This window comes from Streptomyces sp. NPDC028308, assembly GCF_055565855.1.
Genome location: NZ_JBVHTO010000011.1, coordinates 1 through 112993, shown reverse-complemented (window position 1 = coordinate 112993; position 112993 = coordinate 1). Strand labels below are relative to the sequence as shown.

Annotated in this window: 101 protein-coding genes and 1 pseudogene (1 of these 102 cut by a window edge); 59 read left to right on the top strand and 43 right to left on the bottom strand. The window is 72.7% G+C overall.

Features of this window, described 5'->3' with window-relative positions:
• From ACZ4VA_RS25595 to ACZ4VA_RS25575, 5 genes are all read right to left on the bottom strand, one after another.
• Positions 1 to 823, bottom strand: partial view of a macro domain-containing protein gene (locus ACZ4VA_RS25595; RefSeq protein ID WP_468082571.1) — the 5' portion only. It extends 230 nt beyond the left edge of the window; the window shows 823 of its 1053 coding nt (coding positions 1–823); it begins with the start codon at positions 821 to 823; its stop codon lies off the left edge, out of view.
• 498 nt (positions 824 to 1321) lie between these two features.
• The gene (locus ACZ4VA_RS25590) at positions 1322 to 2092 is read right to left on the bottom strand and encodes a hypothetical protein (protein WP_356163816.1); all 771 of its coding nucleotides are present in this window, start codon (positions 2090 to 2092) and stop codon (positions 1322 to 1324) included.
• A gap of 13 nt (positions 2093 to 2105) precedes the next feature.
• Entirely contained in the window at positions 2106 to 6881 is a 4776-nt protein-coding gene (locus ACZ4VA_RS25585; protein WP_468082570.1) for a putative T7SS-secreted protein, read from the bottom strand.
• 12 nt (positions 6882 to 6893) lie between these two features.
• On the bottom strand, positions 6894 to 7535 hold the full coding sequence (locus ACZ4VA_RS25580) for a hypothetical protein (RefSeq protein ID WP_468082569.1): 642 nt from the start codon (positions 7533 to 7535) through the stop codon (positions 6894 to 6896).
• Positions 7532 to 7948 (bottom strand): hypothetical protein, encoded by a 417-nt coding sequence (locus ACZ4VA_RS25575; protein WP_388904804.1) that lies wholly within the window; start codon positions 7946 to 7948, stop codon positions 7532 to 7534. Before ACZ4VA_RS25575 ends, ACZ4VA_RS25580 begins: the two co-directional genes overlap by 4 nt.
• A 264-nt stretch (positions 7949 to 8212) precedes the next feature.
• On the opposite strand from ACZ4VA_RS25575, the gene ACZ4VA_RS25570 reads away from it, so the two are divergent.
• Positions 8213 to 9106: a glycosyltransferase family 2 protein gene (locus tag ACZ4VA_RS25570; protein WP_355795268.1), complete on the top strand. Its 894-nt coding sequence runs from the start codon at positions 8213 to 8215 to the stop codon at positions 9104 to 9106.
• A 352-nt stretch (positions 9107 to 9458) separates the two neighbouring features.
• Positions 9459 to 13151 carry an AfsR/SARP family transcriptional regulator gene (locus ACZ4VA_RS25565; RefSeq protein WP_468082568.1) on the top strand — a complete coding sequence of 1231 codons (3693 nt, stop codon included), beginning with the start codon at positions 9459 to 9461 and terminating at the stop codon, positions 13149 to 13151.
• Between the two features lie 28 nt (positions 13152 to 13179).
• Here ACZ4VA_RS25565 and ACZ4VA_RS25560 read toward each other — a convergent pair whose 3' ends face one another.
• The 4 genes from ACZ4VA_RS25560 to ACZ4VA_RS25545 all read right to left on the bottom strand — a co-directional run bounded on the left by ACZ4VA_RS25560 (position 13180) and on the right by ACZ4VA_RS25545 (position 19075).
• A complete protein-coding gene (locus ACZ4VA_RS25560) occupies positions 13180 to 14880 on the bottom strand; it encodes a bifunctional 3'-5' exonuclease/DNA polymerase (protein ID WP_356163820.1) in 1701 nt (566 codons plus the stop codon).
• A 472-nt stretch (positions 14881 to 15352) separates the two neighbouring features.
• On the bottom strand, positions 15353 to 16090 hold the full coding sequence (locus ACZ4VA_RS25555; RefSeq protein WP_468082567.1) for a Clp protease N-terminal domain-containing protein: 738 nt from the start codon (positions 16088 to 16090) through the stop codon (positions 15353 to 15355).
• A gap of 31 nt (positions 16091 to 16121) precedes the next feature.
• Complete coding sequence (locus ACZ4VA_RS25550; RefSeq protein WP_468082566.1) at positions 16122 to 18335, bottom strand: ABC transporter permease; 2214 nt, start codon at positions 18333 to 18335, stop codon at positions 16122 to 16124.
• Positions 18329 to 19075 carry an ABC transporter ATP-binding protein gene (locus ACZ4VA_RS25545; protein ID WP_468082565.1) on the bottom strand — a complete coding sequence of 249 codons (747 nt, stop codon included), beginning with the start codon at positions 19073 to 19075 and terminating at the stop codon, positions 18329 to 18331. Before ACZ4VA_RS25545 ends, ACZ4VA_RS25550 begins: the two co-directional genes overlap by 7 nt.
• Positions 19076 to 19200: 125 nt before the next feature.
• Here ACZ4VA_RS25545 and ACZ4VA_RS25540 point away from each other — a divergent pair, with 125 nt between their 5' ends.
• Positions 19201 to 20343: a DUF2786 domain-containing protein gene (locus ACZ4VA_RS25540; protein WP_468082564.1), complete on the top strand. Its 1143-nt coding sequence runs from the start codon at positions 19201 to 19203 to the stop codon at positions 20341 to 20343.
• Positions 20344 to 20786: 443 nt separating this feature from the next.
• Here the strand turns inward: ACZ4VA_RS25540 and ACZ4VA_RS25535 are convergent, their stop codons facing one another.
• The 4 genes from ACZ4VA_RS25535 to rpmB form a co-directional block, all read right to left on the bottom strand.
• Positions 20787 to 21320, bottom strand: coding sequence for a DUF4232 domain-containing protein (locus ACZ4VA_RS25535; protein WP_356163824.1), 534 nt, complete (start codon positions 21318 to 21320; stop codon positions 20787 to 20789).
• A gap of 328 nt (positions 21321 to 21648) precedes the next feature.
• A complete protein-coding gene (locus tag ACZ4VA_RS25530; RefSeq protein ID WP_468082563.1) occupies positions 21649 to 22155 on the bottom strand; it encodes a hypothetical protein in 507 nt (168 codons plus the stop codon).
• Between the two features lie 59 nt (positions 22156 to 22214).
• Positions 22215 to 22520 (bottom strand): 30S ribosomal protein S14, encoded by a 306-nt coding sequence (rpsN, locus tag ACZ4VA_RS25525; RefSeq protein ID WP_356163825.1) that lies wholly within the window; start codon positions 22518 to 22520, stop codon positions 22215 to 22217.
• Positions 22520 to 22756, bottom strand: a complete 237-nt coding sequence (gene rpmB / locus ACZ4VA_RS25520) for a 50S ribosomal protein L28 (RefSeq protein ID WP_356163826.1) — start codon at positions 22754 to 22756, stop codon at positions 22520 to 22522. Before rpmB ends, rpsN begins: the two co-directional genes overlap by 1 nt.
• A gap of 62 nt (positions 22757 to 22818) precedes the next feature.
• Here rpmB and rpmG point away from each other — a divergent pair, with 62 nt between their 5' ends.
• From rpmG to ACZ4VA_RS25485, 7 genes are all read left to right on the top strand, one after another.
• On the top strand, positions 22819 to 22983 hold the full coding sequence (gene rpmG / locus ACZ4VA_RS25515; protein ID WP_015658813.1) for a 50S ribosomal protein L33: 165 nt from the start codon (positions 22819 to 22821) through the stop codon (positions 22981 to 22983).
• A 5-nt stretch (positions 22984 to 22988) separates the two neighbouring features.
• Positions 22989 to 23243 (top strand): type B 50S ribosomal protein L31, encoded by a 255-nt coding sequence (locus ACZ4VA_RS25510; RefSeq protein WP_355789131.1) that lies wholly within the window; start codon positions 22989 to 22991, stop codon positions 23241 to 23243.
• Positions 23243 to 24475, top strand: coding sequence for a CobW family GTP-binding protein (locus ACZ4VA_RS25505; RefSeq protein WP_468082562.1), 1233 nt, complete (start codon positions 23243 to 23245; stop codon positions 24473 to 24475). Before ACZ4VA_RS25510 ends, ACZ4VA_RS25505 begins: the two co-directional genes overlap by 1 nt.
• A 119-nt stretch (positions 24476 to 24594) precedes the next feature.
• Positions 24595 to 24969 (top strand): VOC family protein, encoded by a 375-nt coding sequence (locus tag ACZ4VA_RS25500; protein ID WP_355781104.1) that lies wholly within the window; start codon positions 24595 to 24597, stop codon positions 24967 to 24969.
• A 7-nt stretch (positions 24970 to 24976) separates the two neighbouring features.
• On the top strand, positions 24977 to 25321 hold the full coding sequence (locus tag ACZ4VA_RS25495; protein WP_452922015.1) for an ArsR/SmtB family transcription factor: 345 nt from the start codon (positions 24977 to 24979) through the stop codon (positions 25319 to 25321).
• On the top strand, positions 25318 to 25803 hold the full coding sequence (locus tag ACZ4VA_RS25490) for an SRPBCC family protein (RefSeq protein ID WP_355781098.1): 486 nt from the start codon (positions 25318 to 25320) through the stop codon (positions 25801 to 25803). Before ACZ4VA_RS25495 ends, ACZ4VA_RS25490 begins: the two co-directional genes overlap by 4 nt.
• Before the next feature lie 173 nt (positions 25804 to 25976).
• The gene (locus ACZ4VA_RS25485; protein ID WP_355781096.1) at positions 25977 to 26240 is read left to right on the top strand and encodes a DUF397 domain-containing protein; all 264 of its coding nucleotides are present in this window, start codon (positions 25977 to 25979) and stop codon (positions 26238 to 26240) included.
• A gap of 108 nt (positions 26241 to 26348) precedes the next feature.
• On the opposite strand, the gene ACZ4VA_RS25480 is transcribed toward ACZ4VA_RS25485, so the two are convergent.
• Positions 26349 to 26837 carry an ATP-binding protein gene (locus ACZ4VA_RS25480; RefSeq protein WP_468082561.1) on the bottom strand — a complete coding sequence of 163 codons (489 nt, stop codon included), beginning with the start codon at positions 26835 to 26837 and terminating at the stop codon, positions 26349 to 26351.
• Between the two features lie 392 nt (positions 26838 to 27229).
• On the opposite strand from ACZ4VA_RS25480, the gene ACZ4VA_RS25475 reads away from it, so the two are divergent.
• The 6 genes from ACZ4VA_RS25475 to ACZ4VA_RS25450 all read left to right on the top strand — a co-directional run bounded on the left by ACZ4VA_RS25475 (position 27230) and on the right by ACZ4VA_RS25450 (position 32856).
• Complete coding sequence (locus ACZ4VA_RS25475; protein WP_355781091.1) at positions 27230 to 28054, top strand: helix-turn-helix domain-containing protein; 825 nt, start codon at positions 27230 to 27232, stop codon at positions 28052 to 28054.
• 160 nt (positions 28055 to 28214) lie between these two features.
• Positions 28215 to 29675, top strand: coding sequence for an aldehyde dehydrogenase family protein (locus tag ACZ4VA_RS25470; RefSeq protein WP_356163832.1), 1461 nt, complete (start codon positions 28215 to 28217; stop codon positions 29673 to 29675).
• Positions 29676 to 29785: 110 nt separating this feature from the next.
• Positions 29786 to 30334: a DinB family protein gene (locus tag ACZ4VA_RS25465; protein ID WP_355781085.1), complete on the top strand. Its 549-nt coding sequence runs from the start codon at positions 29786 to 29788 to the stop codon at positions 30332 to 30334.
• A gap of 48 nt (positions 30335 to 30382) precedes the next feature.
• The gene (locus ACZ4VA_RS25460; RefSeq protein ID WP_355781082.1) at positions 30383 to 31024 is read left to right on the top strand and encodes a PadR family transcriptional regulator; all 642 of its coding nucleotides are present in this window, start codon (positions 30383 to 30385) and stop codon (positions 31022 to 31024) included.
• 87 nt (positions 31025 to 31111) lie between these two features.
• On the top strand, positions 31112 to 32065 hold the full coding sequence (locus tag ACZ4VA_RS25455; RefSeq protein WP_468082560.1) for an ATP-binding cassette domain-containing protein: 954 nt from the start codon (positions 31112 to 31114) through the stop codon (positions 32063 to 32065).
• Positions 32062 to 32856, top strand: coding sequence for an ABC transporter permease (locus ACZ4VA_RS25450; protein ID WP_355793554.1), 795 nt, complete (start codon positions 32062 to 32064; stop codon positions 32854 to 32856). The genes ACZ4VA_RS25455 and ACZ4VA_RS25450 overlap by 4 nt, the downstream gene beginning before the upstream one ends.
• Before the next feature lie 6 nt (positions 32857 to 32862).
• On the opposite strand, the gene ACZ4VA_RS25445 is transcribed toward ACZ4VA_RS25450, so the two are convergent.
• Both ACZ4VA_RS25445 and ACZ4VA_RS25440 read right to left on the bottom strand, forming a co-directional pair.
• Positions 32863 to 34266 carry a glutamate decarboxylase gene (locus ACZ4VA_RS25445; protein ID WP_356163836.1) on the bottom strand — a complete coding sequence of 468 codons (1404 nt, stop codon included), beginning with the start codon at positions 34264 to 34266 and terminating at the stop codon, positions 32863 to 32865.
• 40 nt (positions 34267 to 34306) lie between these two features.
• Positions 34307 to 35581 carry an ion channel protein gene (locus ACZ4VA_RS25440; RefSeq protein WP_356163837.1) on the bottom strand — a complete coding sequence of 425 codons (1275 nt, stop codon included), beginning with the start codon at positions 35579 to 35581 and terminating at the stop codon, positions 34307 to 34309.
• A 112-nt stretch (positions 35582 to 35693) separates the two neighbouring features.
• On the opposite strand from ACZ4VA_RS25440, the gene ACZ4VA_RS25435 reads away from it, so the two are divergent.
• Positions 35694 to 36461, top strand: a complete 768-nt coding sequence (locus ACZ4VA_RS25435) for a MerR family transcriptional regulator (RefSeq protein WP_355780962.1) — start codon at positions 35694 to 35696, stop codon at positions 36459 to 36461.
• A gap of 15 nt (positions 36462 to 36476) precedes the next feature.
• Here ACZ4VA_RS25435 and ACZ4VA_RS25430 read toward each other — a convergent pair whose 3' ends face one another.
• Entirely contained in the window at positions 36477 to 36845 is a 369-nt protein-coding gene (locus ACZ4VA_RS25430; protein WP_355780959.1) for a YbjQ family protein, read from the bottom strand.
• A gap of 141 nt (positions 36846 to 36986) precedes the next feature.
• Between ACZ4VA_RS25430 and ACZ4VA_RS25425 the strand changes: the two are divergent.
• A pseudogene (locus ACZ4VA_RS25425) lies at positions 36987 to 37643 on the top strand (DedA family protein); the annotation flags it as partial.
• Positions 37644 to 37698: 55 nt separating this feature from the next.
• Here the strand turns inward: ACZ4VA_RS25425 and ACZ4VA_RS25420 are convergent.
• Together ACZ4VA_RS25420 and ACZ4VA_RS25415 are read right to left on the bottom strand one after the other, a co-directional pair.
• Complete coding sequence (locus tag ACZ4VA_RS25420; RefSeq protein ID WP_356163838.1) at positions 37699 to 39357, bottom strand: threonine/serine exporter family protein; 1659 nt, start codon at positions 39355 to 39357, stop codon at positions 37699 to 37701.
• A gap of 161 nt (positions 39358 to 39518) precedes the next feature.
• The gene (locus ACZ4VA_RS25415) at positions 39519 to 40010 is read right to left on the bottom strand and encodes an inorganic diphosphatase (RefSeq protein ID WP_355780971.1); all 492 of its coding nucleotides are present in this window, start codon (positions 40008 to 40010) and stop codon (positions 39519 to 39521) included.
• 79 nt (positions 40011 to 40089) lie between these two features.
• Between ACZ4VA_RS25415 and dacB the strand changes: the two genes are divergently transcribed.
• The 6 genes from dacB to folE all read left to right on the top strand — a co-directional run bounded on the left by dacB (position 40090) and on the right by folE (position 47932).
• Entirely contained in the window at positions 40090 to 41646 is a 1557-nt protein-coding gene (dacB, locus tag ACZ4VA_RS25410; protein WP_356163839.1) for a D-alanyl-D-alanine carboxypeptidase/D-alanyl-D-alanine endopeptidase, read from the top strand.
• Between the two features lie 184 nt (positions 41647 to 41830).
• Entirely contained in the window at positions 41831 to 42955 is a 1125-nt protein-coding gene (locus tag ACZ4VA_RS25405) for a zinc-dependent metalloprotease (protein ID WP_355780950.1), read from the top strand.
• A gap of 192 nt (positions 42956 to 43147) precedes the next feature.
• Positions 43148 to 44296, top strand: coding sequence for a tRNA lysidine(34) synthetase TilS (tilS, locus tag ACZ4VA_RS25400; RefSeq protein ID WP_468082559.1), 1149 nt, complete (start codon positions 43148 to 43150; stop codon positions 44294 to 44296).
• A 99-nt stretch (positions 44297 to 44395) separates the two neighbouring features.
• Positions 44396 to 44956 (top strand): hypoxanthine phosphoribosyltransferase, encoded by a 561-nt coding sequence (hpt, locus tag ACZ4VA_RS25395; RefSeq protein WP_010986089.1) that lies wholly within the window; start codon positions 44396 to 44398, stop codon positions 44954 to 44956.
• 199 nt (positions 44957 to 45155) lie between these two features.
• Positions 45156 to 47183, top strand: a complete 2028-nt coding sequence (ftsH, locus tag ACZ4VA_RS25390) for an ATP-dependent zinc metalloprotease FtsH (RefSeq protein ID WP_355780942.1) — start codon at positions 45156 to 45158, stop codon at positions 47181 to 47183.
• Positions 47184 to 47326: 143 nt separating this feature from the next.
• Positions 47327 to 47932 (top strand): GTP cyclohydrolase I FolE, encoded by a 606-nt coding sequence (gene folE, locus ACZ4VA_RS25385; RefSeq protein ID WP_121405280.1) that lies wholly within the window; start codon positions 47327 to 47329, stop codon positions 47930 to 47932.
• Positions 47933 to 48053: 121 nt separating this feature from the next.
• Here the strand turns inward: folE and ACZ4VA_RS25380 are convergent, their stop codons facing one another.
• The 6 genes from ACZ4VA_RS25380 to ACZ4VA_RS25355 all read right to left on the bottom strand — a co-directional run bounded on the left by ACZ4VA_RS25380 (position 48054) and on the right by ACZ4VA_RS25355 (position 53282).
• Entirely contained in the window at positions 48054 to 48539 is a 486-nt protein-coding gene (locus ACZ4VA_RS25380) for a DUF3180 domain-containing protein (protein WP_356163840.1), read from the bottom strand.
• 49 nt (positions 48540 to 48588) lie between these two features.
• Positions 48589 to 49200 (bottom strand): 2-amino-4-hydroxy-6-hydroxymethyldihydropteridine diphosphokinase, encoded by a 612-nt coding sequence (folK, locus tag ACZ4VA_RS25375; protein ID WP_356163841.1) that lies wholly within the window; start codon positions 49198 to 49200, stop codon positions 48589 to 48591.
• A complete protein-coding gene (gene folB / locus ACZ4VA_RS25370; protein WP_355791889.1) occupies positions 49197 to 49556 on the bottom strand; it encodes a dihydroneopterin aldolase in 360 nt (119 codons plus the stop codon). Before folB ends, folK begins: the two co-directional genes overlap by 4 nt.
• 236 nt (positions 49557 to 49792) lie before the next feature.
• On the bottom strand, positions 49793 to 50296 hold the full coding sequence (locus ACZ4VA_RS25365) for a nuclear transport factor 2 family protein (RefSeq protein WP_355791886.1): 504 nt from the start codon (positions 50294 to 50296) through the stop codon (positions 49793 to 49795).
• Positions 50293 to 51216 carry a dihydropteroate synthase gene (gene folP / locus ACZ4VA_RS25360; protein ID WP_356237979.1) on the bottom strand — a complete coding sequence of 308 codons (924 nt, stop codon included), beginning with the start codon at positions 51214 to 51216 and terminating at the stop codon, positions 50293 to 50295. The genes ACZ4VA_RS25365 and folP overlap by 4 nt, the downstream gene beginning before the upstream one ends.
• Positions 51217 to 51452: 236 nt before the next feature.
• Positions 51453 to 53282 carry a phosphatidylglycerol lysyltransferase domain-containing protein gene (locus ACZ4VA_RS25355; protein WP_388904799.1) on the bottom strand — a complete coding sequence of 610 codons (1830 nt, stop codon included), beginning with the start codon at positions 53280 to 53282 and terminating at the stop codon, positions 51453 to 51455.
• Positions 53283 to 53486: 204 nt separating this feature from the next.
• Here ACZ4VA_RS25355 and ACZ4VA_RS25350 point away from each other — a divergent pair, with 204 nt between their 5' ends.
• The gene (locus ACZ4VA_RS25350; protein ID WP_356163843.1) at positions 53487 to 54614 is read left to right on the top strand and encodes an alpha/beta hydrolase; all 1128 of its coding nucleotides are present in this window, start codon (positions 53487 to 53489) and stop codon (positions 54612 to 54614) included.
• Positions 54615 to 54666: 52 nt separating this feature from the next.
• Here the strand turns inward: ACZ4VA_RS25350 and ACZ4VA_RS25345 are convergent, their stop codons facing one another.
• The gene (locus ACZ4VA_RS25345) at positions 54667 to 55815 is read right to left on the bottom strand and encodes an ABC transporter ATP-binding protein (RefSeq protein WP_355781138.1); all 1149 of its coding nucleotides are present in this window, start codon (positions 55813 to 55815) and stop codon (positions 54667 to 54669) included.
• 172 nt (positions 55816 to 55987) lie between these two features.
• Here ACZ4VA_RS25345 and ACZ4VA_RS25340 point away from each other — a divergent pair, with 172 nt between their 5' ends.
• From ACZ4VA_RS25340 to ACZ4VA_RS25325, 4 genes are all read left to right on the top strand, one after another.
• A complete protein-coding gene (locus tag ACZ4VA_RS25340; RefSeq protein WP_355781135.1) occupies positions 55988 to 56710 on the top strand; it encodes an ABC transporter permease in 723 nt (240 codons plus the stop codon).
• Positions 56707 to 57387: an ABC transporter permease gene (locus ACZ4VA_RS25335; protein ID WP_355781132.1), complete on the top strand. Its 681-nt coding sequence runs from the start codon at positions 56707 to 56709 to the stop codon at positions 57385 to 57387. Before ACZ4VA_RS25340 ends, ACZ4VA_RS25335 begins: the two co-directional genes overlap by 4 nt.
• A gap of 79 nt (positions 57388 to 57466) precedes the next feature.
• Positions 57467 to 58429 carry an ABC transporter substrate-binding protein gene (locus tag ACZ4VA_RS25330; RefSeq protein ID WP_355781130.1) on the top strand — a complete coding sequence of 321 codons (963 nt, stop codon included), beginning with the start codon at positions 57467 to 57469 and terminating at the stop codon, positions 58427 to 58429.
• A 248-nt stretch (positions 58430 to 58677) separates the two neighbouring features.
• Positions 58678 to 60231, top strand: a complete 1554-nt coding sequence (locus tag ACZ4VA_RS25325) for a hypothetical protein (protein ID WP_468082558.1) — start codon at positions 58678 to 58680, stop codon at positions 60229 to 60231.
• A 138-nt stretch (positions 60232 to 60369) separates the two neighbouring features.
• On the opposite strand, the gene ACZ4VA_RS25320 is transcribed toward ACZ4VA_RS25325, so the two are convergent.
• Together ACZ4VA_RS25320 and ACZ4VA_RS25315 are read right to left on the bottom strand one after the other, a co-directional pair.
• Positions 60370 to 61662 (bottom strand): PH domain-containing protein, encoded by a 1293-nt coding sequence (locus ACZ4VA_RS25320; protein ID WP_356163869.1) that lies wholly within the window; start codon positions 61660 to 61662, stop codon positions 60370 to 60372.
• Positions 61663 to 61868: 206 nt separating this feature from the next.
• Positions 61869 to 62363, bottom strand: coding sequence for a PH domain-containing protein (locus tag ACZ4VA_RS25315; protein WP_468082557.1), 495 nt, complete (start codon positions 62361 to 62363; stop codon positions 61869 to 61871).
• 31 nt (positions 62364 to 62394) lie between these two features.
• On the opposite strand from ACZ4VA_RS25315, the gene ACZ4VA_RS25310 reads away from it, so the two are divergent.
• Positions 62395 to 63546: an NADH-quinone oxidoreductase subunit D gene (locus tag ACZ4VA_RS25310; RefSeq protein ID WP_356163845.1), complete on the top strand. Its 1152-nt coding sequence runs from the start codon at positions 62395 to 62397 to the stop codon at positions 63544 to 63546.
• Here the strand turns inward: ACZ4VA_RS25310 and ACZ4VA_RS25305 are convergent.
• Positions 63511 to 64548, bottom strand: a complete 1038-nt coding sequence (locus tag ACZ4VA_RS25305) for an SAM-dependent methyltransferase (protein ID WP_468082556.1) — start codon at positions 64546 to 64548, stop codon at positions 63511 to 63513. The genes ACZ4VA_RS25310 and ACZ4VA_RS25305 overlap by 36 nt on opposite strands.
• Positions 64549 to 64712: 164 nt before the next feature.
• Here ACZ4VA_RS25305 and ACZ4VA_RS25300 point away from each other — a divergent pair, with 164 nt between their 5' ends.
• The 3 genes from ACZ4VA_RS25300 (at position 64713) to ACZ4VA_RS25290 (ending at position 67393) form a co-directional block, all read left to right on the top strand.
• Positions 64713 to 65918 carry a sensor histidine kinase gene (locus tag ACZ4VA_RS25300; protein WP_355790428.1) on the top strand — a complete coding sequence of 402 codons (1206 nt, stop codon included), beginning with the start codon at positions 64713 to 64715 and terminating at the stop codon, positions 65916 to 65918.
• 124 nt (positions 65919 to 66042) lie between these two features.
• A complete protein-coding gene (locus tag ACZ4VA_RS25295) occupies positions 66043 to 66714 on the top strand; it encodes a response regulator transcription factor (RefSeq protein WP_355790430.1) in 672 nt (223 codons plus the stop codon).
• Between the two features lie 46 nt (positions 66715 to 66760).
• Positions 66761 to 67393, top strand: a complete 633-nt coding sequence (locus ACZ4VA_RS25290; RefSeq protein WP_356237977.1) for an AAA family ATPase — start codon at positions 66761 to 66763, stop codon at positions 67391 to 67393.
• A gap of 27 nt (positions 67394 to 67420) precedes the next feature.
• On the opposite strand, the gene ACZ4VA_RS25285 is transcribed toward ACZ4VA_RS25290, so the two are convergent.
• Positions 67421 to 68527 carry a DUF5937 family protein gene (locus ACZ4VA_RS25285; protein WP_356163847.1) on the bottom strand — a complete coding sequence of 369 codons (1107 nt, stop codon included), beginning with the start codon at positions 68525 to 68527 and terminating at the stop codon, positions 67421 to 67423.
• A gap of 272 nt (positions 68528 to 68799) precedes the next feature.
• On the opposite strand from ACZ4VA_RS25285, the gene ACZ4VA_RS25280 reads away from it, so the two are divergent.
• Positions 68800 to 69015 carry a hypothetical protein gene (locus tag ACZ4VA_RS25280; RefSeq protein WP_356237976.1) on the top strand — a complete coding sequence of 72 codons (216 nt, stop codon included), beginning with the start codon at positions 68800 to 68802 and terminating at the stop codon, positions 69013 to 69015.
• A 40-nt stretch (positions 69016 to 69055) separates the two neighbouring features.
• On the opposite strand, the gene ACZ4VA_RS25275 is transcribed toward ACZ4VA_RS25280, so the two are convergent.
• On the bottom strand, positions 69056 to 70294 hold the full coding sequence (locus ACZ4VA_RS25275; RefSeq protein ID WP_468082555.1) for a threonine aldolase family protein: 1239 nt from the start codon (positions 70292 to 70294) through the stop codon (positions 69056 to 69058).
• Positions 70295 to 70465: 171 nt separating this feature from the next.
• Between ACZ4VA_RS25275 and ACZ4VA_RS25270 the strand changes: the two genes are divergently transcribed.
• From ACZ4VA_RS25270 to ACZ4VA_RS25225, 10 genes are all read left to right on the top strand, one after another.
• Entirely contained in the window at positions 70466 to 71398 is a 933-nt protein-coding gene (locus tag ACZ4VA_RS25270) for a Rossmann-like and DUF2520 domain-containing protein (protein WP_356237974.1), read from the top strand.
• Positions 71395 to 72396: a pantoate--beta-alanine ligase gene (gene panC / locus ACZ4VA_RS25265; protein ID WP_356237973.1), complete on the top strand. Its 1002-nt coding sequence runs from the start codon at positions 71395 to 71397 to the stop codon at positions 72394 to 72396. The genes ACZ4VA_RS25270 and panC overlap by 4 nt, the downstream gene beginning before the upstream one ends.
• Positions 72393 to 74168 (top strand): L-aspartate oxidase, encoded by a 1776-nt coding sequence (locus ACZ4VA_RS25260; protein WP_355784516.1) that lies wholly within the window; start codon positions 72393 to 72395, stop codon positions 74166 to 74168. Before panC ends, ACZ4VA_RS25260 begins: the two co-directional genes overlap by 4 nt.
• 5 nt (positions 74169 to 74173) lie before the next feature.
• Positions 74174 to 75166 (top strand): carboxylating nicotinate-nucleotide diphosphorylase, encoded by a 993-nt coding sequence (gene nadC, locus ACZ4VA_RS25255; protein WP_355784513.1) that lies wholly within the window; start codon positions 74174 to 74176, stop codon positions 75164 to 75166.
• Positions 75167 to 75171: 5 nt separating this feature from the next.
• Positions 75172 to 75969, top strand: a complete 798-nt coding sequence (locus tag ACZ4VA_RS25250; protein WP_355784509.1) for a type III pantothenate kinase — start codon at positions 75172 to 75174, stop codon at positions 75967 to 75969.
• 685 nt (positions 75970 to 76654) lie between these two features.
• On the top strand, positions 76655 to 77287 hold the full coding sequence (locus tag ACZ4VA_RS25245; protein WP_356175947.1) for a hypothetical protein: 633 nt from the start codon (positions 76655 to 76657) through the stop codon (positions 77285 to 77287).
• A gap of 13 nt (positions 77288 to 77300) precedes the next feature.
• Positions 77301 to 77480 (top strand): hypothetical protein, encoded by a 180-nt coding sequence (locus tag ACZ4VA_RS25240; protein WP_355779304.1) that lies wholly within the window; start codon positions 77301 to 77303, stop codon positions 77478 to 77480.
• A gap of 181 nt (positions 77481 to 77661) precedes the next feature.
• Positions 77662 to 78090, top strand: a complete 429-nt coding sequence (locus ACZ4VA_RS25235; RefSeq protein ID WP_388904795.1) for a BlaI/MecI/CopY family transcriptional regulator — start codon at positions 77662 to 77664, stop codon at positions 78088 to 78090.
• 9 nt (positions 78091 to 78099) lie between these two features.
• Entirely contained in the window at positions 78100 to 78645 is a 546-nt protein-coding gene (locus ACZ4VA_RS25230) for an amino-acid N-acetyltransferase (protein WP_355779309.1), read from the top strand.
• A 227-nt stretch (positions 78646 to 78872) separates the two neighbouring features.
• The gene (locus tag ACZ4VA_RS25225; protein ID WP_355779313.1) at positions 78873 to 79208 is read left to right on the top strand and encodes a histone-like nucleoid-structuring protein Lsr2; all 336 of its coding nucleotides are present in this window, start codon (positions 78873 to 78875) and stop codon (positions 79206 to 79208) included.
• On the opposite strand, the gene ACZ4VA_RS25220 is transcribed toward ACZ4VA_RS25225, so the two are convergent.
• Positions 79187 to 79786, bottom strand: coding sequence for an SCO3374 family protein (locus ACZ4VA_RS25220; protein WP_355779315.1), 600 nt, complete (start codon positions 79784 to 79786; stop codon positions 79187 to 79189). The genes ACZ4VA_RS25225 and ACZ4VA_RS25220 overlap by 22 nt on opposite strands.
• Before the next feature lie 431 nt (positions 79787 to 80217).
• Between ACZ4VA_RS25220 and ACZ4VA_RS25215 the strand changes: the two genes are divergently transcribed.
• Complete coding sequence (locus ACZ4VA_RS25215; protein WP_355779318.1) at positions 80218 to 82743, top strand: ATP-dependent Clp protease ATP-binding subunit; 2526 nt, start codon at positions 80218 to 80220, stop codon at positions 82741 to 82743.
• A 1178-nt stretch (positions 82744 to 83921) separates the two neighbouring features.
• Positions 83922 to 84641 (top strand): M23 family metallopeptidase, encoded by a 720-nt coding sequence (locus ACZ4VA_RS25210; RefSeq protein ID WP_355784762.1) that lies wholly within the window; start codon positions 83922 to 83924, stop codon positions 84639 to 84641.
• Between the two features lie 51 nt (positions 84642 to 84692).
• Here the strand turns inward: ACZ4VA_RS25210 and ACZ4VA_RS25205 are convergent, their stop codons facing one another.
• Positions 84693 to 85286 carry a TetR/AcrR family transcriptional regulator gene (locus tag ACZ4VA_RS25205; protein WP_389390594.1) on the bottom strand — a complete coding sequence of 198 codons (594 nt, stop codon included), beginning with the start codon at positions 85284 to 85286 and terminating at the stop codon, positions 84693 to 84695.
• Positions 85287 to 85475: 189 nt separating this feature from the next.
• Here ACZ4VA_RS25205 and ACZ4VA_RS25200 point away from each other — a divergent pair, with 189 nt between their 5' ends.
• Complete coding sequence (locus tag ACZ4VA_RS25200) at positions 85476 to 87092, top strand: MDR family MFS transporter (RefSeq protein WP_355784768.1); 1617 nt, start codon at positions 85476 to 85478, stop codon at positions 87090 to 87092.
• Between the two features lie 79 nt (positions 87093 to 87171).
• On the opposite strand, the gene cseC is transcribed toward ACZ4VA_RS25200, so the two are convergent.
• The 5 genes from cseC to ACZ4VA_RS25175 all read right to left on the bottom strand — a co-directional run bounded on the left by cseC (position 87172) and on the right by ACZ4VA_RS25175 (position 91646).
• On the bottom strand, positions 87172 to 88542 hold the full coding sequence (gene cseC, locus ACZ4VA_RS25195; protein ID WP_356175932.1) for a two-component system sensor histidine kinase CseC: 1371 nt from the start codon (positions 88540 to 88542) through the stop codon (positions 87172 to 87174).
• An 8-nt stretch (positions 88543 to 88550) separates the two neighbouring features.
• The gene (cseB, locus tag ACZ4VA_RS25190; protein WP_355784774.1) at positions 88551 to 89258 is read right to left on the bottom strand and encodes a two-component system response regulator CseB; all 708 of its coding nucleotides are present in this window, start codon (positions 89256 to 89258) and stop codon (positions 88551 to 88553) included.
• 10 nt (positions 89259 to 89268) lie between these two features.
• Positions 89269 to 89865 (bottom strand): hypothetical protein, encoded by a 597-nt coding sequence (locus tag ACZ4VA_RS25185; protein ID WP_356242078.1) that lies wholly within the window; start codon positions 89863 to 89865, stop codon positions 89269 to 89271.
• A gap of 41 nt (positions 89866 to 89906) precedes the next feature.
• The gene (locus ACZ4VA_RS25180; protein WP_355784780.1) at positions 89907 to 90455 is read right to left on the bottom strand and encodes a SigE family RNA polymerase sigma factor; all 549 of its coding nucleotides are present in this window, start codon (positions 90453 to 90455) and stop codon (positions 89907 to 89909) included.
• Positions 90456 to 90713: 258 nt separating this feature from the next.
• Positions 90714 to 91646 (bottom strand): HhH-GPD family protein, encoded by a 933-nt coding sequence (locus ACZ4VA_RS25175; protein ID WP_355784783.1) that lies wholly within the window; start codon positions 91644 to 91646, stop codon positions 90714 to 90716.
• A gap of 485 nt (positions 91647 to 92131) precedes the next feature.
• Between ACZ4VA_RS25175 and ACZ4VA_RS25170 the strand changes: the two genes are divergently transcribed.
• Positions 92132 to 92935 (top strand): hypothetical protein, encoded by an 804-nt coding sequence (locus tag ACZ4VA_RS25170; RefSeq protein ID WP_468082554.1) that lies wholly within the window; start codon positions 92132 to 92134, stop codon positions 92933 to 92935.
• Positions 92936 to 93007: 72 nt separating this feature from the next.
• Here the strand turns inward: ACZ4VA_RS25170 and disA are convergent, their stop codons facing one another.
• Both disA and radA read right to left on the bottom strand, forming a co-directional pair.
• Positions 93008 to 94132 (bottom strand): DNA integrity scanning diadenylate cyclase DisA, encoded by a 1125-nt coding sequence (gene disA / locus ACZ4VA_RS25165; RefSeq protein WP_355783725.1) that lies wholly within the window; start codon positions 94130 to 94132, stop codon positions 93008 to 93010.
• Between the two features lie 68 nt (positions 94133 to 94200).
• Positions 94201 to 95610, bottom strand: coding sequence for a DNA repair protein RadA (gene radA / locus ACZ4VA_RS25160; RefSeq protein WP_355783722.1), 1410 nt, complete (start codon positions 95608 to 95610; stop codon positions 94201 to 94203).
• 292 nt (positions 95611 to 95902) lie between these two features.
• On the opposite strand from radA, the gene ACZ4VA_RS25155 reads away from it, so the two are divergent.
• On the top strand, positions 95903 to 97657 hold the full coding sequence (locus tag ACZ4VA_RS25155) for a BACON domain-containing protein (protein ID WP_468082553.1): 1755 nt from the start codon (positions 95903 to 95905) through the stop codon (positions 97655 to 97657).
• A gap of 9 nt (positions 97658 to 97666) precedes the next feature.
• Here ACZ4VA_RS25155 and ACZ4VA_RS25150 read toward each other — a convergent pair whose 3' ends face one another.
• Positions 97667 to 98506 carry a DUF3109 family protein gene (locus ACZ4VA_RS25150; RefSeq protein ID WP_355782435.1) on the bottom strand — a complete coding sequence of 280 codons (840 nt, stop codon included), beginning with the start codon at positions 98504 to 98506 and terminating at the stop codon, positions 97667 to 97669.
• Positions 98507 to 98577: 71 nt separating this feature from the next.
• On the opposite strand from ACZ4VA_RS25150, the gene ACZ4VA_RS25145 reads away from it, so the two are divergent.
• The 4 genes from ACZ4VA_RS25145 (at position 98578) to ilvD (ending at position 103718) form a co-directional block, all read left to right on the top strand.
• Positions 98578 to 99510 (top strand): Ppx/GppA family phosphatase, encoded by a 933-nt coding sequence (locus ACZ4VA_RS25145; RefSeq protein WP_355782438.1) that lies wholly within the window; start codon positions 98578 to 98580, stop codon positions 99508 to 99510.
• Positions 99511 to 100156: 646 nt separating this feature from the next.
• Entirely contained in the window at positions 100157 to 100981 is an 825-nt protein-coding gene (locus ACZ4VA_RS25140) for a sugar phosphate isomerase/epimerase family protein (RefSeq protein ID WP_355793991.1), read from the top strand.
• The gene (locus tag ACZ4VA_RS25135) at positions 100978 to 101598 is read left to right on the top strand and encodes a TetR/AcrR family transcriptional regulator (protein ID WP_355793992.1); all 621 of its coding nucleotides are present in this window, start codon (positions 100978 to 100980) and stop codon (positions 101596 to 101598) included. Before ACZ4VA_RS25140 ends, ACZ4VA_RS25135 begins: the two co-directional genes overlap by 4 nt.
• A 266-nt stretch (positions 101599 to 101864) precedes the next feature.
• A complete protein-coding gene (gene ilvD, locus ACZ4VA_RS25130; protein WP_356173808.1) occupies positions 101865 to 103718 on the top strand; it encodes a dihydroxy-acid dehydratase in 1854 nt (617 codons plus the stop codon).
• A 242-nt stretch (positions 103719 to 103960) separates the two neighbouring features.
• Here ilvD and ACZ4VA_RS25125 read toward each other — a convergent pair whose 3' ends face one another.
• Entirely contained in the window at positions 103961 to 106351 is a 2391-nt protein-coding gene (locus tag ACZ4VA_RS25125; RefSeq protein WP_468082552.1) for a serine/threonine-protein kinase, read from the bottom strand.
• Between the two features lie 185 nt (positions 106352 to 106536).
• On the opposite strand from ACZ4VA_RS25125, the gene ACZ4VA_RS25120 reads away from it, so the two are divergent.
• From ACZ4VA_RS25120 to proC, 6 genes are all read left to right on the top strand, one after another.
• Entirely contained in the window at positions 106537 to 106881 is a 345-nt protein-coding gene (locus tag ACZ4VA_RS25120; protein ID WP_355787882.1) for an SH3 domain-containing protein, read from the top strand.
• Positions 106882 to 106935: 54 nt separating this feature from the next.
• Complete coding sequence (locus tag ACZ4VA_RS25115; RefSeq protein ID WP_468082551.1) at positions 106936 to 107448, top strand: EamA/RhaT family transporter; 513 nt, start codon at positions 106936 to 106938, stop codon at positions 107446 to 107448.
• Positions 107449 to 107521: 73 nt separating this feature from the next.
• A complete protein-coding gene (locus ACZ4VA_RS25110; RefSeq protein WP_389390587.1) occupies positions 107522 to 108346 on the top strand; it encodes a class I SAM-dependent methyltransferase in 825 nt (274 codons plus the stop codon).
• Positions 108347 to 108652: 306 nt separating this feature from the next.
• The gene (locus tag ACZ4VA_RS25105) at positions 108653 to 109558 is read left to right on the top strand and encodes an ABC transporter ATP-binding protein (protein WP_388904790.1); all 906 of its coding nucleotides are present in this window, start codon (positions 108653 to 108655) and stop codon (positions 109556 to 109558) included.
• Positions 109555 to 110349, top strand: coding sequence for an ABC transporter permease (locus ACZ4VA_RS25100; protein WP_468082550.1), 795 nt, complete (start codon positions 109555 to 109557; stop codon positions 110347 to 110349). Before ACZ4VA_RS25105 ends, ACZ4VA_RS25100 begins: the two co-directional genes overlap by 4 nt.
• Positions 110350 to 110460: 111 nt before the next feature.
• Positions 110461 to 111270 (top strand): pyrroline-5-carboxylate reductase, encoded by an 810-nt coding sequence (proC, locus tag ACZ4VA_RS25095; RefSeq protein WP_356173820.1) that lies wholly within the window; start codon positions 110461 to 110463, stop codon positions 111268 to 111270.
• Between the two features lie 52 nt (positions 111271 to 111322).
• On the opposite strand, the gene trpS is transcribed toward proC, so the two are convergent.
• Positions 111323 to 112324, bottom strand: a complete 1002-nt coding sequence (gene trpS, locus ACZ4VA_RS25090; RefSeq protein WP_356173823.1) for a tryptophan--tRNA ligase — start codon at positions 112322 to 112324, stop codon at positions 111323 to 111325.
• Between the last annotated feature and the right edge of the window lie 669 nt (positions 112325 to 112993).

Here is a 112993-nt window from a genome sequence, read left to right as displayed (position 1 = left end):
CGGCGGAGGCCAGCCGGTCCACCTCGGTGAGAACGTTGCGGACACACCGCTCTAGGTCGATGACCTGCCGGTACCCCGAGCCGGGTTCCCCTTCCACGGCGGCGACATGCAGAATGCGCCGCACCTGGTGGCTCTCCTGCAGTTCTCCCGGCCCCGTGACCAGCACCGAGCCCGCTGTTACGTGGGGCCGGCCCGCCATGTGCTCGGCCAGCTCCAGGGCGATGGTGTCGTGCACCAGATGGCCTGCGGTGTCACGGCGGCCGCCGTGGTACCGGATCGTCGCGGAGAGGGTGGGCTCGTCAACGCGCGACATCTCCATCCGCGTATTCTCGGAGTTGACCCACACGTCCGTCCCCAGCACGTTGGCGACGTTCCCGGTGATCATTCCGATGCGATGGCGCCGATCGTCCTGCAACGGCAACTCGTACCGGGTGCACTGCAGGACAGGCTGCGGAGCGTCCTCTGGCGGCCGCTGGTGCGACAGTTGCCTGCGCAGCGTGGTGTTCTCCCGGGTCGCCTTCAGCAGCTGCGCCGAGATTTCGTCCAGACGCCGGGTCTTGCTGAGCCAGGTGAACGACGCCAGCAGGAAGAAGGCGGCGAACCCGGCGGCTCCACCGATTCCGAAGCCCAGGGCCCGGCCCTCGGTCATCGAGTCCGGGAATCCGGAGAACAGGAAGAGGGCCGAGGCCAGGGAGTACAACAGGATCACCGGCAGCTGGAGAGAGTACTGCCGACCTGCCCGGTCCGGTGCGGAGGACCAGATGTGCAGGGCGATGCCGGAGATGCAGAGGACGGCAGTAAGGGAGAGCTGCAGCGGACTCATCGGCCCCGCTTCCTTCTGGTCATGTGACTGAACGGTCGATCGCTGTGCGGGACAGCCCGGCCTGGCCTCCGAGCATATGCCTTGCTATGGAGGGTCAACTCTGATTGGGAGCTCAACTGGAATAAGTGCGAGCGCAGTTGACCGTCGCCTGACTCGCTGCGGGGGTCCAACTGTCGTGCGGAATTTGCCGGGCCCCAGGACTCCTCGGACTCGTTGCCGTTCGGGAGCCGACCGAGCAGGGAGAAGGGAGAGCTGTCGTTCGATCAGAGGAGACCGGCGATGCATGGCAATAGCTCACCCCGAAGGCGAGCCAGGGGCAAGGACTCGTACGGGTGATCGCTTCTGGCGGCACCGGAGACCTGCGGGTTCGCGGTCGTCGGACGCCCCGCTCGTGTGAGTAGGCACTGCGTTGGCGGATTGCCTGGCACGAGGGAACTCAGGACTCACTCGCCGTGACCTGGGGCTTTTGCTTTTGTCGGGGGCGGGGAGAGCCCGGAGTCACGCGTCTTGTTCCGGCGGGGCGTCCGCGTAGTCCTCGGCCAGGTTGGCGATGAGTGCCAGGAGCGCGTCGGCCCGGGGGCGGTCGTCCGGTTGGGTCCGCAGGGCCCGGTGGACCTCGCGGAGACGGGCCAGGGCCGCGGGCTCGCGGTCCTGCACCGCTTCGAGGAGCGGCTCGGAGACCAGGTCGACGCAGGCGCTGAGCAGCCGGCGGGTGGCCGGGGACGGCGGGGCGGTCTCGGGCGCGCCGTGGACGGCGGTCAGATGGCGCGCGGGGTCGGTGAGGCTCCAGCCGGCGAGGGTGCCGTGCTGGACCAGGAGCGCCAGGTCCGGGGCGATCCCGATACGGGCCTCCAGCGGCGCGTCGAGGACATCGGAGTCGCGCAGACAGGTCAGCACCGTGTCCCCGGGCACGCGGCACAGCACCGTGCACATCTCCAGCCGGACGTCCTTCACCTCCTCCGCGCGGAGGCCGCCCGGACGCAGCGGGGGCAGGGCGGGAACGCGCTCGGTGGTCTCGGCGTAGGACGACACGTACGGCAGCTGGAACTCGGCCGCCACCAGGTCCCGGCTGTCCGGGTCGAAGCGGAGGATGTCCGGGGTGTCCCACAGCCAGTCCTGGCTGCCGAAGGTGGCCGCCAGGAACCGCTCGCGTTCCTCGCCGCTCGTGTAGGGCGCGAGGTCCACGGAGTTGCCCGTGAAGCGGGGCGGGACGGCGAGGGGTTCGTCGGTCACGCTCGCGTGCCAGTCGTCGCCGATGGTCAGTCTCATGGTCGGTGCCGCCTCATTTGATCTGCTCCGCCGGAGCCATGTAGCCGTTCTTGGACGGAATCCTGCCCTCCACCACGTCGGCGTGGGTGATCGGCCCGCCGGGGTCGGTGGGCAGGCCGCCCAGCGCCTGCGCCCCGGAGTCGCCCTTGAGTCCGGACGGACCGTAGGCCGTGATCACGTTGCCGCCTCCGGCGCCGCCTCCCCGGGTCACCACGACGTCCTCACCCTGCCGGAAGATCAGGTTCCCGCTGCCCGCCGTCGAGTGGTAGACCGCGTCCGGTTTCTTCAGGATCTCCAGGACGCGTTCGTCGCTGAAGCCGTGCCGGGTGTCCGCGTGGTAGTTGCCGTCCTTCCTCATCCGGTCGCCCTGGGCCCGTTCCACGACCTCGTCCGCGGTCTTGACGGCCTTCTCCCGGGCCATCTGGGCCTTCTCCTCCTTCGTGTACTTGGGCATGAGGCCCAGCGGGTCGGACCCGCCGAAGGGGTTGTCCACGTACGCGACCGGGTTCGGCGCGGGAGCAAGGCCGAGGGGGTCGGGGGAGGTGTAGCGGCCGGCTTCCGGGTCGTAGTAGCGGAAGCAGTTGTAGTGGAGGCCGGTCTCGGGGTCGTAGTACTGGCCGGGGAAGCGGAAGGGCGTGTACGTGCTGCTGTCGCGGGCCCAGGCGGTGGTGCCCCACAGGGTGGAGCGGGAGCGCCAGGCGATGTCGCCGCGCTCGTCGACGAGTTCGGTGGGTGTGCCGATCAGGTCGGTGGCGATGGCGAAGAAGCGGCGGTCGATCTCCGCCTGGCCGTCGTCGGCCGTGAGGATGCGCTCGGTCTGGGTCAGGGGAGTGGCGCCCCGGTGGTCCCAGGTGAGGGCGATCGTGTGCGGCCCGCCCGGCTCGTGGCCGGTCTGCTCGCACAGGGTCAGGCCGTCCCAGGTGAAGCGGACCTCCTCGGCGACGCTCTCGCCGTCGGCCGCCAGACGCTGTTTGGCGGTGCGGCGGCCGAGCGGGTCGTAGCGGTAGCGCCAGCGGGTGCCGTCGGGGGTGGTCACGGAGGTGAGGCGGTTCTCCGTGTCCCAGGTGTAGCGCCAGGTGTCGGGCTTGCGGGAGAGGCGGGTCTTCTGCCGGAGGGTGACCCGGCCGAGGGCGTCGTACGCGAAACGGACGCCGCCGGCCCGGGTGAGGGTGGTGCCGGCGTACGCGCGCGGTCCGCCGGACTCCGCGCCGGGGTGGCCGGACGGCAGCGACGCCGAGGTCAGGTCCCCGGCGTCGTCGTAGGCGTACCGCTCCGTCCAGTCGCGGGCGTGGACGGCGGTGACCCGGCCCGCCCGGTCGAGGTCGAAGGCGCGGGTGCCCGAGAGGCGGTCCGTGACGGAGGTCAGGTGACCGTCGGCGCGGTAGGAGTAGGCGCGGCTGTTGACGGTGCGCGCACCGGCGGTGATGTGCTGCGCGGACAGCCGTCCGGCCTCGTCCCAGGCGGAGCTCACGGTGACGAAGTCGCTGAGGACGCGCGTCAGTTCACGGCCCGCGGCGTCGTGGGTGAAGTCAACGGGGCGGCCGCCGGTGGTCAGGCGGTGGGTCTGTCCGTCGGCGCCGTAGGCGTAGGTGGTGACGTGGCCGGTCGGGGTCGTGCGGCGGGTGCGGCGGCCCAGGGCGTCGTAGGCGTAGGTGACGAGTCGGCCGTCCACCTGTTCCGTCTTGGTGCGGCCGCACCGGTCGTAGCGGTACCGCAGTTCGCCGTCCGGGCCGATGGCCTCCAGCAGCCGGCCGGCCTTGTCGTGGACGTAGTCGGTGACGCGGCCGTCGACGTCCTTGCGGACCACCTGGCCGAGCTGGTCGCGTTCGAAGGAGACGGTTCCGCCGAGGGCGTCGACGCGGGCGGCAAGCCGGCCCGCGGCGTCCAGCCGGTAGGTGAGGGTGCGGCCGTCGAAGTCGGTCTCGGAGACGACGTCGCCGGCCGCGTCGTACTCGTAACTCCAGGTCAGGCCGCGCGGATCGGTGACGCGGGTGAGGCGCAGCTCCTTGTCGTGCGTGAACTCGTAGCGGGCGCCGTCGGGTTGGGTGCGGGACACCGGCAGGTCGAAGTGGGTGTACTCGAAGCGGGTGACGCCGCCGGACGGGTCGGTGTGGGTGAGGCGGTTGCCCTCGCCGTCGTAGGTCCACGACTCGGTCGCCCCGTCGGGGGCCGTGCGGTGGGCGAGTTGGCCGTCGGCGGTCCAGCCGAGGAGGGTGACGGCGCCCGTCGGGTCGGTGACGCGGACCGGGCGGCCGAGGGCGTCACGTTCCGTGCGGGTGACGGCGCCCGCCGGGTCGGTGACGTCCACGGGAAGTCCCGCCGCGTCGCACACGACGTGGGTCGTGCCGCCGAGGGCGTCGGTGACCGAGGTGAGGCGGCCGGCGTCGTCGTAGGTGAAGCGGGTGGTGGCGCCGGACTGGTCGGTGACCGCCGTGCGGTTGCCGCGTGCGTCGTACGCGTGGACCATCCGGGTGCCGTCCGGCCCGGTGACCTCCACCGGCAGCCCGAACGGGCCCCGCACGGCGCGTACTTCGCCTCCGTCGGGGCGGACGGTGCGGACGGGCCGGCCGTGCTCGTCGTAGGAGAAGGCGGTGGTGTGGCCCAGCGGGTCGGTGCGGGTCGAGAGGCTGCCGTCCGGGTGGTAGGTGAACCGGGTGGTGCGGCGGAGCGGGTCGGTGACGGCCAGCAGGCGGCAGCCGGCGCCGAACAGGTGGCGGGTGGTGTGCCCCTGGGCGGTGGTGAGCGTGGTGGTGCGGTGGCCCGTCCGGGGGTCGGGTCCGGTGTAGGCGAGGGTGATCTGGACGTGCCCGGCCTCGCCGCCCTCGGCGATCACGCGGTCCTGGTCGTCGTAGACGTAGTCGTAGCGGCTGCCGTTGGAGTCGGTCCAGGCGATGACGCGGTGCCGCTCGTCGTAGAGGAAGGTGGTGGTGGCGCCCGACGGCCTGGTGACGGTGGCGAGGTCGCCGTCCTGGTAGCCGTAGCTCATGAGCCGCAGGTCCGTGCCGTCCTCGCCCGCGCCCGCCAGGGACAGGCCCGTCACCAGGCCCTCGGCGGTGGTCAGTTCGAGGCGGTGGCCCGCCGAGTGGACGACGGCCAGCGGCAGGCCGTCGTCGGCGCGGTCGAAGGTGACGGTGTGGCCGTTGCGGTCGGTGAGGTCCGCCAGCCAGGCGACGCCGTCGCCTCCGGGTTCGCGGCCGGGCGGCGCCGTGAAGCGGCGGACCAGGCCGGTGTCGGGGTCGGTGACCGTGTAGCCGCCGTCGGCGTCCCGCGCGAGGCGCGTGCGGAAGCGGCCCGGCTGCGGCGCGGTGGGCAGGCCGGGGGCCGGGTGCGGGTACGGGATCAGCAGGCCGTCGGCGGTGACGTGCACGACACCGATGGCGTCGATCTGCAGGCGTTCGTCGACGGTGGACGTCCAGGCGGTCCCGAGGAAGCGGCCGGCCGTGCAGCCGGACTCGGTGCGGCGGGCGAAGACCAGCGGCAGGATGCCGGGCAGTTCGACGTCGGTCTGGGGCAGGTACATCCGGCCCGAGGCGAGGTCCACCGGGTCGGTGCCGTCGCTGACGCGCTCCCCGTCCGGCCGGTTGTGCGTGCCGTCCGGGCTGTCGTCCATCAGCCTGCGCAGCCGGGCCGCGTCGGCGGCGTCCTCGGCGAGGCGCACGCCCTTCACGGCGGCGCCGCCGCCCCCGGTGGCCGCGGTCAGCGCGAGGTCGGGGATCAGCCGCCCGAAGCCCTCCGCCGGGTCCTTCATGAAGTCGCCGATCATCTGCTTGCCGGTGCCGACCGGGTCGTTGGCGGCGACGACGAGCCCCGCGGCGAGGCTGTTGAGCGAGGTGGCGTACTCGGCGGGGTGCGTGATGTTGTACGGGTCCGTCGGGTTGACGCTGCGGACGAAGTTCAGCAGCCCCGCGGTGCCCTTGATCAGGCCGCCGCCGACATGGTCGCCCATGAACTGCGCCTCCTGGAGCCCGTCGCGCAGTTGCTCGGCGTACGACGGTTTCCGAGGGGCCATGTCGCGGGCGGCGCGGACCGCCGAACGCGCGGTCTCCGCCGCCGTGTTGCGCTGGGTGCGGGCGTCGGCGAGGAGGTCCTGCGCCTCCTGCATCAGCTTCTTGCCGGGGTCCTCGAAGGTCGCGGCGGGCTTCGGCGGGAGGGAGGCCGGGTCGCGCTTGTCCGCGGGCTGCGCGTTGTAGCGGTCGACGGCGCCGTTGTAGTCGTCGACCTTCTTGCGGTGGGCGTCGGCGGCGTCCTCGGAGGCCTTCACGCCCTTCTTCCACTTGTCGATCGCGGCCTGCGCCTGCCCCTGCGCCCAGGTGACGGTGTCGGCGAAGGTCTCCAGGGCGCCGACCGCCTTCGCGACGGAGTCGGCGGCGGTGTACCACTTGGGCGGCTGGGTGCTCACCGCGGTGCGCAGCGCCTCGGCGGCCTCGCCCTTGAGCCGGGACGAGTCGAGCCCCCTGAGTCCGTCGCCGGTGTCGTCGAACGCCGTCTGGAAGGTACGCAGGGTGGCGGCGGTCGCGTTGATCTTGGCGGGGCTGCCGTAGACGAGCTTGGTCTTGTCCTCGGTCTGGCCGAGGTCCATCTCCTCGACCTCGGCGCCGAGCCGGTTGGCGACCGAACGGGATTGCTCGCGCACCCAGTCGGCGCCGGACTCCCAGCCGACGTCGTCCAGCCGGTCGGCGGTCCAGTTGCCGGCGTCCTCGACCCGGTTGCCCACCCACTCGACGCCGTCCTCGACCGCGTCCTCGACCGAGTCGGGGGTGATGTCGCTGATGAAGTCGCCGATGCCCACGCCCAGTTCCCCCTACTCGCCCTGCTGGTCCTGTGCGGCGCGCTCCTCCGGCGAGGGGCCGAAGGTGTCGTCCAGCGCCTGGTTCCACTGGTCGCCGGATATGCCGAACGCGTCGTTGAGCGCCTCGGACTGCCGGCCGCCCTGGCCCTCGGTGAGCACGGTCCGGCCGGTGTCCTTCCAGGTCTGCTCCATGTCCTGACCGGCCTTGTCCCAGGACTCGGCACTCCAGTCGGGGTCCAGGGCGTCGGGCGTGAAGACGTCGCCCCAGTCCTGTGCGGCGATGTCCTCCTCGCTCGCGTGCGGGTTGCCGCCGAACACCGAGTTGACGCCCACCTTGATGGCGCCCTCGACGTACTGGTCGTGCTCCCACAGGGTGCCCGCCGCCAGGCCGAGGCGGTTCGCGATCTCGCTCGCGTCGTGCACCAGGGCCCGTACGCCCCACTCCCAGCGTTCGCAGAAGTCCTCGAAGTCGACGGAGAGGCCGTGGTGTCCGGCCTCCATCCCCGTCATCGCCAGCTGTGAGAAGCCCTTCCCCATGATGGAGCCGGTGGGGCCGCCCAGCTCGCCGAGCTGGTCGATCGTCGCGCCCATGCCCTGGGTGAACTTGGCGACGGACGCCTTGTCGAGATTCAGGTCCGCGTCGTCACCGCTCACGAGCGCGCCTCCGGGGCCGGGCGGCCGGTGTCGACGGCCACCGCGTCGGGGACGATGCCGGCGACCGGCGGGAAGAACATCGACCCGTCCTCCGTGGCGATGTCCACGGCGAGACCGGCGGGTTCACCGAGGGAGGGCACGATCTCGTCGACGATGCGCGCGCCGAGCAGCGCCGCGTAGTCCATCGGCCGGTCGCCGGGTCCGTGGCGCAGGGCGAACCGGGCCAGCGCGGCCTCGTCGCTGAACCCGCAGATCCACCGCACCCCGCCCGAACGCACCGACCACAGACCGCCGTCGGCCACCGGCACCAGCAGGACCGAGCGCCGCATCTCCCCGACCAGGGCGCGGGGGTCGCCGTCCCCTCGTCTGCGGTCCGCCGTCCGCTCGGCGAGCGCCGCCTTGGGCTGCTGCACGGTTCCTCCCGGGTCGTGGGTGACTGCTGGCACCGTAGAGCAGGACGCGGGGCATGGCGGCGTCGGTTCTCGTGAAGGTTTCCGCGCGGAGCCGCTCCCGGGACGGGTGGGCGCCGTCCGGCGGCAGCCCCCCCTGGCCGGGGCACGCGTCCGGCGGGCGAACGGGCGGCAGGAGCGCGGACATGGGCCGTACGGCGGGGGAATGAGCGGTGAACGGCTAGCATCCAGGACCTGGTGGTCGGCCGAGATGAGGTGGGTGTCGTGGTGGCGGAACCGCGGATCGCTGTTGCCGTGGTGACCATGGGGAACCGGCCCGCGGAGGTCGACGCGCTGCTGGCGTCCGTCGCCAAGCAGGACGTCGCGCCCGCGCGGATCGTGATCGTCGGGAACGGCTGTCCGCTGCCCGAGTTCGCCGAGCGGCTGGGCCTGCCCGGCGAGGTCACGCCCGTCGAGGTGGACGAGAACCTCGGCTGCCCGGGCGGCCGCAACGTGGGCCTGCGGACGCTGCGGGAGTTCGGGGACATCGACGTCGTGGTCGAACTCGACGACGACGGGCTCCTCGTCGACGCCGACGTGCTGCGCAAGGTCCGCGACCTGTACGCGGGCGACCCGAGGCTCGGCATCGTCGGGTTCCGCATCGCCGACGAGCACGGTGAGACCCAGCGGCGGCACGTGCCCCGCGTCGGCGCCCGCGATCCCATGCGGGGCGGTCCGGTCACCGGCTTCCTCGGCGGAGGGCACGCCTTGTCCATGCGCATGCTCGACGAGATCGGGGACTGGCCGGCCGAGTTCTTCTTCGCCCACGAGGAGACCGACGTCGCCTGGCGCGCCGCCGACGCCGGGTGGACCGTCCTGTACGAGCCCGGACTGCTCCTCCAGCACCCGAAGACCTCGCCCGCGCGGCACGCCATCTACCACCGGGTGACCGCCCGCAACCGCGTGTGGCTCGTGCGGCGGCGGCTGCCCCTGCCGCTCATCCCCGTCCACCTCGGCATCTGGGTGCTGCTCACGCTCCTGCGCACGCGGTCCGCGGGCGGGCTGCGGGCCTGGTTCGGCGGCTTCGTGGAGGGGTTCCGGGTGTCGGGCGGGGAGCGGCGGCCGATGCGGTGGCGGACGGTCTGGCGGCTCACCCGGCTCGGACGGCCCCCGGTCATCTGACCCGCGGCGAGGCGCGGGCGCCCATGGGGGGACCGCTGAACGCGCGTGCCGCCCGTCGTTTCCGGGCGGACGAGGGCCCCGGTCGCTCACCTCTGGCGACCGGGGCCCTCCCGCGTTCCCGAACCCGGCCGCGGCGGCGTCACTCCCCCGAGTTGCGCGGCGTACGCGCGCGCCGTCGGGCCAGATTCGATGATGTGATCACATCAGACCGCACCAACGGATCGCTAACATGTGGCCAACGGTTCTCCAAGGAATCGCGAGTCGGTCGGCGTGAACTCGTCGTAAGTCGGCGCGGAGTCGCCGGGCGTGGCCGCCCGATGCGGTCTTCGCGGGAAGGCAGTGGGGCGGCGTCATGCGGGACGGGCTGCGGTTCGGACTGCTGGGCCCGCCTGTCCTGTACGCCGCTGACGGTTCCGTCACCCCGGTCGGCGGCGGCAAGACGCGCGCCCTGCTGGTCGCGCTGCTGCTGGAACCGGGCCGGGTCGTGCCGGTCCACGTGCTCAAGGACGCGCTGTGGGACGGGGCGCCGCCGGCCTCCGCCCACGCCTCGCTGCAGAACCACGTGTCCCGGCTGCGGCGCCTCCTCGACTGCCCGACGCGACTGCGCGCCGTCGCCCCCGGCTATCTCCTGCGGATCGGCGACGGCGAGCTGGACGTCCAGGTCTTCGAGCGCCGCCTCACCGCGGCCCGCGCCGCGCACACCCGGCGCGACTGGACCCTCGTACGGCGGGAGTCGGACGCCGCGCTCGCCCTGTGGCGCGGCACGCCCCTGAGCGGCCTGCCGCCGCACACCGGCGGCCACGCCCTCGTCCCCCGGCTGGAGGAGGCGCGGCTCCAGCTCCTGGAGTGGCGGTACGACGCGGAGCTGCGGCTCGCGGAGGCGGCGGACGGGGTCGCGGGAAGCGGAGCCCGTCAACTCAACCGGCTCGCACCAGAGTTGGCGGCCCTCGTCGCGGAGCACCCGCTCCGGGAGTCCTTCCACCGGCTGCTGATGCTCGTCCTGCACCGTACGGGCAGGCAGGCGGAGGCGCTGGCCGTGCACCGCGATCTCCGGGCACGGCTGATCGGCGAACTCGGCATCGAGCCGGGGCCGGCGGTGCGCGAGGCCCACCTGGAGATCCTCCAGGACGGGGGCAGCGGGGCGGGGGAGTCCGGCACGAGGGAGTCCGGTACCGGGCCGGAATCGTCCGAGGGCTGCGAGGGGTGCCAGGGCTCAGAGCCGCGCCGGGAGCCGACGGCGCCCGAGGGGCGTACGGCAGCCGGGCGTACGGCCGCCCCCGTGGACGCGGCTGCGGGGGCTCCCAGAGGCGCGGGCGAGGTCACTCACGCGGGGGCGGGTGCGGCGCTGCACTCGGGGGCGGGTGCGGTACCCGTCGCGGTGGCGGGCGCGGCAGGTGTCTCCGGCGCGGACGCGGCAACGGAGACCGACCTCCCTCTTCCCGCTCAACTCCCTCCGGCCCCCGCCCACTTCATCGGGCGCCGGGACATCATCGAGGACCTCCACCGCGTACTGGGGCGCGGCGGGGGCGACCTGGGCGACGGACGGGAGGTGGGCCGCGACGGGGACGGCCGTCCGGGCGCCCGTACGCCGGTGGGCGGCGAGGGCGACCGGGGCGACGGCGCCTCGGAAATCGCCGTGCTCAGCGGCATGGCAGGCGTCGGCAAGAGCGCCCTCGCGCTGCACGTGGCCCATGCTCTGCGGAAACGTTTCCCCGATGGTCAGCTGTACGTCAACCTCCACGGCGCCACGCCCGGCATGACCCCGCTCGGGCCCGGGCAGGCGCTCGCCTCGCTGCTGCGCGACCTCGGCACCGAGCCGCGCCGCATCCCCGAACACCCGGACGCGGCAGCGGCGTTGCTCCGCTCGGTGCTCGCGCCGACGCGCACGCTCATGGTGCTGGACGACGCGGCGAACGCCGCCCAGGTACGGCCGCTGCTGCCCGCCGGTGCCGGGTGCGCGGTGATCGTGACGAGCCGTTCGCCGCTCACCGCGCTCGACGGCGCCCACCGCTTCCCGCTTCCGCCGCTGTCGGACGAGGAGAGCGCGGAGCTGCTGCGCGCGGTGTCCGGCCGGGACGAGGGGCTCGACGGCGCGCACCCACTCGTCGAACTCACCGGCCGCCTGCCGCTCGCCCTGCGGATCGTCGCGGCCCGCCTCGCCGCCCGGCGGGCGCTCACGCCGGACGTCCTCGCCGGACAACTGGCGGCCACCGAGGGGCGGTTGCACCATTTCGAGTACGACGACCTGAGCGTGCGCAGGTCGCTGGCCGTCGCCCATGACGCGCTGCGCACCTCCACGCGGGAGGCGGACCGGGACGCGGCGCTCGCCCTGCTCCGCATCGGCGCGCTCGACCTTCCCGGGTACGGGGTGCCTCTCCTCGCCCGGCTCACCGGCACCGACGCGCGGCGGGCCGAGGCCGCGCTGGACCGGCTGGTCGACGTCGCCCTCCTGGAGGAGACGGCGTACGGCCGGTACGCCCCCCATGACCTGGTCCGCGACTTCGCTCGCGAGATCGCCCGGCCGTCCACGGGGGCGGGCGGCCCGGGGTCGGCCGGGGTTGCCGGGGCGGCCGGGTCTCTCGGGACCGGCGACACGGGGTCGCCCCGGGTCACCGGGACGGAGGGACTCACGGGCACCGGTACCGGTACGGGTAGCGGCACCGGTACGGATACCGATACCGGTACCGGTGACGCAGGCCAGCCCCCATCCACTGGCACCGGCACTGGTACCGGCCACGCAGGCTCGGTCCTGTCCACCGGCGTGGGCGTCGGGGCGAGCCCCGGCGACTCAGGCCGGCCCCCGTCCACCGGCACCGGCGTCGAGGTCGGCACCGGTACCAGCACCAGCACCGGCACCGGCGACGTAACCCCACCCCCGTCCACCGGCACCGCTGCCCCCGGCGCCGCCCCTCACGGGGGTGAGGGTGTCGACGTGGTCGGGTGTGCTCTGCGCTGGTACGCCGCCGTCGCCGCCCGGTCCCTCGACGCCATCGTCGAGTCGGGGCCGGACCGCGAGGACCGCAGCCGCCCGACCGCCTCGCAGCCCCCGTCGCACGCGGCGGACGTCGGGTCGGTGCCGCCGTTCGCCTCGGCCAGGGAGGCGTTCGCCTGGGGTGACCAGGAGCTGGAGAACGTGGTGGCGCTCGTCGAGCGCTACGCCCACTCCCACCCGCACGTCCTCGTCCTGGTGCGCCTGATCCACCCGTACGTGCAACGCAGCGGCCGGGTCGCTGAGTTGGAGGTGATCCAGCGGGCGGCACTCGGGGCGGCGCGACGGCTCGGCGACGAGGCGGCGGAGGCGTACGCGCTCGGCGACCTGGCGGGGCTGCACTTCATGACGGGACGCACCACCGACGCCCTCGCCCTGAACGACCGGGCGCTGGCGCTCTGGCGGCGGCTAGGCGTGCTGTCCTGCGTGCGCCGGGGGCTGAACAACCGCGGGATGCTCCTCGAAGGGCTCGGACGCTACGCCGAGTCGGGCGAGGCTCTGCTGCAGAGCCTGGAACTGTCCCGCACGCTGGGCGACCCGCACACCGAGGCCGTCACCTACAGCCACCTGGGCAATCTGTACGAGCACACGGACCCCCGGGCCGCCATCGCCCACCACAAGCGCAGCCTCGCGATCGGCGACGCGACGGACGACGTGATCCTGCGGCACTCCGCCCACTGCAACATCGGCTTCGCGCATCTCACCCTGGGTGAACCCTCCGCCGCCGTACCGCACTTCGAGGAGAGCCTGCGCATCCTCGACGGGCACGGCTACTGGCACGGGGAGTCGCAGACCCGGCTGGGGCTGGTGCGGGCGCTGCGCCGGCTGGGGAGCGTGGAGCGGGCCGCCCGGGAGTGCGAGGTGCTGCTGCGCCGGGCGGACCGGCGTGCGGACCGGTTCACACAGGGGCTCGCCCGCCACCAGCGCGGGCTGCTGCTCCGTGCCTGCGGGCGTCTCGGCGAGGCCTACGAGGAGTGGGAGTCGGCGCTCGACGCGCTGGCGGGCAGGGACACGCCCGTGGTCGAGGAGCTGGCGGCACTTCTCGCCACGAGGTGAACGGCTGCCGCCGCCTCGTGCGGGCCGCTCACTTCGCGTCCGCGTAGCACTCCACCACCGCCGTGGTGAACGGGAAGCGGACCGGGGTCGGGCCGAAGGTGAGCGTGCCCGCCAGCTCCGCGGCCTCGCGGATCGCGGTCACCACCGTGTCGGCCTCCTCGGCGGGGCAGTGCACGATCACCTCGTCGTGCTGGAAGAAGACGAGCTCGGCGGCGAGGCCGGCGCAGGTGCGGCGCAGGGCGGCGAGGACCAGCAGGGCCCAGTCGGCGGCGCTGCCCTGGACGACGAAGTTGCGGGCGAAGCGGCCCCGGGCGCGGGAGTCGCTGGACGCGTAGCCGGGGACCCAGCCCTGGTCGGCGGCGCCGGCGTCACCCGAGTCCACCGGGGCGTCCTGCGGGATGCCGGCCTCCTCGGCCCCCTCGCCGGAGCCCGCGGCCGGCGGGCACGTCCGTCCCAGCCACGTCCGGACCAGGCGTCCCTCCTCGCCCGCCCGGGCCGCGTCGTCGACGTAGGCGACGGCCCGGGGGAAGCGGCGGCGCAGCAGGGCGAGGTTCTTCAGTCCGTCGCCGGACGTCTGTCCGTACACCGCGCCGAGGACGGCGAGTTTGGCCTGGGCGCGGTCACCGGCGAAGGCCCGGTCGGACACCGACTGGTACAAGTCGCTCTCGCGGCCGGCGACCTCCATCAGGCCGGGGTCGCGGGAGATCGCCGCCAGTACGCGCGGTTCCATCTGGTCGGCGTCGGCCACCACGAGCCGCCAGCCCGGGTCCGCGACGACGGCACGGCGGATCACCTTGGGGATCTGCAGGGCGCCGCCGCCGTTCGTCACCCAGCGGCCGGTGACCGTGCCGCCCGGCAGGTACTCGGGGCGGAAGCGGCCGTCCCTGACCCAGTCCTGGAGCCAGGACCAGCCGTGGGCGACCCAGATCCGGTACAGCTTCTTGTACTCCAGCAGGGGCTTCACGGCCGGGTGGTCGACGGACTCCAGCTCCCAGCGCCGGGTGGACCTGACCTTGATGCCGGCCTGGGCGAACGCCTTCACGACGTCCGCGGGCAGGTCGGGGCGCACCCGTCGGCCGAAGGCGGCCGACACCTCGTCCGCGAGCTCGGCCAGGCGGCGGGGCTCGCCGCCGCCCGCGTACCGCTCGCCGAGCAGTTCGTGCAGCACCTCGCGGTGGACGTCCGCGCTCCAGGGGAGCCCCGAGCCGTTCATCTCGGCGGCCACCAGCATGCCCGCCGACTCGGCCGCGGTCAGCAGTCGCATCCGGTCCGGGTGCGTCGCCGCGTCGTGCCGGCGCCGCTGGTCCGCGTACACCTCCAGGAGGTCGCCGAGGGGTACGCGCCTGGGGCGCGGTTCGAAGAGGGACGACTGCGAGCCGGGCTCGGCTGAGCGCTGGGGCGGGTCCTGCGGCACGGGGCCGCCGCGCAGTCTGGCGAGTGCGGCGGCCGCCGACCGGGGTTCACCGAGGCGCCCCTCGTGGCCGAGCAGCAGGGTCTCGGCCGCCTCGATGTCGTAGCACCGCTCGACTCGCACCCCCGCGGCGAGCAGGCGCGGGTACACCTCGGCCGTCGACCGCCACACCCAGCGGACCACGTCCGGCCGCGTCCGCACGGCCTCGACGAGGTCCGCCTCGCGGTGGACCGGTCCCGCGGGCAGCCCGTCCGGGCCGAGGGCGACGACTTCCGCGCCGCCGTCCTCGGCCGGGGCGAGTGCCCACCGGTCCGTCATGTCTGCGAGTGTCGCAGGGGGGTCTGACATCGGCGTTCCCCACGCGGAGCCCCCGCCTCCGTGTCCCGGCACGTGCCCGCGGGGCGGTCGGTCGGGGCGCGGTGGCCGGCACCTTTCAGCAAGGCGCCCGCACGGCGGCAAGGGGGGGGCCGGGGACGGAGCGTTCGGGTGCGGCGGGGGTCTGTCCGCGGGGTGGCCGCAGGCGGTCAAGGGGGCCCGGGAACGGAGCGCCCGGGTGCGGCGGGCGCCTGTCCGCGGGGTGGCCGCATGCCGTCAAGAGGGCCCGGGGACGGAGCGCCCGGGTGCGGCGGGGGTCTGTCCGCGGGGTAGCCGCAGGCCGTCGAGCGGGCCAGGGGACGGGCGGCGGGGACTGTCCGCGGGCTGTCCTCGACTCCGCACGGCCCGCCGACGAGACGCCGACGACCATCCCCGAACCGAGCCCGGGCGACCGCGACCGTGCCCCCGGCCGTGGTCACTCCGCCGTCTGTGCCATCCGCTGCTGGATCTCCGCGAGGGCCCGCGTGACGTGGTCCTCGGTCGTCGGCTTGTCGATGCCGAGGGCCGTCAGGACGCCCTCGCCGTTCTCGTGCTCAAGCAGGGCCAGGAGGATGTGCTCGGTGCCGACGTAGTTGTGGCCGAGGCGCAGGGCCTCACGGAAGGTGAGTTCCAGGACCTTCTTCGCCGCGGGGCCGTACGGCACGAGCTCCGGGACCTCGGGGGAGGCCGGCGGGAGCGCGCCGGTGGCGGCCGCGCGGACGGCGTCCAGGGTCACGCCCTGCGCCGTGATCGCCCGGGCGGCGAGTGCCGCGGGTTCGCTGATCAGACCGAGGACGAGGTGCTCGGGCAGGCCCTCGGCGTTCCCCGCGTCCCGGGCCTCGCTGTGCGCGGCCATGACCACCTTCCGCGCGCGCTCGGTGTAGCGCCCGAAGCCCTGGCTCGGGTCGAGGTCCGACTCGGCCTTGGGCACGAAACGCTTCTGGGCCGCCTGCCGTGTCACGCCCATGCTCCGGCCGATGTCCGTCCAGGAGGCGCCCGAGCGCCGCGCCTGGTCCACGAAGTGGCCGATCAGATGGTCGGCCACCTCGCCGAGGTGGTCCGCGGCGATCACCGCGTCCTGGAGCTGGTCGAGTGCGTCGGTGTGGACCTTCTTGATGGCCTCGATCAGGTCGTCGAGGCGCACGGTCGCCTTGCCCGCCGGGTTCGTCGTCATGTGTCAACCGTAGGTTGACAGTACGTCACTGTCAACCCGAAGTTGACATGCCTCTCGCGCGGCCCGTCGAGGGGCCGTCGAGACGGGAGAGCCGCGCCGCGCCCGCCACCGACGCGCCCACCGCGACCATCAGGCACACCCCCGCGCACGCGCCGAGCAGCCCCCACGGCACCGCCGCCGTCACCGGGGCCGACAGCTGCCCGAGGGCGACGGCGAGTCCGCCGAGGCACACCGCTGTCACGGCGACGCCGAGGACCGCGCCCACGGTGACCCCCACCGCCGACTCGCCCGCGACCACCCGCAGCACCTGCGCCCGGGTGGCCCCGGCCAGTCGCAGCGAACGCAGCTCCGTGCCCCGGGCCGAGGTCGCCATCAGCAGCGTCCCGGAGAGCGAGAGGACGGCGTGGACCAACGCGATGCCCAGCACCACGAGCAGCCCGAGCCGGGTCTGCGGGCCGGAGCGCGGATGCGTCGCCGCGAGCCAGGCCTCGGTCGTACGGACCTGCCCTCCGGTGCCGGACGCCCGCAGGCGGGCCTTGACGGCCGCCGGGTCCGCGCCCTTCCGCACCCCCACGTCGAGCCGGTCGACCGCGGCCCCCGGCGCGTTCGCCGTGGTCACGTACGCACCGCCGTTCCCGGTGCCCCGAGCCAGCACCGCGGCGATCCGCAGCCGGGCCGGCCGCCCGTCGCCGAGCCACACCCGGACCCGGGAACCCACCTCGTGCCGTTCCCACTCCTCGTTCACCACGATGGAGCGGTCGTCGAGGTCGCGTACGTCCCCGGCCACCACCGGCAGCCGCGCCACCGACGCGAACGCCGCCACGTCCGTCACCGCCCGCGCCTCGGACCGGATCAGCGCGGTCCCCTCCTCCCGCACGAACACGGCGGTGGACGCGCTGCCCGACACCGTCGCGCCCGGCACCCGCACCGGCCTCAGGGCCTCGCCGGTCACGACGAACCGGGCGCGCGTCAGGTCGCGGGCCTCGCTCGCCCCCGATTCCGCGACGGTCAGTGCCGACCCGAGCAGGCAGCCGGCCAGCGCGACGGTCACCAGGACCGGAGCGGCCACGGCGGACGTCCGCCGCACGGAGGCGCGCGCGTTCTCGCGGACCAGCAGGCCGGAGGCGCCGGGCAGCCGGACCAGCCCCGCGAGCGGGCGGACCAGCAGGGGCGCCAGCGCGGCCACCGCCGTGATCAGCAGCATCGGCCGGGTCGTGTACGTCTTGCGCTTGAGCAGTTCGGCCGGCTCGGTCCCGAGCTGCCAGGCCAGCAGGCCCAGCCCGGCCGCCAGCAGCGCGAGCCCGAGCACCCGTCGCGACCTCGGCAGCACACCCGTGTCCACCGCCGCCTCGCGCAGCGCCTCGGCGGGAGAGGTCCGGCCCGCCCGGCGCGCGGCGGCCCACGCGCCGATGACGGCCACCGACAGGCCGACGGCGCAGGCGACCTCGTACGGCCAGTACGTCGTCCCCCGCAGCGCGAACCACGGCGGCGCCACCTCGCCCTCCACCAGCGCCCGCACCAGCCGCGGCGCTCCCCACGCCCCCAGCGCGCACCCCGCCGCCGAGGCCGCGACGCCCACCGCGAGGGCCTCCCCGAGCAGCACCCGCCGGACCTGCCCGGGCGTCGCCCCGGCGAGCCGCAGCAGCCCGAACTCCCGCCGCCGCAGGGCCACCGCGAACGCGAACGTGGACGCCGTCACGAAGACGGAGACGAACACCGTGACCCCGGCCGCCGTCCCCAGCAGCGCGTCGACCCCGACCAGCGCCTCGGCGTCCCGCGCCGCCGCCGGGTCGGCCAGCCGGCGGTCCTCTCCCGTCAGGACGCGTACCCGGTCGCCGCCGGTCTCACCCGAGGGCCCGGCCCCGGCACCGGACTCGCGGACCACCTCGCGCACGGCCGCGACGGGCGCGTCGACCCCCACCGCGTCCCGGCCCGCCCCGTCCGTCCTTACGGGGCCCAAGTCCCGAAGTCTGCGCAGCAGTTCGCTGTCCACAGGGTGTGTATGCGCCAGCTTCTTCGACACGTGCGCGGTGGACGGCCCCCGCCGCACCTCCACCGTGAGCGTGTCCCGGCCCATGACCACCACCGGCGACCCGGCGAAGCGCTGCGGCTCACGCCCGCCGGCGTCGTGCGCCGCGGCGAGGCAGAGCCCCATCGCCGCCGTCACCCCGACCCCGAGCGCCACGGCGACGAACGAGCCGAGGAGCGAGGCCCAGCGCGTACGCAGCGACGACACGGTCAGCACGACGCACCCGCCGGAGCCGCGGCCGGACCCTCCAGGCGCGTCAGACGCGCGGCGACGTCCCCCGCCGACGGCGCCGACAGCTCCCCGCTCACCCGGCCGTCGACCAGGAAGACCACCCGGTCCGCGTACGCGGCGGCCACCGGGTCGTGGGTGACCATCACGGTCGTCTGCCCCTCGCGGTCCACCAACTCCCGTAGGAGCAAAAGCACTTCGCGACCGGTCCCGGTGTCCAGGGCCCCCGTCGGCTCGTCCGCGAAGAGGACGGCGGGGCGGGTGATCAGCGCCCGGGCCAGGGCGACCCGCTGCTGCTGGCCGCCCGACAGCTGCGAGGGGCGGTGCCCGGCACGCCCCGCGAGCCCCACCCGCTCCAGCGCCTCCCGGACGGCCCCGCGCGAGGGGCGCCGCCCGGCCAGCCGCGCCGGGAGCGCGACGTTCTGCGCCGCGGTGAGCGAGGGCAGCAGGCCGAAGGACTGGAACACGAACCCGATCCGCTCGCGCCGCAGCAGCGTCCGCCGCCGTTCGCTGAGCGCGGCCAGCTCGGTCCCGGCCACGGTCACCGTCCCGGAGGTGGGCCGGTCCAGTCCCGCCGCGCAGTGCAGCAGGGTCGACTTGCCCGACCCCGAGGGCCCCATCACGGCGGTGAAGCTCCCGTCCGTGAAGTCCAGGTCGACCCCGTCCAGGGCGGCGACGGCGCCGTAGTGACGGCGCAGGGATCGGATGCGTACGGCTGTGGTGGTCATGCCTCCCAGCGAACCGCCCGCCGCGCCCGCGCACACGACCACCAGCGGGCGTCCCCGGGGTAGGGCTGGACCCACCCCCGCAGGCCAGGCGGGGCCCCGGTCCGCCGGCGTGGCACGATCGAGGGATGACCAGCAGCACGCCCGGCACCGTGGAGCGCGCCTTCGAGGCCCTCTACGCCGACACCGACACCGCCCTCGACGCGGGCGCCTCGCTGCTCGCCGCCGACCCCGCCTCGGACGCCGAACTGGCCCGGCGCGGCGAGGAGTTCGTCGCCGCCGCGTGGCGCCGGGGCTGGCAGCCCGCCGACGTCGTACGCATGGTGCGGCGCGAGTTCGACGACGTACACGTGCGGCTGGCGTCGGAGCTGATCGTGGCGCAGTCGAAGCTGCGGCAGGAGGGTGCCCGGGGGCCGCGCTGGGCGGCGCAGCTCGACGAACTCGCGACCGGCGAGAAGGCTCCGCGCACCGACCGCTTCTCGTACGCGACGGCCGTGCTGGAGCTGTACCGGCTGCTGCTGCGGCTCCCCTCGATCGAGCCGCTCGACGCACCCCGGCCGGTCTCCGGCCGTGAATCCGGGCGGACCGCCCAGGACTCCCGGATGCTCGGCCGGATCCGCGCGCTGCTCGCCAAGGCGGAGGCGACCGGGTTCCCGGAGGAGGCGGAGGCGCTGAGCGCCAAGGCGCAGGAGCTGATGGCGCGGCACAGCATCGACGAGGCGCTGCTCGCGGCCCGCACGCACGCCAAGGACGCGCCGGGCGCCTGCCGGGTCGGGGTGGAGGCGCCGTACGAGACGGCCAAGGCGGTGCTGCTGGACGCGGTGGCCCGGGCGAACCGCTGCCGGGCGGTGTGGAACGACGACCTCGGCTTCTCCACGGTGGTCGGCTTCGAGCCCGATCTGGAGGCCGTCGAGCTCCTCTACACCTCGCTCCTCGTGCAGGCCACGGCGGCGATGACGAAGGCGGAGGCTGCGCAGCGGGCGGGCGGCCGCAAGCGCACGAAGACGTTCCGGCAGTCGTTCCTCGCGGCGTACGCGCACCGGATCGGCGACCGTCTCGCGGCGGCCGCCGAGGGGCAGGTGGCCGAGTCGGCCGGTGAGCTGCTGCCGGTCCTCGCGGCCCGCGACGTGGCCGTCGCGGACCGGATGGAGGACATGTTCCCGCGGACGGTGACCACCCGGCTGCGCGGCATCACGGACGCGGCGGGCTGGGAGGAGGGATCGGCGGCAGCCGACCGAGCCCAGGTCAGATCCCGGCCCAAGCTGGGCTGACCCGGGCGTGCCGACTGAACTGACCGCGCCTGCCGACTGTGCTGACCGGGGTTCTCCGCCTACGCCTGGACTCCGCTCAGCCGCCCGGCGGCGAGCGGTACCCCGCTGGACCGTCGGGCGCCCCCGGGTCCCGGCCCCGGAACGGCTGACCCGGGCCTGCCGACTGTGCTGACCCGGGTCCGCCGCGTACGCCTGGACTCCGCCCGCGGTGTCCCGCGGCCCCGGGGCTCAGTCGCCGGTCGGCGAGCGGTATCCCCACTGGACCTTCGGGCCGCCCCCGGGTCCCGGCCCCGACCGAGCTGACTCGCCCCGGCCGCGCTGACCCGGGCCGCCGACTGCGCTGACCCGGACTTGCCGAGGGCTGACCCGGACCTGCCGACGGGGCTGACCCGGGCCGCCCCCCGTCAGCAGGTCCCGCCCCGGGGCGTCCTGTCGCCCCGCGCTCAGTCGCCCGCCGTCTGGAACGGGCTGACCGACGCGTCCGGCTCGGACCCGCCCTTCAGGGCGACCGGGCCGTACGTCCACGGGAAGGACTGGGTGGCGTCCGAGCCGGGCAGGCCGATCTGCACCTTCTTCGCGTCGGCGCTCTTCGCGGTGTCGCCCTCGGGCCCCCGCGCGTACGTGATCGTGAAGGTGGCCGCCTCGTCCTGCTTCAGCTTCACCTTCACCGGGTTCGCCCCCTCCTGCGCGGCGACGGTCCAGGAGTCGGAGCCGCCCAGCAGGTCTACGCGCGGGAAGCCCCGCAGGGTGCAGTCGGCGGGGCCGCGGTTGGTGACGGTGACCGGGATGTTGCCGGTGTCGCCGGCGGCCGGAGCGGCGTTGCCGGGGCCGACCTCGATGCCCACGTGGTCGGCGGTACAGGTCCCGGAGGCCGCGGAGGGCTTGGCGTCGGTGTCGTCGCCTGCGCCGCCGTCGTCGCAGGCGGTCAGGGTGAGAGCCGCCGTGAGGACGGTGACGGCGATGGGAAGGGCGCGCATGGGTTCCCCCAGTGGTCGTGACGGTGCACATGGATCATCACGCAACCGGGTCCGTGTCCGCCTCGCGCCCCCACCTTTTCGCACCCCGAATGGCGGCCGCCGGTGTCCGCGCTCCCATTGCGTACGCAGCGCGCCCCCACCTTTACGCGCCCGAATCGCGAACGCCGATGCCAGTGCTCCCTGCGCGCCCCGGGTCGCAACCGCCGAAAGCCCAGGGCCCCGGACGGCTCGCGCCCCGAGCCCTGGACGCCGACGGGCCGCCGACCCCGGAGGATCGCACGGCCCGCAGGTCAGGACACGGCCGCCGATGGACGGCGGCCGCGGCGGTTCAGGAACCGAGGCCCGTCGAAGGCAGCCCGGAGGGCAGCTTGCCGCCCTCGGCCTTGCGGTAGGTCTCCACGAGCCCGCCCTCCCACTTGACCTTCATGGTCGTGGCGCCGAAGGATTCGACCATGCCGTCGGTGCGGTCGCCGACGCCCTTGGTGCACTTGAGGTGGATCATCTGCATGTCCGCCTCCTTGCCCGCGGTGCCGCTGCACACGGTGCCGCCGGTGGCGAAGAGGCCCGCCTCCTTGCCGTTGACGACCAGTGCCACGGCCTTGCCGTCGGTCGTGGCGAGCCAGCTGCCCTGGAGCTTCCCCGACCCGGCCGTGCCCCCGGAGCCCCCGGAGCCGCCGGTGTCGCCGCTCGCGGTGGCCGTCGGGCTCGCCGACGCGGAGGAGTCGGAGCCGGAGTCGCCGTCGCTGCTGCAGGCGGTCAGCACGAGTGCGGCCGCCAGTCCCGCGGCCGCGGCCGCGCTCCGCACCCGCTGGCGCGGGAAGGTCGCCGAAGTCACTGGAAGTCCCCCAAGGGTGGGCGGGTGATGACTGAGGTCGCCGGGACGACCGCAGCAAGCTACCAGGACGACTTGCGGACACCGGGGAGAAATCCGGCGTGCGCTTGCTCACGCAGGTTCACCCGGGAGAGGCCGAAGGCCCGGAAGTAGCCGCGCGGCCGCCCGTCCACGCCGTCCCGGTTGCGTACGCGGGTGGCACTGGCGTCCCTGGGCTGCCGGCCCAACTCCGCCCGCGCGGCCTCCCGTTCGGCCTCGGTGGAGCCGGGCCGGCGCAGGATCTCCTTGAGTTCGGCGCGCCGGGCGGCGTACCGCGCGACGGTCTCCCGGCGCCGGTCGTTCTTCGCGATCTTGCTCTTCTTGGCCATCAGATCCTCACCCCGCGGGCGCGGATGCGGGCGACGGCCGCCTCGACGCCGATGGCGTCCACCGTCCTGATCCCCTTCGTGCTCAGCCGCAGCCGCACGAACCTGCCCTCGCTCGGCAGCCAGTAGCGCTTGCGCTGGACGTTGGGGTCGAAGCGGCGCGAGGTGCGCCGGTGGGAGTGGGAGACGGAGTTGCCGAAGCCCGGGCGGGCGCCGGTCAGCATGCAGTGGGCGGACACGGGTGACGCACCTCTCCAGTTCGCGTATTGGTAATGGGAGTCGTTTTCAGTAAGATAGCAGCATGGCACGCAACGAACTCCGTCCCGTGATCAAGCTCCGGTCCACGGCCGGGACCGGCTTCACCTACGTCACCCGCAAGAACCGCCGCAACGACCCCGACCGCATGACGCTGCGCAAGTACGACCCGGTCGCCGGGCGGCACGTCGACTTCCGAGAGGAGCGCTGAGCGGCATGCGCGAGGGAATCCATCCCCCGTACGGGCACGTGGTCTTCCGTGACCGCGCCGCGGGCCACGCCTTCCTCACCCGTTCCACGATGACGAGCGGCAAGACCGTCGAGTGGGAGGACGGGCAGACCTACCCGGTCGTCGACGTGGAGATCTCGAACGTCAGCCACCCCTTCTACACGGGCACCGCACGCGTCCTGGACACAGCGGGCCGGGTGGAGCGCTTCGAGCGGCGGTACGGCAAGCGCGGAGACCGCTGATGGGGTCCCGCGGCCTGTCCGTCGTGATCGTCGGCGGCCTGCACGCGGACGCGCGGCGGGCCGCCGTTGCCCAGCTGCTCGCCGAGGTGCCGGACAGCGTCGCCCTCCACCACGACCTCGCCTCCGCCGTACGGGGCACGGTCGTGCGTACGGTCAGGGACGCGGCCGGCATCGTGTCGGCGGGGGAGGCGCCCCTCGTCGGCGACTGCGCGTGCTGCGCCCTGCGCGAGGACCTCGTGCCCGAGCTGCGACGGCTCGCGGACGAGGGGCGCACCCGGCTCGCGGTGGTCGAGCTCTGGGACTCCGTCGAGCCCAGGGCGATGACCGAGGTGGTGGCGGCCGGCGGGCTGACGGTGACGGGCGTGATCACCGCCGTCGACCCGGCCCTCGTCCTGCCCTGCCTCGCCGACGGCGACGACCTCGCCGACCGGGGTCTGGCCGCCGCCGCCACCGACCGGCGCACGGTCGCCGACACCTTCGCGCGGCAGCTGGAGTACGCCCCCGTCCTCGCCGTCACCGCCTCCGGGGAAGCGGACGAGGAGGACCACGCCCTGCTCACCCAGCTCCACCCGACCGCCCGCCGGGTCCCGCTCGGTCCGCCCGCGACCCCGGCGGACCCGGGCCGGGAGGGGGCGGCGCCGAACACGGGAACGCCGGTTCCGGGGACGCCGGTCCCGCCCGCACGTCAGGCCGATTCCGCGCTGGTGCGGGCCGCGTTCGCGGGCTTCGACGTGGAGGCGGCGGCCGCGGCCCAGCATCCGGCGTGCGCGCTGCTGCCGGCCGAGGACGACGCGGGCGGCGTCGCCACCTTCGTATGGCGCAGGCGGCGTCCGTTCCACCCGGAGCGGCTGTACGCGGCACTGGAGGACCTGACCTGCGCGGCGGCCCGCAGCCGGGGGCGGTTCTGGCTCGCCGACCGGCCGGACACGCTGCTGCACTGGGACGCGGCGGGCGGCGCCCTGTGCGTGGAGAGCGCGGGGCCCTGGCTCGCATCGCTGCCGGACGCCGCCTGGGACCTGGTCCCGCCGGTCCGCCGTGCCGCCGCGGCCCTCGACTGGCATCCCGAGCACGGCGACCGCTGCCAGCACCTCGTCTTCACGTCGCCCGGCCTGGACCGGGACCGGCTCGAACCGCTCCTGGAGTCCTGTCTGCTGACCGACGCCGAGTACGCCGCCGGGCCCGACGCCTGGAAACTGCTCCCGCCCGCCTTCGACTCCCTGCTGGAGGTCTGACCCGCGCCCCGACCCGCTTGCGGGAGTGCCCCCGTCCCGCCCGGTGGCCTGCGCCTCGCAATAGGTAGGAGTTTCCCTACGCTTGACTCGTAGGGAAACTCCTACCTATCGTGGTGTCCATGAACATCACCCACGCCTCCTTCGTCACCCTCCCCGTCGCCGACCAGGACCGGGCCCTGCGCTTCTACACCGACGTCCTCGGCTTCGAGGTCGTCGCGGACCGGGAGATGCCCCCGGGCCGCTGGCTCCAGGTCGCGCCGAGGGGCGCGCAGACCGTCTTCACGCTCTCGGGACCCGGCATGGGTGGTTTCGTGCCGGGTGAGAGCCGGGGGATCATGTTGGTCACGACCGACGTCGACGCCGACTGCGCCCGGCTCACGGCCGCCGGGGTCGAGGTCGACGGCCCGGGTGAGCTGCCCTGGGGCCGCATGGCCTCCTTCCGGGACCCGGACGGCAACGGTCTGATGCTGCTGACGGAGAAGGAAGGCTTCTGAGCGCGACATGACGATCACCGGGGCCCGTGAGGACCGCCTCTTCGCCGCACTCGCCAACGGCACCCGCCGCGAGGTGCTGCGGCTGCTGCGCGACGAGGGACCGCAGCCGGTCCAGGCCCTCGCCGACCACTTCGACATGCGCCGGCCGAGCCTCTCCGAGCACCTCAAGGTGCTCAGGGACGCCGGTCTGGTGTCGGAGGAGCGCTCCGGACGCCGGCGCATCTACCGGCTGGAGGCCGCCCCGCTCGCCGAGGTGCAGGACTGGCTCCATCCGTACGAGCCGTTCTGGCGCGACAGGCTGAAGGGCCTCGGTGATCTGCTGGACCGCATGCCCGACCATGACGAGCCATGAGCCCCGCTGACGAACCCGCCCCGGACTTCGCCGCCGACGACGACCTGACGACGGTGCGCGTCGACCAGTTCTTCCCGCACCCGCCGGCCAAGGTCTGGCGCGCGCTCACCGACCCCGGACTCCTCGCGCAGTGGCAGATGCCGGGCTCCGAGGACTTCCGCCTTGAGGTCGGCCACCGGTACACGCTGACCTCGGTCCCCCGGCCCAACACGGGCTTCTCCGGCAGGGTCGACGTGCGGGTCCTCGCCTACGAGCCCGAGCGGATGCTGCGCGTCCGGTGGGCCGACGCCGACCCCGCGCGTCCCGCGGACTGGACCATCACGTGGACTTTGGAACAGGAAGGGCGCGGGACGCGTCTCTTCCTAGTGCACGAAGGGTTCGACCCGGACGACCCCGCGCAGCTGACGGCGCGGAAGATCATGGGCGGCGGCTGGCGTTCGCAGGTGCTGCGTTCCCTCGGGCAGACGCTGGACCGGCTGTAGCCGGCCGGGACGGCGGGCAGCGGTCAAGAACCGGTAAAAGCTGTAACCGTGGGACCACCCCGCGTGCACGTGCATCTGCTCATGCATCTGCACATGAACAGGGCTATGATCCGGGACAGTTGACCGCTACACCAATGGTCACATCAGCCAATGCACCACCCGGGGAGCAACCTGTGGACCACGACGTGTGCGACGTGGACGACGTGTACAACGGCATGGCGGCCACGGCGCTGCATGGGGTGAACTGGCAGAAGAGCAGACACAGCAACTCGCAGGGTTCCTGCGTGGAGTTCGCCCGGCTGCCCGGCGGCGAGGTCGCCGTCCGCAACTCGCGCTTCCCGGAGGGGCCGGCGCTGGTCTACACGCGCGCCGAGATAGAGGCCATGCTCCTGGGCATCAAGGACGGCGAGTTCGACCACCTGATAGCGGGCGCCTGAGTGCGGCCGCGGCGGTCCGGGACGCCGGGCGGGCGCGACCTTCCGTAACGTTCGGTCGACGCGCCGTGACGCGCGTAGAACCGCGGCGCCGAAAAGCGCCGCGGTCCGTCATTCGGCGGCGGCCCCGGCCGTGGGCAGGCGGAACAGCGCCCATACGACCTTGCCGCTGAGTCTGCCCGCGAGCGGGTGCCAGCCCCAGCCGTCGGCGAACGACTCGACCAGGAAGAGGCCGCGCCCCGACTCCGCCGAGAAGTCGTCCGAGTCGCGTGCGACCGGACTCTCGTTGCTGGGGTCGCGCACGGCGCACACCAGTCGCGTCGTCCAGCGCATCAGGTGCAGCCGCACCGGCGGGTCCTGTTCGCCGGCGCGCGGGGTGTCCACGGGCAGCGCGTGCCGCAGGGCGTTGGTCACGAGTTCGGAGACGACCAGACAGACGTCGTCGAAGCGGTCGCCGATCTCCCACTGGTCGAGCGTCCTGCGGGTGAACTGCCGTGCTTCGCGCACCGCTTCGAAGCGGGCGGGCAGGGCGCACGAGGCGGCGCTGGACACGGCCGCGGGGTCGAGCGGCGGAAGCCCCTGCCGTAACGGCTCGAGCATGGTCGATCCATTCGTCCCCATGCGAGGCACTCCCGGGGTTCGCGGTCGTGGCGATGCAGCGGTGGCGCGGGAGCCATGGTTCCGAAAGCGTTCAGCAGATGCAAGGGCAGATGCACGTGCACGCGCCGGACTCGGTACCTCTGGTACCCATTCCTGCGCATTTCTTCTGTCACCTTCTTCCCACTTGTTTGCCCTCAACTGATCCTTTCCTATGGTGCTGCTTCGGTTGCTTTCCCTTTCTGTAACCGGACGAGTACAGCTTGAAGTGTTTTAGTGGCAGACTTCGGCCCCTGCACACGGTTGGGGAGGCGGAGAACGTGAGCGCTGGTGAGGCATGGGGGTACCCCCGGTCGACCGCAGTTGAGGCTGGGGGAGGCTCGGTGGTGCGGCGCATGCTGCTGGGGTCGCACCTGAGGCGCCTGCGGGAGACGCGCGGGATCACCCGGGAAGCGGCCGGCTACTCGATCCGTGCCTCCGAATCGAAGATCAGCCGCATGGAGTTGGGACGGGTGAGCTTCAAGACGCGTGACGTCGAGGACCTGCTGACGCTCTACGGCATCACCGACGAGGCCGAGCGGACGTCTCTCATCTCCCTCGCGAAAGAGGCCAACGTCGCGGGCTGGTGGCACAGTTACTCGGACGTCCTGCCCAGTTGGTTCCCGACCTATGTCGGCCTCGAAGGCGCGGCGCACGTCATCCGCTCCTACGAAGTGCAGTTCGTGCACGGCCTGTTGCAGACCGAGGCGTACGCGCACGCGGTCGTCCGGCGCGGCATGAAGGGCGCGAGCGCCGCGGACGTCGACCGGCGGGTGGCCCTGCGCCTGGAGCGCCAGAAGCACCTCGTCTCCGAGCGAGCCCCCGAGTTCCACTGCGTCCTGGACGAGGCCGCGCTGCGCCGTCCCTACGGCGACCGCGAGGTGATGCGCGGACAGCTCCAGCACCTGATCGAGCTGTCGGAGCGTCCGAACATCAAGATCCAGGTCATGCCGTTCAGCTTCGGCGGCCACTCGGGCGAGAGCGGCTCCTTCACCATCCTGAGCTTCCCTGAGTCCGACCTGTCGGACGTCGTCTACCTGGAGCAGCTCACCAGCGCCCTCTACCTGGACAAGCGCGAGGACGTCACCCAGTACGAGGGCGCGCTCAAGGAGCTGCAGCAGGACAGTCCCGGCCCGTCCGAGAGCCGGGACCTGCTGAGGGGTCTCCTGCAGCTCTCCTGACGCGGCCTGCCGGGCGTGCCGCGCGGTCCTGCGGGGCCGTGCGGCAGTCCTCGCCGACTGTCCGGAGCGTCCCTCAACTCCCTTTGCACACCAGTACGATGACGTGTGATCAGACGTTGATCGGATGTCTGCCTCGGCAGCCCTGGGATTGAGGGATCACATGTCGTCCTACTTCACCGACCTGGCACAGCAGTACATCGACGGCGAGTGGCGCCCCGGCACCGGCTCCTGGGACATCATCGACTTCAACCCGTACGACGGGGAGAAGCTGGCGTCGATCACGATAGCCACGGTCGACGAGGTCGACGAGGCGTACCGCGCGGCCCAGCGCGCCCAGAAGGAGTGGGCCGCGACCAACCCCTACGCGCGTCGCGCCGTCTTCGAGCGGGCCCTCAGGATCATCGAGGAGCGCGAGGCGGAGATCACCGAGGTGATCATCGCGGAGCTGGGCGGCACCCACCTCAAGGCCGGCTTCGAGCTGCACCTCGTCAAGGAGTTCCTGCGCGAGTCGATCCAGCTGGCGCTGCGGCCCGAGGGACGCATCCTGCCCTCGCCGGTCGACGGCAAGGAGAACCGCGTCTACCGCGTCCCGGTCGGCGTGGTCGGCGTCATCAGCCCCTTCAACTTCCCCTTCCTGCTGTCGCTGAAGTCCGTCGCGCCCGCCCTCGCGCTCGGCAACGGCGTGGTCCTCAAGCCGCACCAGAACACCCCGATCGTCGGCGGCTCGCTGGTCGCCAAGGTCTTCGAGGACGCGGGTCTGCCCGGCGGTCTGCTGAACGTCGTGATCACCGACATCGCCGAGATCGGCGACGCCTTCCTGGAGCACCCGGTCCCCAAGGTCATCTCCTTCACCGGCTCGGACAAGGTCGGCCGCCACGTCGCCACCGTCTGCGCCTCGCAGTTCAAGCGCTCGGTGCTCGAACTCGGCGGCAACAGCGCGCTCGTGGTGCTGGACGACGCGGACGTCGACTACGCCGTGGACGCGGCGGTCTTCAGCCGGTACGTGCACCAGGGCCAGGTCTGCATGGCGGCCAACCGCGTCCTCGTGGACCGTTCCGTGCTGGCCGAGTTCACCGAGAAGTTCGTCACCAAGGTCAAGGGCCTGAAGACCGGCGACCCGAGCGACCCGCAGACGGTCATCGGCCCGGTCATCAACTCCTCCCAGGCGGACGCGATCACGGGCGCCGTCGACCAGGCCCTCGCCGAGGGCGCCACGGCCCTGCTGCGCGGCGCGACCACGGACAACCTCGTCGAGCCGACCGTGCTGACCGACCTGCCCGCCGACTCCGCCGTCCTGCGCCAGGAGATCTTCGGCCCGGTCGCGCTGCTCGTCCCCTTCGACGGCGAGGAGGAGGCGGTGCGCATCGTCAACGACACCCCGTACGGCCTCAGCGGCGCCGTCCACACGGCGGACGTCGAGCGCGGTGTCGCCTTCGCCAAGCAGATCGACACCGGCATGTTCCACGTGAACGACGGCACCGTGCACGACGAGCCGCTGGTCGCCTTCGGCGGCGAGAAGCGCTCCGGCATCGGCCGCCTGAACGGCGAGGCGACGGTCGAGGCGTTCACCACGCAGAAGTGGATCTCCGTGCAGCACGGGCGCAGCTTCTTCCCGTTCTAGGGCCTGTCCGCGTTTCGCGAGCCCTTGCGGACAGCACCTGACCGCAAGGGTCCGTAGCGTCGTGGGTGTCGGCAGAGAACGGCAACGGCATCCACGAAAGGCGGCCCGTCATGGTCACTCACGTTCACGCGGAAGCGCACGGCGACGAACGCGGCGCGCTGCTCGCGTTCCTGGAGGGCGAGCGCGGCGGCGTCCGGCGCACCCTGCTCGGGCTCACCGCGGAGCAGGCGAGCAGCAGGCCGAGCGCGAGCGAGCTGTCCCTGGCCGGGCTGGTCAAGCATCTCGCCGAGGTCGAGCAGGGCTGGATCGCCCGCGCCCAGGGCGAGCCGCCGGCCGTCCGGCGGGACGCGTCGAACTGGCACGAGTGCTTCGTGCTGACCGGGGACGAGACCCCGGAGTCGGTGCTGGCGTACTGGGAGAAGGTCGCGGCGAGTACGGAGGCGTTCATCCGCTCGGTGCCGAGTCTGGACGACACGTTCGCGCTGCCGAACGACCCCTGGTTCCCGCCGGACGAGCGGGTGTCCATGCGCTGGGTGATGCTGCGGCTGATCTCCGAGACGGCCCGGCACGCGGGCCACGCCGACATCGTCCGGGAGTCCCTGGACGGGCGGACGGCCTTCGAGCTGGTCGCCGAGGAGCGGGGCGGCGGCCAGGGCTGACGGGACCGGCCGAAGGCCCGCGGGCGGCGGGGTCCTAACCTGGACCCCATGTCAGCGATCCGTCTCCTCGTGCTGGGCGCGGTGCGCCAGCACGGGCGGGCCCACGGCTACCAGGTGCGCAACGACCTGGAGTACTGGGGCGCGCACGAGTGGTCCAACGCCAAGCCGGGTTCGATCTACCACGCGCTCAAGCAGATGGCGAAGCAGGGACTGCTGCACGCCCACGAGATCGCCCCCTCCACGGCCGGCGGGCCGCCGCGCACCGAGTACGAGATCACGGACCGCGGTACCGAGGAGTTCCTGTCCCTGCTGCGGGAGTCGCTGACCTCGTACGACCAGAAGATGGACGTGAAGTCGGCCGGGATCGGCTTCATCGTCGAACTGCCGCGGGACGAGGCGGTGGGGCTGCTGAAGGAGCGGATCCACCGGATCGAGGAGTGGCGCTCCGCGGTGACCGAGCACTACGTGCCGGAGGACGGCCCGGAACAGCTCGGCCACATCGGCGAGATCATGAACCTCTGGGTGCACAGCGCGGACGCCGACGCCGAGTGGACCCGGGGCCTGATCGAGCGGATCGAGGGCGGCGCGTACACCTTCGCCGGTGAGGGCGAACCGTTCGTCGGGGTCCTGCACGAGGGCGAGGAGAACCCGTACGCGACGGGGACGCCGCATCCCGGGGACCGCGACTAATCAAGTTTGACGAATGAGGTTTCGGGTCGTACCTTCGAGCCAGTGGTCAAGTTTGACTACTTGGGGTGCTCGGGCGGAGGGAGCCGGATGGCCGACGCGATCGCAGTCGAGGGCGTGGAGAAGCGGTACGGGGAGAGGGCGGCGCTGGACGGACTGGACCTGGCGGTGCGGCGGGGCACCGTCCACGGCCTGCTGGGGCCGAACGGGGCGGGCAAGACCACCGCGGTGCGGGTGCTGACGACGCTGCTGCGGCCGGACGCCGGGCGGGCGGAGGTCGCCGGGTGCGACGTGGTGCGCGAGGCCGCCCGGGTACGGCGCCGCATCGGCCTGCTCGGCCAGCACGCCGCGCTCGACGAGGAACTCGACGGGAGGCAGAACCTGGAGATGTTCGGGCGGCTGTACCACCTGGGCGCCTCCCACGCGCGCGTGCGGGCCCGCGAGCTGCTGGAGCGCTTCGGGCTCGCGGACACCGGCCGCAAGCCGGTCGGGAGGTACGGCGGGGGCATGCGCCGCCGGCTGGACCTGGCGGCCTCGCTGATCACCGGGCCGGAGGTGCTGTTCCTGGACGAGCCGACGACCGGACTCGACCCGCGCGGGCGCGCCGAGGTGTGGGCGGCCGTGCGGTCCCTGGTCGGCGAGGGCACCACGGTCCTGCTGACCACGCAGTACCTGGAGGAGGCGGACCAGCTGGCCGACCGCATCTCGCTCGTCGACCGGGGCCGGGTCGTCGCGGACGGCACGGCCGACGAACTCAAGGCGCGCACCGGCGGCGACCGCATCGACGTGGTGCTGCGCGACGCCGGTCTGCTGGGCGCCGCCGCGGCCCTGCTGCCCCTGGCCGCCGAGGACGTCTCGGTGGACGTCGACCGGCGCCTGCTCAGCGCCCCGGTCACCGACCGGATGGCGGCGCTCTCCGGGGTCGTGCGCGCCCTGGAGGAGGCCGGCATCGAGGCGGAGGACATCGCCCTGCGGCGGCCCACCCTGGACGAGGTGTTCCTGCACCTCACCGGGGACGGCCGGCGCGTGAAGGAGGCCGTATGAGCACCACGTACGAGACCGGCTGGAGCCGTTCGGGGGCCCGTGCCCTGACCGACTGCTGGACCATGACCCGCCGCGAACTCGCCCACTGGGCACGGCAGCCGGTGCGCGTGCTCGTCGGCCTGGTCTTCCCGGTGATGCTGCTGCTGATGTTCGGCTACCTGGTCGGCGGCGGCCGGGAGGTCGACGGCGACTACGTGGACTTCCTGGTGCCGGGCATGCTCGCGCTGACCATGGCCTTCGGCCTGGAGGGCACGATGCTCGCGGTCACCCAGGACCTCAACAAGGGCGTCGTGGACCGCTTCCGGTCGATGCCGATGGCCGACGCGGCCTTCCTCGTGGGGCGTTCGGCCGCCGACATGCTCCAGTCGGCGCTGTCCCTGCTCGTGCTGTGCGGGGTCGGCTACGCGATCGGCTGGCGCGTGCACGGCGGCCCGGGCGCCTTCCTGGGCGCCCTCGGGCTGCTGCTGCTCTTCCGGTTCGCGATGCTGTGGATCGGCATCCAGCTGGCGATGGTGGCGGGCAGACCCGAACTCGTCCAAGCGGTGCAGATCCTGGTCTGGCCGGTCGGGTTCCTCTCCAACGCGTTCGCGACCCCGGACGCCATGCCCGGCTGGCTGGGCACGGCCGTCGAGTGGAACCCGATGTCCCAGACGGCGACGGCGGTACGGGACCTCGTCGGCGGCCCGGGCGGCGAACCGGGCCACGTCTGGGCGGCCGTCGCCTGGCCGCTCGCCCTGCTCGCGGTGTTCTTCCCGCTGGCCGTGCGCCGGTTCGCCCGCCTCAGCCGCTGACGCGCCTCAGTGGTGGAAGCCGGTGGCCGCGCCCTTGTCGTGCGTCGACGGGCGCGGCTGCCGGCGCAGTTCCGGCAGCAGCCGGTTCAGGTCGTCCACGAAGAGCTCCGCCAGGTCCACCGAGAAGCCGTTGCGGCACACCACGCGCAGCACGGACAGGTCCTCCCGGTTCGGCGGGAAGGTGTACGCGGGCAGCAGCCAGCCGCGCTCGCGCATCCGCCGGGACACGTCGAAGACGTCGTACGACGTCACCTCCGGCCGTGTCGTGAAGGCGAAGACCGGCAGCTCGTCGCCCCGGGTCAGGAGCCGGAAGTCCTCCATCTCCTCGATCCGGCCCGCGAGTTCCCGGGCCACGTCCCGGGTCGTCTGCTGCACGGCCCGGTAGCCCTCGCGGCCCAGCCGCAGGAACGTGTAGTACTGCGCCACCACCTGCGCGCCCGGCCGGGAGAAGTTGAGCGCGAAGGTCGGCATGTCACCGCCCAGGTAGTTGACCCGGAACACGAGCTCGTCGGGCAGTTCGGCGGCCGACCGCCACAGCGCCCAGCCGACGCCGGGGTAGACCAGGCCGTACTTGTGCCCCGAGGTGTTGATGGACGACACCCGCGGCAGCCGGAAGTCCCAGACCACGTCCTCGTCGAGGAAGGGCGCCACCATCGCACCCGACGCCCCGTCGACGTGGACGGGGATGTCCAGGCCGGTGCGCTCCTGGAGTTCGTCGAGGGCCCCGCACAGGTCGGCGATCGGCTCGTACGACCCGTCGAAGGTCGAGCCGAGGATGCCGACGACGCCGATGGTGTTCTCGTCGCACAGCTCGGCGGCGGCCTTCGGGTCGAGGTGGAAGCGCTCGCCCTCCATGGGCACCAGGCGCGCCTCGACCTCCCAGAAGTTGCAGAACTTCTCCCAGCAGACCTGGACGTTCACGCCCATCACGAGGTTCGGGCGGGCCCCGGGGTAGCGGTCGGCGTTGCGGTTGGACCAGCGGCGTTTGAGGGCCATCCCGGCGAGCATGCACGCCTCGCTGGAGCCGGTCGTCGAACAGCCCACTGCGGCACCGGGGTCGGGCGCGTTCCACAGGTCGGCCAGCATCGCCACGCAGCGCCGCTCCAGTTCGGCGGTGCGCGGGTACTCGTCCTTGTCGATCATGTTCTTGTCGCGGCATTCCGCCATCAGCACCCCGGCCTGCGGCTCCATCCAGGTGGTGACGAAGGTGGCGAGGTTCAGCCGGGCGTTGCCGTCCAGCATGAGTTCGTCGTGGACCAGCTGGTACGCCGTGGTGGGCGGCAGCGGCCCGTCCGGGATGCGGTGCTTGGGCGGCGCCTCGGCCATGCCGCTGACGGGGTTGGTCTCGCCGAAGAAGGGGTTGACGGACAACGGACGTTCGCCGGACTCGGGGCCTTTGTGCAGTGCCATGTCGCCTCCGGTGGGGGAGAGGGGGGTGGGGGAGCGGGGGTCAGCGGAGCGGGGTCCCGTCGTCGTGGAGCTGCATCAGGGGCCGGCCGGTCACCAGCAGCCAGGCCGGCACCGACGCCATGACGAGCAGCGGCAGCACTGCCGCGTCGGCTGCCAGGACGGCGGCGGTGAAGAGGCTGATCCAGCCCTGCCGGGTGACGGCCATGAGCATCCCGAGCACGGCGCAGACGACGGCGAGGGTGACGTCCACCTCTGGCACCAGGGCGTGGGCGCACAGGCCGAGGGCCACCCCCGCGAAGACCGACGGGAAGATCCGGCCACCGCGGAACCCGCACGAGGTCGCGACGACCAGCGCGGCGAGTTTCACCACGGTCATCAGCGCGAACTCGCCCGAGGACCAGCCGTCCGGGTCCTCGGCCAGGACCTTGATCTCCGTCAGGCCCTTGAAGAGGGTCAGGTGCCCGCCCAGCGCGCCCAGCAGGCCGAGCACCAGACCGCCCAGGGGAAGCGCCAGCCACGGGCGTCCGAGCCGCGCGAAGGCGCCGTGGACGTACGGCAGGGCGTAGACCGCCGCCATGCCGATCAGCGCCCCGACGGAGGCGACGATCAGGGCGCCGGGCAGGTCGCCCCAGTGCGGCCCCGAGTACGCGGGCAGCGAGAGGTCGAAGCTCGGGTGGGCCAGCAGGGTGACGGTCAGCGCGCCCATGCCGCCCGCGAGCAGCGGCGGCAGCAGCCGGTCCCAGAGGGCGCCGGGTCCTGGCCGCTCGGCCAGCACCTCGGAGAAGATCAGTGCGGCCGCCACCGGGGTGCCGAAGAGGGCGCCGACCGTTCCCGCGGCCGCCAGCGACAGCCACAGCATGGTGGGGGAGCCGGGGGCGATCCGGGCGCCCAGCCAGCAGGCGAGGGCGATGTTGGTGGCCGTGATCGGGTTCTCGGGGCCGAGACTGACCCCGCCCGCCAGCGCCAGGACGGTGACGACGAGCAGTCCGGGCAGTACCGCGGGTGCCAGCGGAGGGTCGACGAGGCCGCTGGCCGCCGGATCGGGACCCGCGTGCCGCGGCACCTTCCAGATGACCAGGCCCACCGCGACGCCGGTCGCCGTGAGCATCACGATCATCCAGAGCGAGGAGTAGCGGCCGATCCCGAGCGCGTCCGGCAGGGTCTGCCACAGGACGTCCTGCAGATGGTCGGCGACCCAGCTGACGCCCAGCAGGACGAGAGCCGCGGCGATGCCGACGAGGATGGAGGGCACGAGCAGCGGCAGCAGCCGCCGGACGGGGGTCGGACCCGGCGCCGCCGGGGCTTCGGTGCTCACGAGCCACACCTTAAGTGGGCAAAAGCCGCATAACATCCCGAGGAATTCCGGCTTGCACCTCACGTCGCGTCAGGGGCCAGGCTGAGGGGCGTACCCAGAAGGGAGCGGAAGGTTGAGCTACTCAGTGGGCCGGGTCGCCGGTTTCGCGGGCGTCACGGTGCGCACGCTGCACCACTACGACGAGATCGGCCTGCTCGTGCCGAGCGAGCGCAGCCGCGCGGGGCACCGCCGGTACGGCGACGCCGACCTCGACCGGCTCCAGCAGATCCTGTTCTACCGGGAGCTCGGCTTCCCGCTCGACCAGGTCGCGGTCCTGCTCGACGATCTGGCCACCGGAAAAGCGGACCCGCGCGCGCACCTGCGCCGCCAGCACGAACTGCTGACCGCCCGGATCGAGAAGCTGCGGAAGATGGCCGCGGCCGTGGAACACGCCATGGAGGCACGCACGATGGGCATCGATCTCACACCCGAGGAGAAGTTCGAGGTCTTCGGGGACAAGGACCCCGAGGAGCACGCCGAGGAGGCCGAGCGGCGCTGGGGCGGCACGGAGGCGTACGCCGAGTCGCAGCGCCGCGCGGCCCGCTACACCAAGGAGGACTGGAAGCGGATGCAGGCCGAGGTCGCCTCCTGGGGCGAGCGCTACGGCGCCCTCATGGCGGCGGGCGAACCCCCGTCCGGGGGCCCGGCCATGGACCTGGCCGAGGAGCACCGCCTGCACATCGCCGAGTGGTTCTACCCGTGCCCGTACGAGACGCACCGGGGGCTCGGCGAGATGTACGTCTCCGACGAGCGGTTCAAGGAGTTCTACGACTCCATGCGGCCGGGTCTCGCCGAGCACCTGCGGGACGCGATCGCGGCGAACGCCGAGCGGAACTCCTGAGCGCCTGGCCCGGGCTCACTCCTCCCGGGCCAGGACCACCGCCGTCCCGTACGCGCACACCTCCGTGCCGACGTCGGCGGCCTCCGAGACGTCGAAGCGGAACATCAGCACGCCGTTGGCGCCCCGTGCGCGGGCCTGCTCGACGAGCCGCTCCATGGCCTGGTTGCGGGTCTCCACCAGCGTCTTGGTGAGGCCCTTGAGCTCACCGCCGATCATCGACTTCAGGCCCGCGCCGATCTGGCTGCCCAGGTGCCGGGAGCGCACGGTGAGGCCGAACACCTCCCCGATGACCCGCTCGACGCGATGACCCGGGACGTCGTTCGTCGTGACGACCAGCACGTCGGGCCGGGGCCCGGTGCCGCCGCCGTAGTCTTCGATACCCATGGCTCTCAGCTTTGTCCCAGTCGGGGCACAGTGCATCCCGGGGACCCCGGTGGAACCTGGCGTGGACACGCGACGTTGATAGCTTTGGGTCGGCCTGACACCACAGCCGAACCCTTCCTTCACCCCCAGGAGCCCGGAACCGTGACGACGCTTGCCCTTGGACCAAGCTGGCTGGATCCGAACACGCTCCTGGACAATTTCGGCATCTGGGGCCTGCTGCTCATCGTCTTCGCCGAGTCCGGCCTGCTCATCGGCTTCTTCCTGCCGGGCGACTCGCTGCTGTTCACCTGCGGCCTGCTGATCGCCTCGCACCAGCTGGACTTCCCGCTGTGGCTGGCCGTCGTGCTGATCTGCGTCGCCGCGATCGCCGGCGACCAGGCGGGTTACCTCTTCGGCAAGAAGGTCGGCCCCTCGCTCTTCACCCGCCCGGACTCCCGCCTCTTCAAGCAGGAGAACGTGATCAAGGCCCACGAGTTCTTCGAGAAGTACGGCCCGAAGTCCCTGGTCCTGGCCCGCTTCGTGCCCATCGTGCGCACGTTCACGCCGATCATCGCCGGCGTCAGCGGCATGCGGTACCGCTCGTTCATCACGTTCAACGTCATCGGCGGCGTGCTCTGGGGCGCGGGCGTCACGCTGCTCGGCTCCTGGCTCGGCAACATCGAGTTCGTGCACAAGAACATCGAGGCGATCCTGATCCTGATCGTCCTCGTCTCGGTGGTCCCGATCGCCGTCGAGTACCTGCGCGCCCGCGGCAAGAACAAGAAGGCGGCCGCCGCCTCGCCCGCGTCGACCCCTCCGGGCCAGCGCGGGCGCCACGCCAAGCGCTAGCGTCCGCCCCGGTGGGCGGGAGCCGTCAGAAGCCGCGTGTCCGCTTGGCCGCGCGGCGGCCCGCGGCGTCCCCGCCCGGCATCCGCAGGAACAGCCGGGAGATCTCGGAGCCCAGGTTCACCCCGATGGCGATGGCCATCGCCAGCGCCGCCGCCTTGGTCAGCGACACCAGCCCCTTGTCGACGTCGTTCTGCGCGATGGCCAGCAGCCCGAAGTACGTGGCCGAACCGGGCAGCAGCGGCCCGATCGCGGCCGTCGTGTACGGCAGCGCCGACGCGAACCGGTAGCGGGACAGCAGCTGCCCGAACAGACCGACCAGACCGGCCGCCACGGCGGTGGAGGCGACCGGCGAGATGTCGCCGACGTAGTGCATCGCGCCGTACACCGCCCAGGCCACGCCCCCGTTGAGGGTCACCGCCAGCACGGTGGAGCGCTCCTGCTGGAGCAGCACCGCGAAGGTGAGCGACAGCAGCATCGAGGCGACGAGCTGGAGCACCGGCCGCTCGGAGACGCCGAGGGCCTGGTCCGGATTGAGCCCGGCGCCCAGCTTCACCCCGAAGTACAGGATCAGCAGCACACCCGTGACGATGCCGACGAAGAAGTACATGACCTCCAGCAGGCGCGCCGACGCGGTGATGTAGAAGCCGGTCAGACCGTCCTGGACGCCCGCGACCAGCGCTCTTCCCGGCAGCAGGGCGAACAGTCCACCGGTGATCACGGCGGACGCCTTGACCCCTGCCCCGGACAGCTGGAGCGCCACCCCGATCGCGGCGGGCGGCATCGCGGCCACCGTGAACTGGTAGAACTCCGGCAGTCCGCGCCCCGCGCACAGCCACGCCAGCCGGTCGCCCAGCATCGCGCCGAGCGCCGCCGCGACGAACACGAAGACGTCACCGCCGACGAGCACCGAGGCCGCTCCCGCGAGGAGCCCGCCCGCCGCGGTGAGCACCCATCCCGGGTACGGGTGGCGGTTGCGGCGGATCTCCGCGAGGCGGCCGTAGGCCTCCTCCAGGGAGATCGCGGTCTCCGCGTCGCTGAGGTCGTCCACGAGCCGGTACACGGCCGCGAGACGGGTGTAGTCGGTGCCGCGGCGCCGTACCGTCCGCGAGGCCGTCACCGGGTCGTCCACGAGGGACGGCTGGTACGAGATCGACAACAGGGTGAACGTGACGTTCGGTTCGCAGCGGTCGAGCCCGTACGAGCGGCAGACCGCGAACATCGCCGCCTCGACGTCCTCGGCGCCCTCGCCGCCCGCCAGCAGCAGCTCGCCGATACGCAGCGTCAGGTCGAGCACGCGCGGGACGGCCGGACCGGCCTCGTCCTCCTTCTGCACGGGCTCGGGCGCCGGACGCTCGGTCACCGGCATCCGCAGCATCGTGCGCATGCGGTCCTGCCAGGGCGCGTCCTTGGTCAGCCGGACCACCGGCATGCCGCCCGGCGGGGTGAAGGCGGGCGGCGCGTGCTGGGCGCTGTAGGTGCGCGGGGTGCTGAACGCCGAACCCTCGGTGTCGCCGGGAACCGTGTGCGGGGCGTCGAGGCCCTTGGGGAGGGCGAACTCCGACGTCGTCGACGACTCGTCCTCGACCACCGGGGCCTGCGGCGCCACCACCCCGGCCGGCGGGGCGAACGCGCTCCTCGCCTCGTCCGACTGCGGTTTGCGGTCTTCCGCCTCCGGGTCCGCCACCAACTGCCGCCTTGCCTTCCGTGCCGTGCGCGTACGTCGTATGCGTACGTCCCGTACGCCTCACGCGTACCTTCCGTAGGCCTCAGTATGCGTACGGATACGCGAACGGGCCGTGCGGCCCTGAACAGGGTCGCACGGCCCGGACGATGAGAAGAGGCAGGTCAGTGACCGCCCGACTCCTTGAAGCGCTTGTAGGAACGCTCGATCTCGGCCTCGGCGTCGGTGCGGCCGACCCAGTTGGCGCCCTCGACGGACTTGCCGGGCTCCAGGTCCTTGTAGACCTCGAAGAAGTGCTGGATCTCCAGGCGGTCGAACTCCGACACGTGGTGGATGTCCCGCAGGTGCTCCACGCGCGGGTCGTGCGCCGGGACGCACAGCAGCTTGTCGTCGCCGCCGGCCTCGTCGGTCATGCGGAACATGCCGATCGTGCGGCACTGGATGAGGCAGCCCGGGAAGGTCGGCTCGTCCAGGATGACCAGCGCGTCCAGCGGGTCGCCGTCCTCGCCGAGGGTGTTCTCGACGAAGCCGTAGTCGGCCGGGTAGCTGGTCGAGGTGAAGAGTCGACGGTCCAGGCGGATCCGACCGGTCTCGTGGTCCACCTCGTACTTGTTCCGCGAACCCTTCGGAATCTCGATCGTGACGTCGAACTCCACCGGTGGCTCCTCCATGATCAGCACATAGTTCTGGTGGTTAAGTGTCCCTCACGCAGGTGTGTGATCGCGAAAGGGGCTGGTGGTCGTGCCAGAGCTGAGGGCCTGGCGGGCCGCGAGACCGCACGTGGTGCGGGTCGCGCGGACCGTGAAACCGCACGTCGTGCGGGTCACCCGAGCCGTCCGGCCGCGCCCCGTGAAGGTGACGACTCTGCAGCTCACAGCCGTCTCCGCCACCGTGGGCCTGGCGCTCGCGGCCGCGGTGGCGACCGCCGCCGGTCCCTGGGACTCCTCGGGTCAGCGTACGGCGGAGCGCGACTGGGCCGCATCGCGGCCCGGACAGGGTGGCGCAGATCACGGCCGTGATCCGGGAGCGGCGGCGGGCGGACCCCGCCCCGCGCCCAGCGCCGCGTCCGTCCTGGCGGGCCTCGGCGGCGCCACCGTCTCGGCGCCCGTGCCCGCCGAGAAGGCCCTCGCGGACGTCCTGGACCCGCTCCTGAAGGATCCGTCGCTCGGCACGCGGCACTCGGCCGCCGTCGTGGACCTCGCGACCGGCAGACGGCTGTACGGCACGGGCTCCGCCGACGCGCTGACCCCGGCCTCCACCACGAAGATCGCCACCGCCGTCGCCGCCCTCACCGCGGCCGGCGCCGACCACCGCATCACCACCCGCGCCGCCCTGGAGCCGGACACCGGCGAGGTCGTGCTCGTGGGCGGCGGCGACCCGACCCTGACCGCCCGGAAGAAGCGCGACGGGGACTGGGCGAGCCTGCGCACCCTGGCCGCCCGCACCGCCCGCGCCCTGGAGGCGCGCAAGCTGGACGAGGTCACGCTCTCCTACGACACCTCGCTGTACGCGGGCCCGGGGCAGCCGCCCGCCGGGGTCGAGGGCAACATCGCGCAGGTCACCCCGCTGATGGTCGACGAGGGCCGCCTCGACGACTCCACCAGCGGCGCCGCGGGGCGCAGCCCCGACCCGGCGGCCGACGCCGCCCGGAAGTTCGCCGAACTCCTGAAGGACGAGGGCATCAGGACGACGTCCCCCGGCCCCTCCAAGGCCACCGGCCGCTCGAAGCCCCTCGCCGAGGTCCAGTCCCCGCCGCTGTCCGCCCTCGTCGAGCGGATGCTCACCAACAGCGACAACGACATCGCCGAGGCCCTCGCCCGGCAGACGGCCCTCGCCGCGGGCGAACCGGCGAGCTTCGCGGGCGGCGCGACCGCGATCCGCGCCCAGCTGAAGAAACTGGACATTCCGCTGAAGGGCGCCGTTTTCGCGGACGGAAGTGGCCTGAATCGTTCGGACAAGCTCTCGGCCGACCTGCTGACCGCCCTGCTGGCCAAGGCCGGTGACCCCGCCCACCCCGAACTGCGCCCCGCCCTCACCGGACTTCCCGTCGCGGGATTCACGGGCACCCTCAGCCAGCGCTACGCCGACGGCGCGGTCCGGTCGGCCACCGGCGTCGTACGTGCCAAGACCGGCACGCTGACGGGCGTCAACGCCCTGGCCGGCACGGTGGTCGACACCGACGGCAGGCTGCTGGCCTTCGCCTTCCTCGCCGACGGCACCACGGACCGCACCACCGCCCAGACGGCCCTGGACCGCACCGCGTCCGCGCTGGCGGCGTGCGGCTGCCGCTGAGACCCGTCCGGCGGCGCCCGCGAACGGGCGTGACGACCATGCCGGGCAGGCGCCACGGGGTGTCCGGAAGCCGCTTCGCCCCAGCCGTCCCGGGGCCACCGGCCGCCCCGCCGGCCCCACGCGGGACGCACACCCGGCGTCTCACCCCTCACCGCGGCCGGACGCCCTCACGTACGGTTGACGCATGACGAGCATCGGTGGTGCCGAGATGGTCGACTGGAATCTCGCGGTGGCGACCGCGACCCGGCTCGTGAGGCCGGGCCCCGAGGTGAGCCGCGACGAGGCCCGGGCCGTCGTCGCGGAGCTGCGGCGGCACGCGAAGGCCTCGGAGGAGCACGTCCGGGGATTCACTCGTCTGGGTGAGGACGGGGTGCACGACACCCCCGTGCTCGTCGTCGACCGCCCCGGCTGGGTCCGGGCGAACGTCGCCGGATTCCGGGAACTCCTCAAGCCGCTTCTCGACAAGATGCAGGAGCGGCGCGGCAGTTCGCCGGGCGGAGCCGTCTTCGGCGCCGTCGGCGGCAAGGTGACCGGCGTCGAGCTGGGCATGCTCCTGTCGTTCCTGTCCTCGCGGGTCCTCGGGCAGTACGAGACCTTCGCCCCGGCGACGCGCGACCTCCCGGCCGGGGGGAACGGCGGCGGCAGGCTCCTGCTGGTCGCCCCCAACATCGTGCACGTCGAGCGGGAACTCGACGTCCAGCCCCACGACTTCCGGCTGTGGGTCTGCCTGCACGAGGAGACCCACCGCACCCAGTTCACGGCCGTGCCCTGGCTGCGCGACCACCTCGAGGGCGAAATCCAGTCTTTCTTGGCGGAGACCGAGGTCGACCCCATGACGGTCCTGGAGCGGATCAGGGAGGCCGCCCAGTCCCTCGCGGGCGGGCGCCCCGAGGGCGAGGAGGGCGAGGACGGCCGGTCCCTCGTGGAACTGGTGCAGACGCCGGCCCAGCGAGAGATCCTCGGCCGCCTCACCGCCGTGATGTCCCTGCTCGAAGGTCACGCCGACTTCGTCATGGACGGCGTCGGCCCCGCCGTCGTCCCGTCCGTCGCCGAGATCCGCGAGAAGTTCCAGCAGCGCCGGGCCAAGGGCGCCTCCCGCCTGGACCTGGCCCTGCGCAAGCTGCTCGGCCTGGACGCCAAACTCAGGCAGTACCGCGACGGCGAGCGGTTCGTGCGCGCCGTGGTCGACGAGGTGGGCATGGACGGCTTCAACCGTGTGTGGACCTCCCCGAACACCCTCCCGACCAAGGCGGAGATCTCCAAACCGGCGGACTGGGTCACTCGGGTGCACCGCAAACCGGAGTCGTGAAGCGCCTTGCGGGGTCGTGAGACGAATCCGGCCGACGGCAGGTGAACGCCCCTTCAATCACCCGTCCGAGGGACCGTGGGGCATGAGTAGGCGTGCAATGCTCGGGGAACGGCCCGGTTCTGTCACCATCTACACACTCTGAGTGACCGACACCGGGTTCACCCCCCGAAAACTTCATGAAGGGAACCGGACATGGGTCCCCATCCTGCGGTCGCGGCGATACGCCTGGCGGTTCGCCGCGTACTCCACGACATCCTCACCGAGCACACACCCTCCCCGGGCGCCGGGCGTACGCCCGCCTCCTGCGCCGGGTGCGCGCCCGCAACCACCGCCGTACGCCCCGCCGTCACCGGCGAGCGCGTACCGGCCCCCGCATCCCGGCGCGGGCGCACCACCGGCGCGTCCCCGGACACCCCGCACGAACAGCAGCCGCCCCTCGTCCTCGTCGCGTGCTCCGGCGGCGCCGACTCCATGGCGCTCGCCTCCGCCCTCGCCTTCGAGGCCCCCAGACTCGGCATCCGCGCCGGCGGCATCACCGTCGACCACGGACTGCAGCCCGGCTCCGACCTGCGCGCCGACGAGGTCGTCCTGCGCCTGACCGAGCTCGGCCTCGGCCCCGCGGAGTCCGTCGCCGTCACCGTCGGCCGCGAGGGCGGGCCCGAAGCGGCCGCCCGCGACGCCCGGTACGCCGCCCTGGACGCCGCCGCCGAACGCCACGGGGCCGCCGCGGTCCTGCTCGGCCACACCCGCGACGACCAGGCCGAGACCGTCCTGCTCGGCCTCGCCCGCGGCTCCGGCATCCGCTCCCTGTCCGGAATGGCCGCGGTCTCGGGGGCCGACGGCCGTTACCGGCGCCCCTTCCTGCACCTCGACCGGCAGACCGCCCGCAAGGCCTGCATGGTCCAGTCGCTCCCGGTCTGGGACGACCCGCACAACGCCGACCCCGCCTACACGCGCTCCCGGCTGCGCCACGAGGGCCTGCCCGCGCTGGAGAAGGCGCTCGGCAAAGGAGTCGTCGAGGCGCTCGCCCGTACGGCCCAGCTCTCGCGCGACGACGCCGACGCCCTCGACTCCTGGGCCCGCCAGGCCGAGGCCTCCGTACGCGACGCCTCCGGCCTCCTGGAGTGCGCCAAGCTCTACGCCCTGCCGCCCGCCGTACGCCGCCGCATCCTGCGCCGTGCCGCCATCGAGGCGGGCGCACCCGCCGGTTCGCTCTTCGCCCGGCACGTCGAGGAGATGGACCGGCTGATCACCGGATGGCGCGGTCAGGGGGCCATCAATCTCCCGGGCAAAGTCGTCGCCCGTCGGCAGGGTGGCAGACTGGTGATCCGGCAAGGCTGAAACCGGACCCTCCGCCGGGGCCGCTCCAATGGCTCCTGGGGACCGCTTACGCGGGGTGTGGGCGGTCCGAGCGGCCGTTGGGACGGACGACCGAAAGTGATGCGGGTGGACGCGAAAGACATGGGCACCGACCTCAAGTCGGTGCTCATCACCAAGGAAGAGATCGACGCGAAGCTGGCCGAGCTGGCCGCGAAGATCGACGCGGAGTACGCGGGCAAGGACCTGCTGATCGTCGGAGTGCTCAAGGGCGCGGTGATGGTCATGGCGGACCTGGCGCGTGCGCTGTCCACCCCCGTCACGATGGACTGGATGGCCGTGTCCTCGTACGGCGCGGGCACCCAGTCCTCCGGTGTGGTGCGGATCCTCAAGGACCTCGACACCGACATCAAGGGCAAGCACGTCCTGATCGTCGAGGACATCATCGACTCGGGACTGACCCTGTCCTGGCTGATCTCCAACCTCGGCTCCCGCGAGCCGGCCTCCCTCAAGGTGTGCACGCTGCTGCGCAAGCCGGAGGCGGCCAAGGTCGCGATCGACGTGGAGTGGGTCGGCTTCGACATCCCGAACGAGTTCGTGATCGGCTACGGCCTCGACTACGCCGAGAAGTACCGCAATCTCCCGTTCGTGGGTACGCTCGCGCCCCATGTCTACGGCGGCTGAGCGAGCGGGCCACCGGTCTTCGTAAGACGATCGGGAACCCCAGCGGGTTTCACGGCGTTGGAGCATGCGTGGACGGGATTGTCAGTCGTCCCCTGCGTCTTCGGGTGACAATGCTGGGGTACCGTCCGAAGAACAGTCTTTACAAGTCTTTGTCAAACTCACTATGGCAGGAGGGACGGGGCGGCTCCGCTCCGTATGGATGGACGTGAAGCGATACTTCCGTGGGCCGGTCATGTGGATCGTGCTGGCCGTCCTTGCCGTGGTCGTGTTGATGCAGGTCGTCGGCTCGTCCGGCGGCTATAAGACAGTGGACACCGGCCAGGTCGTCCGAGCGATCAATGAGAACAAGGTCGAGTCGGCCAAGATCACCACCGGCGACGAGCAGGTCATCAAGGTCTCGCTCAAGGACGGCGAAAAGGTCGACGGCAGCTCGAAGATCCAGGCGAGCTACATCGGCGACCAGGGCGTGAGCCTCGCCGGCACCCTTCAGGACAAATACCAGAACAAGCAGATTCCGGACGGCTACACCGTCTCGCCGTCCAAGCAGAACCCGTTCGTCGGCATCCTGCTGTCCCTGCTTCCCTTCGTACTCATCGTCGTCGTCTTCCTGTTCCTGATGAACCAGATGCAGGGCGGCGGCTCCCGGGTCATGAACTTCGGGAAGTCCAAGGCGAAGCTCATCACCAAGGACACCCCGAAGACGACGTTCTCGGACGTCGCGGGCTCGGACGAGGCGGTCGAGGAACTCCACGAGATCAAGGAGTTCCTCCAGGAGCCGGCGAAGTTCCAGGCCGTCGGGGCGAAGATCCCCAAGGGCGTGCTCCTCTACGGGCCTCCTGGAACCGGCAAGACGCTGCTCGCCCGCGCCGTCGCGGGTGAGGCGGGCGTGCCCTTCTACTCGATCTCGGGTTCCGACTTCGTCGAGATGTTCGTCGGTGTCGGTGCCTCCCGGGTCCGTGACCTGTTCGAGCAGGCCAAGGCGAACGCCCCGGCGATCGTCTTCGTCGACGAGATCGACGCGGTCGGCCGCCATCGCGGCGCCGGCCTCGGCGGCGGTCACGACGAGCGCGAGCAGACGCTGAACCAGCTGCTCGTCGAGATGGACGGCTTCGACGTCAAGGGCGGCGTGATCCTCATCGCCGCGACGAACCGGCCCGACATCCTCGACCCGGCGCTGCTGCGTCCCGGCCGTTTCGACCGCCAGATCGCGGTCGACCGCCCGGACATGCAGGGCCGTCTGGAGATCCTCAAGGTCCACCAGAAGGGCAAGCCGGTCGCCCCGGACGTCGATCTGTCGGCCGTCGCGCGCCGCACCCCGGGCTTCACCGGTGCGGACCTGGCGAACGTGCTGAACGAGGCCGCGCTCCTCACCGCGCGCAGCAACCAGAAGCTGATCGACAACAACATGCTCGACGAGGCGATCGACCGTGTGGTCGCGGGCCCGCAGAAGCGGACCCGGATCATGTCGGACAAGGAGAAGAAGATCACCGCGTACCACGAGGGCGGTCACGCCCTGGTCGCGGCGGCGTCTCCGAACTCCGACCCGGTGCACAAGATCACCATCCTGTCGCGCGGCCGGGCCCTCGGTTACACGATGGTCCTGCCGGACGAGGACAAGTACTCCACCACGCGCAACGAGATGCTCGACCAGCTCGCGTACATGCTGGGCGGCCGCGCCGCGGAGGAGCTGGTCTTCCACGACCCGACCACGGGCGCGGCGAACGACATCGAGAAGGCCACCGCGACGGCCCGCGCGATGGTCACGCAGTACGGCATGACCGAGCGTCTGGGCGCGATCAAGTTCGGCGGCGACAACACCGAGCCGTTCCTCGGCCGGGAGATGGCGCACCAGCGCGACTACTCGGAAGAGGTCGCCGCGCTCGTCGACGAAGAGGTCAAGAAGCTCATCGAGAACGCGCACAACGAGGCCTGGGAGATCCTGGTCGAGAACCGCGACGTCCTCGACAACCTGGTGCTTCAGCTGCTGGAGAAGGAGACGCTGGGCAAGGAGCAGATCGCCGAGATCTTCGCTCCGATCGTCAAGCGTCCGGCCCGCCCCGCGTGGACCGGTTCCTCCCGGCGCACGCCGTCCACCCGCCCGCCGGTGCTCTCCCCCAAGGAGCTGTCGCTGACGAACGGGGCGAACGGGGCCTCGGCCACGATCGCCAGCGCGACGGAGTCCGTCCCCTCGACGGAGACCGCCCCGGAGGAGCGCCCCGAGAGCTGATCGTTACGGCTCCCGGAGCTCTCACCAGGCCCGGAATGGATGCCGTGCCCCCCTGGTTCTAGCCTGGGGGGTACGGCATTTCTTATGCCCGGATGTCCGACGCGTCGACTGTCACGCGTGAGAGGCCAAGGAACGAGGAACAGATGACCGACCCCGTGACGCTGGACGGCGAGGGCGCGATCGGCGTGTTCGACGAGAAGCGCGCCGAGAACGCCGTGCGCGAGCTGTTGATCGCGGTCGGCGAGGACCCGGACCGCGAGGGCCTGCGCGAGACGCCGGGGCGGGTCGCCCGGGCCTACCGGGAGATATTCGCGGGACTGTGGCAGAAGCCCGAGGACGTGCTCACGACGACGTTCGACCTGGGGCACGACGAGATGGTCCTGGTGAAGGACATCGAGGTGCTCAGCTCCTGCGAGCACCACCTCGTGCCGTTCGTCGGGGTGGCCCACGTCGGGTACATCCCGTCCGTGGACGGCAAGATCACGGGCCTGTCGAAGCTGGCCCGGCTGGTGGACGTCTACGCACGCCGCCCGCAGGTGCAGGAGCGGCTGACGACGCAGGTCGCGGACTCGCTGATGGAGATCCTGGAGCCGCGCGGGGTGATCGTCGTCGTGGAGTGCGAGCACATGTGCATGTCCATGCGGGGTGTGCGCAAGCCGGGGGCCAAGACCATCACCTCGGCGGTGCGGGGACAGCTCCGTGACCCGGCCACCCGCAACGAGGCGATGAGCCTGATCATGGCCCGCTGAAGCCCGGCCGACCGCACATCGGCCGCCGACCGGCCATTCGCCGCCTGTCCGGCCGTCCGCCGTCTGTCCGGTCCGTGGGGGCCCGGACAGGCGGGACGACAGGTTCGGGGTCGGGAACTGCCTAGGCGGCCGGGGCCGTCCCGCCGTTCTCGTCGTCGTCCTCCGGGAGCTTGCAGACGCGCTCCAGGAAGAAGGCGGCCGCTATCACGCCGATCCCGGCGACGACGGAGAAGCCCGCGTAGATCGCCTGGTCGCGGCGGGCGGGGACCTCCAGGGATTCGAGCAGGAAGACGCCCGTGCCGCCGTACATCCCGGAGACCAGGGCGGCCACCAGGGCGCTCGCCTGACCGAAGACGACCGCGCGGGCCGCCATCAGTGGGTCGACGCCCTTGGCGCCGGGGCGGCGCTCGCGCTGGGCCTTGAGCCGGCCGCGCAGCGAGAGCGCCGTGGCCAGCAGCACGACGGCGATCAGGGCGAGGACGACGGGGGCGGCCAGCGGGACCCGGGGGAGGGTCCCCACCGCGTTCCACAGGCGGGCGCCCGCCCAGGACAGGACGCCGGCCACGACGAACACGGCGGCCAGCGTCCTGATGCGCAGCTGTTTCACGTTGCCCCTTCGGTAAGCCGGCCTTGGTCGGTCGTCCTGACCTTAACGACTACTCGGGCAGCCGGAGTTCCAGGTCGGCGCGGGGCGTCACACCGTCTCGGGTGACGGCGTCGAGAAGTCCGGCCACCGGGCCGTGACCGGGCAACTGGGCCTCGGGGTCCACGTCGTGCCAGGGGGCGAGGACGAACGCGCGCTCGTGGGCCCGCGGGTGGGGGAGCGTCAGCACCGGGTCGTCGGAGACGACACCGTCGTACGCGATGATGTCCACGTCGATCGTGCGCGGCCCCCAGCGCTCGTCGCGGACGCGGTTGAAGGCCTCCTCCACGGCGTGCGCGCGCTCCAGCAGGGACGAGGGCGGCAGGGTGGTCTTGAGGACCACGACCGCGTTGAAGTAGCTCGGCTGGCTGCCGGGGGCGACTCCCCAGGGCTCGGTCTCGTAGACCGGGGAGACCGCTTTGACGCGGACGCCCGGGGTGTCCTCCAGGGCGTCGACGGCTCCCTGGAGGGTCTCCAGGCGGTTGCCCAGGTTCGCGCCGAGGGAGATCACCGCACGCTTGGGGTTGCTCAGCGTCGTGTCGGCGGCGTCCACCCGCTCGACGACGGAGGGCGGCACCGGCTGGACGGTCGGGTCGCTCTGACCCCCGGTGAAGAAGGCGGTCATACTCGGCTCCGGGTGATGGTGACGGTCACGTCGTCGAAGGGGACGGTGATCGGCGCGTCCGGCTTGTGGACGCAGACCTCGACCTCCTGGACCGCTTCGTGCTTCAGGCATGTCTGGGCGATGCGCTCGGCGAGCGTCTCGATGAGGTCGACGGGCTCGCCCTCGACGACGGCGACGACCTCCTCCGCGACGATGCCGTAGTGCACGGTCTTCGTCAGGTCGTCCTCGGCCGCGGCCGGCCGGGTGTCCAGGCCGAGCGTCAGGTCCACGATGAACGTCTGGCCCTCTTCGCGCTCCCTGGGGAAGACGCCGTGGTTCCCACGGGCCTTCAGGCCGCGCAGCGCGACACGATCCACGCGAATCACTCCTGCAATCGTCGGTAGCGGCGGGTGCGTACCGAGTGCGGTCGGCACACCAGCCTCAGGTGAATCTACCTGCGGGCACCGACAGCGCTCGGCCACGGGTGGGACACCGGTGTGGGGCGGACAGGCCTTCACCGGATGTTTCCCATGGGGAACACGGCGGCTCACGGGTTGGTAGCCGCCCCTACCCAGGGCCCGGTGGAACCAACCGCTGGAGCGCGCCTACCCACTCAACCGGGTGTGTCCTCACCCTCGTCGTCATCGGATTCGGCCAGGACGGGCGAGGCGTGGTGCGACCAGAGCTTCCAGCCGTCGGGTGTGCGGTGGAACACGTTGGTGGCGACGACGAGCTGGCCCACCAGCGGGCCCAGTTCGTCGCTGTCCTCCGGCGGCGGACCGCCGCTGAGAATGTTCTCCGTGCAGGTCACCAAAGCGGTGTCGCCGGTGACGGAGACGTGCACGTCGGTGAGGAAGAACTGGATGTACTCGGTGTTCGCCATGATCAGCGCGTACGACCTGAGGACCTCGCCGCGGCCGAAGAGCACCGGCCAGCCGGGGTGCACGCAGGAGATGACCGCGGCGTCCGCCGGGTCGTGGACGTCCTCGTCGATGCCGAGGTCGGCCGGCGTGATCCACAGGGAGGACAGCTCCTCGAAGTCGCCCCGCTCCATCGCCTCGTAGTACGCGGTGTTGGCGAGCTCGACCTGCTCGACGTCGATGTGCGGGGCGTTCACCGGTCTCCTTCCCCGTCCAGCTCGCGGGGGCCGGGGACCTGGGCCGCGGCGGTGCCGGCGGCACGGGCACCCTCGACGGCCCGGGCCACCCGGACCGCGTCGGCGGTGGCCCGCACCTCGTGCACGCGCACCGCCCAGGCGCCCTGCTGGGCGGCGAGCGCGGAGACGGCCGCGGTGGCGGCGTCCCGTTCCCGGGCGGGCGGCGGGGCGCCCTCGGGGCCCGCGAGGACCCGGCCGAGGAAACGCTTGCGGGAGGCGGCGACGAGCAGCGGGTGGCCGAGGGCGCGCAACCGGTCGAGGTGGGCCAGGAGGGTCAGGTCGTGCTCCGCCTCCTTGGAGAAGCCGAGGCCGGGGTCGACGACGATCCGGTCGGGGGCGATGCCGCCCGCCAGGACGGCCTCCACGCGCGCGTGCAGTTCGTCGACGACCTCGGAGACGACGTCCTCGTAGGAGCCCTTGACGTTGCCGCCCGCGAGGAAGCCGCGCCAGTGCATCACCACGAAGGGGGCTCCGGCGGCGGCGACGACCGGGATCATCGCGGGGTCGGCGAGGCCGCCGCTGACGTCGTTCACGAGGGCGGCCCCGGCGGCGAGGGACCGCTCGGCGACGGAGGCGCGCATGGTGTCGACGGAGACGGTGACCCCCTCGGAGGCCAGTCCGCGCACGACCGGGATGACGCGCCGCAGTTCCTCGGCCTCGTCGACGCGGGTGGCGCCGGGGCGGGTCGACTCACCGCCGACGTCCACCAGGTCGGCGCCCTCGGCGACCAGGCCGAGACCGTGCTTGACGGCGGCCGTCGTGTCGAACCAGCGGCCTCCGTCGGAGAAGGAGTCGGGCGTCACGTTGACGACCCCCATCACCGCGCAGCGGTCCCATGCCGGCAGTCCCGCCACTTCGCCGCGCCCGCTCTTCGTGCTCATGCGTCCAGCCTAGGGGGTGTCGTTCGGATCCCCCCTGGCCCGGGACGCCCGGTACGGCCCCTGGCGGCGCCGTGACAGGACCCGGTCGCGCCCGGTACGTAGGTCGCGCGCCGTCCGTGAGGCACTCCGCCGTACGCGGTGGCCGGATCCGAAGTGATCCACCCGACACCCCTCGGCTCGGCCGGGGCGACTCGGCGGCGCGGGCGCAGACCTCGTCCCGGGCCCGTGGGCGGCTGCTACGCCGCTCTGATCTCGCGTTCCGTGACGCCGTGCGGGCACGGGCGGGGGGCCGCGGCGCGGCGGCGCAGCAGCCGGGGCAGGGCGAGCTGCACGAAGCCCTCCGCCTGCATGGCCGCGAGGCCGATCCGCGGCAGCTCCCCGGAGGAGCGGTAGACGACGAAACGGGGTTCCCAGCGGGGACGGAACTTCGCGTTGAACTTGTACAGGGACTCGATCTGGAACCAGCGGGAGAGGAAGACCAGCAGGCCGCGCCAGGCGCGCAGCACCGGACCGGCCCCGATCTTCTCGCCGCGGGCGAGGGCGGAGCGGAACATCGCGAAGTTCAGCGAGACCCGGGCGACGCCGAGCCGGGGGGCCGCCTGGAGGGCGGCCACGATGAGGAGTTCGTTCATGCCGGGGTCGGCCGAGCGGTCGCGCCGCATGAGGTCGAGGGAGACGCCGTCGGCGCCCCACGGGACGAAGTGCAGGACGGCCTTGAGATCGCCGTACGGACCCGGCTCGGCGTCGGCCCGGTGGGCGGTGGCGATCAGGCAGTCCCCGTCGGCGGGGTCGCCGATGCGGCCGAGCGCCATCGAGAAGCCGCGTTCGGTGTCGGTACCGCGCCAGTCCTCGGCCGCGCGCCGTATCCGGTCGAGTTCGCCCTCGCCGAGGTCACGCACGCGCCGTACCCGGGTCTCGTAACCGGCCCGCTCGATGCGCTTCACCATCTGGCGCACATTGCGCATCGCGCGCCCGCCGAGGCTGAAATCCGCCACGTCCACCACCGCCTCGTCCCCCAGTTCGAGGGCGTCGAGGCCGGTCTCGCGCGTCCACACCTCGCCGCCCGTCTCCGAGCAGCCCATGACGGCGGGCGTCCAGGAGTGGGCCTTCGCCTCGTCCATGAAGCGCTCGATGGCGCCGGGCCAGGCCTCGACGTCGCCGATCGGGTCGCCGCTCGCGAGCATCACGCCCGAGACGACGCGGTAGGTGACCGCCGCCTTGCCGCTGGGGGAGAAGACGACTGCCTTGTCGCGGCGGAGGGCGAAGTGGCCGAGCGAGTCGCGGCCGCCGTGCCTCTCCAGCAGGGCGCGCAGCCGGCTCTCGTCGTCGGGGGTCAGCCGCGCGGCCGGGTGTTCGGGACGGAAGGCCAGGTAGACCGTGGTGACCGCGGTCAGGAGGCCGAGGGCGCCGAGGGAGAAGGCGACCGTCCAGGAGGTGGGCCCGGTGTAGTCGACGGGGCCCGAGAAGCCGAACAGGCCGTAGAGCACGTGCTGGATGCGGTCGGCGAGGCTGGGGTCGCCGGTCATCCGGTCGGAGTGGACGCTCACGATGACCAGCCCGAGGACCAGGGAACCGGCGCCCATGAGCACGAAGTTGGCCAGCGCGCGCCAGCGGCTGCGCGGGTCGGGCAGGGCGGCGAACTCACTCCGGTGGCGCAGCAGCGGCGCGAGCAGGGCGAGCGAGATGACGACGCCGACGAGGGAGTGGCGGTACGCGAACTGGGCGAGGGCACCGGCCGGCAGGAGGACGACGGCGGCCCGCCACGCCCGGCGTTTGTGCCGGCGCAGGCCGTGCGCGAGGAGCAGCAGGAGCACGCCGGCGCTGAGCGACAGGGCGGCGGCGAACGGGCCGAGCGCGCCCGGCAGTACCTCGGCGACGCTGTGCATGCGGCTGTGCCGGAAGCGGGGGAAGACACCGGCGCAGACGTCCAGGAGTCCCACCAGGGTGCAGGCTCGGGCGACCAGCGCGGGGGCCGCCTCGGGGCTCGGGCCGCGCAGCAGACGCCGTGCCCGGCCCGGTCGGTCCGGAACCCCACCCGACAATTCGCCATCTATCCTGACAGACATCGCATCCCGTAGTTCCGCGAGAGACCGTGAATCCGGTGCCAATCCGGCATCCGGCGACATTGCGCCCTCTAGGACGGTGTCGTGGGGAGAGAGGTTCACTCCCTTCCGGAAAGCCGTTTCAAAAGGCAGGGAAAGTCCCGGGCAAGCGTTCGCGAAGGAGCGTCGCGCGAGCCCGGGACCGGAAAGCGCAGGCAGGAAGAGCCCATGGGTCTCACGAGCAACAAGGTGCTGGTGCTGGCGGTCTCGTCCGCCGTGCTGCTGTTCGTCGGCACGGTGTGGCTGTGGCCGCGGCTGGCGCGCCGCACCTGGCGGGCCGTCGGCGGCCGGGTCGGACTGCTGCTCGCCACGCAGGTCGCGGTCCTCGCCTCGATCGGGCTCAGCACCAACCAGGCCTTCGGCTTCTACGCCAGTTGGGCGGATCTGTTCGGCCGGGAGAGCGGACAGGGCGTGGTCGTCGACCACGGCACCGGCGGGGCCGGCGGCGGGCCCCTCAGGGTCACCGGCACCCAGCAGGTGAACGTGTCCGGCGGGGCGCGCCCGCGGATCGGCGGCCAGATCCAGAAGGTCGCCCTCGTCGGCCGTACGACGCACATCGCCACGCCCGCGTACGTCTATCTGCCGCCGGAGTACTTCCAGCCGCAGTACCGCACCCGGACCTTCCCGGCGGTCACGGTCCTCACCGGCTACCCGGGCACCGCCGAGGCCCTCATCAAGGGCCTGCACTACCCGCAGACGGCGCACGCGCTGGCCAAGGACGGGAAGATCCAGCCGATGATCCTGGTCATGCTGCGGCCGACGGTGGCGCCGCCGCGGGACACGGAGTGCGTGGACGTCCCAGACGGCCCGCAGGCCGAGTCCTTCTTCGCCAAGGACCTCCCGGACGCCGTGGCGGCGCACTACCGGGTGGGCCGGAAGCCGGGCAGCTGGGGTGTCGTCGGCGACTCCACGGGCGGATACTGCGCGCTGAAGCTCGCCGTCCACCACCCCGGGACCTACGCGGCCGGTGCGGGTCTGTCGCCGTACTACGCGGCGCCGAACGACGCCACCACCGGCGACCTCTTCCACGGGGACCGGGCGCTGCGCGACCACGCCGACCTGTGGTGGTACCTCAAGCACCGGCCCGCGCCCGACACCTCACTGCTCGTCACCAGCAGCAGGCAGGGGGAGACGAACTACCGGGACACGCTGAGGTTCATAGAGCTGGTGAAGTCGAGGCGGCCGACGCGGATCTCGTCGGTCATCCTCGACAGCGGCGGCCACAACTTCAACACCTGGCGGCGCGAGATCCCGGGCACCCTCCAGTGGCTCAGCGGACGGCTGAGCGACCGCTGAACCCGCGTCAGGACGGCCGCCCGCGCGCGGGGGCGGCACGGACGACGCCTGCCTAGGAGCCGCTGACCGTCTCCAGGTCGACGTCCGCGCGGGCGATGTCCTGGGCGTCCGCGGCCGTGGAGCGGCGCAGCGCCTCGTGCAGCCGGGCCGGGGTGAGCACGCCGAGGAACCGGCCCTCGCTGTTCCCGTCGATGACGGCGATCCAGCCGGCGTCGTGCTGGAGCATCGTCGAGAACGCCTGCTTGAGGGACGCGCCGACCGGCAGCCACGCCTCCATCCGGCGGGCGTGCTCCCGGACCGTGCCGGTCCGCCCGTTCGCGTGCTCGGCGGAGATCCAGCCGTGCAGGTCCCCCTGAGCGTCCAGGACCACCGCCCAGCGCGCGTCGAGCTTCCTCGGCAGCGGGTCGTCGAGGCGCACCACCGGCGGCTGTTCGAGGTCGCTCTCCTCGATGGGTGTCACGGACAGCCGCTTCAGGCCGCGGTCGGCACCCACGAAGTCGGCCACGTACGGGGTCGCCGGAGCGCCCAGGACGGCGGACGGGGTGTCGAACTGCTCGATGCGGCCGGCGCCGTAGACGGCGATGCGGTCGCCGAGGCGTACGGCCTCCTCGATGTCGTGCGTGACGAACAGCACGGTCTTGCGCACGGACTGCTGGAGCCTCAGGAACTCGTTCTGGAGGTGCTCGCGCACCACCGGGTCGACCGCGCCGAACGGCTCGTCCATGAGCAGGACGGGCGGGTCCGCGGCCAGGGCCCGGGCGACGCCGACGCGCTGGCGCTGGCCGCCGGAGAGCTGCTCGGGGTAGCGGTCGCCGTAGACGGCGGGGTCGAGGCCGACCAGGTCGAGCAGTTCGGCCGCGCGCTCCCGGGCCTTGGCACGCTTGACGCCGAGCAGGTGCGGGACCGTCGCCGTGTTGTCGAGGACCGTCTTGTGCGGGAAGAGGCCGACCTGCTGGATGACGTAGCCGATACGGCGGCGGAGCTGGACGGGATCGATGTCCGCTATGTCGTCGCCGTCGAGGAATATCCGCCCGCTCGACGGTTCGATGAGGCGGTTCACCATCTTCATGGTGGTGGTCTTGCCGCAGCCCGAGGGGCCGACCAGCGTGACCAGTTCGCCCTCGGCGACCTCGAAGGACAGGTCGTCGACGGCGGTGGTGCCGTCCGCGTACCGCTTGGTGACGTTCTCGAACCGGATCATGGCTCCCCATTGTGGCCGCGGACGGCGGGTGTTGTGTGAAGGCAGTGTTTCGCTCGTACGGCGACTCTCGGCCATTGTCGGTGGTGGGCGTTAGGGTCGCCAGCAAGTCAAAACGATGTGCGGGTGCGCGGTCCACTGACATACGTTCGGTGATCCGGGGGAGGTGAGGCGGGTGAGCGAGCAGAACTGCCTGGTGGCGAACGACTGGATCTGCGGGGAGTACGTCCGCTCCCGCAGCCAGGAGTTGATCGACGCCACGGTGCAGCACGTGTGGATCACGGTGGCCTCGGTGGCCATCGGCGTCCTCGTGGCCTTTCCGCTGGCCCTGCTGGCCCGGCGCTTCCGCACCGTCGCCGGCCCGATCCTCGGTCTGACGACCGTCCTGTACTCGGTGCCCTCGCTCGCGATGTTCTCGCTGCTGCTGCCCGTGTTCGGGCTCTCGGCCGCCCTGGTCGTCACCGGACTCGTCCTGTACTCGCTCACGATCCTCGTGCGGAACATCCTCGCGGGACTCCAGTCCGTCCCCGAGGAGGCCCGCGAGGCCGCCAGGGGTCTGGGGTACGGCTCGGGGCGGCTGCTGTGGGAGGTGGAGCTGCCGCTGGCGCTGCCCTCGGTGCTGGCCGGCGTGCGCATCGCCACCGTCTCCACCGTGGCCCTGACGACGGTGGGGTACATCGTCGACTACGGCGGGCTCGGCACGCTGATCGTCAGCGGGCTGCGCAGCGACTTCAAGGCGCAGGTGCTCACCGCGTCCGTGATCTGCGTGCTGCTCGCCCTGGTGGCCGACCTGCTGCTGCTCGGCCTCCAGCGGCTGCTGACCCCCTGGACGCGGGCGACCCGCGCTCCCCGGACACGGCGGCGTCCGGCCCCGGCGAAGGTGGCTGAGGCGGCGTGAACGCGATAACGGGCGCCTTCGACTGGCTGACGACCGGGGCGAACTGGCAGGGAGAGAAGGGCGTCTGGCACCGGCTCGCCGAGCACCTGTACTTCAGCGGGGTCACCCTCGCCGTCTCCTGCCTGATCGCGCTGCCGCTCGCCCTGTGGCTCGGGCACATCGGCAAGGGAGGCGCGCTCGCCGTGAACCTCTCGAACGTGGGACGGGCGGTGCCCACGCTGGCCGTGCTCGTCCTGCTCACCCTCACCCCGCTCGGCCGGCACGGGGACCTGCCGACGCTCATCGCGCTGGTCCTGTTCGCCGTCCCGCCGCTGCTGACGAACGCGTACATCGGGATGAGCGAGGTCGACCGGTCCGTCGTGGAGGCGGCGCGGGGGATGGGGATGAGCGGCGGCCAGGTGTTCCGCCAGGTCGAGCTGCCGCTGGCGTACCCGCTGATCATGACCGGGGTGCGGTCCGCGACGGTGCAGATCATCGCCACGGCCACACTCGCCGCGGCGGCGGGCGAGGGCGGCCTCGGCCGGATCATCACCGCCGGGTTCAGCCTGCAGAACACGCCGCAGGTGGTCGCCGGCGCCCTGCTGGTGGCGGTGCTCGCGCTGCTGCTCGAAGGCGCGCTGGTGCTGGCGGGACGGGTCTTCGACCCGATGCGCGGACGCCGGGTCACGACGCGGTGACGTCGGTTTTCTCTTGGGTGCGCGGTGACTCCCGGCCTGCGGGCGCACCGCGACGTACGACTTCTCGATAGGGGTAACGATGAACAGCAGAACGCGTCGGATGGCGGTCGCGGCGGTGGCCGTCGGCGCGCTGACCGCGGGCCTCACCGCGTGCGGCGGGGACAGCCTGGAGAACGACGGCTCCGGAAAGGAGTCGGGCGGCGCCAAGGGTGAACTCGTGATCGGCGCCGCCGGGTTCACCGAGGCGAAGGTCCTCGGCGAGCTCTACAAGCAGGTGCTCGGCAATGCCGGATACAGCGTCTCGGTCAAGACGGTCGAGAACCGCGAGATCTATGAACCCCAGCTGGAGAAGGGGGCGATCGACATCGTCCCCGAATACGCGGCGACGCTCGCGGAATTCCTCAACCTGAAGGAGAACGGCGCGAAGGCGAAGCCCGTCGCCTCCAGCGATGTCGACGCCACCGTCGGCGCACTGCGCAAGCTCGCCGAGCCGAAGGGCCTCAAGGTGCTGCCGGCCGGCGGGGCGGTCGACCAGAACGCGTTCGCGGTCAGCACCGAATTCGCGAAGAAGCACGACCTGAAGACCCTTTCGGACTTGGGGAAGTCGGGCGTCAAGGTCAAGATCGCGGCGGGCGACGAATGCGAGACGCGGCCCTTCTGCGCGCCGGGTCTGGAGAAGACGTACGGCATCGACGTCGCCGGAATCGACCCCAAGGGCGTCGGGACCACCCAGGCCAAGCAGGCGGTCAAGAACGGCACGGACCAGCTGGTCCTGACCACGACCACGGACGCGACGCTGAAGGACTTCGACCTCGTGCTCCTGGAGGACGACAAGAACCTCCAGAACGCGGACAACGTGCTCCCGGTCGTGAACGCGAAGGACGCGGGTGACAAGGAGATAGCCGACGTCCTCGGGAAGTTGACCGAGACGCTCACCACGGACGATCTCGTGGAACTCAACCGCAAGGTCGACGCGGAGCGCCAGAAGGAAGCCGATGTGGCCAAGGCGTATCTGGAGTCGAAGGGTTTGATCAAGAAGTGACCGTGCCGCCTCTCCGGCGGAATGCGGTGTTCTCGTGAGTGAGTGACCGGCTCACGGCGGAGATGAACTGACGGCCCCTGCGGCGTTCTCGCGAAGACGCGGAGGGGCTTCGTCAGGACGCCGTCACGGCCTTCGCGGAGTCGGCGTGGGGCCGGTGCGGGTGCCCGGGGCGTGAGAAGCCTGCGGGGTGGCTGTGTTTTTACCTCGCGGGGCTCCAAGATTCGCCTACGCGCGGTAAGTTTCTGGCCATGCCACGTGGACGTCACCGCCATTCCCCGCCTCTGCACAGGCTGCTGCCCCCTTCGGCGATCGCCGGCGTCGCGCTCGTCTACGCCGTCGGGCCCTGGCTGTTCACGGAGCCCGCGGTGCTCCGCGGGCTCGCCGCGGGAGCCGCGCTGACGACCGTCCTCGGCTCCGTCGTCATGCGCCGCTGGGACACGGCGGCGGGCAAGCGCGTCGCCGAACTCACGCGCGCGCGGGCGAGCGACGAGTGGCGCTACGAGGAGCGGGTCGCCGAACTGGAGACCGACCTCGAGGAGTCGCGCGAGCTGCGCGCCAAGCTGGAGCAGCGGCTGCGCGCCAAGCGGACCGAACTGGCGAACCTGCGCAACGAGCACGCGGCGCTGCTGCGGCGGTACGCCACGGCGGAGACGGAGCGCGCGACCGCGCTGGAGGGCCGCCGGCTGCTCGCGATAGAGAGCTCGGTGCCCGCCCGGGCGCTGCCCGCGTCCTCGTCCGACGCGGCCTCCCGCGCACCCGGGGCCGTGGCCTCTCCGGGAGCGGCCCCCGTCCCGTCGGCGGACCCCGAGTCCGTACCGGCCGCGGAGGCGGCGCCTACCGTCCCCGCACCGGCGGCTTCCCCCGCCTCCGAGCGCGCCGGCGATCCGCAGGACGCGCCGGGTCCGGACGCCGTTCAGGAGACCGAGAGCGCGCCCGAGGACGCCGCGCCGGAGTCCGACTCGGACAAGGCGTTCTCCCCGACGGGTTCCTCGCTCTTCCTGCGCGCCAACTCCGCGCTCGACCGCATCGTGGGCGAGCGGGCCGCGCAGACCGAGCCCGGTCCCGGCACCGACGACCCCAGCACCGACGACCCGGGCCCCGGCGCCCCCGCCAAGGGCCCCTCGGCCGACGCCGGTTCGGGCACACCGGCATCCAAGGCCACCGCGCAGGAGAGCCCGGCGAAGGACACCTCCGCGCGGGACACCTCCGCGCAGCAGGACGGCACGGCGGAGGACACCTCCGGGCGGGGCGGCGCCGGGCAGGCGCGCGCCCGGGAGGACGAGGCCGAGGGGAAGCCGGGGGCGGTCGACGGGCACCAGCGCGCGGCCGCCGTGCCCGCGGCCGAGGCCACCGCCGCCACCCGCCCGACGACCGGCAGCCCCGCGGAGACGGCCCCCGTGACGCGGGCCGCCGCCGAGGACGCGTCCGCCGCGTCGGCCCTCACCCCCGTGAAGCCGACGAAGCCCGTCAAGTCGGTCCGGCCGTCCGGGCACTTCACCGTGCCGACCGCCGTGGCCGTCGTACCGACCGCGCCCCGGCGGCGCCAGGGCGTCGAGGGCGGGTTCGACTTCTTCGGCACGCAGAAGGGGACCTCCCCGGACGCGCTGGAGGCCGTGCAGAACGAGGACCTCGCCGACGTGGTCGGCCAGGAGGCGCTCGCGCTGCACAAGGCCGAGTCCGAGGCCGTCCAGTTCAAGCCGGCGGACGAGGAGTCCCGCGGGGTCGGCCAGGTCATCGACCTGACGGCGCACGACGAGACGGAGCAGATCGACGTGGCGGAGCTGCGGAGCGCGGTCTCCTGACCACGGAGGTCCACGAGTTCACCTGAGGGCACCGGCGACAGCGCCGGTGCCCTCACGCCGTAGCGGGGTCCGGGACTGCCGGTGCCTCACCCCAAGCCCCGGGACCGCCTTCACCTCGTAGCGGGTCCCGGGCGGCGCTCACGCCATCCACCGGTCGGGGCGGGCCTGCCGGCGGCCCGTGCGGGAGCGGTCGGCCTGGGACTGGAGGAGGTCCGCCGCCTCGCCCGCGTCCCGCAGCCGCGCCGTGACGGTCTTGTTGGCGCCGGTGTCCACGTGGACGTCCGCGAGTCCCTTGAGGCGCGACCAGGGCCCCTGCTCCAGCCGTACGCTCTGCACCTTCGCGTGCGGGACCAGGGCGAGGCTGCGGCGCAGCAGCCCGTGGCGGGCGACGAAGGCGGTGTCGGTGACGGCGAGGCCGTAGCCCCGCCACCAGAAGGGCAGGCACCAGCCGGCCCGGCGCGGCGGCCGCGCGAGGACGCCCGGCACGACCACACCGGGCAGCACCCGGGCGATCACCTCGTCCGCGACCTCGCGCGGCGCCACCGGCACGAGCACGGAGTTGGACGACCCGGCGACGTCCAGCTCGACGCGGACCCAGCCGCGCCGCCGCCACAGCAGCGGCTCCACGATCCGCACGGTCTGCACCCGGCCGGGCGGCACCGTCTCGTGCGTACGGTCGAGGAGCCCGTGGTCGATCCGCAGGCCGTCCGGGGACTCGCCCACCGTCCAGTCGTACTCGCCGACGAAGCGGCCCACGCTGCTCGCGCCCGCCGCGCCGAGCAGCGGCAGACCGGTCGCGAGGACCGTCCACACGCTGTGCGTGGCGAGCCAGAGCAGCGACGGCACGACGAGCGCGGCGACCAGGGACCCCCAGGTGGCGCCGGTGAGCACGAGGGAGACGGCGAGGACGCGGGCGGGCACGTGCAGGAGCCGCCGGGCCGGGGCCTCGCCGACCTCGTGCGCGGTGTCGGGGGCGAATCCGGCGGCGCGCGCGAGGAGTTCGGCGCGCAGGGCGCGGGCCTCGGCCTCGCCGAGGTAGGCGAGCTCGTCCTTCTTGTCGGTCCCTATGACGTCGAGTTTCAGCTTGGCGACGCCGGCGACGCGGGCCAGCAGGGGCTGGGTGACGTCGACGGCCTGGAGCCGGTCGAGCCGGATGTGCGCGGTGCGGCGGAACACCAGTCCGGTGCGGATGCGCAGGTCGGTGCCGGTCACCGCGTAGTGGGTGAACCACCAGGTCAGGAAGCCGTAGAGGGCGGCGGCGGGGACGAAGACGGCGAGTCCGACGAGCAGGGTGGTCGTCGTCAGCCGGGTGAGCTGGGCCTGCGCCTGGTTGGGGTCGTGCACCGCCCAGCCGGCGAGCACGGCGACCGGCGCCCAGGCGCGCCGCAGCGGGGTCACCGGATGCAGGCGCTGCTCCACGAGCGGCCGCACCTCCGCCCCGGCACCCGCCGAGGACGTCCCCGGCGCGGCGGCGGGTGCCGGGAAGCCCGCGGAGTCCGGCGATCCGTGGGCGGGCGCGCTGCCGCCGGCGGCCGTGAGTTCTACCGGGCCGGGGGCGAGTGGTGTCCCCGGAGTGCCGGAAGGTTCCGGCAGGGGCGTGTCCGCGGCGGCCGGGTCCGCCGGGCCCGGCGGCGGGGTCACAGGCCCGCCGATCGGGCCTCGCCGAGTTCCGTCAGCCGGTCGCGCAGCCGCTCGGCCTCCTCGGGGTCGAGGCCGGGGATGCGGGCGTCGGTCGCCGCCGCGGCCGTGTGCAGCTGCACGCTCGCCAGCCCGAAGTACCGCTCCACGGGCCCCGAGGTGACCTCCACCAGCTGCATGCGCCCGTACGGCACGACGGTCTCCTCGCGCCACAGCACGCCCCTGCTGATCAGCAGGTCGTCCGCGCGCTCGGCGTACCGCCAGGAGCGCCAGTTGCGCCCCAGCATCGCCCAGCCCCACAGGATCAGGGTGAGGGGCAGCAGGGCGAAGGCGGCCCAGCCGGGACCGGCGAGCAGCCAGAGCCCCACGGCCACGGCGATCGCCAGCAGTCCCGCCCACACCACCAGCAACAGCCGTCGCATCCGTAGCAGGCCCGGCGGCAGGCCGGTCCAGACGGGCTCGCCCGCCGCGTTCCGTGTGGTCCCCGTCTCCATGCCGCAAGGGTACGTACGAGAGACTGTCCCCATGACTCCCACGACGGAGACCATGGTCGGTATCGGCGGCGCCGCGGAGAGCACCGACATGGTGCTCAACATCGGGCCTCAGCACCCGTCCACGCACGGCGTGCTCAGGCTGCGGCTCGTCCTCGACGGCGAGCGGATCCAGCACGCGGAGCCGGTCATCGGCTACATGCACCGCGGCGCGGAGAAGCTCTTCGAGGCCCGCGACTACCGCCAGATCATCATGCTCGCCAACCGCCACGACTGGCTCTCCGCCTTCTCGAACGAGCTGGGTGTCGTCCTCGCCGTGGAGCGGATGCTCGGCATGGAGGTCCCCGAGCGCGCGGTGTGGATGCGCACGCTCCTGGCGGAGCTGAACCGCGTCCTCAACCACCTGATGTTCCTGGGGTCCTACCCCCTGGAGCTGGGCGGGATCACCCCGGTCTTCTACGCCTTCCGGGAGCGCGAGGAACTTCAGAACGTCATGGAGGAGATCTCCGGCGGGCGCATGCACTACATGTTCAACCGCGTCGGCGGCCTCAAGGAGGACCTGCCGGCCGGCTGGACCACCCGCGCGCGTGAGGCAGTCGCCTCCGTGCGCTCGCGGATGGACGTCTACGACGACCTCGTACTCGGCAACGAGATCTTCCGGGGCCGCACGCGCGGGGTCGGCGTGCTGTCGCCCGAGGCCGTGCACGCCTACGGGGTGAGCGGCCCGATCGCGCGCGCCTCCGGCGTGGACTTCGACCTGCGCCGGGACGAGCCGTACCTCGCCTACCCGGAGCTCCAGGACACGCTGAAGGTGGTCACCCGCCAGGAGGGCGACTGCCTCGCCCGCTTCGAGTGCCTCCTGGAGCAGACGCACGTCGCCCTGGCGCTCGCCGACGCCTGCCTCGACCGGCTCGCGGAGCTGGCGCCCGGCCCGGTCAACCAGCGGCTCCCCAAGGTCCTCAAGGCCCCCGAGGGGCACACGTACGCGTGGACCGAGAACCCGCTGGGCATCAACGGCTACTACCTGGTGAGCAAGGGCGAGAAGACCCCGTACCGGCTGAAGCTGCGCTCGGCCTCGTACAACAACATCCAGGCGCTCACCGAACTGCTGCCGGGCACGCTGGTGGCGGACATGGTGGCGATCCTCGGCTCACTCTTCTTCGTGGTCGGGGACATCGACAAGTAGGTCCGCCGCGTCCCCGGGCGGGCCGATCCGCACGCCGCCGACGGGCTGGAGCAGCCAGCCGAAGTCGCCGAGTCCGCCCGTCGCGGTGAGCTCGGCGGCCTCGCCCGCCTGCGCGAGGGCCCGCACGTAGCCGGCCGGGTCGGTGGCGGCCAGGGACAGCGGCGGGCGCCCGCCGCGCACCCCCAGCGCCCTCAGGGCCGCCCGCTGGGTCGTCAGGAGCGCGCCGGGCAGCGCGCACGCGTCCAGCGCCACGTGCGCCGTGATGTCGCACGACCCGTCGGGCACGGGCACCGTCTCCCGGCCCGCGCGGAAGCCGGTGAGCGTCCCGAAGGGCGGCCGGGCGCCCGCGAAGTGCGCGTAGTCGGCGGCGACGGCAAGACCGCGGTCCAGGGCGGCGACGGCGTCGGCCCAGGCGGCGTCCCGGGGGAGGCCGATCTCGGCCCGCATGCCCTCGGACGGGACCGGCCACCAGCGCGCGAGCCACTCGGCGCCGGCCCCCGCGACCGGCGGCCCGAGCCGCTCCGTCCCGTCCTGTCGTACGAGCACCAGCCGGGCCACGCCCTCCGCGTCCGTCTCGGCCACGTCCACGGGCACGTTGTCGAGCCACTCGTTGGCGAACAGCAGCCCGGTGACCCCGCGCGGCGGCTCGGACAGCCACTCGATCCGGTGATCGAGGCCCCCGGGGCGCGCGGCCCGCTCGACCGCGTACAGCCGCGCGCGGGCGGCGACCTCCTCCGGCAGCGCGGCGAGGACCCCCGCCGCGAGTTCGCCCCGGCCCGCCGCCATATCGACGAAGGCGAGCGCGGACGGGTGCCCCAGCGCCTCGTCCACCCGGCACAGCAGGCGCGCCACGGCGCGCGCGAAGAGCGCGGAGGCGTGGACGGACGTCCGGAAATGACCCGCGGGCCCTTCCGGACGCCGGTAGAACCCTCCGGGCCCGTACAGCGCCTCCTCGGCCGCCGCCCGCCAGCCACGCGCGCCGTCCGCCGTCGTGTCCGTCATCGGGCCAGGTTAGGCCCCGTTTCGCGGCGGCTCCGGCCCCGGCCGGGCGGGCCCGGTAGGCGCAGAGGACTGGAAGCCCTCCACCTTGGGGAGTACGCGTGCGGGTTCCGGATCGATCCTCCGGTTGACCCCTGCACACACCACGCTTCCCTACTCTGGGTTACGTGCAGCGCCTCTATGACTTTCTCCGCCGGTACCCGACGTGGGTCGACAGCTTCTGGGCCGTCGTCCTGCTCGGGATCACCGGCGTGAGCCTCAGCAGTGTCAGCGGGGCGTCCGAGCACCGGGGGCCGCTCCCCGTGGCCGTCCCGGTCGCCGTCGTCCTGTGTCTGGTCGTCGCGCTGCGCCGCCGGATGCCCGAGAAGATGCTCGTGCTGGCGGCGGCCACCGGTGTCGCACAGCTCGTCCTGGACGTGGGGGTGTCGCCCGCGGACTTCGCGATGCTGGTGATCATCTACACCGTCGCGGCGGACGGCGCCCGCTGGGCCTCCAGATTCGCCCTGGTCGGCGGGCTCTGCGCGGCGGCCCTGTCCCAGCTGCGCTGGCCGCAGGAGGCGACGGGCACCCCGGGTGTCGTCCTGATAGCGGTCTTCCAGACGGTGCCCTTCGCCCTGGCCTGGGTGCTGGGCGACTCCATCCGCACCCGCCGCGCCTACCTCGCCCAGCTGGAGGAGCGCGCCGCCCGCCTGGAGAAGGAGCGCGAGGCGCAGTCCAAGGTCGCGGTCGCCGCCGAGCGCGCCCGCATCGCCCGGGAACTGCACGACGTCGTCGCGCACAACGTGTCCGTCATGGTCGTCCAGGCCGACGGCGCCGCCTACGTCCTCGACGCCGCGCCCGACCAGGCCAAGAAGGCGCTGGAGACCATCTCGGGCACCGGCCGGCAGGCCCTCGCCGAGATGCGCCGCCTGCTGGGCGTGCTGCGCACCGGCGAGCACCAGGAGGGCGGCGAGTACGTGCCGCAGCCCGACGTCGAGCAGCTCGACGACCTCATCGAGCAGGTGCGCACCGCGGGGCTGCCCGTCGACTACAAGGTGGAGGGCACCCCGCGCCCGCTGCCCAGCGGCGTCGAGCTGACCGCGTACCGCATCGTGCAGGAGGCCCTCACCAACACCCGCAAGCACGGTGGCCCGAACGCCGGTGCGAGCGTGCGCCTGGTGTACTTCGACGACGGCCTCGGACTGCTCGTCGAGGACGACGGCAAGGGCGCCCCGCACGAGCTGTACGAGGAGGGCGGCGCCGACGGCAGGGGGCACGGCCTGATCGGCATGCGTGAGCGCGTGGGCATGGTGGGCGGCACCCTGGACGCGGGACCGCGCCCCGGCGGCGGCTTCCGCATCAGCGCCCTGCTGCCGCTCAAGGCCGCCCACTGACACCTGTACGTACGTTCGCCGAGACACTGGTACGCATCCGACCCGCGGTCCCGGCGCCGCCCCGACCCCCGTACGCGTCCGAACCCGGCCCATGACCCCTGTACGAATCTGAGAGGGACCCCCGATGGCGATCCGCGTGATGCTCGTCGACGACCAGGTGCTGCTGCGCACCGGCTTCCGGATGGTGCTCGCCGCCCAGCCGGACATGGAGGTCGTGGCCGAGGCGGGCGACGGCGTCGAGGCCCTGGAGGTGCTGCGCGGGACCGAGGTCGACGTGGTGCTGATGGACGTGCGCATGCCGAAACTGGACGGCGTCGAGACGACCCGCCGCATCTGCTCCCAGGCGGAGCCGCCGAAGGTGCTGATCCTGACCACCTTCGACCTCGACGAGTACGCGTTCTCCGGACTGAAGGCGGGCGCCTCCGGCTTCATGCTCAAGGACGTGCCGCCGGGCGAGCTGCTGACCGCCATCCGCTCCGTGCACAGCGGCGACGCGGTGGTCGCCCCCTCGACCACCCGGCGCCTGCTCGACCGGTTCGCGCCGATGCTGCCCACCGCCGGCAAGCAGCCCCAGCACAAGGAGCTGGAGCGGCTCACCGACCGCGAGCGCGAGGTGATGGTGCTCGTCGCGCAGGGTCTGTCGAACGGCGAGATCGCCGCCCGGCTGGTCCTGTCGGAGGCGACCGTCAAGACGCATGTGGGCCGCATCCTCACGAAGTTGGGGCTGCGCGACCGGGTGCAGGTCGTCGTCCTCGCCTACGAGACGGGGCTCGTACGGGCGGGCGGCCACGGCTGACCGGGGGCGTGACCAGGGTGTGACCGGCGGCCACTAGGGTCTGCGCATGCTCCTGTGGATCAACGGCCCTTTCGGGGGCGGCAAGACACAGACCGCACACGAGATCTGGCGGCGGCTGCCCGGCTCCGTCATCTGCGACCCGGAACACGCCGGCTTCGGTCTGCGCCGCATGCTCCCGCCCGAACTCCGCGGTGACTTCCAGGAGTTGACGTCCTGGCGGCAGGGCGTGGTCGAGGTGCTCGACCTCGCCCTGAGTGGGCACGACGGTGTTGTGATCGCCCCCATGACGGTCACCGAGCCCCGCTGCTTCGACGAGACCGTCGGGCGGCTGCGCGAACTGGGCCACGACGTACGGCACTTCACCCTCCTCGCCGAGCGGGAGACCGTGCTGGCGCGGCTGCGCGAGCGCGGCTTCGGTCACCTGCTCCGGTACGTGGCCGGGAAGGACGCACCCCTGCGCCGGGAGAGCTGGGCGGTGGAACGGCTCGACCACTGCCTGGAGCGGCTGCGCGAGCCGGAGTTCGCCGAGCACCTGTGGACCGACCACACGACGGTCGCGAGAACCGCCGAGCGCATCGCTGTGCTGGCCGGACTGACCCTCGCACCGAACCGGGACGGCGTGCTGCGGGGGCGGCTGCGCCGGGCGTGGACGGGCGCGCGGCACATCCGCTTCGACTGAGGCCCGGCGCGGGACGCGCTCAAGTGGTCAGCGGAGGATGCCCTCCAGGAAGTCGCTCCCCAAACGCGCGACCGCCGTGACGTCCAGCTGGTGCAGGACGTACCGGCCTCGGCGGCGCGTGGAGAGCAGACCGGCCTTCTTGAGGACGCCGAGGTGCCGGGATATCTCGGGGGCCGTCATGCCGTGCACCTGCGCCAGCTCGCCCGTGGTGTAGGCGCTGCGGGCCAGATGACGGCAGATCCGCATCCGGACCGGGTGGGACAGTGCCGTCATCCGCAGGGTGAGCTGCTCGACCGAGGGCGGGGCGGCGAGTTCGGGGGAGCCGACCGGGTAGTGCAGCACCGGCTGCCACCCGTAGCGGTGCAGGACCATCAGGTGGGGCCAGCCGAGGGTGGTGGGCACGAGCAGCAGGCCGCCGTCGGCCGTGGCCGTGTGTCCGTCGGCCAGCTTGTCCACGACGATCCGCCCGGCGGACTCGTCCAGCGTCACGGCGGAGGAGACCGAGGCGAGCGCCTCGGCCAGGCCCCGGCGCCGGAACAGGTCGGTCTTGTGCCGGGCGTCCACCGCGAGCTGGTGGCGCAGCCGCGACCACGCCTCGGCGAAGAACGCCTCGTCGCAGTCCTCCAGGAACTGCCGCAGCCAGGTCCGCACGCCCGGCGGGTCCTCCAGCAGCCGCCGGGCGAACCGCACCTGGCGCGGCCCGCGGGACGCCGCCAGGTCCAGGGCACGCGCGCGCAGCCCGGAGTCCGAGAGCGTGCCGGGCCCGGGAGCGTCGTACGTCAGGGCGCCGGTGAACTCCAGGGCGGCGGCCACGAACTGCTCGTCGCTCAGCTTGTCCAGCAGGTCCAGGTCCTCGGCGAGCGTGGCCCCGGGCAGGGTGAATCCGCCGGGGATGCCGGCGGAGGGCAGGAAGAGGTCCGAGAACGTCGTACGCCACAGGAAGTCGGCCTCGCACATGCGGTCGGCGAGGTGGGGGTCGAGGCCCGCTGTCACGGTGGTCGCCCAGGCCTGGAGCCCCGGGTGGTGGCCCGGCTCGGACAGGGCGTGCAGCGCCATCCCGAGCTCGGCCAGCGGGGACGGCACGAAGGCCACCCGCTCCCGCCGCAGCCCGGTGACCTCGATGCTCACGCTCATGCCCTCATGGTGCACCGGGCCACTGACAACGCCGTCCCCGATTGACACCGGTCGTCAATCGGGGGGACAGACGCCGCGAGCGGGCGCAGGCTGGGAGTACCGGAACCCGGAGTACCGGTTCCCTGAGTGCCGGAGTACCGAACACGGAGTACCTGAGCAGCCCAGTACCTGAGCACGGATGACCGGGACGCCGGAGTGCCGGAAGCGCCGGGCACCGCGGGTCCACCGCCCGCCCGGTCCCCTCCGCTCCCGTCCCGAGGAGGCGATCCGCCGTGAGCGTCACCCAGCAGTACCTTCTGGACACCTGCCGGGCCCGGCAGCACGGCGAGCCCGCCCCGCCCGCGCCCGGTACCCACGACCGGCAGACCCTGCGTGAGCTGCGCGACCTGCGGCGGTTCCGCTCCGTCCTGGCCGGGCGCCCGGCGACGGGCCGGCTGCGGGGGGCCGTGCGCCGGTGGCGGCGGGGCGGACCGCTCCCGGGCCCCTGACGTGGGGCCACGGCACGGGCGGGACCGGGACGCCGGTTCCCTACCGGAGGTCCGGCAGCCGCGCCGCGAAGTCCCCGGCGGCCGCCCGGGCCTCGTCGGCCGTCCAGTCGAGGCCCGCGGACCGCACGCCCACCTCGGTGTAGGACACCCCCGGCCCGCCCCGGGCCCACGGGCTGACGAACAGGTACGTGCCGGTCTCCTCGGCCTGGGCGGCGGCCGCGTCCTCCAGCACGTCCGGGTCGTACGGCAGCCAGACCTGGAAGTCGTGGGTGTGCGGCACCTCGGGGTGGACGCGTGCCCACGGCACCCCGGCGGCCGCCGCCAGCCCCTCGCGCAGGGCGGCGGCGATCACGCGCGCGTGGGCCACGTACTCGGGCAGCCGGGGCAGCTCGCGCTCCAGGCCGGCGAGCGCGGACAGCACCGCGGGGAACTGCTGGACGACCATGCCGCCGTAGCGGTGGCGCCAGGTCTTCGCCTCGTCGACCAGGGAGCGCGGTCCGGCCAGCGCCGCGCCGCTGTACCCGTCGAGCGACTTGTAGAACGACACGTAGACGCTGTCCGCGAGGCCCGCGATCTCGTCCAGAGGGCGCCCGAAGTGCGGGGTGCACTCCCACAGCCGCGCCCCGTCGAAGTGGACCACCGCGTCGCGTTCCCGCGCCGCCTCCACCACCTCGGAGAGCTCCTCCCAGGTGGGCAGGACGAAACCGGCGTCCCGGAGCGGCAGTTCCAGCATCAGCGCCCCGAAGGGCTCGTCGAAGTCGCGTATCTCCTCGGCGGTCGGCAGCCGGGGCTCGCTCGTGACGCGCACCGTGCGCAGCCCGCTGACCGCGCTGAACGCGTTCCGTTCGTGCACCTCGGGATGGGACAGCGCGTGCAGCGCGACGGTCGGGTTCCCGGTGCGGGCGGCCCAGCAGCGCAGCGCCACCTGCTGCGCCATCGTGCCGGTGGGGAAGTAGGCGGCGTCCTCCGTGCCCAGCAGTCCGGCGACGCGCTCCTCCAGGGCCTCCACGATGCCGTTCCCGTAGACGTCCACCGGGGCGTCCAGGTCGTACAGGTCCGCCGCCCCGTCCAGGACCGCCAGCCGCTCCCGCAGCGTCGCCCGGTGGCCCGACCGGGCCAGCACGCGCCGGGCGCTCCGGTAGGCGGCGGTCTGCCGCTCGCGCCGCCGCTCGGCAGTGGCCGCCCCGGACTCCGGGCCGTGCTCCGGCCCCGCCCCGGAGCCGTGCCCGGCCGCCCCTCCGCCGTCCTGCTCTTCGCCGTGCTCCGCCGTATCGCTCATCCCCGGATCATCTCCCGGGGCGGCCCGCACGGGCACACCGGTTTCAGGCCGCCGGGGCCCGCGGAAACCCACAGCCTGTGGACAACCGAACGGGCCTCGAACCAATCGCGTTAACATGACGAGAAATCGTCCGGTACCCCGAGCGGACTGGAACGGGAAGGCCGCCGTCGAGTGAGTACATTCCAACAGCCAGAGCCGAAGGACCGCCCCGCGCGGCTCACCGTCGGCGTCGTCGGCGCCGGTCGCGTGGGCCCGGCGCTGGCCGCGTCCCTCCAGCTCGCCGGACACCGTCCGGTGGCCGTCTCCGGGGTGTCCGACGCCTCCGTACGGCGCGCCGCGCGGATGCTGCCCGACGTGCCCCTGATGACGCCCGCCCAGGTCATGGAGCGCGCCGACCTGGTCCTGCTGACCGTCCCGGACGACGCCCTGCCCGGTCTCGTCGAGGGACTCGCCGAGACCGGTGCCGTCCGCCCCGGCCAGCTCCTCGTCCACACCTCCGGGCGGTACGGCGCGCGGGTGCTGGACCCGGCACTGCGCGCGGGCGCCCTGCCGCTCGCGCTGCACCCCGCGATGACCTTCACGGGCACCCCCGTGGACGTACAGCGGCTGGCCGGCTGCTCCTTCGGCGTGACCGCGCCCGAGGAACTGCGCCTGGCCGCCGAGGCCCTGGTGATCGAGATGGGCGGCGAGCCGGAGTGGATCGCCGAGGAGAGCCGGCCGCTCTACCACGCGGCCCTCGCCCTCGGCGCGAACCACCTGGTGACGCTGGTCGCCGAGTCCATGGAGCTGCTGCGCACCGCGGGCGTGGAGGCCCCCGACCGCATGCTCGGCCCGCTGCTCGGCGCCGCGCTGGACAACGCCCTCAGGTCCGGCGACGCGGCCCTCACCGGCCCGGTGGCGCGCGGCGACGCGGGCACGGTCGCCGCGCACGTCGCCGAGCTGCGCAGGCACGCCCCGCAGACCGTCGCCGGCTACCTGGCGATGGCCCGCGCGACCGCCGACCGCGCCCTCGCCCACGGACTGCTGAAGCCGGAACTCGCCGAGGACCTGCTCGGGGTACTCGCCGACGGCGCGACCCTGCCCGACGACGGGAGCGACCGATGACCACCGCTCTGCTGCGCACCGCGGACGAGCTGCACGCGCGTGTACGCGACGGCCGCCGCGCCGTCGTGATGACCATGGGCGCCCTGCACGAGGGCCACGCCACGCTGATCCGCGCCGCCCGGGAGCTGGCGGGCGACGCGGGCGAGGTCGTCGTGACGGTCTTCGTGAACCCGCTCCAGTTCGGCGCGGGCGAGGACCTCGACCGCTACCCGCGCACCCTCGACGCCGACGTCAAGATCGCCGGGCTGGCCGGCGCGGACGTCGTGTTCGCCCCCGCCGTGGACGAGGTCTATCCCGGCGGTGAACCCCAGGTCCGCGTCAGCGCCGGACCCATGGGCGGCCTCCTGGAGGGCGCCGTACGGCCCGGGCACTTCGACGGCATGCTCACCGTCGTCGCCAAGCTGCTGCACCTCACCCGGCCCGACGTGGCGCTGTACGGGCAGAAGGACGCCCAGCAGCTCGCCCTGATCCGCCGCATGGTGCGCGACCTGAACTTCGGCGTGGAGATCGTCGGCGTGCCCACCGTGCGCGAGGAGGACGGGCTCGCCCTCTCCAGCCGCAACCGCTACCTCTCCGCCGACGAGCGCCGCACGGCGCTCGCGCTGTCCCAGGCCCTGTTCGCGGGCCGCGACCGGCACGCCGCGCAGGAGGCACTGCGGGCCCGGGCCCGGGAGGTGCCCGCCACGCGTGCGCGTGCCGAGGCCCTCAGCGCCCTCGGGGAGTCCCGCGCCGCCGCCGACGCGCACGCCGTCGCCAAGGCTGCCCCCGCGGGCGTCTCCGGCCCGGCCGCCGTGCGCGCCGCCGCCCGCCTCGTCCTGGACGACGCGGCGCGCCTGGAGCCGCCGCTCTCCCTGGACTACCTGACACTGGTCGACCCGTCGGACTTCACCGAGATCGCGGACGACTTCACCGGCGAGGCGGTCCTCGCCGTCGCCGCCCGGGTCGGCACGACCCGGCTGATCGACAACATCCCCCTCACCTTCGGAGCCGCCTCGTGACCGGCACAGGTACCGGCATACGCCTGCACGCCCCCGCCCCCGGCTGGTCCGTCGACGCCGACGTCGTCGTGGTCGGCTCCGGTGTCGCGGGACTCACCGCGGCGCTCCGCTGCGAGGCCGCGGGACTGCGCACGGTCGTCGTCACCAAGGCCCGCCTGGACGACGGCTCCACGCGCTGGGCGCAGGGTGGCATCGCCGCGGCCCTCGGCGAGGGCGACACCCCGGAACAGCACCTGGACGACACGCTCGTGGCCGGCGCCGGCCTGTGCGACGAGGAAGCCGTCCGCATCCTCGTCACCGAGGGCCCCGACGCCGTACGCCGGCTGATCGCGACCGGCGCGCACTTCGACGAGTCCGCCGAGGGCGCCTTGGAGCTGACCCGCGAGGGCGGCCACCACCGGCGGCGCATCGCGCACGCGGGAGGCGACGCGACCGGCGCCGAGATCTCCCGCGCCCTCGTCGACGCGGTACGTGCGCGTGGACTGCGCACGGTCGAGAACGCGCTGGTCCTGGACCTGCTCACGGACGCCGACGGCCGCACCGCCGGAGTCACCCTGCACGTCATGGGGGAGGGCCAGCACGACGGCGTGGGCGCCGTCCACGCCCCCGCCGTGGTCCTCGCGACCGGCGGCATGGGGCAGGTCTTCTCGGCCACCACCAACCCCTCCGTGTCCACGGGCGACGGCGTGGCGCTCGCCCTGCGCGCGGGCGCCGAGGTGAGCGACCTCGAATTCGTCCAGTTCCACCCGACCGTGCTCTTCCTCGGCCCGGACGCGGAGGGCCAGCAGCCGCTCGTCTCCGAGGCGGTACGCGGCGAGGGCGCCCACCTGGTCGACGCCGACGGCGTGCGCTTCATGGTCGGGCAGCACGAGCTGGCCGAGCTGGCCCCCAGGGACATCGTCGCCAAGGGCATCATGCGCCGCATGCAGGAGCAGGACGCCGAGCACATGTTCCTCGACGCCCGGCACTTCGGCGCCGACATGTGGGAGCACCGCTTCCCGACCATCCTGGCCGCCTGCCGCGCCCACGGCATCGACCCGGTCAACGAGCCCGTCCCCGTCGCCCCGGCCGCGCACTACGCGTCCGGAGGCGTCCGCACCGACCGCCACGGCCGTACGACCGTCCCCGGCCTGTACGCGTGCGGCGAGGTCGCCTGCACCGGCGTCCACGGCGCCAACCGGCTCGCCTCCAACTCCCTGCTCGAGGGCCTGGTCTACGCCGAGCGGATCGCGGCCGACATCGCCACCCGCCACGCGCAGGAGCACCTCCACGCGCGCGTGCCGGTGCCCGTCCCGCACCCCGAGAAGCCCGCGCACCCGCTGCTCGCCCCCGAGGCCCGCTTCGCGATCCAGCGGATCATGACCGACGGCGCGGGCGTCCTGCGCTCCGCCGAGTCCCTGGCCGGCGCGGCCGACCGCCTCCAGCGCCTGCACGCGGACGCCCGCGACGCGCTCGACGAGAACGGCAAGACCTCCGAGCCCGGCGTCGACACCTGGGAGTCCACCAACCTCCTGTGCGTGGCCCGGGTCCTGGTCGCCGCCGCCCAGCAGCGCGAGGAGACCCGCGGCTGCCACTGGCGCGAGGACCACGCCGACCGGGACGACACGGCCTGGCGGCGCCACATCGTCGTACGGCTGAATCCCGACCGGACCCTCGCCGTGCGCACCACCGAGACAGCAGACTTCCCCCCGACCCTCCCCGAGGACTCCGGCCCCACCCGGACCACGGGAACCTCCACGCCCCAGCCGTCGCCCCGTCCCCAGGAGCAGTGACCGAAGTGAGCACCCCCGACCTTCCCCTCGCCCAGAGCGGCGGCTGCGGCGACGGCTGCGGCTGCGCCGCCGACACGGACGAGGAGTACCTGGAGTGCGGGCTCGACCCCGCGCTCGCCCAGCTCCTGGCCGACGCGGGGCTCGACCCCGTGGAGGTCGAGGACATCGCGCACCTGGCCATCCAGGAGGACCTCGACCACGGCGTGGACGTGACGACCGTCGCGACCATCCCCGAGGACGCGGTCTCCACCGCCGACTTCACCGCCCGGGAGGCCGGCGTCGTGGCGGGCCTGCGGGTCGCCGAGGCCGTGATCTCGGTGGTCTGCACCGACGAGTTCGAGGTCGAGCGGCACGTCCTGGACGGCGACCGCGTCGAGGCCGGCCAGAAGCTCCTCAGCGTCACCACCCGTACCCGCGACCTGCTCACCGCCGAGCGCAGCGCGCTCAACCTGCTGTGCCGGCTGTCCGGCATCGCGACCGCCACGCGCGCGTGGGCCGACGCCCTGGAGGGCACCGCCACGCGCGTGCGCGACACCCGCAAGACGACACCGGGACTGCGCTCCCTGGAGAAGTTCGCCGTACGCATGGGCGGCGGCGTCAACCACCGCATGTCGCTGTCCGACGCGGCCCTCGTCAAGGACAACCACGTGGTCGCCGCGGGCGGCGTGGCACAGGCCTTCGAGGCCGTCCGCGAGGCCTTCCCGGAGCTGCCGATCGAGGTCGAGGTCGACACCCTGCACCAACTGCGCGAAGTGGTGGACGCGGGCGCGGACCTGATCCTCCTGGACAACTTCACGCCCGCCGAGTGCGAGGAGGCCGTGACCCTCGTCAAGGGCCGCGCGCTCCTGGAGGCGTCAGGCCGGCTCACCCTCGGCAACGCGGAGGTCTACGCCAAGACGGGCGTCGACTACCTGGCGGTGGGCGCCCTCACCCACTCCGCGCCCATCCTGGACATCGGCCTCGACCTGCGCGAGGCGTCGACGGACGAGGCGGAGTAGGACCGATGCTCCTCACCATCGACGTCGGCAACACCCACACCGTCCTCGGCCTCTTCGACGGCGAGGAGATCGTCGAGCACTGGCGCATCTCCACGGACGCCCGCCGTACGGCCGACGAGCTGGCCGTGCTCCTCCAGGGGCTGATGGGCATGCACCCGCTGCTCGGCGAGGAGCTCGGCGACGGCATCGACGGCATCGCGATCTGCGCCACCGTCCCCTCGGTCCTGCACGAGCTGCGCGAGGTGACCCGCCGGTACTACGGCGACGTCCCCGCGGTCCTCGTGGAGCCCGGCGTCAAAACGGGCGTGCCGATCCTGACCGACCACCCCAAGGAGGTCGGCGCGGACCGCATCATCAACTCCGTCGCGGCCGTCGAGCTCTACGGCGGGCCGGCGATCGTCGTCGACTTCGGCACGGCGACCACGTTCGACGCGGTCAGCGCGCGCGGGGAGTACGTGGGCGGTGTCATCGCCCCCGGCATCGAGATCTCCGTCGACGCGCTCGGCGTCAAGGGCGCGCAGCTGCGCAAGATCGAGGTGGCCCGGCCGCGTGCGGTGATCGGCAAGAACACGGTCGAGGCGATGCAGTCCGGCATCATCTACGGGTTCGCCGGCCAGGTCGACGGGGTCGTCAGCCGGATGGCACGCGAACTGGCCGACGATCCGGACGACGTCACCGTCATCGCGACGGGCGGGCTGGCGCCGATGGTCCTCGGGGAGTCCTCGGTCATCGACGAACACGAGCCGTGGCTCACCCTGATCGGCCTCCGCCTGGTCTACGAACGAAACGTCTCCCGCACCTGACGCACCCAACCCGGGCGGCCCACCCCATCGCTCACGGGGCACCGCCCGGGTGGGCCCACTCACCCCACGTACATCCAGCACCCCGACCTACGGTGACGTCGAGGTAGGCCGGCGAGCCCGGCGCCAACGGGGAGCCGCCTGCGCCCACCCTCCCCCACTCTCGGCTCCGCTCGAGCGGGGGGACCCCCATCGCCCCAGCGGCACGATTGCCCGCAGTTGGGGCGGGCCGCACCCCACCGCACGCCTGTCCGCAGCTGGAGCGGGCGGTCCGCCGGCGCCAGCCGGGTGGGTGGGCGCCGCCCCTCGCCGCACGCCCGTCCGCCAGGTGGCGCCGCCCACCGGCCCGCACCGGAGCCCCCGGGCCCGCGCCCCCGCGGCTCGGCCCCCCACGGCCCGCAGTCGCGATCGCACCGAAGGGGCCGTGCCGGTACATCAAATGGCCGTCGAGACGGGGACGTACCCGACCGAGGAACGCTGGTGACGGACGCCGACACCCACTACCGACGGCCGGATGTACCGGCACGGCCCCGACCCACCCACCGGACAGGCAGCGCCCCGACGCCCACCGACCCGCCGGCCACCGCACCACCCAAAACCCCCACGCCACAACCACCCGGTATGCGAATTTTGTCTGATTAGCGCGTATCGTCGCCGCATGCCCACGCCATATGGATCCCGAGGCGGCATGGCGTTCGGCACGGAGGAGCTGCGTGTGCTCCGACGTGCCCTCGCCCTCGCCCTCCACCCCGGTCCCGCCTCGGCCGAAGACGTCCAGGACTGTCTCCGTCTCGCCGAGTCCCTCGACGAGGCGACCCGTGAGGGAGAGAGGCTCCGCGCCTTCATGCTGGCCGACCTGGCCCGCTACCGGGCCGCCCTGCCCGGCACCACGACCGGCTATCTCGCCCTCCTGGAGGACGTCCTGGGCGCCGGCTATCGCCCGGTCCCGGACGACCTGGCCGCCCTGCGCGCCCTCCGCGGCACCCCGGCCGCCGCCGTCCTCCTGGACCGCTGCCGTGTCCTCGCCGAGCAGGACGTCCGTGCCCGCCTCGCGGGCCGCACACCCACCGTGCCGGCGTCCCGCAGCCACCTCCTGGCCCTCCCGGGCGGCCTGGCGGTCCAAGGAGCCGGACGCGCCCGCGAGGCAGCCGGACAGCCCGCCAAGAAGCCGGCCGGCAGACCGGCGGAGCCAAGGCCCCAGACCCCGGTGAAGAGTCCCCGCCCGGACCGCCCCATCCCCACGCCCGGCGAGGTCTTCCCGCCGAAGCGCAAACCGGGTCCGCCGACGGCCGACCCGCATCAGGAGCTGGCGGCGGGCTAGCTACTCTGGAGGCATGGACTACGTCTCCGCGCTCGTGCCCCCCGTCGTGATGGCCGTGTTCTTCATCGGGCTGATCGTGACGATCGTGAAGACCCAGGGCGGGGCCAACAAGGCCAAGGAGGACGCCGTGGTCGACGCGGCGCTCGCCCGAGCCGAGGGCGCCCGCCAGGCCACCCGGGACACCGAGTCCTGAGAGACCTATCCACGGCACCGCACCGCACCGCAGCGATCCACCGCACCGCAGCTCACCAGGGCGTACGACTCGTACGATTTTCGAGTCGTACGCCCTTTTTGTTGCCGTTTGTGGAAGAAGACGCACGTCCGGCACGCCATCGGCGACTTCTCCCACTATTGTTCTGGCTGTGCCTCGCCCATTGGGAGAACTCGAAGACGCGGTCATGACGCGGGTGTGGAAGTGGAACCGCCCGGTGACCGTTCGAGAAGTCCTGGAAGACCTTCAGCAGGAACGGTCCATCGCGTACACCACGGTGATGACCGTTTTGGACAATCTCCATCAGAAGGGCTGGGTGCGCCGCGAGGCCGAAGGCCGGGCCTATCGATATGAAGCGGTCTCCACACGGGCCGCCTACGCCGCGGCGCTGATGAACGACGCCTGGTCGCAGAGCGACAACCCGGCAGCCGCACTCGTGGCGTTCTTCGGGATGATGAGCGAGGAACAGCGTCTCGCCCTGCGCAACGCGGTGGCCATCGTCCAGGGCCCGGAAACGGCTGAAACGCCGGAGGAAACCCCCGCGCCGCCGGACGAGAACCCCGCCGCGTCTCAGGACGACACCGGGCGATAGCGTCCGCCCATGCCAGCAGAGCATCCCGCAGAGCATCCCGAACCCACCGCAAAAGCCATCACCGTCCGCCGGGCCAGGACCAGCGATGTCCAGGCGGTGCGCCGCCTCCTCGACTCGTACGTGGAGCGCCGCATCCTGCTCGACAAAGCGACGGTGACGCTTTACGAGGACATCCAGGAGTTCTGGGTCGCGGAACGCGATGACAACGCCGAGGTGGTGGGCTGCGGGGCGCTGCACGTGATGTGGGAAGACCTCGCGGAAGTCCGCACCCTCGCGGTGAACCCGACGGTCAGAGGGCTGGGCGTGGGTCATCAGCTGCTCGGGAAGTTGCTGCAGACCGCCCGCTGGCTCGGCGTTCGCCGGGTTTTCTGTCTGACCTTCGAAGTCGACTTCTTCGCCAAGCACGGCTTCACGGAGATCGGCGAGACGCCCGTGGACACCGATGTCTACGCGGAGCTGCTGCGTTCCTATGACGAGGGCGTGGCAGAGTTCCTCGGTCTCGAACGAGTGAAACCGAACACCTTGGGCAACAGTCGGATGCTTCTGCATCTGTGATCGCCGCCGACTATTCCGGCGGGGAGGCATGCCCCGGGTCCCTATGTCCGAAACGCGCACGTTTCCGGTCTACCCCAGGGCTGTGAGTCCCCGCCAGGGGTTTGTGTTTTTCCGGCAAAAGCGGTTTGCTTTCCGACGTACTGCAGTACTGCATATAACAGGGGACGCGAAACAGCGGCGCACGCCGCAGGCCCTCCGCCCCATGGTTATCGATGAAAGGAAATCCGGTGGCACAGAAGGTTCAGGTCCTTCTTGTCGACGACCTCGACGGTGGCGAGGCGGACGAGACCGTGACGTTCGCGCTGGACGGCAAGACGTACGAGATCGATCTCACGACTGCCAATGCGGACAAGCTTCGCGGCCTTCTCGAGCCCTACGTGAAGGGTGGCCGTCGCACCGGGGGCCGCACTTCGGGTGGACGTGGAAAGGCGCGCGCCACTTCCGGCGGCAGCCAGGACACCGCGCAGATTCGCGCGTGGGCGAAGGAGAACGGCCACGACGTCAACGACCGTGGCCGAGTTCCCGCAGCCATTCGCGAGGCCTACGAGAAGGCCAACGGCTGAGCGCACGAGCGCCGCAGCCGGACACGGTGGCAGTGGGTTGCCATCGTGTCCACGACTCGTACGAGATCGGGGGCGCCCCCACCGCCCCCCACGGCCGACAGCGTCGGCAGTGAGGGTTCGACCTCGCACCCCGGCTCGGGGGGCCGCAGCCACACGGCGGCCCCCTGCGGACCACCCCCGCCGACCGGCGGACGGCCGCCTGCCCCTCCCGGCGGCACCGGCGCCTCGATGCGCCCGCCCGCGCCGATCGCTGTGAGATCCAGCGTCAGAGCGCCCCACTCCAGCCAGTCCAGCAGCCCCGGCAGCTCGTCCGCGCTGCCCTCGGCCACCAGCAGCCGCATCCGGTCCCCCTGAAGGGCCACCGGAGACGTCGGCCGCAGATGCCGCAGCGCCGCCGCCCCGGCCTCCGCCGGCACCTCCAGGACGTCGAAGCGCAGCCCGGTGACCAGTCCCGTCGGCGTTCCGGGCACGGTCTGCCAGCCCAGTTCGTTCTCGTACCAGTGCCGCACCGGATCTGCGGTGTCACCGGCGCGGCGGGACCCCGGCGGCCGGCGAGGAGGGGGAACGGTGAGAGCCATGTCAGGAGCAACCGTCCGGAGAGCCCTGGAGTTACGCTGTGTGTTTCGACGAACGCGAAGCGTGCCGGAGGCGGGGGCGCGCGTCGGTGCCCACCGGCGCGCGGGTGTTCGCCCATAGCGGAGGGAACCGGTGCGCGCGGCATGGAGTGTCCGTGCGTACGGGTAAGACATCCCTAGTGGGAGGGGGCGACACGCAAGGAAAGGCGGTCTCACGTTCGCCATCGGCGTACTGATGGTGGGGGTAACTGCCTGGCCTGCGGGAACATCGTCTCGCACCATCGGGTTGAGGCAGATGTCGGCGTTCGGGGTCAGGAGGCCAAGGACGGTGTCGGCAGTTGGAATGAGCGGTCCCCGCTTGCGGGACTAAGCTGCGGAAGGACAGGGAGGGGAGCGTCCCCTTACTGCCTGACCGCTCTGAGGAGCGATTAACGATGTTCGAGAGGTTCACCGACCGCGCGCGGCGGGTTGTCGTCCTGGCTCAGGAAGAAGCCCGGATGCTCAACCACAACTACATCGGCACCGAGCACATCCTCCTGGGCCTGATCCACGAGGGTGAGGGTGTCGCCGCTAAGGCCCTGGAGAGCCTCGGGATTTCGCTCGAGGCGGTCCGCCAGCAGGTGGAGGAGATCATCGGGCAGGGGCAGCAGGCCCCGTCCGGGCACATCCCCTTCACCCCCCGTGCCAAGAAGGTCCTGGAGCTGTCGCTCCGCGAGGCCCTTCAGCTGGGCCACAACTACATCGGCACGGAGCACATCCTGCTCGGCCTGATCCGTGAGGGCGAGGGCGTCGCCGCCCAGGTCCTGGTCAAGCTGGGCGCAGACCTCAACCGCGTGCGGCAGCAGGTGATCCAGCTGCTCTCCGGTTACCAGGGCAAGGAGACCGCCACCGCCGGTGGTCCTGCCGAGGGCACGCCCTCCACGTCCCTGGTCCTCGACCAGTTCGGCCGGAACCTCACCCAGGCCGCTCGTGAGTCCAAGCTCGACCCGGTCATCGGGCGCGAGAAGGAGATCGAGCGGGTCATGCAGGTGCTGTCCCGCCGCACCAAGAACAACCCGGTCCTCATCGGCGAGCCCGGCGTCGGCAAGACCGCCGTCGTCGAGGGGCTGGCGCAGGCCATCGTCAAGGGCGAGGTGCCCGAGACCCTCAAGGACAAGCACCTCTACACCCTCGACCTGGGCGCGCTGGTCGCCGGCTCCCGCTACCGCGGTGACTTCGAGGAGCGCCTGAAGAAGGTCCTCAAGGAGATCCGCACCCGCGGCGACATCATCCTGTTCATCGACGAGCTGCACACGCTCGTCGGCGCGGGTGCCGCCGAGGGCGCCATCGACGCGGCCTCGATCCTGAAGCCGATGCTGGCCCGCGGTGAGCTCCAGACCATCGGTGCCACGACCCTGGACGAGTACCGCAAGCACCTCGAGAAGGACGCGGCCCTCGAGCGCCGCTTCCAGCCGATCCAGGTGGCGGAGCCTTCCCTCCCGCACACCATCGAGATCCTCAAGGGCCTGCGCGACCGCTACGAGGCGCACCACCGTGTCTCGATCACGGACGAGGCCCTGGTCCAGGCCGCGACGCTCGCGGACCGCTACATCTCGGACCGGTTCCTCCCCGACAAGGCGATCGACCTGATCGACGAGGCGGGCTCCCGGATGCGCATCCGTCGGATGACGGCGCCGCCGGACCTCCGCGAGTTCGACGAGAAGATCGCCGGCGTCCGCCGCGACAAGGAGTCCGCGATCGACTCGCAGGACTTCGAGAAGGCCGCCTCTCTCCGTGACAAGGAGAAGCAGCTCCTCGCGGCGAAGGCCAAGCGCGAGAAGGAGTGGAAGGCCGGCGACATGGACGTCGTGGCCGAGGTCGACGGCGAGCTGATCGCCGAGGTCCTCGCGACGGCCACCGGCATCCCGGTCTTCAAGCTGACCGAGGAGGAGTCCTCGCGTCTGCTGCGCATGGAGGACGAGCTCCACAAGCGGGTCATCGGCCAGAAGGACGCCGTCAAGGCGCTCTCGAAGGCGATCCGCCGTACGCGCGCCGGTCTGAAGGACCCGAAGCGTCCGGGTGGTTCGTTCATCTTCGCCGGTCCGTCCGGTGTCGGTAAGACGGAGCTGTCCAAGGCGCTCGCCGAGTTCCTCTTCGGTGACGAGGACGCGCTGATCTCCCTCGACATGTCGGAGTTCAGCGAGAAGCACACGGTCTCGCGTCTCTTCGGTTCGCCCCCCGGCTACGTGGGCTACGAAGAGGGCGGCCAGCTGACCGAGAAGGTCCGCCGCAAGCCGTTCTCCGTCGTCCTCTTCGACGAGGTGGAGAAGGCCCACCCGGACATCTTCAACTCGCTGCTGCAGATCCTGGAGGACGGTCGTCTGACCGACTCCCAGGGCCGGGTCGTGGACTTCAAGAACACGGTCATCATCATGACGACCAACCTCGGCACGCGGGACATCTCGAAGGGCTTCAACCTGGGCTTCGCGGCGCAGGGTGACACGAAGACCAACTACGAGCGCATGAAGAACAAGGTCTCGGACGAGCTCAAGCAGCACTTCCGGCCCGAGTTCCTCAACCGTGTGGACGACGTCGTCGTCTTCCCGCAGCTCACCCAGGACGACATCCTCCAGATCGTCGACCTGATGGTCAGCAAGGTGGACGAGCGCCTGAAGGACCGGGACATGGGCATCGAGCTCTCCCAGTCCGCGAAGGAGCTCCTCGCCAAGAAGGGCTACGACCCGGTGCTGGGCGCGCGTCCGCTGCGGCGCACGATCCAGCGCGAGGTCGAGGACACGCTGTCCGAGAAGATCCTCTTCGGCGAGCTGCGTCCGGGCCACATCGTGGTCGTGGACACGGAGGGCGAGGGCGAGGCCAAGACCTTCACCTTCCGGGGTGAGGAGAAGTCGGCCCTTCCCGACGTCCCGCCGATCGAGCAGGCCGCCGGCGGCGCCGGTCCGAACCTGAGCAAGGACGCGTAACCTCCGGTTTCGCCGCACCATGGGGCTGCCCCGGGACTCCGGTCCCGGGGCAGCCCCTTTTCGCGCCCTCAAAGCACACGTCGCCCACCGAAGCCACCGGGCCCGCACCTCAGCCCCCACGGCCCGCAGCCGCCCTCCGGCGGAAGAGGCGCGCGTCGCCACCGGCGCCCCCGTGCCCCCGCGGCTCAGCCTCCACGGCCCGCAGCCGCCCTGCGGAGGGAAGGGGCCGTGCGTCGCCCATCGGCCCTACCGAGCCTCCGGCCCCAGTCCCCGCGGCTCAGCCTCCACGGCCCGCAGCCGCCCTCCGGAGGGAAGGGGCCGTGCGTCGCCCATCGGCCCTACCGAGCCTCCGGCCCCAGTCCCCGCGGCTCAGCCTCCACGGCCCGCAGTCGCCCTGCGACCGAAGGGGCCGAGCGTCGCCCACCGGCCCTACCGGAGCCCCCGGCCCCCAGCCCCCGCGGCTCGGCCCCCCACGGCCCGCAGTCGCGATCGCACCGAAGGGGCCGTGCCGGTACATCAAATGGCCGTCGAGACGGGGACGTACCCGACCGAGGAACGCTGGTGACGGACGCCGACACCCACTACCGACGGCCGGATGTACCGGCACGGACCCGACCCACCCACCGAACCGACAGCGCCCCGACGGCCACCGGACCGGCGGACGGCCCCCTTCGGGCCTCCGACAGCCGGCGTCCGGCGCCCGCTCGGTCCGCCGGAATCGCGCCCCGGGCCCCGCTCCCGGCGGGGTGAACGGCGTAGCCCGCGTCACATTCGCCGGGGTCCCGATCCGGCCCTCCGGTGACATGACGCACAGGCGATATGTCCGGTACTAGGTGGAATAGTGGTCGGACGTGGAGGGACAAAAGGGACCTTTGGCCCATGGCTGTGGGCGGCCGACTCCCGGCGGGCGGGGCCGGGCGGTGCGGGCGGTGTTTCCCAAGGGAACGAGGCCTCGAAGTGGGGATAAACCTCCCCATGTGACCGAAATGAACAAGATTCTTAGGCCGACAAACGGTCTGTCAAGGAGTCGAAAGTTTTGAGACGAACTACGGCCTTGGTTCGTAGATGGGGGGTTTGGGGCTTGTCGAGACGGCGGGTTACCAATGTGGAGTCCATCCGGCAGATGCCAGAGCGCCGGGTGTTCTTTTCTGCCCCGTCCCCGTCTCGAAGAGGTCTACATGTCGAAGCGCGTCACGCCCCGTCACTCCCGTGCGTCCCAGCTCCGTATGCGGGCGGCCGCCCTGGCCGTCGGGCTGGGTGCCTCGGTCGCTCTGGGCGCCGGGGTCGCGGCCGCCGCCGACACCACGCTGACCACCGCCGCCCCCGGCACCACGGCCAGCGCGGTGCAGACCCAGGCCGCCGCCCAGGCCAAGGCCGCCGCCGACACGGCCGCCAAGAACAAGAAGGCCGCCGACACGGCGAAGAAGGCCGCTGCCCAGAAGGCGGCCGCCAAGAAGGCCGCCGCCAAGAAGAGCGCCGTCTCCTGGGTCGACCCGGTGAAGAAGTACAAGCTCTCCGCCAGCTTCAACCAGGCCGGCGGCATGTGGTCGCACAAGCACTCCGGCCAGGACTACGCCGTGCCGCAGGGCACCGAGGTCGTCGCCGCCCACGGCGGCACCGTCGTCAAGACCGGCGGCAACGGCGCCGGTGACGGTCCCGCGTACGGCAACGCCGTAGTCATCAAGCACGGCAACGGCACCTACTCGCAGTACGCGCACCTGTCCCGCGTCGACGTGCGGGTCGGCCAGGTCGTCTCCACCGGCCAGCACATAGCGCTCTCCGGCAACACCGGGAACTCCAGCGGACCCCACCTGCACTTCGAGATCCGCACGACCCCGAACTACGGCTCGGCCGTCGACCCGGTCAGCTTCCTGCGCGCCAAGGGCGTCACCGTCTGACGGAGCCCGTCGAGGGCGCCCGGGGCACCACCGGTGCCGGGGCGCCCGTGACTACGACGTGGAGGCGCCGTGCGCCCGCGTCACCAGATCGATCGCGACCTCGAGGACGGCCTTGCGCTTCTCCTCGGGGTCGCCTTCGACGTCCTTGAGGACGAACATCCCGGCGTGCATCGTGAAGAGCGCGCTGATGCAGCGCACCTGGTCGGGCAGCGCCGCCTCGGGCTCCTTGATGATGTCGAGCATGGCCATCATGCGGTCCTTGAACGTCTCGCCGACGCTCAGCTCGCGTACCGTCGCCTGGTTCTCCTGCATGAAGCGGAAGAGCGGCGCGGCGCCGGTGAGGGCCTGGCTGTAGCGGCGCAGCACCTCCTGCTTGGTGTCCAGGGAGTGCGGCTGCTGCCTGCCCCAGTCGATCAGCTCGTCCAGGGGCCTCGTCAGATCCTCGAAGAGGCTGATGAGGATCTCTTCCTTGCTCTTGAAGTGGTAGTAGAGCGCCGCCTTGGTGACGTCCAGGTGCTCGGCGATCTCGCGCAGGGACGTCTTCTCGTAGCCCTGCTCGGAGAAGAGTTCGAGGGCCACGTCCTGGATGCGCTGGCGGGTGTCGCCGCGGCGCTGTCGCCTGGTGCCGTCCATGGTGCCGCCCATCCTCGTACTCCTCGCGCTCCCCGAAAACCTAGCTGACGGCCGACCGGTAAAGCCACCACAAACTTACTTGACGCCCGGCTAGTTAGCGGTCTACTTTCCTCAATGTAGTGAACTTGCCGGGCGGCAAGTAAGTAGACCGAGCGGGATCGGCCGAAACCGAGGGGACGGCCGGTCAGGGGAGTGGACACCATGGCGGACAACACCGAAGCGGCCGTACAGACCGGGAAACCACCGCAGGACGCGGTACCGGACGGACCGCAGGCGCGCAGCGTGCGGGTCGTCCTCGGCGCGCTGCTGATCGCGATGATGCTCGCGATGCTCGACAACATGATCGTGGGCACGGCCATGCCGACGATCGTGGGCGAACTGGGCGGCCTCGAACACCTGTCGTGGGTCGTCACCGGCTACACCCTCGCCACCGCGGCCTCCACCCCGATCTGGGGCAAGCTCGGCGACATGTACGGGCGCAAGGGCGTCTTCATGACCTCGATCGTGGTCTTCCTGATCGGGTCGGCGCTCAGCGGCATGGCCCAGGACATGGGGCAGCTGATCGGCTTCCGCGCGATCCAGGGCCTCGGCGCCGGCGGCCTGATGGTCGGCGTCATGGCGATCATCGGTGACCTGATCCCGCCCCGGGAGCGCGGTAAGTACCAGGGCATGATCGCCGGTGTGATGGCGCTCGCCATGATCGCCGGACCGCTCGTGGGAGGCACCATCACCGACCACTGGGGCTGGCGCTGGTCCTTCTACATCAACCTGCCGCTCGGCATCGTCGCGCTGATCGCCGTCAGTGCCGTGCTGCACCTGCCGAAGAAGCGGGTCGACAGCCGGATCGACTACCTGGGCGCCGGGCTGCTGGCGCTCGGCATCACGGCCATCGTGCTCGTCACCACCTGGGGCGGCAGCGAGTACCCGTGGGGCTCGGCCCGGATCATGGAGCTCATCGGGATCGGCGTCGCCGCGCTCGTCGGCTTCCTCTTCGTGCAGACCAAGGCCGCCGCGCCGATCGTGCCGCTGCACATCTTCCGCAGCCGCAACTTCACGCTGATGTCGGTCATCGGCTTCATCACCGGCTTCGTGATGTTCGGTGCCGTGCTCTTCCTGCCGCTGTACCAGCAGTCGGTGCAGGGCGCGTCCGCCACCAACTCCGGACTGCTGCTCCTGCCCATGCTCGGCGCGATGCTCGTCGTCTCGATGGTGGCCGGACGGGTCACCACCAACAGCGGCAAGTACAAGGTCTTCCCGGTCGTCGGCAGCGTGCTGATGACGGTGGGGCTGTTCCTGCTCGCCCAGATGGACACCGACACGAGCCGGCTCACCTCCGGTCTGTACATGGCGGTCCTCGGCGCCGGCATGGGCTGCCTGATGCAGATCACGATGCTGGTCGCGCAGAACAGCGTCGAGATGAAGGACATGGGCGTCGCGTCCTCCTCGACCACCCTGTTCCGTACGCTCGGCTCCTCGTTCGGTGTCGCGATCATGGGCGCGCTGTTCAACCACCGGGTCCAGGACGTGATGACCGAGCGGGCCGGCGCCATCGGCTCCAAGGTGACCGAGCAGTCCGCGCAGCTCGACGCGGCCAGCCTCGCCAAGCTGCCGGCCGTGGCCCGCGAGGCCTACCAGCACGCGGTGGCGTCCGGTACGCACTCCGCGTTCCTGCTCGGCTCGGTCGTGGCGATCGTCGCGCTGGTCGCCGCGGTGTTCGTGAAGGAGGTCCCGCTCAAGGGCGCGGGACCGCAGAAGCCGGCCGGGGACGCGGACGGGGATGCCGCGGGCGCGGCCCCGACGGTGGCAGAGGCCGTCTGAGCCGACGTCCACCCCGGTCAGGAAAGGCCCCCGGCGTTGTCCGCCCCGGGGGCCTTTCCACGTCCGCGGACCGGCCGCGTCACCCGTCCCGGGCGCCCGGCATGGGCAGCATCGGATAGCTCCCCGTGTTGGTGGGCGCGTGCTCCGGCAGCCACAGGACCGCCACCGCGCCCTCGGCCGGCACCTCGGGCGGGGCGCCGGCGGGGCGGACGTTGCGGAAGGTGAGGCGGGCGCCGAGCACCCGGGCCTGGCCGGTGGCGATGGTCAGGCCGAGACCGTGGCCGCGGCCCGCGCGGTCGCTGCTGCCGGTACGGAAACGGCTGGGCCCCTCGTGCAGAAGCTTCTCGGGGAAACCCGGCCCGTGGTCGCGGACGCGGATGACCCGCCCCTCGACGGACACCTCGATCGGCGGCTTGCCGTGCCGGGCCGCGTTGGCCAGCAGGTTGAACAGCACCCGCTCCAGTCGCCGCGGATCGGTGGTCACCTCGGACTCGTGCACCACGAGCACCGCGATGTCCGGGTCCTTCGCGGCCACCCGCCGGGACACGAACTCGCCCAGCATGATGTCCTGCAGCTCCGCCCGCTCCGACGCCCCGTCGAGCCGCGCGACCTCCAGGACGTCCTCGACCAGGGTCCGCATGGCCTGCGCCCGGTCCCGTACCAGCTCCGTCGGACGGCCCGGGGGCAGCAGCTCGGCGGCCGTCAGCAGCCCGGTCACCGGAGTGCGCAGCTCGTGCGCGATGTCGGCGGTCACCCGGCGCTCGGCCTCGATGCGCTGCTGGAGCGCGTCCGCCATGGCGTCCACGGCGCGCGCCAGATCGTCGGTCTCGTCGCGTACGACACCGCCGATGGCGTCCCGCACCCGGACGTCCGTGTCGCCCCTCGCGACCTGGTTCGCGGCCGCCGCCGCCTTGCGCAGCCGGCGCGAGAGCTGGCCCCCGATGAGGACACCGAGGGCGCAGCCGCCGAAGACCACCGCGATGGAGCCGATGATCAGCGCCTGGTCGAGGTCCTTCATCACGGTCGCGCTGCGGTCGGTGAACCGCGTGTGCAGCGACAGCACCCGGCCGTCCTTGAGCGGCACGGCCGCCCAGATGTCCGGCACGCCGTTGTGCCCCTCGGCCACGAACGTGGCGCGGCGCCCCTGGGCGACCTTGAGCAGCAGGTCACGCGGGATGGTCGGGTCGTCCACCTCGACGCCGAAGGACTGGGTGCGGCCCGACTCGTACATGCGCTGCGCGACCTGGATGCGCTCGTCGGCGAGATCGCGCGAGTTGTCGAGCATCGAGACGCGGGCCGCGTTGTGCACGACCAGGCTCAGCGCGATCGCCACCAGCGCGCCCACCAGCGCGATCGCCGCGCTCAGCTTCCACCGGATGCCGGTGCGGATGTCCCTGCTCCCGACGGCCCCCGTGCCGGCCTGGACCAGGCGTCGAAATATCCCCCGCATACCCCTGCTCAGGCCTTCAACTTGTAGCCGAAGCCGCGGACCGTCTCGATCCGGTCCTGGCCGATCTTCGTGCGCAGCCGCTGCACATGGACGTCGACCACCCGTGTGTCACCGCCCCATCCGTAGTCCCACACGCGTTCCAGGAGCTTGTCGCGGGACAGTACCGTGCCGGGCGCGGCCGAGAACTCCAGCAGCAGCCGCATCTCGGTGGGGGTGAGCGACACCGGCCGCCCGTCGCGCCGCACCTCCATGCCCTCGGTGTCGATCTCCAGGTCCCCGAAGGACAGGACCCCGCCGTCGAGCCGGTCCGGCTCGGCCGAGGCGGGCCCCGCGGGACCGCTCGCGTGCCCGAAGCGCCGCAGCACCGCGCGGATCCGGGCCACCAGGACGGCGCCGTCGAAGGGCTTGGTGACGTAGTCGTCGGCGCCCGCCTCCAGGCCCAGCACCACGTCGATCGAGTCGGCCCGCGCCGACAGCATGATCACCGGCACGGTGGACTCGTCGCGGATACGGCGGCACAGGCTGACCCCGTCGAGACCCGGCACCATGACGTCGAGCAGCGCGATGTCGGGCCGGTCGGCGCGGAAGGCCTCCAGTCCCGAGAGTCCGTCGGGCATGGCGGTGACCGCGAAACCGTCGCGCTCCAGGGCGAGCTGCGTGGCCTCGCGGATGACGTCGTCGTCCTCGACGAACAGGACGTGGGTCTGCTCTGCCATCCCTCTGCTCTCAGTTCGCGTCGGGGGCGGGCGAGTCGGCGCCGCCCACCGCGTTGCTGTAGTCGTTGTGGATCCGGGACTCCACGGCGAAACGGCCCGCGGACCAGCCGTAGGTGATCACCTCTTCGCTGGAGGGGTACGACACCGGGTCGTCCTTCCCGTACAGCTGCTGGGTGACCACCAGGTCGCCGCGGTCGATCTCCGCGTACACCGGCGGCTCCTCGGCGCGGAAGACGTTGCGGTATCCGCCGTCCTCCGCGCGGTACACGTACGAGCCGATGCCGACCGCGTCACCGCAGGTCATCACGTTCACCACGATGTCGTCCGCGGATCCGCCGGTCAGGTTCCCGTAGGAGACGTCGACCGGGTACTCGTCGGCCACGCACGGCTTCAGGTCGCGCTTGACGGCCGCGCTGACCTTCGGGTCCTGGCGCACGAGCCGCACCGCGTCGACGCGCCCGCTGCGCCTGGACGGCGTGGAGGCCGGGGTGGTGGTGCTCGCGACCGAGTCGGCGCCCGCCGGACCCTCGTCCCGGGCGCCGGTGCCTCCGGTGGCGCACGCCGAGGCGAAAAGGGCGAGGGCGGCGATCACGGCCGACGCCGTCATCACCGCCTTGGTGGCCCCACCGGGCCCGGTGGCCCCTGAACCTAGGCCGCGCAACGCTCCCGCTCCTCACGTTCGAGCGCGCGGGCGCCGCGCTCCTCACGGTCCCGGCTCTCCAGCTCCTCGCGGAGCCGGGCCAGCGCCCGGTGCAGCGTGCTCTTGACCGTTCCGGCCGACATGCCGAGCGCGGCGGCCGTCTCCTCCGTGGACATCTGCTCCCAGTGTCGCAGCACGACGACACTGCGCTGCTTGGGAGCCAGCACCTTCATGATGTCCATCAGCAGGGCGCGGTCCGCGTGCTGCTCGGTGGCGTCGTCGACGCTCGCGTCGGGAAGCTGCTCGGTCGGCACCTCTTCGAGCTTGCGGGCCCGCCACCACTCGGTCCGCGTGTTGATCATGACGCGGCGCAGGTAGGCGTCGGCGAGCCGCTTGTCCGCTATGCCGTCCCAGCGGCCGTACGTCCGTACGAGCGCGGTCTGGAGCAGGTCCTGGGCGTCGACCGGGTCGGGGACCAGTCGGCGGGCACTGCGCAGCAGCGCGTCCTGCCGGGTGCGGACGTACTCCTCGAACTCGAGCACCTCTCCCTGCGCCATGCCGACCGCCTCCATCCCCGTTGCCGGCCCGTCTGCTGCCGGCTGTCCGTTGCCTGTGTGCCGCTGTCCCCGCGGTACGGGAATGAAGCTACGGAGGCGTTGTCACGGGGTTGTCCGAGGCAGCCTGCGGCGAGCGCTCGGCTGTACGTCGGTTGTGTAACGGATGTAGGAGAGGGGTAAGCGGGCGTGCCGGGTTGTCGGGATTGCGGGTGTTTTCGGCGGCCGGGTGCGTGTCACGGGGCCGCCGGGAGCTGTGGGTCAGCTGAGGGGCAGCCGGTAGAGGCCGCCCGCGACGGGTTCGACCAGCCCGTCGGAGACGAGGCCGTCCAGGGCGCGGGCGCGCTGCACCGGCTCGTCCCACACCCCGTCGAGCGCCGCCTGCGGCACGGGGGTCACGGCCTCCCGCAGCACCGCCAGCAGCCGCCCGCGGACCTGGCGGTCGGTACCCGCGTACGTCTGACCGCGGCGCGGCGGGCCCTGGTGCTCCGGCTTCCCGGCCAGCCGCCAGGCGCACAGCGCGGCGATCGGGCAGCGGTGGCACGACTCGTTCTTCGCCGTGCACACCAGCGCGCCGAGCTCCATGGAGGCGGCGGCCCAGCGCGAGGCCGTGCGCTCGTCCTCGGGGAGCAGGGCGCGGGCGAGCTTGCGCTCGGCGGCGGTCGTGGCGTTCGGCGGGTACTGGGTGCCGGCGACCGCGCGGGCGAAGACCCGCCGCACGTTCGTGTCCAGGACGGCGTGCCGCTGCCCGTACGCGAACGACGCCACGGCGGCCGCCGTGTACTCGCCGATCCCGGGCAGCGCCAGCAGCTGGGCGTGCTCGGCCGGTACGTCGCCGCCGTGCCGTTCCGTTATGGCGACCGCGGCGCCGTGCAGCCGCAGCGCGCGGCGCGGGTAGCCGAGGCGGCCCCAGGCGCGGACGGCCTCGCCGGGTGCCTCCTTGGCGAGGTCGGCGGGGCGCGGCCAGCGGGCCAGCCACTGCTCGTAGACGGGCAGCACGCGGTTCACCGGCGTCTGCTGCAGCATGAACTCACTGACCATCACGCCCCAGGGGCCGGCGTCAGGGCGCCGCCACGGCAGGTCACGGGCGTGCTCGTCGAACCAGTCGATGACCGGCTCGTGCAGGGATGCACCGGGAGCGCCGGGCGCTGCGGCCGACGGGGTGCTGGGCGTGGGCAAGGTGGGTGCAGTCATGACGTATCCGATCCTGCCACGGGCGGGCGCCCGGGCGCGGCCAGCCACGGGGGCGGGTCGTAAGACCTGACGATCGGCCGGGGCGTCCGGGTCCGGCCCGCCCGCGCCGCCGACGCCCGGCCGGCACGAGACCCCCGGGCCCGGGCGGACGGCCGCGGGGTGCCGGCGGGCACGGGCTCCACCCTCGTCCCCGCCCTCTTCTCGCAGGGTGTGACCGAGCCGGGGTGGACGGGGTCCTCTGCCGCCCGGTCCGGCACCCGCGCGCCGGGAGCGAGGGCACCTCGACGGCCGTGTCACCGCGCCGAGTTCGAGATCACGGAACGTGTCCGACACCCCGTTTTCGTCACTCCCCGCGATCAAGGACGGCCCGGTGGGGCGCGACTCGGCGCATACGGCGTCCCACCGGGATGATGATCCGGAAAAGTTGGTGCGCCGGGCGGCATGTGGGGCCGGGGAAGGCGGCGATCTCTCGTACAGTTTGCGCCGTGGGATCTCTGCGCAATCCGGTCGGGCCGCTTCCCTCCTCCATCTACTGGCGACGGAGGGCCGTTCTGCTGTCCGTGGTCGGCTTGTTGGCGCTGCTCATCCTGTGGGTGGTCACCAACGGCGGCGGAGGCGGGGGCGGCGACGGGGACGGCTCCAACGGCAAGAACCCGGCGCCCTCGATCACCCCGGGGCCCTCCAGCACCGGACCCGCCATCAGCCAACACCCCGGCGGGCGCGACGAGTCGAGCGGTACGGGCGACGGCGGCGACGGTTCCGGCGCGGACGGCGGCGGCTCGGGCTCCGGTGGCGGCGCGGGCTCGGCGGGGTCCGCCGGTGGCTCGGACGACGGGTCCAAGGGCGGGGGAGGCTCGGGCGGACAGCTCCCGGCCGGCTCCGGACTCCCCAACTGCACGCCCGGAGCGGTCAAGTTGACGGTGCGCAGCGTCCACAACACCTACGCGCCCGGTAAGAAGCCGGCCATCGAGCTGATCGCCAAGAACACCTCGTCCGGCGACTGCAAGGTCGATCTCGGCCCGAAGAACACCGTTCTGACGATCACTCAGGCGGGCAGCGACGACGCCTTCTGGTCCTCGAAGGACTGCCCCAAGGACTCCGGCAGCCTCCTCTTCCGCGTCCCGGCCGACGGGCGTGTGACGCACACCGTCGAGTGGGACCGCAAGGCGAGCGCCCCCGAGTGCGCGACGCCCCCGGCGGGTTCGGCGTCCGCCGGCACCTACCTGGTCGAGGCGAAGGCGCCGGGGCTGGCCAAGGCCCAGACGTCGTTCGTCCTGGAGAAGGACTGACGCAGGACCGGCGGAAACGGAGAACCCAGGGGCGTCTCGTCCCCTGGGTGACGTCCGCGGAGACCCGAAGGCTCAGACGTACCGCTCCAGGATCGAGGACTCCGCCAGCCGCGAGAGGCCCTCGCGGACGCTGCGGGCCCGCGCCTCGCCGACGCCGTCGACCGTCTGGAGGTCGTCCACGCTCGCGGCGAGCAGCTTCTGCAGACCGCCGAAGTGCTCCACGAGCCGGTCGATGATCGCGCCGGGCAGCCGGGGCACCTTCGCCAGCAGCCGGAAACCGCGCGGCGACACCGCGGAGTCGAGCGCCTCGGGAGAGCCGGTGTAGCCCAACGCCCGTGCCACCGTCGGCATTTCCAGCAGCTCCGCGTGCGACAGGGCGTCCAGCTCGAAGAGCGCCTCGTCCACCGTGCGCGAGCGCTTCGCGGTCGGCTCGGGCACGTAGTCCCGTACGACCAGCTCGCGCTCGGGCTCCACGCCGGCGATCAGCTCGTCCAGCTGGAGCGCCAGAAGCCGTCCGTCCGTGCCCAGTTCGACGACGTACTCGGCGATCTCGGTGGCGATCCGGCGCACCATCTCCAGGCGCTGGGCCACCGCCGAGACGTCCCGGACGGTGACCAGGTCCTCGATCTCCAGCGCCGACAGCGTGCCCGCGACCTCGTCCAGCCGGAGCTTGTAGCGCTCCAGCGTGGCGAGCGCCTGGTTCGCGCGGGACAGGATCGCCGCCGAGTCCTCCAGGACGCGGCGCTGGCCGTCCACGTACAGGGCGATCAGACGCATCGACTGGGAGACCGAGACGACCGGGAAGCCGACCTGCTTGGACACGCGGTCGGCGGTGCGGTGCCGGGTGCCGGTCTCCTCCGTGGGAATCGTCGGGTCGGGCACCAGCTGCACGCCCGCCCGCAGGATCTTGGTGATGTCCTTGTCGAGCACGATGCCGCCGTCGAGCTTGCACAGCTCACGCAGCCGCGTCGCCGTGAACTCGACGTCCAGCACGAAGCCACCGGTGCACATCGCCTCGACGGTCTTGTCGGACCCGAGCACGATGAGTCCTCCGGTGTTGCCGCGGAGGATCCGCTCGAGCCCGTCGCGCAGTGCCGTGCCGGGTGCCACGGCACTCAGTGAGGCGCGCATCAGGCCATCGGCACCGGAGCTCCCACCGGATTTTCCGGGAGCTGCTGCCCGGTCGTTGGCTGCCACTGCACTCCTCCGGTCGCAGGTTTCCGGTCGCCCTCGGTTCGTACGGACGGGCGAGACCTGGGCAAAGTCTACCGGCGCTCTTCGTCCTCCCGTGGGGCCTCTCTCCGACGGGAGCGCGGAAGGACGCGCAGGGCGTCGCCCATGTCGGCCACCTCGACCACCTTCATACCGGGTGGAATCCTGCCCGGATCGGCCGGTACGAGGGCGTGCGTGAAGCCCAGACGGTGCGCCTCGGCCAGCCGCCGCTGGACGCCCGTCACCCTTCTGACCTCGCCCGCGAGGCCCACCTCGCCGATCGCGACGAGGTTCTTCGGCAGCGGGGTGTCACTCGCCGCGGAGGCCAGCGCGAGCGCGATCGCCAGGTCCGCAGCCGGCTCCGAGAGCTTCACGCCGCCGACCGTCGCGGAGTAGATGTCCCGCTTTCCGAGGGCGGTGATCCGGCCCCGCTGCTCCAGGACGGCGAGCATCATCGACACCCGGGAGGTCTCAAGGCCCGACGTGGTGCGCCGGGGCGAGGGGATCTGCGAGTCGACGGTCAGCGCCTGGACCTCGGCCACCAGGGGGCGGCGGCCCTCCAGCGTCACCGTCAGACAGGTGCCCGGGACCGGTTCGGCGCGGCGGGTGAGGAACAGCCCGGACGGGTCGGCCAGGCCCGTGATGCCCTCGTCGTGCAGCTCGAAGCAGCCGACCTCGTCCGTCGTGCCGTAGCGGTTCTTCACCCCTCGGACCAGACGCAGTCGCGCGTGCCGGTCGCCCTCGAAGCTCAGCACCACGTCCACGAGGTGCTCCAGCAGGCGCGGTCCCGCGATCGCGCCGTCCTTCGTGACATGGCCCACCAGCAGCGTGGCCATCCCGCGGTCCTTCGAGGCGCGGATCAGGGCGCCCGCCACCTCGCGGACCTGGGCCATGCCGCCCGGGGCGCCGTCGATCTCCGGCGAGGCGACGGTCTGCACGGAGTCGAGGATCAGCAGCGACGGCTTGACGGCGTCCAAGTGGCCCAGTACCGCGGCCAGGTCGGTCTCCGCGGCCAGGTACAGGTGGTCGTCGATCGCCTTGATCCGGTCGGCGCGCGCCCGGACCTGGCTCGCCGACTCCTCACCCGTCACGTACAGGGTGCGGTGCTCGTCGCTCGCCGACTTCGCCGCCACGTCCAGCAGCAGCGTCGACTTGCCGACGCCCGGCTCGCCCGCGACGAGGACGACCGCGCCGGGGACCAGGCCGCCGCCGAGGACGCGGTCCAGCTCCGGTACGCCGGTGCTGCGCGCGGTGGCCTGACGGGCGTCGACCTGTCCGATCGGGACGGCGGAGGTGGTGACGCGGCCCGGAGCCGTCGTGCGGACCGCGGGGGCGCCGTACTCCTCGACCGTGCCCCATGCCTGGCACTCGGGGCAGCGGCCGAGCCACTTGGCCGTCTGCCAGCCGCATTCGGTGCAGCGGTAGGACGGCCGGTCCTTCGCGGTTTTCGTACGGGCAACCATGGGGGAAACCGTAGCCGAGGCCACCGACAGCGCCCTTTTCACGGCTGGGACGCCCGGGCTGGGGCGGGTGTGGACGGGGTGCCGCCGGGAACGCCGTCGAGGGCGTGTTCGTACGGCGCGACGCTCGTGCGCCGCGGCCCGCGCGGGTGCCCCTTGATCGCCGCCCGTGAGGGTGTGGGCCATGGGATACGGGCCTGCTGTCCCCTTATGAGGGATCGTTTCACCCGTACGGATTAAATGTGCTCAAGGGGGAGGAAGGGGCCACCACTCGGCGCCTACGGTCGCGAGGGTGATGAGCAGCAGTCCGGAGACCTCCACGCACACCACCGGCGCACACCGGGCGCACCCAGACGCGCGCAAGCGGGGGGCCGTGTCCCGCGCCGCGTCGAGCCGCACCCTGACGCACCGTCCTCCCGCGCGCTACGAGCCGTATCTGGACGGCCTGTTCACGTACTGCCTGTCCGTGCTCTGCGACCACGACGCGGCGACCGCGGCGCTGGGCGACGTCCTGGTGCTGGCCGAGCGCCGGGGCGCGCGGGGGCCGGACTCCGCGGACGACCGCAGGGCCTGGCTGTACGCGCTCGCGCGCTGGGCCTGTCTGCGCAAGCTCGCCGAGACCCGGCGCCGACGGCAGGCGGCCCACGCCGCGGGCCGGCGCGCGCCGAGGGAAGGCGGCCCGCAGGGAGGTCCGCGGGGCGGTCACAAGGAGGCCGCCGACCGGCGCGCGGCCGAGGCGGTGAGCGCCTCCGCCGTCTCCGAGGAGGTCCAGCGGCAGCGCCGCCGCGAACTGGCCCTGCTGGCCTGGCCGGAGGCCGCCGGGACCACCCCGGAGCAGCGGGAGGCGCTCGAACTGGCCGTCCGGCACCAGCTCGCCGCCCACGAGGTCGCCGCGGTGCTCGGCATGGACCTGGCCGCGGCGCGGGAACTGCTCGCCGCCGCGGCCTGCGAGGTGGAGCGCACCCGCGCCGCGCTGGCCGTCGTGGAGACCGGGGCCTGCCCGAGCGTGGCCCGCCTCACCGGCGACAACCAGCTCGTCCTGAGCGCCACCCTGCGCCGCGAACTCGTCCGGCACGTCGACGACTGCCCGCGCTGCCGCCGTACCGCCGAGCGCGCGGTCCCCGGCGCCTGGCCCGGGACCAGCGTCACCCCCGCCGCGCTCCCCGTCCTGGAGGCCCCGCGCGCGAGCCTGCACCTGGCGATGGCGCACGTGCCGCGCGCGCGGAGCCACGGCCCGCGCTTCGACCGCCGCGGCTTCCCGATGGACCCCAAGGACCACGCCGCGCGCAGGGACCGGCTCCGGGCGCGCGCCGTGACGACGACGGTGGTCGCCACGGTCGTCGCCGCGCCCGTCCTCGCGCTCTGGGCGGCGTACCGGGGCGCGCCGCTCACCGGGGAGGGCGCGGACGGCCGCCCGGTCACGGCGAGCGAGGTGCACGGCCCCGACGGACTCGGGAGCGACGAGACCGGCTACGAGAACGCGGGCAACGCCAGCACCAGGCCCGACGGCCGGTTCGGCGACGGCGACGGCTCGTCCGACGTGTCCGTGGAGGTCGTCAGCGCCAAGACCGGCGGGAAGAAGGGCGCGGGGCAGCTCGCGGTGACGGCCGGGAACACCGGCGACACGACGCTCATCACGCTGACCGCGTCCGGGAGTTCACCGGTGCGCTGGTCGGCGTCCACCGCGGCCCCCTGGCTCTACCTGAGCCAGTCCTCCGGGACGCTCAGGCCGGGCGAGTCGCTGACGGTCCGGGTGTACGTCGACCATCTGCGCGAGCCCGTCGGCGCCTGGACCGCCCGGGTGGCGATCGCCCCGGCGGGAGCGGTGGTCACGATCTCCGGGTACGGCGACGCCGGCCCGTCCGACCCCGATCCGCGCCCGAGCCACCCGACGCCGTCCGCCCCGGGTCCCCGGCCGAGCGACCCGACGCCCTCGGACCCGCATCCGACACCGGGGAACCCGAGCCCGAGCGACCCGACGCCGACGCCCAGCGGCTCGGCGAGCCCGGACCCGTCGCCGTCGAGCGGCGAGCCGAGCCCGTCCTCGTAGGGGCGGGACTCAGCCCACGGGGTCCGCGGGGTGCGGAGCGATCAGGGGGAGCTGGGAGGCCAGGCGCTGCTCGCAGAGCTCGACCAGCCGGTCGTACCCGGCCTTGCCCATCAGCTCGACGAGCTCCGGGCGGTACGAGACGTAGACGGGGTCGCCGGCGCCGTGCGCGGAGGTCGCCGAGGTGCACCACCAGTGCAGGTCGTGGCCGCCCGGACCCCAGCCGCGCCGGTCGTACTCACCGATGGAGACCTGGAGCACACGCGTGTCGTCGGGCCGGTCGATCCACTCGTACGTCCGGCGCACCGGGAGCTGCCAGCAGACGTCCGGCTTGGTCTCCAGCGGCTCGCGCCCCTCCTTGAGCGCCAGGATGTGCAGCGAGCAGCCCATGCCACCCTCGAAGCCGGGCCGGTTCTGGAAGATGCACGAGCCGTTGTACGGCCGGGTCTGGCGCTCGCCGTCCTCGTCCTCGGACACCCAGCCGCTCGTGGTGCCGATGTCGTGGTGCTGCCAGATGTCCGGCGTGAGGCGTGCCACGTACCCCGCGACGCGCTTCTCGTCGTCCTCGTCGGAGAAGTGCGCGCCCAGCGTGCAGCACCCGTCGTCCGCGCGGCCCGCCTGGATGCCCTGGCAGCCGCTCCCGAAGATGCAGTTCCAGCGGGAGGTCAGCCATGTCAGGTCACAGCGGAACACCTGCTCGTCGTCGGCCGGATCCGGGAATTCCACCCAGGCACGGGCGAAGTCGAGCCCCTGTTCGTCCGCCTTCTTCGGGGACTTCCGGGACTTGGGCGCCTTCGCCTGCGAAGGCTCCTTGGCGGATTTGTCGGGCTTCGCCTTTTTCGTCTTTGGCACCCGTCCAGGGTAAGTCGCCGGAAGCCGCTCCGGGGACTGCCACCCGTGCGGCGGGCAGTAGCGTTCCGTACATGAGACTCGGTGTCCTCGACGTGGGTTCGAACACGGTGCATCTGCTGGTGGTGGACGCTCACCCCGGCGCGCGCCCGCTGCCCGCGCACTCGCACAAGGTGGAGCTGCGGCTCGCGCAACTCCTCGACGCGGACGGTGCGATCGGCCCGGAGGGGGTCGACCGGCTGATATCCGTCGTCAAGGAGGCCATGCAGGCCGCCGAGGACAAGGGCGTCGAGGACCTGCTGCCGTTCGCGACCTCGGCGGTGCGCGAGGCGAGCAACGCGGACGACGTCCTGACGCGCGTGCACACCGAGACCGGCGTCGAGCTCCAGGTCCTCACCGGCGCCGAGGAGGCCCGGCTCACCTTTCTCGCCGCCCGCCGCTGGTTCGGCTGGTCGGCGGGGAAACTGCTCGTCCTGGACATCGGGGGCGGGTCCCTGGAGATCGCCTACGGGATGGACGAGGAGCCGGACACCGCGGTGTCGCTGCCGCTGGGGGCGGGGCGGCTGACCGCCGGGTGGCTGCCCGGGGACCCGCCGGACCCGGCCGCCGTGAAGTCGCTGCGCCGGCATGTGCGGGCGCAGATCGCCCGTACGGTCGGTGAGTTCACCCGGCTCGGGGCGCCGGACCACGTGGTCGCCACGTCCAAGACCTTCAAGCAGCTGGCCCGCCTGGCCGGCGCCGCCCGCTCCGCCGAGGGGCTGTACGTCCAGCGCGAGCTGAAGCGGGAGTCGCTGGAGGGGTGGGTGCCCCGCCTCGCCGGGATGACCACGGCCGAGCGTGCCGAGCTCCCGGGTGTGTCCGAGGGACGCGCCGGGCAGCTCGTCGCGGGGGCGTTGGTGGCCGAGGCGGCGATGGATCTGTTCGGTGTGGAGACGGTCGACATCTGCCCGTGGGCGCTACGAGAGGGCGTGATCCTCCGCCACCTCGACCACATGCCCCCCACGTAACCCCCCAAGGTGACCAACGTCACCTCCCCACCCGGCCGCAGCCCACGAACCCTCGTCACCTGCCCCGGCGTCGAGGGGCACCGAAACGGTGTGCCGCCTGGGTGGGCCCCCTGTCCCCCCGTACATCCAGCACCGGCGCTGCGACCGAGGCCAAGGTGGGACGGCGAGCCCGGCGCCAACAGGGAGCCGCCTGCGCCCACCCTCCCCCACTCTCGGCTCCGCTCGAGCGGGGGCCCCCATCGCCCCAGCGGCACCATTGCCCGCAGCTGGGGCGGGCGGCCCGCCGGCGCCAGCCGGGTGGGTGGGCGCCACCCCTCGCCGCACGCCCGTCCGCCAGGTGGCGCCGCCCACCGGCCCGCACCGGAGCCCCCGGGCCCGCGCCCCCGCGGCTCGGCCCCCCACGGCCCGCAGTCGCGATCGCACCGAAGGGGCCGTGCCGGTACATCAAATGGCCGTCGAGACGGGGACGTACCCGACCGAGGAACGCTGGTGACGGACGCCGACATCAACTACCGACGGCCGGATGTACCGGCACGGCCCCGACCCACCCACCGGACCGAAGGCGACCGACGCCCACAGAACGGCACCGGCCGGACTCCGCCCCCGCCCCCCACCCGGGCCGCTCGCGCCCCGTACCCTGTCCCTCGTGGCAGAACCAGTGGTGCGCATCCCGGATGCGAAGGTCGCGCTGTCCACGGCCTCCGTGTATCCGGAGTCCACGGCGACGGCCTTCGAGATCGCCGCGCGCCTCGGCTACGACGGCGTCGAAGTCATGGTCTGGACGGACCCGGTCAGCCAGGACATCGAATCCCTGCGCAGACTCAGCGACTACCACCGCATCCCGATCCTCGCCGTCCACGCCCCCTGCCTGCTGATCACGCAGCGCGTCTGGTCCACCGACCCGTGGACCAAGCTCCAGCGCGCCCAGGCGGCCGCGGAGAAGCTCGGCGCCGGCACCGTGGTCGTGCACCCGCCCTTCCGCTGGCAGCGCCAGTACGCGAAGGACTTCGTCGACGGCATCTGGCGCATGGCGAACGAGACGGACGTCCGCTTCGCGGTCGAGAACATGTACCCCTGGCGCTACCGCGACCGCGAGATGCTGGCGTACGCACCCGACTGGGACGTGACGAAGGAGGACTACCGTCACTTCACCATCGACCTCAGCCACACCGCCACGGCCCGCACGGACGCCGTACAGATGATCGACCGCATGGGCGACCGCCTCGGCCACGTGCACCTCGCCGACGGCAACGGCTCCAACAAGGACGAGCACCTGGTCCCGGGCCGCGGGACCCAGCCCTGCGCCGAGGTGCTGGAGCGCCTCGCGACCACCGGCTTCGACGGCCACGTCGTCATCGAGGTCAACACCCGCCGCGCGATGTCCAGCGCGGAGCGCGAGGCCGACCTCGCCGAGGCCCTCGCGTTCACCCGCCTCCACCTGGCCTCCGCGGTCCGGGTCCCCCGGTCGTGAGCGCGGCGACCCCGGCCCCCCGCCGCCGCGGACGCCCCTCCCGTACGGAGACGGCGGCGTCCCCGGCCACGAGGGAGGTCATCCTCGCGGCGGCGAGGGAGGAGTTCTCCGAGCGGGGCTACGAGAAGACGTCGGTACGGGGCATCGCCAAGACGGCCGGCGTCGACCCGGCGCTGGTGCACCACTACTTCGGCACCAAGGAGCAGGTCTTCGAGGCGGCCGTGGCGGTCGCCTTCGCGCCCGCCCTGGAGGCACCGAGCACCGTCGAGGAGGGCCCGCTGGAGGGCGTGGGCGAGCGCCTGACCCGCTTCGTCTTCGGTGTCTGGGAGAACCCGGCGACGCGTACGCCACTGCTGGCGATCGTCCGTTCGGCGGTGAACAACGAGTCCGCGGCGGCGGTCTTCCGGCGCCTGATCGCCACCCAGCTGCTGCGCCGCATCGCCCGGCAGCTGGAGGTCCCGGACCCGGAGCTGCGGGCGGAACTGGCGGCGGCGCAGCTGGTAGGGGTCGCGATGCTGCGGTACGTGATCAAGGTGGAGCCGCTGGCGTCGGCGGACCCGGAACAGGTCATCGCGAGGATCGCCCCGGTGGTCCAGAGCCACCTCACGAGCCCCTGACCAGGTTCGCACCCCACACCGCGCCCCACCCACCCCCGCACCTCCCGAGCCTCACACCCCGAGCCTCACACCCCGAGCCCCACACCCCCGAGCCCCGTCCCCACACCACCAGAGCACCCCCGCCCTAGCCCCACCCCCCGAACCCCACCCGCCACCCATAACCGCCCGCCGAGACACCCATCCCGCATTCCGGACACCCCGTCCGGATCCTGGAGCACGGGCGTAGGCTCGACGGCAGTCATTACTCTCCGAAGGAGCGAGCGACGATGCCCGAGCTGAGGTCCCGCACAGTCACCCACGGCCGCAACATGGCGGGCGCACGCGCCCTTATGCGCGCCTCCGGTGTACCGGGCGCGGACATCGGACGGAAGCCGATCATCGCGGTCGCCAACTCGTTCACGGAGTTCGTGCCGGGCCACACGCACCTCCAGCCGGTCGGCCGGATCGTCAGCGAGGCCATCACGGCCGCGGGCGGCATCCCCCGGGAGTTCAACACCATCGCGGTGGACGACGGCATCGCGATGGGCCACGGCGGCATGCTGTACTCGCTGCCGTCCCGCGACCTGATCGCGGACAGCGTCGAGTACATGGTCGAGGCGCACTGCGCGGACGCCCTGATCTGCATCTCGAACTGCGACAAGATCACCCCCGGCATGCTGATGGCCGCCCTGCGGCTGAACATCCCGACGGTCTTCGTCTCCGGCGGCCCGATGGAGTCCGGCCGCGCGACCCTGGTCGACGGCACCGTCCGCACGCTGGACCTCGTCGACGCGATCTCGGACGCGGTGAACGACAAGATCTCGGACGAGGACATCCTCCGTATCGAGGAGAACGCCTGCCCGACCTGCGGCTCCTGTTCCGGCATGTTCACCGCCAACTCGATGAACTGCCTCACGGAGGCCATCGGCCTGTCCCTGCCGGGCAACGGCTCGGTGCTGGCCACGCACACCGCCCGCAAGGGCCTGTACGAGGACGCCGCGCGCACGGTCATGGACGTGACCCGCCGCTACTACGAGCAGGACGACGAGTCGGTCCTGCCGCGCAACGTCGCCACCCTCGCGGCCTTCGAGAACGCGATGGCGCTGGACATCGCCATGGGCGGCTCGACGAACACGATCCTGCACCTGCTGGCCGCGGCCCAGGAGGCGGGCGTCCCCTTCGGCCTGGAGGAGATCAACGAGGTCTCGCGCCGCGTGCCCTGCCTCGCCAAGGTCGCGCCGAACGTCGCCAAGGACCGTACGTACTACATGGAGGACGTCCACCGCGCGGGCGGCATCCCGGCCCTGCTGGGCGAGCTGCACCGGGCCGGCCTCCTGAACGAGGACGTGCACTCGGTGCACAGCCCGTCGCTGTCGGACTGGCTGAAGACGTGGGACGTGCGCGGCGGCTCCCCGTCGCCGAAGGCCGTCGAGCTGTGGCACGCGGCCCCCGGCTGCGTCCGCTCCGCCGAGGCCTTCTCCCAGTCGGAGCGCTGGGAGGCCCTGGACGAGGACGCGGAGAACGGCTGCATCCGCTCGGCGGAGCACGCGTACTCCAAGGACGGCGGTCTGGCGGTCCTGAAGGGGAACCTGGCCGTGGACGGCTGCGTCGTGAAGACGGCGGGCGTCGACGAGTCGATCTGGACGTTCGAGGGCCCGGCGGTCGTCTGCGAGTCGCAGGAGCAGGCCGTCGAGAAGATCCTGAACAAGCAGATCACGCACGGCGACGTGGTGGTCATCCGCTACGAGGGCCCCAAGGGCGGTCCCGGCATGCAGGAGATGCTCTACCCGACGTCCTTCCTCAAGGGCCGGGGACTGGGCAAGACCTGCGCGCTGATCACGGACGGCCGTTTCTCCGGCGGCACGTCGGGCCTGTCGATCGGGCACGCCTCGCCCGAGGCGGCGTCCGGCGGCACCATCGCCCTCGTCGAGGACGGGGACCGCATCCGGATCGACATCCCGAACCGCTCGATCGAGCTGCTCGTCTCCGACGCCGACCTGGCGGCCCGCCGCGAGGCGCTGAACGGCGTGTACGCGCCCGTCGGCCGTGAGCGCAAGGTCTCCGCCGCGCTGCGCGCCTACGCGGCGATGGCCACGAGCGCGGACAAGGGCGCCGTCCGGGACGTGTCGAAGCTCGGCTGACGCCCCGGATCCGGGCCACGCCCGCCACAAGGTCCACGTGAAGGGGGCCGCTCCTCGGGGGAGCGGCCCCCTTCACGTATCTCGGTGCCCGCCGCCTTCCCAGCCGTCGGCCCGGAGCCGCCCCCAGCCGCAACGCACCCTGCTTACGAGCCACCGCACCGCACCACGGAGGCGCAAAGCCCCCGAAGCGCGCCCCCGAACGTCCCTGGAACGCGCCTCCGAAACGCCCGCGGAGGCGCCCCTCACCACCCCGCCGGATCGCCTCCCGGCACGGCGAACACGGTCCCGTCCGGTGCGCCGGCGAAGACGCGGCCGCCGCCCACGGAGGGCGCCGGGAGCTGGGCGACGACCCGGTCGGAGTGGGCGCCGAGCCGGATCGAGGTCTGTCCGACGAGCCGGCCCACGCGGGCGTCCACGGCGAGCAGCCGCCCGTCCGCTGAGGTGAAGTACACGTGCTGGGCGTCGGCGACCGGCATGGAGCCCCGGCTCACGGACGTCTCCAGCCGCCACCGCTGCTTCAGCGTGTCCAGGTCGACGGCGACCATGCCACCGCCGGTGGCCAGCAGGTAACCGGTGTCGCCGCGCACGGCGGCCTGGGCCTGCGGGAGCGCCACGGCGAGGGGGACCCGGCGCGAGGCGTCGGTGCGGGGGTCGTACCTGACGACGGCGTTCGTCTCGCCGTTCAGGTCGGCGGCGGTCAGGACGAGCGCGCCCCGCCGCGTGCCGACCGGCGTCAGCTGGCCGTCCAGCCGGGTGTCCCAGCGCACCTCGCCGGTCGCCGGGTCCACCGCGGTGACGTGCGTACGCGATCCGTCGGCCGCCAGGCTCGTGGCGTACGCGGGCCCGTTGCCGGGGAAGGAGACGACGGACGGCGAGAGGTGCCCGGGCAGCCGGTGGCTCCAGCGCTTCTCTCCCGAGGCGCCGTCGAGCCCGGTGAGCGTCCCGTCGGCGCCGGTGAGCAGGACGGTGCCGCCCGCGTGCCCCACCCCGTTGTACGCCGAGAGGTCCAGCTTCCAGCGCGTCCTGCCCGTGGCGGGGTCGAGCGCCTCCAGCCGCCGACCCTCGTGCGTCACGGAGTGCACCAGCCCGCCCGACACGGCCGGCGGCGGCACGGGGCCTCCCGGCTCGCCGGAGGTGCCGTCGCGCTCCTCGGAGGGGTGCTGCCACATCACCCGGCCGTCGGCCGGGTCGAGCGCGGAGACCAACCCCGGCTGGGCGCAGAACAGTTGCTTGGAGGCGTAGGCGCACTGAGGCGTCCCGAAGGGCTCACCGGAGACGGGGGCCGCACGGGAGCCGTCGGGCCCGTCGGCGCCGGACGGATCGGTTCCGCCGCTGCCGGACGGGTCGGCCGCGGGCCTGCTGTCCCAGGCCTCGACGACCGTCGACGCGGACTGGGGCCGGCCGTCGGACGGAGCACCGCCGTCCTCGACGAACAGCTGGTGCGAGACCAGGCCACCGGCCACGGCCAGGGCGACGGCCCCGGCGACGAGGAGCAGTCTCCGCCGCCCCGCGAGTCCACGCGCCAGGCCGGCCCGCGGCTCACCCCGCCGAGGCGGGCCGCCACTCCCCGGACCGCCGCTGCCCGCACCTCCGCCGTCCGCACGCGAACCCAGCTCACCGAGCCTCCCCGCCCCGGAGCCCTCAGCGCCGAACGCCCCCGCACCGAATCGCCAGTCGTCGGCGTCGGCGTCGGCGTCGGTGTCGCCGGTGCCGGCCTCCCGCGAGCCGTCCGCCGGACCGTCCGCGCCCGTCGGGCTCGACGGCATCGCGCGCTGGGCCGGTATGAACGCCTGGGTGTCGTACGAGGCGGCCACCGAGCGCAGTTCCCGCATGAGTTCGTCGGGGGTGGGCCGGTCCTCCGGCTCCTTGGCCAGGCAGCGCGCGACGAACGGCGCGAGGTTCTCCGGCACTCCGGTCAGGTCGGGCTCGTCGTGCACGACCTGGTACGCGACGACGTACGGGCTGTCCGAGTCGAAGGGGCCGCGGCCGGTCGCCGCGTGCACCATCACCGACCCGAGGGCGAAGATGTCCGCCGCCGGTCCCACCTCCCGCGGGCGCCGGAACTGCTCGGGCGCCATGAAGGGCGGGGTGCCGATCAACTTGCCGGTCTCGGTGCGCAGTTCGCTGTCCGATGGCCGGGAGATGCCGAAGTCGATGACCTTGGGGCCGTCGTCGGCGAGCAGGACGTTGCTCGGTTTGAGGTCGCGGTGCACGACGCCCACCCGGTGGATGTCCCGCAGGGCCTCGGCGAGTCCGGCCATCAGGCGGCGCAACTGCCCGGTGGGCATGGGCCCGTTCCGCTTCACGTGCTCGGCGAGGGTCGGCCCGGGGATGAAGAGGGTGGCCATCCACGGGCGCCCGCCGTCGGCGTCCGCGTCGACGACGGGCGCGGTGAACGCGCCGCTCACCCGGCGCGCGGCGGCGATCTCCTGCCGGAACCGGCCCCTGAACTCGGGGTCCCTGGCGAACTCGGCGTGCACGACCTTCACCGCGAGCCGCAGCCCCGACTCACTGCGCGCCAGGTGCACGACGCCCATACCGCCCGACCCGAGGCGTTCTTCCAGGTGGTACTGACCGGCGTACTCGGGAAGTTCCGCTTCCGCATCCGCTCCGGTGTTCCGCTGTGGCGCCATGGACCCACCCCCGTGCTGTTCGTCCGCGCGCGCGACGCACGGAGCCTAGTCGATGCTTCGTGCGATACAGAGGCGGCTTGCTAGCCTCCGCGTGCGACAGGTGAACATCTGTGCCTGGCGTGATGTCGACGGCGTCCGTGAGGCGCGTGCGACGTCCCATGTCAGATTCAACGGGGGAGGCCTTCATGGCTGTTGACCGCATCGAGAGCACCGAAGAGGAGAGCGCGTCCACGACGGCGGCCGCGAACACCACGGCGGCCGCGAGCACGATGGCGGCGGCGCTCACGTACTACCCGATCGCACCTGGGACCACGGTGAACGTCCGCAGCGGCCCCGGCACCTCGTACCGCATCGTCCGGGTCCTGCCCGAGGGCTCCCGGGTGGCGATCTTCTGCCAGCGTCCGGGCGAGACGATCAGCGGCCCGTACGGCACGACGAACATCTGGGACAACATCGCGAGCGGCGAGTACGTCTCGGACGCGTACGTGAGGACCGGCAGCGACGGGTACGTCGCCCCGCGCTGCGGCTGAGCACCGGTGGGCGGGGTTCGCGGGGTACCGGGTCGCCGGGGCGATAATCGTCGCGTGAGTGACGAGACCGGTACCCCCGCGGGCCCCCAGCCCGAGCCCATCCGTTTCTTCGGGACGACGTGGGTGGAGCACGACGGCGGCTACGCGGCCCGCCGGGCCGGCGTGGCCGCCGGCGCGGCCCGCCGGGCCGGCGTGGCCGCCGGCTCCCTGGCCGCCGCGGTCGCCGCCTGCTTCGTCCTGCGCTTCGCCTACCAGGGCCTCGCGATCGCGGACGTCGGCCGGCTGGTGACGCTGCTGCTCGTGGTGATGTTCGCGGTGTGCAGCGCGCTCGCGTTCCGCCACACCCTGGAGACGTTCTCCAAGCGCCCCGACCCCGACCGGCAGGCCTCGCTGCGCGGGCTTCTCGCGATCGGCTTCATCGGCTCGCTCCTCGCCTACTTCCTCCGCTCCCTCACCGAGGCCCCCGGCGAGCGGCTGCACTGCGAGGAGTTCGAGGCGGCCCGCACCCAGTACGAGCGCCGCTCCAAGCGCCGTACCCGCAACCCCTCCAAGAAGCGGACGGGCTGACCACCCCGCCCGTCCACCGCGACGGACGGCAAAGCACCTCCCACTCGCGCCCCACCCCGGTCACCATGGCCGTATGGCCGCCCCCGCACACGACTCGGACCGCGACGCGAACCCCGCAGCCCCGGCCCGCCCCCCTGCGCACCACATCCGGGCGCACTCCTTCAACGCCGCCGCCGCGCAGTACGCCGCGAGCCGCCCCTCCTACCCGCCCGCCCTCCTCGACGCGGTGGAGGACCTGGCGGGCCGCCCCCTCGCCGGCTCCCGGGTCGTCGACGTCGGAGCGGGTACGGGGATCGCGACCACGCTGCTGCGCGAGAGGGGCGCGGACGTGGTCGCCGTCGAACCCGGCGCGGGCATGGCGGCCGAATTCCGCCGCACCCTTCCCGACGTCCCGCTCGTACGCGGCGACGGCAACGCGCTCCCGCTCGCCGACGCCTGCGCCGACCTCCTCACCTACGCGCAGGCCTGGCACTGGACCGACCCGGCCCGGGCGGTACCGGAGGCGATGCGCGTACTGCGCCCCGGCGGCGCCCTCGCGCTGTGGTGGAACATGGACGCGCAGGACGTCCCGTGGATCGCCGCCCAGGCGGACCGGGTGGAGCGCCGCTTCGGGGCCGGCATCGGCAAGAAGAGCGGCGGCGGCCCGCGCGCCGAGCTGGCGTTCACCGGCGCGCCGCGCGTCCCCGACTTCGGTCAGCGCCGGGTCCGCTGGAGCCGCACCGTCCCCCTCGACACCCACCTCGCCAACATCGGCAGCCACTCCCTCTTCCTGGTCCTCGGCGAAGAGGGCACCGCGGCCTTCCTCGCCGAGGAGCGCGCCCACCTCCTGGAGGTCTTCCCGCACGGCCAGGTCGAAGAGGTCTACGACGTCATGCTGATCGTCGCCACCCGCCCCTGACCCCGTACGCACCTCCGGCGCGAGCCCGGACACCGCGGACCCGTACGCCCGTACGCCCCGCCCGTCCCGCACTCGCGCCCGTGCCCGCAGCCCCTGCGCGCCCAGGCGACTCGACCCCGCACACGCGCTCCCGCCCCTGACCCCGCCCAGCCCGCCGGCCCTCCCGAGCCCCGGTCTCCGCGCGCCCTCCGCCGTGCGGACCCCGGGGCTCGACGCACTCCCGCCCCCGGTGACCGAGCGCATCACCCGTCGAACACCCGTCCCCGGCCTTGACGCCCGAGCCCCCGGAGGCGCGATAATCAGCACATGATGAATATCGGCCCCCGTCCGCCCGACGGCACCCCCGGCACGCCGTCGCCGGACGACGTCTCCGCCCCCGCCGTCCGCGCCGAGGGACTCACGGTCGTACGCGGCACCCGCACGGTCCTGCGAGGGCTCGACTTCGCCGTCCCGCGCGGCCAGATCACCGGGTTGCTCGGCCCCTCCGGCTGCGGCAAGTCGACCCTGATGCGCGCGGTCGTAGGCACCCAGGCCAAGGTGTCCGGCACCCTTGAGGTCCTGGGTCGCCCCGCGGGCGACGCCACCCTCCGCTCCCGGATCGGCTACGTCACCCAGGCCCCCTCGGTCTACGACGACCTGTCGGTCCGGCAGAACCTCGACTACTTCGCCGCGATCCTCGACCCGGGCCGGGCCGCCGCCGACCGCCGCCACGAGCGCGTCAGCCAGGCCGTCGCCGAGGTGGACCTCACCTCGCACGCCGACTCCCTGGCCGGCAACCTGTCCGGCGGCCAGCGCAGCCGGGTCTCCCTCGCCGTCGCCCTCCTCGGCACCCCCGAACTCCTCGTCCTCGACGAACCGACCGTCGGCCTCGACCCCGTGCTGCGCCGCGACCTGTGGAACCTGTTCCACTCCATCGCCGCCGACCGCGGCGCCACCCTCCTCGTCTCCTCGCACGTCATGGACGAGGCCGAGCGCTGCCACCGGCTGCTCCTGATGCGCGAGGGCGAGATCCTCGGCGGGGGCACCTCCCGGCCGGAGGACGGCGGAGAGACCCCCGACGCCCTGCGCGAGCGCACCGGCTCCGACACCGTCGAGGCCGCCTTCCTCCACCTGGTCGACGAGGCGGTCGCCGCCGGTAAGAAGTCCTCGACACCCGTTCCCGCCACCCAGGCCCGGAACGGCGACCGGCCCCGCAAGGAGACCGCCCGATGAGCACGACGACCGACACCCGCCCCGGCACCGGTCCGGCGACCCGCCCGAGCGCCCTGAACCTCTCCCGCACCACCGCGACCGCGACCCGCGTCCTGCGCCAGCTCCGCCACGACCCCCGCACCATCGCGCTGATGGTCCTCGTCCCGTGCGTGATGCTCCTGCTGCTGCGCTACGTGTTCGACGGCAGCCCGCGCACCTTCGACTCCATCGGCGCCTCGCTGCTCGGGATCTTCCCGCTGATCACGATGTTCCTCGTCACCTCCATCGCCACCCTGCGCGAACGCACCTCCGGCACCCTCGAACGCCTCCTCGCCATGCCCCTCGGCAAGGGCGACCTCATCGCCGGCTACGGCCTCGCCTTCGGAGCCGTCGCGATCGTCCAGTCCGCGCTCGCCACCGGACTCGCCGTCTGGATCCTCGGCCTGGACGTCACCGGCTCACCCTGGCTGCTCCTGCTGGTCGCCCTGCTCGACGCGCTCCTCGGCACGGCCCTCGGCCTCTTCGTCTCGGCCTTCGCCGCCTCGGAGTTCCAGGCGGTCCAGTTCATGCCGGCGATGATCTTCCCCCAGCTCCTCCTCTGCGGCCTGTTCACCCCGCGCTCCGAGATGCACCCCGCCCTGGAAGCCGTCTCCGACGTCCTCCCCATGTCCTACGCCGTCGACGGAATGAACGAGGTCCTCAGGCACACCGACCTGACGGCCACCTTCGTCCGCGACGTCCTGATCGTCGCGGGCTGCGCCCTGCTGGTCCTGGGCCTCGGCGCCGCCACCCTCCGCAGGCGAACCTCGTAGCAGGGGCCGCGACCCCGGCGCGCGTCCCGCCCAACGGACGGCGAAGCCCTCCCGGCACCCCGGGTGCGAGGATGGACCCCGGACGACGCACCCTCGGGAGGGCACCCGCACATGAGCCAGAAAGTCGCAGTCCTCGGCACCGGCAAGATCGGCGAAGCGCTGCTCAGCGGCATGATCCGAGCCGGCTGGGCGCCCGCCGACCTGCTGGTCACCGCCCGCCGCCCCGAGCGCGCCAGGGAACTCCACGAGCGCCACGGCGTCACCCCGGTCGGCAACGCCGAGGCGGCCAAGACCGCGGACACCCTCATCCTCACGGTCAAGCCGCAGGACATGGGAAGCCTCCTGGACGAACTCGCCCCGCACGTCCCGGTCGACCGCCTCGTCATCAGCGGCGCCGCGGGCATCCCCACCTCGTTCTTCGAGGAGCGCCTCACCCGGGGCACCCCCGTCGTCCGCGTCATGACGAACACCCCCGCGCTGGTCGACGAGGCGATGTCCGTCATCTCCGCCGGCAGCCACGCCACCGCCGAGCACCTCGCCCACGCCGAGGAGATCTTCGGCGCCGTGGGCAAGACGCTCCGCGTCCCGGAGTCCCAGCAGGACGCCTGCACCGCGCTCTCCGGCTCGGGACCCGCGTACTTCTTCTACCTGGTCGAGGCCATGACGGACGCCGGCATCCTGCTCGGCCTGCCCCGCGACAAGGCCCACGACCTGATCGTCCAGTCCGCGATCGGCGCCGCCGTGATGCTCCGCGACAGCGGCGAGCACCCCGTGAAGCTCCGCGAGAACGTCACGTCCCCCGCGGGCACCACGATCAACGCCATCCGCGAGCTGGAGAACCACGGCGTGCGCGCGGCCCTCATCGCCGCGCTGGAAGCGGCCCGCGACCGCAGCCGCGCCCTCGCCTCCGGCAGCAGCTGACGCCGCCGGGGCCGGGGGACGCCCCCGGCCCCGGATCCAGCACCGGCCCCGGCTACCCGGCCGCAGGCAGCAGCCCGATCGCCCGGTACGCCGCGTCCACCGTCGGCCGCGCCAGCTCCCTGGCCCGCTCCGCACCCCGCCGCAGCACGTCGTCCACGTGGGCGGGATCCGCGCACAGCGCCTGGTGCCTCTCCCGCACGGGCCGCAGCACCTCGACCACCGCCTCGGCGGTGTCCTTCTTCAGCGCGCCGTACGACCGGTACTCCCCGCTCAGCGCCTCGGGGCTCCCGCCGGTGCAGCTCGCGAGGATCTCCAGCAGGTTGGCGATCCCGGGCTGCTTCTCCCGGTCGTACGCCACATCCTGGCCGCTGTCCGTGACGGCCCGCGCGACCTTCTTCCGCACGGTGTCGGGCTCGTCGAGCAGGTACACGATCCCGGGCCCGGAGTCGTCGCTCTTCCCCATCTTCGACAGCGGTTCCTGGAGGTTCATGACCCGCGCCGCGACCTCGGGGCGCGTGGCCCGCGGCACCACGAACGTGTGCCCGTACCGCTGGTTGAAGCGCACCGCGAGATCACGCGTCAGCTCGACATGCTGGGTCTGGTCGTCCCCGACCGGCACCTCGTCCGTCCCGTACGCCAGGATGTCCGCCGCCATCAGCGCGGGATACGTGAGCAGCGACAGCCGCACACTCCCGCCCCGCGCCCGTTCCCGGGCGGCCTTCTCCTTGTACTGGATCATCCGTCGCATCTCCCCGTCGGTCGCGACGCACTCCAGCAGGTACGACAGCCGCGTGTGCTCGTCCACATGACTCTGTACGAACACGGTGCACAGCTCGGGATCCAGCCCCGACGCCAGCAGCAGCGTGGCCGCCTGCCTGCTGAGTCTGCGCACGCGCGCCGGATCGTGGTCCACGGTCAGCGCGTGCAGGTCCACGACACAGAACAGGGCGTCGGCCCGGTGCTGGTCGACCTCGGCCCACCGGCGCACGGCCCCCAGATAGTTCCCCAGCGTCAGATGCCCGGTCGGCTTGATCCCGCTGAAGATGCGCGTCATCTCTCCACCTCCTGGTCGAGACCGCCGCGTCCGCCGGCCGGTCCTCCCGGAGGGAGACACAAAAACGGCCGCCGAGGCGGCGGCCGTTGGGTGCATACGTGAGCACGGCCGCCCTCAGGCGGCCCACCACTGCTGGGTGCACGCATGCGTAGTCATGGGTCGAGCGTACGCCTGCGAGCCGCCCTGAGGAGCGGAGTTGACACGCCTCCACCCCCTACGTAATGTTCTCCGGGCTGTCCGACGTGAGCGCCGACTCCGGTCGGTCCCCGGACAGCCATTCCGCAGCAAGCACTCAACGAACGACGTTCAGTCGTCGCGTTGTTTCCATGCGCGTTTGCGAAATGAGGAATCCGCGTTCGAAAGGACGCCGGCCCGATTAGCTCGGGAGCCGAGATTCCGCTAAAGTCTCACTCGTCGGAACGGCCCGAAAGCCGTGAGGACAAGCCCCCTGACTGGGAATCAGGCCCGAAAGGATCTGATAGAGTCGGAACCGCCGGAAAGGAAAACGCGAAAGCGAAAATCTGGAAAGCACCGAGGAAATCGGAACTGGAAACGGTCTGATAGAGTCGGAAATGCAAGACCGAAGGGAAGCGCCCGGAGGAAAGCCCGAGAGGGTGAGTACAAAGGAAGCGTCCGTTCCTTGAGAACTCAACAGCGTGCCAAAAATCA

Excerpts from the sequence above, each read along its gene's own strand:
- rpmG (WP_015658813.1), top strand. The coding sequence starts at position 22,819 with ATGGCACGCAACGAACTCCGTCCCGTGATCAAGCTCCGGTCCACGGCC.
- ACZ4VA_RS25220 (WP_355779315.1), bottom strand. The coding sequence starts at position 79,786 with ATGGCTCTCACCGTTCCCCCTCCTCGCCGGCCGCCGGGGTCCCGCCGC.
- ACZ4VA_RS25445 (WP_356163836.1), bottom strand. The coding sequence starts at position 34,266 with ATGGCACTGCACAAAGGCCCCGAGTCCGGCGAACGTCCGTTGTCCGTC.
- ACZ4VA_RS25175 (WP_355784783.1), bottom strand. The coding sequence starts at position 91,646 with ATGACTGCACCCACCTTGCCCACGCCCAGCACCCCGTCGGCCGCAGCG.
- ACZ4VA_RS25105 (WP_388904790.1), top strand. The coding sequence starts at position 108,653 with ATGATGAATATCGGCCCCCGTCCGCCCGACGGCACCCCCGGCACGCCG.
- ACZ4VA_RS25590 (WP_356163816.1), bottom strand. The coding sequence starts at position 2,092 with ATGAGACTGACCATCGGCGACGACTGGCACGCGAGCGTGACCGACGAA.
- trpS (WP_356173823.1), bottom strand. The coding sequence starts at position 112,324 with ATGACGCGCATCTTCAGCGGGATCAAGCCGACCGGGCATCTGACGCTG.
- ACZ4VA_RS25285 (WP_356163847.1), bottom strand. The coding sequence starts at position 68,527 with ATGAGCGTGAGCATCGAGGTCACCGGGCTGCGGCGGGAGCGGGTGGCC.
- ACZ4VA_RS25430 (WP_355780959.1), bottom strand. The coding sequence starts at position 36,845 with ATGGGTATCGAAGACTACGGCGGCGGCACCGGGCCCCGGCCCGACGTG.
- ACZ4VA_RS25295 (WP_355790430.1), top strand. The coding sequence starts at position 66,043 with ATGGCGATCCGCGTGATGCTCGTCGACGACCAGGTGCTGCTGCGCACC.
- ACZ4VA_RS25245 (WP_356175947.1), top strand. The coding sequence starts at position 76,655 with ATGGCGTTCGGCACGGAGGAGCTGCGTGTGCTCCGACGTGCCCTCGCC.
- ilvD (WP_356173808.1), top strand. The coding sequence starts at position 101,865 with ATGCCCGAGCTGAGGTCCCGCACAGTCACCCACGGCCGCAACATGGCG.
- ACZ4VA_RS25305 (WP_468082556.1), bottom strand. The coding sequence starts at position 64,548 with ATGACGGACACGACGGCGGACGGCGCGCGTGGCTGGCGGGCGGCGGCC.
- ACZ4VA_RS25500 (WP_355781104.1), top strand. The coding sequence starts at position 24,595 with ATGAACATCACCCACGCCTCCTTCGTCACCCTCCCCGTCGCCGACCAG.
- panC (WP_356237973.1), top strand. The coding sequence starts at position 71,395 with ATGACCACCGCTCTGCTGCGCACCGCGGACGAGCTGCACGCGCGTGTA.
- hpt (WP_010986089.1), top strand. The coding sequence starts at position 44,396 with ATGCGGGTGGACGCGAAAGACATGGGCACCGACCTCAAGTCGGTGCTC.
- ACZ4VA_RS25350 (WP_356163843.1), top strand. The coding sequence starts at position 53,487 with ATGGGTCTCACGAGCAACAAGGTGCTGGTGCTGGCGGTCTCGTCCGCC.
- folP (WP_356237979.1), bottom strand. The coding sequence starts at position 51,216 with ATGAGCACGAAGAGCGGGCGCGGCGAAGTGGCGGGACTGCCGGCATGG.
- ACZ4VA_RS25215 (WP_355779318.1), top strand. The coding sequence starts at position 80,218 with ATGTTCGAGAGGTTCACCGACCGCGCGCGGCGGGTTGTCGTCCTGGCT.
- ACZ4VA_RS25200 (WP_355784768.1), top strand. The coding sequence starts at position 85,476 with ATGGCGGACAACACCGAAGCGGCCGTACAGACCGGGAAACCACCGCAG.
- ACZ4VA_RS25180 (WP_355784780.1), bottom strand. The coding sequence starts at position 90,455 with ATGGCGCAGGGAGAGGTGCTCGAGTTCGAGGAGTACGTCCGCACCCGG.
- ACZ4VA_RS25275 (WP_468082555.1), bottom strand. The coding sequence starts at position 70,294 with ATGAGCGATACGGCGGAGCACGGCGAAGAGCAGGACGGCGGAGGGGCG.
- ACZ4VA_RS25110 (WP_389390587.1), top strand. The coding sequence starts at position 107,522 with ATGGCCGCCCCCGCACACGACTCGGACCGCGACGCGAACCCCGCAGCC.
- rpsN (WP_356163825.1), bottom strand. The coding sequence starts at position 22,520 with ATGGCCAAGAAGAGCAAGATCGCGAAGAACGACCGGCGCCGGGAGACC.
- ACZ4VA_RS25310 (WP_356163845.1), top strand. The coding sequence starts at position 62,395 with ATGACTCCCACGACGGAGACCATGGTCGGTATCGGCGGCGCCGCGGAG.
- ACZ4VA_RS25455 (WP_468082560.1), top strand. The coding sequence starts at position 31,112 with ATGGCCGACGCGATCGCAGTCGAGGGCGTGGAGAAGCGGTACGGGGAG.
- folK (WP_356163841.1), bottom strand. The coding sequence starts at position 49,200 with ATGACCGCCTTCTTCACCGGGGGTCAGAGCGACCCGACCGTCCAGCCG.
- ACZ4VA_RS25230 (WP_355779309.1), top strand. The coding sequence starts at position 78,100 with ATGCCAGCAGAGCATCCCGCAGAGCATCCCGAACCCACCGCAAAAGCC.
- ACZ4VA_RS25465 (WP_355781085.1), top strand. The coding sequence starts at position 29,786 with ATGGTCACTCACGTTCACGCGGAAGCGCACGGCGACGAACGCGGCGCG.
- ACZ4VA_RS25155 (WP_468082553.1), top strand. The coding sequence starts at position 95,903 with ATGAGCAGCAGTCCGGAGACCTCCACGCACACCACCGGCGCACACCGG.
- ACZ4VA_RS25355 (WP_388904799.1), bottom strand. The coding sequence starts at position 53,282 with ATGTCTGTCAGGATAGATGGCGAATTGTCGGGTGGGGTTCCGGACCGA.
- ACZ4VA_RS25250 (WP_355784509.1), top strand. The coding sequence starts at position 75,172 with ATGCTCCTCACCATCGACGTCGGCAACACCCACACCGTCCTCGGCCTC.
- cseB (WP_355784774.1), bottom strand. The coding sequence starts at position 89,258 with ATGGCAGAGCAGACCCACGTCCTGTTCGTCGAGGACGACGACGTCATC.
- ACZ4VA_RS25540 (WP_468082564.1), top strand. The coding sequence starts at position 19,201 with ATGACCAGCAGCACGCCCGGCACCGTGGAGCGCGCCTTCGAGGCCCTC.
- ACZ4VA_RS25555 (WP_468082567.1), bottom strand. The coding sequence starts at position 16,090 with ATGACGACGAACCCGGCGGGCAAGGCGACCGTGCGCCTCGACGACCTG.
- ACZ4VA_RS25125 (WP_468082552.1), bottom strand. The coding sequence starts at position 106,351 with ATGGCGCCACAGCGGAACACCGGAGCGGATGCGGAAGCGGAACTTCCC.
- ACZ4VA_RS25185 (WP_356242078.1), bottom strand. The coding sequence starts at position 89,865 with ATGACGGCGTCGGCCGTGATCGCCGCCCTCGCCCTTTTCGCCTCGGCG.
- ACZ4VA_RS25495 (WP_452922015.1), top strand. The coding sequence starts at position 24,977 with ATGACGATCACCGGGGCCCGTGAGGACCGCCTCTTCGCCGCACTCGCC.
- ftsH (WP_355780942.1), top strand. The coding sequence starts at position 45,156 with ATGGACGTGAAGCGATACTTCCGTGGGCCGGTCATGTGGATCGTGCTG.
- tilS (WP_468082559.1), top strand. The coding sequence starts at position 43,148 with ATGGGTCCCCATCCTGCGGTCGCGGCGATACGCCTGGCGGTTCGCCGC.
- ACZ4VA_RS25210 (WP_355784762.1), top strand. The coding sequence starts at position 83,922 with ATGTCGAAGCGCGTCACGCCCCGTCACTCCCGTGCGTCCCAGCTCCGT.
- ACZ4VA_RS25475 (WP_355781091.1), top strand. The coding sequence starts at position 27,230 with ATGCTGCTGGGGTCGCACCTGAGGCGCCTGCGGGAGACGCGCGGGATC.
- ACZ4VA_RS25505 (WP_468082562.1), top strand. The coding sequence starts at position 23,243 with ATGGGGTCCCGCGGCCTGTCCGTCGTGATCGTCGGCGGCCTGCACGCG.
- ACZ4VA_RS25565 (WP_468082568.1), top strand. The coding sequence starts at position 9,459 with ATGCGGGACGGGCTGCGGTTCGGACTGCTGGGCCCGCCTGTCCTGTAC.
- ACZ4VA_RS25480 (WP_468082561.1), bottom strand. The coding sequence starts at position 26,837 with ATGCTCGAGCCGTTACGGCAGGGGCTTCCGCCGCTCGACCCCGCGGCC.
- ACZ4VA_RS25315 (WP_468082557.1), bottom strand. The coding sequence starts at position 62,363 with ATGGAGACGGGGACCACACGGAACGCGGCGGGCGAGCCCGTCTGGACC.
- radA (WP_355783722.1), bottom strand. The coding sequence starts at position 95,610 with ATGGTTGCCCGTACGAAAACCGCGAAGGACCGGCCGTCCTACCGCTGC.
- proC (WP_356173820.1), top strand. The coding sequence starts at position 110,461 with ATGAGCCAGAAAGTCGCAGTCCTCGGCACCGGCAAGATCGGCGAAGCG.
- ACZ4VA_RS25120 (WP_355787882.1), top strand. The coding sequence starts at position 106,537 with ATGGCTGTTGACCGCATCGAGAGCACCGAAGAGGAGAGCGCGTCCACG.
- ACZ4VA_RS25325 (WP_468082558.1), top strand. The coding sequence starts at position 58,678 with ATGCCACGTGGACGTCACCGCCATTCCCCGCCTCTGCACAGGCTGCTG.
- ACZ4VA_RS25460 (WP_355781082.1), top strand. The coding sequence starts at position 30,383 with ATGTCAGCGATCCGTCTCCTCGTGCTGGGCGCGGTGCGCCAGCACGGG.
- folE (WP_121405280.1), top strand. The coding sequence starts at position 47,327 with ATGACCGACCCCGTGACGCTGGACGGCGAGGGCGCGATCGGCGTGTTC.
- ACZ4VA_RS25330 (WP_355781130.1), top strand. The coding sequence starts at position 57,467 with ATGAACAGCAGAACGCGTCGGATGGCGGTCGCGGCGGTGGCCGTCGGC.
- ACZ4VA_RS25405 (WP_355780950.1), top strand. The coding sequence starts at position 41,831 with ATGACGAGCATCGGTGGTGCCGAGATGGTCGACTGGAATCTCGCGGTG.
- ACZ4VA_RS25240 (WP_355779304.1), top strand. The coding sequence starts at position 77,301 with ATGGACTACGTCTCCGCGCTCGTGCCCCCCGTCGTGATGGCCGTGTTC.
- ACZ4VA_RS25345 (WP_355781138.1), bottom strand. The coding sequence starts at position 55,815 with ATGATCCGGTTCGAGAACGTCACCAAGCGGTACGCGGACGGCACCACC.
- ACZ4VA_RS25490 (WP_355781098.1), top strand. The coding sequence starts at position 25,318 with ATGAGCCCCGCTGACGAACCCGCCCCGGACTTCGCCGCCGACGACGAC.
- cseC (WP_356175932.1), bottom strand. The coding sequence starts at position 88,542 with ATGCGGGGGATATTTCGACGCCTGGTCCAGGCCGGCACGGGGGCCGTC.
- ACZ4VA_RS25205 (WP_389390594.1), bottom strand. The coding sequence starts at position 85,286 with ATGGGCGGCACCATGGACGGCACCAGGCGACAGCGCCGCGGCGACACC.
- ACZ4VA_RS25100 (WP_468082550.1), top strand. The coding sequence starts at position 109,555 with ATGAGCACGACGACCGACACCCGCCCCGGCACCGGTCCGGCGACCCGC.
- ACZ4VA_RS25290 (WP_356237977.1), top strand. The coding sequence starts at position 66,761 with ATGCTCCTGTGGATCAACGGCCCTTTCGGGGGCGGCAAGACACAGACC.
- ACZ4VA_RS25450 (WP_355793554.1), top strand. The coding sequence starts at position 32,062 with ATGAGCACCACGTACGAGACCGGCTGGAGCCGTTCGGGGGCCCGTGCC.
- ACZ4VA_RS25535 (WP_356163824.1), bottom strand. The coding sequence starts at position 21,320 with ATGCGCGCCCTTCCCATCGCCGTCACCGTCCTCACGGCGGCTCTCACC.
- ACZ4VA_RS25510 (WP_355789131.1), top strand. The coding sequence starts at position 22,989 with ATGCGCGAGGGAATCCATCCCCCGTACGGGCACGTGGTCTTCCGTGAC.
- ACZ4VA_RS25545 (WP_468082565.1), bottom strand. The coding sequence starts at position 19,075 with ATGACCACCACAGCCGTACGCATCCGATCCCTGCGCCGTCACTACGGC.
- ACZ4VA_RS25145 (WP_355782438.1), top strand. The coding sequence starts at position 98,578 with ATGAGACTCGGTGTCCTCGACGTGGGTTCGAACACGGTGCATCTGCTG.
- ACZ4VA_RS25470 (WP_356163832.1), top strand. The coding sequence starts at position 28,215 with ATGTCGTCCTACTTCACCGACCTGGCACAGCAGTACATCGACGGCGAG.
- ACZ4VA_RS25560 (WP_356163820.1), bottom strand. The coding sequence starts at position 14,880 with ATGACGGACCGGTGGGCACTCGCCCCGGCCGAGGACGGCGGCGCGGAA.